Consider the following 115,343-nt stretch of genomic DNA (forward strand, 5'->3'; position numbering starts at 1 on the left):
CTGTTTGCCGCGCGGCTGGAGCGCCAGCCGGTGTCGGTATCGAGCCTGTGCATCGCCGCCGCCGTCCCTGCAACCACGGCGCTGCGCTGGATCAAGACGATGACCGACGCCGGACTGTTTGTGCGCGAGGCCGACCCGCACGACGGCCGCCGCATCTTCATCGCGCTCGCCGAAGGGGCTTGCGACGCGCTGGCGCGCTATTTCGAGGCGCTGGAAGAATAAGGCGCCTGGGCCGCGGCGAGCAGCCTATGACGTTGCTCTAGCGGCGAACCCGCGCGCGCGTTTCCAGATCGGCGATCCGGCGCTCCACATAGATGCGATCCTCAGTAGTGGGGGCTACGCGAGCATAAGCCGCGTCGAGGCGGGTGAGGTCGCCGAGTTCGACGCGAACCTGGGCCTGCAGGGCGGCGTTGAGGCCGCTGGAAGCCAAGGCGCGCTCGACATTGGACAGGCGGGTACGATTGTCGAGGACCACCGCGCCGCCGCCATATGCGGTGTCGCCGACGCGGGCGTCGAGCGCGTCGAGCCGGGCGTCGAGGTCGTCGCGTTCGCGGCCGTTGATCCCGTCGCGGGCATAAGTGACTTCGGTCTGGATCAGTGCGGCATAGTCGTTCTTGAGCCGCGTGGCTTCGGTTCGGCTGAGGCGGCGCGCCGCGACGGCGGCATCGACGCGTCGGCTGAACTCGGCCCGGCCATTGGCGACCGACATCGTGTCGCTGTCCTGATCGTCGTCGGCATAGCCGCCCTCGGTCAACGCCTGGGTCAGCGCGCCATAGCGATCGCTGAGCTCGGTGCGTTCCTGCGTCGTAAATCGGTTGTCGGCGCCGTAGCGCGCCTCGAGCGCGACAATCTGATCATATTCGGCCTTCACCCGCGCGCCATTGGCGGCGGTCAACGCCCCCGACCGAACGTCGGCGTCGATCCGCGCATTGAATTGCGTGCGCTGCGTTGCCAGCGGTTTGCGGCCAGCCGCCCATTGGCTTTCGACGGAGGTCGAAACGCCGACGCGGTCGCCGAACAAGGTTCCGAGGATCGCGCCGATGCGATCTTCCTGTTTCGCTGTCGATGGTTCGGTGGAACCGGTCTGGGCGGAGGCGGCGCCCGGCGCGAAGATCAACGCGCCCGCAGCAAGGGCGGTGAAGGTTTTCGTTGCGATCATGGTGCGGTCCTTTGCAAATTCGGATTGGAAACGCGCTGATCGGGATCGTGGTTGCACAGGCTTTGCCAAAGCCGGTCCTTTGGCATAAGCAGCGAGCGTCTCTTGCGCGCGTCGCGCGTCTATGGCAGGGGCGCCATTCCCTGCACGGGGGCGCTTAGCTCAGTTGGTAGAGCATCTCGTTTACACCGAGAGGGTCGGCGGTTCGAGCCCGTCAGCGCCCACCACGCAGTCACTAGTTGACTGCAATCTCCGCGACGGAGCGGCCATAACCTCGCTAATGCCGTGATATGTTAGATACTTAGCGCGATTACCGGCGCGGTGACTTTCGACGTAGAGACGTTTTTGGTGGCCGCCAGCAGCCATCATCAACCGTGGATTCTCTGTTCGAGGATTTTGCGGTCGGAGGATGCGTTGCACGAAAGATGCGCATCTGATGCGCATCTTGTTCCTTCTGGCTGCGCGCGTGGGTTTAGGCGAACCCGAGCATTTCGCGCTGGCCGTGCCAATCGATCGGCAGGTTATTGGTGCGCGCGAGGAATTTTCGATTGAGGTGTGCGGGCTGCCGTCCATCAAGGATGGCGGTCGTGATATCGGGCGCCAGGTGGGCTAGTCGGAGCAGAGAGCAGAAGTAGGGCGTCGATACCGCCATGGAGGTTGCGGCAGCTTCGATCGTCGTGTTCTTCGGTTCGGCTAGAGCCTTGCTGGCCTGGTGGGCCCGAACGATCAGTTTGATGAGCGACGCCTCGGGCCGGGGATGGAGGTAGTTTTCCGGAACTGCTGCAATACGCTTCTCACCGCTGCAACGTACGAGAGTTGCCGGGATAGAGACCGGATCGTCGCTGTCGACGAACTTGATGTCCACGCGGTCGCGATGGACCGTCACTTTCCGTATTATCGCGAGTATCAGCTCTCGAGCCGGTCGCGGGCCATCCCAGTTCACGCCAGAATGCTGCCGGAGTTGGTGGATGAGCAGGTTCTCAATATCGCCAGCTGGGACACGCAGGATGGGCAGCTCCAACCGCTGCTTGTCTTTTTGGCTGATATAATAGCGGTATCGCACCCCGCTTTTGTTTGCGTGATTGGGCGTCAGGCGGCGGCCATCGCCGTCCCATATGACTCCTGCGAACAGGCTCGCGTGTTCAGCATAGGCCGCATGCTTCTGTTTGACCTGGTTGCTACCCAGGCGCTCGCCGACCCGATCGAATGTGTCGGCGTCGATAATCTCATCATGCTCGCCAGGATAGGATTTGCCGCGGTGGGTGATCTCGCCGCGATAGATCCGGTTGCGCAACATTTGATAGAGCGCGCCGCGGTCGCGATTACCAGTGCCGTTATGCCAGCCAAGGAACGAGCTCGTGCAATTCTGGAGATTTCTGACGCGGTGTCACTTATCGCTGCGTTGTCGGAAGCGGCCGTATCACTGATCGACTGACGCACTGTTGCATCTGTGCATCACTGGACGGCGATTCCGCTACGGCAGTCTGATTTTGATGGCACTGGCGGAGAGTCGGTGTACTCGCGCGCAACGCGACCCAAGTGGAGAGCTTTTTTCGTTCAACTCTGGCAGCCGGACGGGCCGCCATTTTTGTTCGACCGCTTTGAGTTTCATGTTGGCTGTTCTCGCTATGATCAGCCCACCGCCGGTAACTGGCACACCGAAACGCGCCCGCAATCCTTTCTGTGCACCCAGACGTGCGCAGCGTCAGTTCCTAGGCAGCTTGTTCGTTGCTGCGCGTCACCCGCGACCTGGCCTCGCTGCCAGGATGCGGTCGGACGACTCTCGAGATCGACTGTTCGCTAGGATTAGGGTGGCGCGTCATGCCATCGAATGTCAGAAACCGTTCGAATCTGAGCGATCTTGCAGTGTCGGATAGAAAATAAGCGCGGCCAAAAGCGCGCCGCCGCAAACGACGATCGAATAGGCTGCTGCGGCGCCGATCGGCAGCGCCCCGATCAGCGCGGTTCCAAGGGCCGCGCATGCCATTTGCAGGAAGCCGAGCAATGCCGATGCGATGCCCGCCCGGTCGCCGAACGGTTCGAGGGCGATCGCGGTGGCGATCGGGTTGACGAGACCCATTCCCGCAAGGAACAGAGTGACCGCCGCCATGAATTGGATTTGCGTCGGCGCGCTGCCCTGCAGGGCGAGCCAAAGGCCGCCTGCGAGGGCGATCAGGATGCCCGCCATGCCGATGCGCGGCCCACCCCAGCGCCGGGCGAGCCGGGCCGTCATCAGTCCACTGCCGAATACGACCGCGACGGTCGCGGCGAAAAAAATGCTGAGCTCCGCCGCGCTCAGCCCGAGATTTTCCATGAGGATCGAGGGTGCGGCAGCGAAGAAACTGTAGAGGCAGCCAATGATCAGGCTGACCGCCAGCGCGGGACGGATGAATCGCGGATCGCGCGCGAGCTCGGCATAGGTCCGCGTAACCGCTGTCGGCCGCGCCGAGCGTCGCAGCGCGGGGCGCAATGTTTCCCCGGCGCTGACCCAGTAACAAACGGCGACGAGCGCGCCTGCGCCGGCGACGAAAAGGAAGATGCTGCGCCAGCCGAGCAATAGGGTCATCCCGGTACCGAGCGCCGGCGAGAAACCGGGTGCGGCCGCCATCGCGATCATCACCAATGACAGCGCACGTGTCAGAGCCGGTCCATGGTAAAGGTCTCGTGCAATCGCTCGGGCGAGTACCGACGCCGCGCACGCCCCCAGCGCCTGGATTGCCCGACCCGCAATCATCATGGGCAAGGACGGCGCCAGGGCGCAGATCAAGCTGCCCACGATGAATATTGCGAGACCGCCGATGACGAAGGGCGCGCGTCCGACGGCGTCGGCCATCGGGCCCACGATCAGCTGACCCAAGGCGAAGACAATGAAAAAGCTCGATAGCGTCCAGGCAAGCTCGTGCGGCAACGCCCCGAACTCGCGCGCCATGTCCGGAAATGCGGGAAGCATGATATTGGTGGCGAGTGCCCCCAGCGCGGCCAGGCTCGCCAGCAGGATCAACCGTCCTGCGGTCAGGGCATCGCTTCCGGAACGAGCCGTGGGATTCTGGCTCTCGGCGGATATCGTCATGCCCCGTCGGCTCCAGGATCCGGGGTGAGGACCTCCGTAACCGCGATAACCACTTTGCCGCGCGCGCGTCCCGATGCCACCCGCGCCATCGCAGCGGGAGTTTCGGCGAAGGAAAACACGCTGTCGATGACGGGGCGTATCGTACCTTCCTCGACCAGCTTTGCGATTTGCGCCAGTTGTTCGCCATCGGAGTGCATGAACAGAAAACTGTAGCTGACGTCGCGCTTGCTGGCTTTGCGCCGAATTTTGAAGCTCAAAAGGCGCATCAGCAGCTGGACGATGGCGTTTGCGCCGATCGAGCGCGCGAACGCCAGATCGGGCGGACCCGAAATCGAGATGAGCTTGCCGCCCGGTTTCAGGACCGCAAGCGACTTTTCGAGAACGTCGCCACCGAGGGTGTTGAGAACGACATCATAGCCGCTCAGCTTTTCGGCAAAATCTTCCTTGCGGTAGTCGACGACAATATCTGCCCCGAGGCTCTTTACCAGCGCGAGATTGTCGGTGCCCGCGGTTGTGGCGACCGTGGCGCCGAGCTGTTTCGCGAGTTGAATGGCGACCGTTCCAACTCCGCCCGAACCGGCATGGATGAGTATTTTCTGTCCAGGCTTCAGCTTCGCGCGCTCGACCAGGACTTGCCAGGCGGTCAGCGCAACGAGCGGCAGCGCGGCGGCCTCGACCATGCTCAGTCTTGGGGGTTTGAGCGCGAGATCAGCTTCGTCGATGGCGATGCGCTCGGCGAAGGTACCAATCCTGTCCTTGTTCGGAGAGGCAAAAACTGCGTCGCCGATCTGGAAGCGGTTTGCGCCCGGGCCGACGGCCACCACCGTGCCGGCCAAATCGCTGCCGAGGATGAACGGCATTGCGTGCGGAAGGATCGCCTTGAATTCGCCCTCGCGCAGCTTCACGTCGATCGGATTGACGCTGGCGGCAGCGATTGCGACCACGACCTGTCCCGGCCCCGCGACCGGATCGGGGACATTGCGAAGCGACAGCTCGCTCTTATAGGCGTCAATGGCGAAGGCCTTCATCTCATGCTCCCTCAACAGGATTGGCGGGACGAGGAGCCGGCGACGGCGCATCGAAGACAAGCAGCGTTGACGTTGCTGTCGCGCAAAGCCGCCCGTCACCATCGTGCAGCGTCGCCTCGGAAAAACCGACCCGGCTGCCAAGCGATACGACCCGTCCAACCGCCCGCACCGTGCCGCTATTCTCCGTCAGCGCCCGCAGATAGGAGATCTTCAACTCGAGCGTCGTGTGGCCTTTATTCGGGCCGAGCTGAGAGGCGACGGCAACACCGCAGGCGCTATCGAGCAGCGTCGCGGCATAGCCGCCATGAACCGAGCCGAGTGGATTATAGACGCTGCGCCCCGGACGTCCCTCGAACACGGCCTTGCCGCGCTCGACCTCGATCAGTTTGAAGCCGAGGGTGCTTCCCATCGGGGGCTGAGAGCCGTTTTCGATCCATGCCCGCAGCTGCGCCAGGCCATCGCGCCCACTTTCATTTGGAGCATTCATGCTGTTCACCAAGGTTCGTGGAAGGGGCGAACCTCGGCCAGGAACGACCAGGCGTCGCGCGGCTGGTGCGCGAGATGAAAGACCTCGCCGGCAATCGAGGCGGGTGAGCAGAAGAAATCGTCTGCCTTGTCGGGTTGCAGCTCACGCTGCCATGGCACGTCGATCGCGGCGTCGATGATCAGATAGGCAACATGCACCCCCTTCGGGCCGAGGTCGCGCGCGAGCGATTCGGCGAGGATACGTTGCGCGGCCTTGGTCGGCGCAAAGCCGGCGAAGGCCGCGCGCCCGCGCTGCGCCGACGTGTTGCCGGTAACGATCAGGGCGCCTTCGCCCGCAGCAATCATCGCGGGCGTGGTCAAGCGCGCGAGATGGAAGAGCGCCATCGTGTTGATTTCAAAATTGCGTTGCAGGACTTCTGCGTCGATTTGCGAAAACGTCCCGAAGGCGCCGCCGACCGCATTATGCACGACGACCCTTGGCGCACCCACGCTGTCAATCGCCTGCTTGAGCGCATCCGCATCGCTGACGTCGCAGGGCAGGGCGATCGTGTCCGGAATCTCGTGCGCCAGCGCTGTGAGACGGTCGGCGTTGCGTGCGAGCATCGCGACGCGATAACCGCCTTCCGCAAAACGGCGGACCACCGAGGCGCCGGTTCCGGGCCCGACCCCGGTGACGAGGGCAAGGGGCTTGGTGTCGCTCATGCCGCTTTCTCCAGACGGGCAAGTTCTTCGCGCACGAACTCGAGCCGGTCGTTGCCGAAAAACATCGTGTCGCCGACGAAGATCGAGGGCGAACCGAACACCCCGCGTTCGACCGCTTCGTCAGTGTTGGCATCGAGCTGCGCCACCACGTCGGCGGCGTCGAGGCGCGCCGCGATTGATGCGGCGTCGAGGCCGGCCGCGGCGATCGCGGCAAGAATGTCGCCGGAGGTCGCGAGCGTTTTGCCCTCGCTCCAGCAGGCGCGGTACAGTGCCAGCGTGATCGCATCGGCCTCCGTCGGCGATGCTGCGGCGAGCACGGCACGCGAACAGGCGTCTCCATCATTGTCGCGCATGTTCGAGGGATTGAGCGTGATGCCATATCGGCCGGCCCAGCGGCCGAGGTCGGCGCGCGCATAGCGACCCTTGGCCGCGCAGGTGATCGTGGTCGGAACATTGCCGACCTTTTCCATCACCGTCAGGATCTTCATCGGCCGCAAGCCGACGGCGACGTCCATTTCGCGTAGCTGGGTGAAGGCCAGATATCCGTAAGGACTGCGAAAGTCGTAAAAAAGCTCGATGTCTTGCGTCATTGCTTTGCTCCTGTGCTGGGTTCGAGAAGGCGCCGTACCATGTCGTCGGCGCCGGGGCCGGGGCGGAGCTGGACGCGATCGGCGGGGACCGGCAGGCCCGTTTCCGCATCGACCAAAGCCAGCACGAGCGGGCGGCCGCTATCGCGATCGACCATTTCCATCGTCGGCTGACCATAGCCGGTCGCGTCCCAGCGATCGCCCCATTCGCGGAGCGCCACGCTGACCTTCCAAAGGTCGCGGCCCTTCGGCGTCAGCCGATATTCGTCGCGTGGAGGACGCTCCTGATAGCGCACGCGCTCGACGAGCCCCGCAGCCGTCAGATGCTTGAGGCGGGCAGCAAGCGTCGCGTCGGGAATGCCCGTGCTGGTGCGAAATTCGTCGTAGCGACTGAGGCCCAGCGACAGATCGCGGATCAGCAGTAGCGCCCAGCGATCGCCGATCGCTTCGAGCGCGCCCGCGATCGAGCAGCGCATTCCGGCGAAAGATTTTGATTTCATCAGCTCGGGGTTCCTTGTAACTTCAATTATTGAAGTATATAGACTGTGTAAGATTTGCAAGCGAATTTTTGGTCCCGCCGTGCGGACGCCTCAAATATGGAGTAACCGATGTGACCGACGTTCGGGTGACCGCCTACAAGGATACGCCGACCCTTATGCTAGGCGCGGAGGAACCCCGGTTCGCGTATCGAGACGTTGGTCCGCACACCGGCGTGCCGTTGATCCTCCTCAACCATCTGGGCGCGACGCTCGACAATTATGACCCTCGAGTCATCGACGGTCTGGCAGGAAGGCATCGGGTGATCGCTTTTGACAACCGCGGCGTTGGCGCGTCCGGAGGCAGAACACCGACGACGGTTGCGGAGATGGCGCGCGATGTCGTTGCTTTCATTCGGGCGATGGGGTTCGAAAAAGTTGATTTGCTCGGCTTCTCGCTTGGCGGTTTCGTCGCGCAGGAGATCGCACTCACCGAACCGGCGCTGGTACGCCGACTGATCCTGACAGGCACCGGTCCCGCTGGCGGCGAGGGGATCGACCGTGTGACCGGCCTGACGCTGCGCGCGATGGTCAAGGGCGCACTGACACTGCGCGATCCAAAATATTATCTGTTCTTCACCCGCACCGCGAACGGGCGCGCGGCTGCAAGGGCGTTTCTCGATCGGCTGAACGAGCGCAAGCTCGATCGCGACCGGCCCATCGCGGTGTCTTCCTTCCAGGCGCAGCTCAAGGCCATCCACGCGTGGGGAAAGCAGGCGCCTCAAGAGCTTGGAGCGATTACGCACCCGACATTTGTCGCGAACGGCGACGATGACCTGATGGTGCCGACGGTCAATTCAGTCGATCTTGCTCGGCGCATCGCAGGAGCCAGGCTCGCCATTTATGAGGACGCAGGCCATGGCGGGATATTCCAGCATCATCGGTCCTTCGTCGCCGATGCCCTCGATTTCCTCGCTGATTGATTTCGCGAAAGCCTTGCGCGACGGGAACGTCCCGAGCTGAATCGATCAAGGCTTTCGCGAACTCTGGTAGCTCCCGCGAAGGCTGGTCCGCATCAGATTCTAAAGGCTTCGACCGACCAGCTCGCGCATGATCTCGCTGGTGCCGCCGTAAATGCGCCGCACCCGCGCATCGCGCCAGACACGGGCGATCGGATATTCGTTCATATAACCCGATCCGCCGTGGAGCTGGAGCGCGGCGTCGCAGGCCTCCCATTGCATTTCAGTATGCCAATATTTGCTCGCGGCTGCTTCGTCGGCCGTGAGTTCGCCCGCAACGTGCCGGGCGATCGCCCAGTCGAGATGCGCCCAACCGACCTGAAGCTTCGCTTTGATGTCGGCGAGGACGAAGCGCGTGTTCTGAAAGTCGATGACTGGCTTGCCGAATGCCTTGCGTTCGCGCGTGAAGGCGACGGCCTCGTCGAAAGCGCGCTGGGCCGCCGCCTGCGCGGTGATCGAGATTGAGAGTCGTTCCTGCGGCAGGTCACTTACGAGGTAGATGAAACCGCTGTTCTCGCGCCCAAGCAAGCTTGTTGCCGGGAGGCGGACATCGTTGAAGAAGAGTTCGGACGTGTCGGCCATCCACTGCCCGACCTTATCGAGATTGCGGCCACGAGCGAAGCCGGGGCGATCGGCCTCGACTAGAAAGAGCGATGTCCCCTTAGCGCCTGCATTCGGATCGGTTTTGCAGACGGTTATGATGACATCGGCATTCTGACCATTGGTAATGAAGGTCTTCGCGCCATTGATCACATATTCATCGCCCTGGAGCCGCGCGGTCGTTCTCACGCCCTGAAGGTCGGATCCCGCCCCCGGTTCGGTCATAGCGATGGCGACGATCGTTTCGCCGGACAGCATCCGGGGGAGCAGATGCGCCTTCTGCTCGTCGCTCCCATAATGAAGGATATAGGGCATGGTGATGTCGGTCTGCAGCGTGATCGAGTCCGACATCATCGCGTAGGTAAATTCTTCGTTGATGATCGCGTTGAAGCTGAAGTCGAGACCAAGCCCGCCATAAGTTTCGGGCATGGTCGGGCAGAGTAGTCCCGCCTCGCCGCATTTGAGCCAGAAGTCGCGGGCTACCATGCCCGCGTCCTCGAATTCGTCCAGTCGAGGCGAAAACTCGCGTTCGATAAACTTTCGTACCATGGCGCGAAAGGCGCGATGCTCCTCGCCGAACAAGCTGCTTCCATCACGCTCGAGCACGACATTCTCCTCAATCCCAATCGTGGGCTACCTAGAGAAATGATTGACAAAGGTAAACCAGTTTATCTATTTGAAGAGGAGTTGGCGTGTGGCTGGACCGCACCGGATTGGGAGAACGCCATGAAAATCCTCGTCCCCGTGAAGCGGGTGCTCGATTACAACGTCAAGCCGCGGGTGAAGTCCGACGGCACCGGCGTTGATCTGGCGAACGTCAAAATGTCGATGAACCCGTTCGACGAGATCGGGATCGAGGAAGCGATCCGCCTGAAGGAAAAGGGCGTTGCGACCGAGGTCGTGGCGATCAGCGTCGGCCCGGCGAAGGCACAGGAAACGCTGCGCACTGCGCTCGCGATGGGCGCCGACCGCGCGATCCTGGTGCAGACCGACGATGCCGTCGAGCCGCTCGCGCTTGCGAAGATCTTCAAGGCGATTGCCGACGCCGAACAGCCCGGGCTTGTGATCCTCGGCAAGCAGGCAATCGACGACGACAACAACCAGACCGGGCAAATGCTCGCCGCGCTCACCGGCTGGGCGCAGGGCACCTTCGCCAGCGCGGTTAATGTCGAGGGCGACCATGTCAGCGTGACGCGCGAAGTCGACGGCGGCCTTGAAACGGTAAAGCTCAAGCTCCCCGCGATCGTCACCACCGATCTGCGTCTGAACGAACCGCGCTATGCGTCGCTGCCGAACATCATGAAGGCGAAGTCGAAGCCGCTCGATACCAAGACCCCCGCCGATTATGGCGTCGAAACGGCGCCGCGGGTCAAGACGGTCAAGGTTTCGGAACCGCCGGTCCGCTTGGCGGGCGTCAAGGTCGCCGATGTCGATGAACTGGTTGCCAAGCTCAAGGCGATGGGAGTGCATTCATGAAAACTCTGGTTTGGGTCGAACATGACGGTGCAGCCGTCAAGGATGCCACGCTCGCGGTGGTCACTGCCGCGTCGAAGCTCGGCGAAGTCCATCTGCTCGTCGCCGGTTCGGGCGTCGATGCGGTCGCCAAGGAAGCCGCGCAGATTGCGGCCGTGGGCAAGGTGCATGTCGCCGACAACGCCGCTTTCGCGAACAATCTGCCGGAAAATGTCGCGCCGCTCGTTGCCGAACTGATGGGTTCGCACGACGCGTTCCTCGCGCCCGCGACGACCACCGGCAAGAATATCGCCCCGCGCGTCGCCGCTTTGCTCGACGTGATGCAGGTCAGCGAGATCCTGTCGGTCGAGGGTCCGAAGACCTTCACCCGCCCGATCTACGCCGGCAACGCGATCGCAACCGTCGAGAGCAGCGACGCCAAGCTCGTCCTCACCGTCCGCGGCACCGCGTTCGACAAGGCGGCCACCTCGGGCGGTTCGGGCACGGTCGAAGCCGTTGGCGGCGGCAGCGACGCGGGTATTGCGACCTTCGTCGGCGCCGAAATCGCCAAGCAGGATCGTCCCGAACTGACCTCGGCGAAGATCATCGTATCGGGCGGCCGCGCGCTGGGTTCGAGCGAGAAATATCAGGAAGTGATCGTGCCGCTCGCCGACAAGCTGAACGCCGCGCTCGGTGCCAGCCGCGCCGCGGTCGATGCAGGCTATGTCCCCAACGACTATCAGGTCGGCCAGACCGGCAAGATCGTCGCGCCGCAAGTCTATTTCGCGATCGGCATTTCGGGCGCGATCCAGCATCTTGCGGGCATGAAGGACAGCAAGACGATCGTCGCGATCAACAAGGACGAGGACGCCCCGATCTTCCAGGTCGCCGACTTCGGCCTCGTCGCAGATCTGTTCAGCGCGGTGCCCAACCTGACCGGCAAAATCTGAAGGCGGAGGCCGATGTGCAGTTACAGCAGGAAGCCGCTGCAACATCATTGACATACCAAGTGCACGGTATGTAAATAAGGCCATCAGAGGTCGAGGGGTGAGGGTAAATGAAGCTGGTTCGGTTCGACGATGGTGCTGGCTCCCGCGCAGGCGTAGTGGTCGGCAATACCGTGGTCGATCTGGAGCCGCTTGGGTTTCTCGATCTCTTGTCGGTGGTGCGGGAAGGCGCGGGGGCGCTTTCTCGCATCACCGACTTCGCTGCGTCCGCAGCCTCAGTGCCCCTCGCCTCGGTCCGTCTCCTCGCGCCGATTGAGCGGCCCGGCAAATATCTCGCGATCGGCATGAACTATCGTAAGCATGTCGAGGAGGGGGCCAAACTCGGCATCGCCGAGCCTAAGAAGCAGCTCTGGTTCAACAAACAGACAACCTCGATCACTGGCCCCTTCGATGGGATTGTCAAACCCGACGTCTCGGACCAGATCGATTATGAAGCCGAACTCGGCGTCGTCATCGGGGCGGCTGCGAAGCATGTCGTCGCGGCGGACGCGGCGAAGCATATCTTCGGCTATTTCGTCGCGAACGACGTCTCGACCCGCGACTGGCAATTTCATTCGCAGACGATGACCATGGGCAAGTCGTTCGACACGCATGGTCCGATCGGCCCGTGGATCGTCACCGCGGACGAGATTGCCGATCCGCACGATTTGCCGATCCGCTGCTTCGTCAACGGCGAAGCGCGCCAGTCGTCGAACACCGGCATGATGCTGCACAACATCTATGAGCAGATCGAATATCTTTCGACCGCCTTCACGCTGGAACCCGGCGACCTGATCGCGACCGGCACGCCCGAGGGTGTCGGTATCGCCATGGATCCGCCCGTTTTCCTGAAGGTAGGCGATGTCGTCCGCTGCGAGATCGACGGGGTCGGCGCGATCGAGAATCCGGTGGTCGCCGAGGCGCGCTAAGGTTTCTGGCGCGGCCAGGTCTCGGCGATGATCTTGCTCCACTTCTGGATTGTCTTGTCCAGATAGGCATCGACATCGTCGAACAGCGTCCGGATGCCGAGGCCGGTGGTGAGTGCGGCGCTCATCCGGACAATCTCTTCGGCGTCGGCGATCGACCAGCCATTTTCGGACAGGATGCCGACCCAGCGGCGGTAGACGCCAAGGCGATACCGGGGGACGATCTCGCGGATGCCGCCCTTGAGCTCGGGATCTTTCGATGCGTTGATCGTGATGTCGAGCGACACCCAGAAATCATCGTTGAAGAAATAGAGCCGGAAATCGCGGAGCATGAGGTCGATCGGATCCTCGCCTTTGGCAAGGCCCGCCGCGATGATCTCCTCGGTCTTGGCGGAGGCGCGCGCAAAAGCATATTCGACCGTTGCAAGTGTCAGGCCCTGCTTGGTCTCGAAATGATGGAGGAGGGCGCCCTGACTTACGCCAGCCTGCTCGGCCACGGCCGCGGTTCGCAGCCCCGAAAAGCCGCGTGCTGCGATCACCTCGAACGCCGCGCGCGCGACGCGCTCGCGCATTTCCTCCGAGCGTTCGCCCTGCGAACGCCGTTGTCGTTTCATGCCGCCTGCAGAAACGGCAGCACCACCTCGATGAACCGGTCCTTTTTCTCGATCTGTGTCCAATGTCCGCATTCCCCAAACACATGCAGCTCCGAATGGGGCAGCAATGCCGAGAAACGATAGGCCACGTCAACGGGAACGATTACATCTTCGCGACCATGAATGATGAGCGCCGGCGCCTGAATGCCGCGAATATCGTCCTCCGGCGTCGCCAGCCGATCGAGTTTGGCCTGCCGTGGTTCGGGAAAGAGACGCGAAAAGGCTTCGTGCGAGCCGGGGCGGATGCTCGCGTTGTGGCGCGACAGCACGATCGCGTCGGTGACGAGCCCCGGATTATAGGCGAAGGTTTCCATGAGTTTGCGCATATTGGCCTCGGACGGCTCATATCCCCAGACGTTGAGCAGCCCCTCTGACATCTCGAACTTGAGGCCCGCCGCGCCCATCAGCGCAAAGCGCCGCACGCGGTCCGGATGGCGTGCGGCGACCGCGAGGCTCAGCGCACCGCCATAGCTGTTACCGATGAAGGATGCCTGGTCGATGCCGAGCGCGTCGAGGAAACCGATGATGTGATCGACCCAGAAGTCGAGGGTAAAGTCGGTCACATTCTCGGGCACCTCGGTGTAGCCAAACCCGACCATGTCGGGCGCCAGAACATGAAAATGTTCGCTGAGCGCGGGAATGACGCCGTTCCAGTTGGCAAAGGCAGTGACCCCCGGGCCCGACCCGTGGATCAGAATGAGCGGCGGTAGCGATGGGTCGCCAGCTTCAATATAATTGGTGCGGATGCCGTTCGCGACGATCGTCTGGCCGATTTCGGGGTTGGTCATGCTGTTCTGTCCTTGATTGGAGCGTGATCGCCCTAAAGCATTGTTGTGCCGCCGTTGACGCTGACGACCTGGCCGGTCACGAAACCGGCCTCGTCGCGCGCCAGATAGGCGACCATGCTGGCGACTTCTTCTTCGGTCCCGGCGCGTCCCATCGGGATGACGCTCACAACTTTTTCAATGAGTTCGGGATTAGTCTTCTCAATTTCCCGATATTGCGGCGTGACCACCGCGCAGGGGGCGACGGTGTTTACGGTGATGCCGTCGCGCGCGAACTCGCGCGCGAGGCCGGTGGTCATGCCGTGCATGCCGCCCTTGGCGGCATTATAGCCCGCGTGATCGAACAGCCCATTGCGGACGCTGTCGGCGCCGATATTGATCACGCGGCCCCAGCCCGCCGCCTTCATGTGCGGCAGCGCGTGCCAGCTGCACCAGATCGCGGTCCACAGATTGCGGTCGATCGTCGCGCGCAGCGTCTCGGGCGTATGGTCGAGAAAGGGGCGGAGGATGCCGCCACCGGCATTGTTCACGAGGATTGCCGGTACGCCGAGCGTTTCGATGGTCCTCGCGATAAGCTGCCCTGCGGTCGCCTGATCGGCGAGGTCGCCCCAGAAGGCGGCACCCCTGTCGCCCGCCGCCTCGCGCGCGGCGCTCTCGTCGAGGTCGGCGAACATGACGCGGGCGCCGTCGGCTTCAAGGCGACGCGCGATGGCGAGCCCAATGCCGCGCCCGGCGCCGGTCACGATAGCGACGCGGCCATCATGGAAAGACTCACGCATGGGCGAGAATCGCACCGCCCTTGCCGAAGCGCGGGTCGGGAAGACTGCCCCAGGTATCGAGCACTTCGGGTTTCGCCTCGAGTTCGCGCGGCGGTCGGGCGCCCTCTTCCTCAAACTCTTCCATGCCGAAGCTATATTCGGTCGTCATCCCGTCGGGATCGAGGAAATAGAGGAAGATGCTGCCCGAGGGCTCGTGGCGGCCGGGACCGAAGACGATCGGCACGTCGGCCTTCTTCATCCGGTTAATCGCGCGGCCGACGTCGTCGATATCCGAGACCATGAAATTGACATGATTATAGCCGTCCGATGGCCCGGTGAGGATCGCGAAGCTGTGGTGATAGCGGTTCGGAAAGGCGCGGAGGAAAGCGATCTTGCCCGGGACATGATCCGATATCAGGAAGTTGAGCTTGCCGACGAGCGAGGCTTCAACGGTCGCGAAATCGGCGACATTGAGGACGACATGGCCAAGCCGCGCAATCGCCGTATGCCCGGATTCGAACTCGCCTTGCAGCTCGGGATCGACGTGGAATTCCAAATGGAGGCCGCAGCCCGGCTCGCGAAAGCGAAGCCCGGCGCCGATCTTCAGTGCGGTGGCTTCCTCCGGCGTCAGCCACAGCGGCTCGAAACCCTCGTCGACGAGATAGGTGAAGGCCCGGTCGAGATCGGCCCGGCTCTCGAGCTCGAAGGCGGCGCGTGCGAGACCCGGCGTGTCGCCTTCGCGCAGCACCAGATTTTGCGGCAATTCGCTGCACCGCAGATAGGCGGTTTTGTCGGTCTGGCGATCGACGGTCAGGCCGACCAGATCGCGGTAGAAGCCGAGCGAATTCTCAAGGTCCGATACGTCGAGAGCGACATAGGACAGGCGCCGATAGCGGAAAGGTGCGGTCATGGCTCGATCCTAAAGCAAGATACTGATGCGCGCGTGCGGACGAAGCGCGTCCATATCGAGGACACATTTTTTCTCGGCGATTCGTAACGCGCCGTCGATCTCGACCAGCCGATAGGCATAATGGCCGACGAAGATGTCGGTGTTGCCGTCCTTTGAACGCCAGACCGCGAAGGAGGCGGTCGCCTCGATCGCGTCATTGCGCTGCGCTGCCTGGACGTTGCTGACGAGATGACGCGTCTTCGAGCGCGGAAATTCGCTATGGGCGCCCTTCTTCTCGAGGCGCACGACGCGTTCGTGGATGCGGGTGCGGTCGTCGAAGATATAAAAAAGCGACTTGCTCGGGTCCGCGAAATCGCCGTCGACGTCTGTCGGCGGCACAAGATAGCTGGCCTCGTCGGCGAACAGTGCTTCCCACTCGAGTAGCTGCCACCGGTCGAGCAGATCGGCTTCGTGAAACAGGAAGCTCTGCACTCGGTGCTGCAGCAGCATCGCATCGATCGCAGCCTCGCGATTCATGCGCCATACTCCTGAATGCGGCGGTCCCATTCATTCCAGAAGCAGCGCATCTGGAGTTCGTCGTCATAGGCCGATCCGCCTTCGCGCAGCATACCGCGCGAGATGTCGTTATATTGCGCTTCGCGCGCGGCCTGATAACCGACCTGGCATTTCTCGATCGCCTCGACATCGTCAGGGGTCGCAAAGCCGCCAGGTCCAAGGAATTCGGTGAAGTTGAACAGGCGGAACTTGCGCAGCCATTCCGACTCTTCGGCGGGTGCCAGCGCCCAGGCGTTGACCTCCATATAATCGGGCGCGGTCGGCCAGAAGGTGCGCACCGTGATCGCCATCACGTCGTTGATGACGAGATTGGGGAAGATGATCATGTTGCGGCTCTGCTTGGCGATCCGTTCGGCGCGGTCCTGCCCGAGGCGCGCCGTCAGATCCTGCTGGATCGCCTCGATCTCGCGCTTGCCTTCCTCGCCCCACAGCGGAATCCAGTTGGCAATCGGGCGGCCCCAAGGCGCGAAATATTCGATGACGGCATGGCCGTTGCCGAGGTCGTGGCCGAATCCCGCGAGGCGCGTGTCGTGCATCGAGCCATTGGCGTTCTTGAGATATTCGAGATAGGTCGAGTGGGTGCTCGCGGCATGATAGCCATCGACGCTATTCTCGGCGAGCAGCTTCCAGTTGCCGCGGATCGAATATTCCTGCGTACCGCCGACAATCGTCATGCCTTTGGATGATTGTTCCGAGACGAGTTTCAGATAATCGCCGGCGCCCGCGAGATAGGTCGCCAGATCCTCGCCATCGGCCGCGAAGCTGACAAAGAAGAAATCCCCGAACCGATCGAAGCGCGGGGCATGGCTGAGTTGCTTGCCCGGATCGTCTTTATAATCGGCAGGATAGCCGGCATGGCCAGGCACGACCATCAGTCGTCCCGTGTTGGCGAATACCCAGCCATGATACATGCACTGGAAGGCGGGCGAGGAACCCTTACGTTCGCGGCAGACGACCGCACCGCGATGCGGGCAGACGTTGATCAGCGCGTGATATTGATCATCCTTGTCGCGGGTGAAGAGCATCGGCCGCCCGGCCACCTTGCGGGTCACATAATCGCCTGGGTTGGGCAGTTCGGACGCGTGCCCCAGATAGAGCCAGCATTTGTCGAAGATGGCGCGGCATTCGCGCTCGAACACCGTCTGATCGACGAAGGCACGGCGCGGAACGCGGTAGATTCCGCGCGTTTCATCCACGACCGGTCGCAGGCTCTGTTCCATTCCTCTTCCCTTTCGAGCTGACCGCTCTTTCTCATTGCTCTTTACAAACCGTGCACTTGGTATGTAACATGAGTCGCAATTAGTCAATCGGTGAACGAACGCCGCAACGGGAAGAGGGACGATGCCGAGCTACGAAGACATCGCAATGCGGCTGCGCGACGCTTATGCTGGCGGAGCGGTGGCCCCGCTTCGCGATGCGCTGGCGCCGACCGACGCCGACGGCGCCTATGCGGTGCAGACGATCAACACCCGTTTCTGGGAAGCGCAGGGGCGGCGGATCGTCGGGCGCAAGGCGGGGCTGACCGCGAAAGCGGTGCAGGTCCAGCTGGGCGTCGATCAGCCCGATTTCGGCGTGTTGTTCGATGACATGCGGATTGGCGACGGCGGTTCGCTCGATCCGGCGCGGACGATCCAGCCCAAGGCCGAGGCGGAGATTGCGTTCGTGCTCGGCGGCGATCTGCCCGATGTGGACACGACGGTCGCGCAAGTTGCCGCGGCGGTCGCCAGCGTCCACGCCGCGATCGAAATTGTCGACAGCCGCATCGCCGACTGGAAAATCACTTTTGCCGATACGGTGGCGGACAATGGCTCGTCGGCCTTCTTCGTGCTTGCCGATGCGGGGTTGGCGCTCGAAGGCCTCGACCTCGAAGGCGCGGCGATGCAAATGACGGTGAACGGCAGCGTCGTGTCGACCGGGGTGGGTGCGGCGGCGCTCGGCAATCCGCTCAACGCCGCCGCCTGGCTGGCACAGACGCTCGCGGCGCGCGGCGAGCCGCTCAAGGCGGGCGACATCCTGCTGGCAGGCGCGCTCGGCCCGATGGTCGCGCTGACGCCGGGCGACCATGTCGTGGCGACCATCGCGGGCATCGGCAGCGCCAGCTTCACCTATGGGCCGACCCAATGAACAAAACCAAAGTGGCGATCATCGGGTCGGGCAATATCGGCACCGACCTGATGATCAAGATCATGCGGCTGTCCGAGGTGCTGGAAATGGGCGCCTTTGTCGGCATCGATCCCGAGAGCGATGGGCTGAAGCGCGCTGAACGGATGGGGGTACCGATCACCGCCGACGGCCTCGACGGGCTGGTCGCGTTGCCCGGCTTTGCCGACATCGCGATCGTGTTCGACGCGACCTCGGCGGGCGCACACCAGCACCACAGCGCGGTGCTGATCGGACATGGCAAGCGCGTCATCGACCTGACCCCGGCGGCGATCGGTCCCTATACGGTCCCGCCGGTGAACGGCGACGCGCACCTCGATGCTCCCAACGTCAATATGGTGACCTGCGGCGGGCAGGCGACGATCCCGATCGTCGCCGCGGTAAACCGGGTCGCGAAGGTCCATTATGGCGAGATCGTCGCCTCGATTGCGTCGAAGAGCGCGGGGCCGGGGACGCGCGCCAATATCGACGAGTTTACCGAGACGACGAGCGAGGCGATTATGAAGGTCGGCGGCGCGACGCGCGGCAAGGCGATCATCGTGCTCAACCCCGCCGAACCGCCGCTGATCATGCGCGATACCGTCTATTGCCTGTGCGACGACGGCGACCGCGAGGCGATCCGGGCGAGCGTCGAGGCGATGGTCGCCGAGGTCCAGACCTATGTCCCGGGCTACCGCCTCAAGCAGGCGGTGCAGTTCGAGAGCATCGGCAGCAACGCCCCCTTACGCATCCCCGAAATGGGCGGGAGCTTTACGGGCCTGAAGGTCAGCGTGTTCCTCGAGGTTGAGGGCGCGGCGCATTATCTGCCCGCCTATGCCGGCAACCTCGACATCATGACCTCGGCGGCGCTGAAGACCGCCGAGAAGATCGCGCTCCGCATGAATGAACGAGCGGTCGCATGACTTTGGATCCGACTACGACCAAGCTCTATATCCAGGACGTGACGCTGCGCGACGGCATGCACGCGATCCGGCACCAGTACGGCCTCGATCATGTGCGGGCGATCGCCAAGGCGCTGGACCGCGCCAAGGTCGATGCGATCGAGGTCGCGCATGGCGACGGGCTGCAAGGGTCGAGCTTCAACTATGGCTTTGGCGCCCACACCGACTGGGAATGGATCGGCGCGGTGGCCGAGGTGCTCGAGCATAGCGTGCTCACGACATTGCTGCTGCCCGGCATCGGCACCGTCCATGACCTGAAGCGTGCTTATGACCTTGGCGTGCGTTCGGTGCGGATCGCAACGCATTGCACCGAAGCCGATGTGTCAAAGCAGCATATCGAGGCGGCGCGGAACCTGGGCATGGACGTCTCAGGCTTTTTGATGATGAGCCATATGTCGGCGCCCGACGCGCTGGCCCAGCAAGCCAAGCTCATGGAAAGCTATGGCGCGCACTGCGTCTATGTCACCGACAGCGGCGGCGCGATGACGATGGACCAATATGCGGCGCGGCTCGCGGCTTACGATCGCGTTCTCAAGCCTGAGACCCAGCGCGGCGTCCACGCCCACCATAACCTGAGCCTTGGTGTCGCGAACAGCATCGTCGCGGTGCAGAACGGCGCGATCCGCGTCGATGCCAGCCTCGCCGGCATGGGGGCGGGCGCGGGCAATGCGCCGCTCGAAGTGTTCATCGCCGCCGCCGATGTGCATGGCTGGAACCATGGCTGCGACCTGTTCGCGCTGATGGATGCCGCCGAGGAACTGGTGCGCCCGTTGCAGGACCGCCCGGTCCGCGTCGACCGCGAGACGCTGACGCTGGGATATGCCGGGGTTTACTCCAGCTTCCTGCGCCACGCCGAAAAGGCGGCGGCCGACCACGGGCTCGACACCCGCGCTATCCTTGTCGAACTTGGTCGCCGCAAGATGGTCGGCGGGCAGGAAGACATGATCGTCGATGTTGCGCTCGATATGACGAGGGCCGCCAAATGACCGCACCAGCGGCGCTTGAACATCAGGTGCGGCTGGCCGCGCGGGCGCTCGCCTCGGCCGGTCTCGTCCATGCCTTTGGTCATTGCAGCGCGCGGATCGACGCAAGCAGTTTTCTGGTCTGCGCGCCGTTGCCGATGGGCCGCATCGCCGACGAACCCGGCACCGTCGTGCCGCTCGACGGACCGCTTCCCGAGGGCGTGCTTGGCGAAGTGCGCATCCATCGCGAAATCTATCGCCGACGCCCCGAGATCGGCGGCGTCTGCCGCATCATGCCGCCAGCGGTGATGGCGCTATCGGTGTCGGGGCTCGTCCCGGTACCGCGGCATGGTATCGGGGCCTATTTCGGTCGCGTACCGCTCTGGAGCGACCCAAGGCTCCTGCGCGACGACGCGGCAGCTGCCGCGCTTGCCGAAGCCTTGGGCGCCGCGCCTGCGCTCGTCATGCGCGGTAATGGCGCGGTCGTCGTCGGCGAAAACCTGCCCCAGGCCGTGACGCTCGGCTGGTTCCTCGAGGACGCTGCGCGCGTCGAGCGCGACGTTCGGGCAATGGGCCTCGATCTCGAAACGGCCCGGCTCTCGCCAGCCGAAATCGACGCGCGGCAGATATGGTCAGGCGGTGTCGTCGAGCGGATGTGGCGCCATCTTACCGGAGAGCCGCTATGAATTATGACGCAGTCTATGCCGCGAGCGTTGCCGACCCCGCCGGCTTCTGGATGAATGCTTCCAAAGCGATCGACTGGGACCAGGCGCCGACGCGCGCTGGCGATGCGCAGGCGGATGGCATCTGGACCTGGTTCCCGGACGGTCGGCTGAATACCTGTCACAATGCCATTGACCGGCATGTCGCGGCGGGCCGCGGCGACCGCCTCGCGCTGATCCACGACAGCGCGATGACCGGCACCGTCACGCGGTACACCTATGCCGACCTCCAGCGCGAGGTCGCCCGCGTTGCGGGGATGATCCGCGCGCAGGACGTCGCGCTCGGTGACCGCGTCATCATCTACATGCCGATGGTGCCCGAAGCGGTGTTCGCCATGCTTGCTTGCGCGCGCATCGGTGCGGTGCATTCAGTCGTTTTCGGCGGCTTTGCGTCGCACGAACTCGCCAAACGCATCGACGACGCGGAGCCCAAGCTTGTCTTGACCGCTTCCTGCGGCCTCGAACCCGGCCGGATCGTTGCCTACAAGCCACTGCTGGACGAAGCGATCGCATTGGCCGCGCACAAGGTGCCGCGTGTTGTTGTCCTGCAAAGGCCCCAGCTTGCAGCCTCGCGTCAGGACGGGCGCGATCTCGACTGGGTGGATGCCTGCGCCGTTGCCGCGCCAGCGGATTGCGTCGCCGTGGCTTCCGACCATCCGCTCTATATTCTCTACACGTCGGGAACTACGGGCATTGCCAAAGGGGTCGTCCACGACAATGGCGGCCATGCCGTCGCGATGGCCTGGTCGGTTCCCAACATCTATGGTGTCGGGCGCGACGAGGTGTTCTGGGCCGGCTCGGATATCGGCTGGGCGGTCGGTCACAGCTATATCGTTTACGGCCCGCTCATTCACGGCTGCACCAGCGTCATGTACGAAGGAAAGCCGGTCGGAACCCCCGATGCGGGCGCCTTTTGGCGCGTGATCCGCGATCATCAGGTCGATGTCTTTTTCACCGCGCCGACCGCGATACGTGCGGTCAAGCGTGAGGATGCCGGGGGCCGCTTCCTTGCCGAAAAGGGCAGCGGGCGCCTCCGTGCGCTCTATCTCGCGGGCGAGCGCGCCGATCCCGACACGCTCGGATGGGCCGAGGAGATGCTCGGCATTCCGGTGATCGACCACTGGTGGCAGACCGAACTCGGCTGGCCAGCGCTCGGCACCTGCATCGGACTAGGCGATACCCGCACCCGTCACGGCAGCGCGGGGCGCCCGATTCCGGGCTATGGTTTCGCGATCCTCGACGGCGAGGACAACGAGCTTGCGGTGGGCGAGATCGGTGACATCGTACTTCGCCTGCCGCTGCCGCCCGGATGTTTTCCGACGCTTTGGCAGCGGCATGCGCATTTTCAGGACGCCTATCTCAGCCAGCACGCGGGCTATTACACGACCGGTGACGCCGGATTGATCGACGAAGACGGTTTCGTGCATGTCATGAGCCGGATCGACGATATTATCAACGTGGCGGGTCACCGGCTCTCCACCGGGTCGATCGAGCAGATCGTTTCGTCACACCCTGCGGTCGCCGAATGCGCCGTCATCGGTGCCAATGACGACCTGAAGGGCATGGTCCCGGTCGGGCTCGTCGTGCTCAAGGCTGGAATCGTGGCGCTGGAGACGGATATCGCCCGCGAAATAGTCCAGCGGGTGCGTGACGAACTCGGGCCGGTGGCGGCCTTCAAACGCGTGCATGTCGTAACGGCATTGCCGAAAACGCGGTCTGGCAAAATTTTGCGTTCGACGATCCGCGCCATCGCCAATGGTGAGAATCCGCCGGTTCCTGCGACGATCGACGACGCCTGTGCTTTTGATCATATGTACGAAGTTTTTGCCAAATATTCCGATGCTTAACGTCGCACTTGACATCAAACCAATAAACCGGTTTACTTAGATTCGAAAAATCGATGCCGTCAGCGAACGACTGCGGCCAACTTGGGAGGGTTGAAATGAAATCCACGACACTCAGAATTCTTTTGTCCGGCGCGGCCATATTGGCGCCGGTGCATGCCGCGATGGCACAAGATGCTGCGGCGCAGGAAGCGCCGGCTGCGCAGGAAGAAACCTATCCTGGCGAAATTCTCGTCACCGCGCAGCGCCGCGAAGAACGCGTCCAGGACATTCCGGTCGCGATCACCGCTTTTGGCGGGCAGCAGGTCGAAAAGCTTGGAATCCTGAGCCTTGAGAACCTCGCTCCGCGCGTACCGTCCTTCTATTTCGGCAGCTTCGGCGCCGCGCGTCCGCAGCTCTACATTCGCGGCATCGGCACCCGGTCCTTCGATCCGGGCTCGGAAAGCTCGGTCGGCGTGTTCATCGACGACGTCTATGCCGGGCGCGCTTCGGGTTCTTTCGGTTCGCTGCGCGACATTGAGCGTATCGAAGTTTTGCGCGGTCCCCAAGGCACGCTTTATGGCCGCAACACGATCGCCGGTGCGATAAACATCCTTTCCAAAGGGCCGACCGACTATTTCACGGGTGAGGCCGAAGCGGGCATCAGCAATCGCGACGGCTACAGCCTGTTCGGCGCCGTTGGTGGTCCGATCGCGGGTGAGAAGCTGATGTTTCGTGTTGCCGGCTGGAAGGCGGAACGCGACGGCTATCAGACGAATTTGGCCAACGGGAACAAGTTTCAGGGCATCGACAATTGGGGCGGCCGCGCGCGCCTCAAATTCGCGCCGAGCGAGGTCTTCACTATCGACCTCACGGCCGAGCTTTCGCGCGACGGCGACAAGGCGGCGTTTGCCGGATTCAACCGCGGGAGCGGGCCTGCGCGTTCGCTCGCCGGCGTCACCACGCCCGCCAATCCCTTCTCGGTATTTCTCGGCCGCCCGGGCCGGACGCCGATCGCCTACACCGGCGGCAACGACGGCTATTGGTCGTTCGACCCCTATCTCGATCGCAAGACCGAAAGCTATATCGGACGCGTCGAATATGATGCGGGCTTCGCGACGATCACTTCGATCAGCGCGTTGAAGAAGTTGCGTATTGACGACGGCCGCGACCTCGAAGGCTCGTCGCTCGATGTGATCAACCAGCTCAGCAACGAGCGCTCGAAGCAATTCACCCAGGAAATCCGCATCACGTCGGATCCGAATGGCGGCGCGTCGTTCGACGGTGCCCTCGACTGGATTATCGGCGCCTTCTATTATCGCGACCGCAGCGCGCGCCGCGACGAATTCCGGCTTGGTAACGACAGCGTCGTGGCACTACTTAGCGGCGGGCCGCAGGTCAGTACCGCAATTTCCGACTATGAAATCGACAGTTACGCCCTTTTCGGCCAGGCGACGATCCATCTCGGTGAAAAATTCGAGGTGACGCTCGGCGGCCGCTACACGCGCGACGAAAAGCGCGCTGTGCAGCAGGGCCTCAATACGCGACCGGGCGTTCCGTTGGTCGCCGCGCCGTTCGCGGTGGACAACAGTGCGACCTATGAGAGCTTCGATCCGCGCGTCGTCGCAACCTACAAATTCAGCCCTGATGCCAGCATCTATGCGAGCTTCTCGACCGGCTTCAAGAGCGGCGGCTTCCAATATGTGCCCTTCTCCGCGGCGCAAGCGAACGTTCTGTTCCAGCCCGAAGACATCACGACCTACGAGGTCGGCTTCAAATCGGAATGGCTTGATCGCCGTCTCCGCTTCAACGTCGCCGCTTTCCACTACGACTATAAGGATCTGCAGGTCTCGCGCATCGTCGATCTCGGCGGTGGTGCTGCCGCCAGTTTGATCAGCAACGCCGCATCATCGAAGATTTACGGCGCGGACGTTGAACTCATGCTGCGGCCGAGTGACAACTTCGATGTCAGCGTGACCTATGGCTACCTTGATGCCAAATATGATTCCTACTTCACCAATGCTGCGGGCGTTCCGGCGACGGCGGCGACCAATTTCTCCGACCGGCCCCTGGTTCGTGCGCCCAAGCACAGCATCAATGTTGGCGGCGAATGGCGCATCCCGACGGGCGACAACAGCGGTCTCACGCTGCGCGCCGACTATGCCTTGCTCGCCAAATTCTTTCATGAACCTGGCGAAGCCGACGCCATTTACGGCGGCGCAGTCAGTCTGTCGAAGGAGCCTTCCTACGGCCTGCTCGACCTCCGTGCGGCGTATGAAATCGGCGATTTCCGCATTACCGCATATGTCACAAACGTGACCAAGCAGGATTATCGACGCACGGTCCTGGCGCTCGGCTCGACGCTGAGCGACTTTCCGGGCGAACCGCGGACCTATGGCCTGAAGGTTGGTTATCGCTTCTAAACTCCTCCGGTCGTCCTGCTGTTTTTTGGCAGGCGATGGACTCGGGGGCCGGAAGGTGTCGGCAACGCGGCATCTTCCGGCCCCCTTTTTACGTATGAAGAAGACCTGATCTTGCGAAAGGGGATTGCCCGGCTTGACCGCGCAAGACAATCTAGTAAACATACTTACAAATAAGCGATCATGGGAGAGTGGCATGGCGTTCGAGCGCTTGACGCTTACGGTTGAGGATGGGTTGGCGCGCCTGGAGTTCAACAATGCGGTGCGGGGCAACCCCATCGATGAGATCTTTTGCGCCGAGACATGCGAGGCCGCCACGTTGCTCTCGGTCGACCCCGCAGTGCGTTGTGTCCTTGTCACCGCCAAGGGTGACGCCTTCGGCTATGGCGGCGACATCAACAGCTTTGTCGGCGATCTCGCGTCGCTTCCCACCAACATCAAGCGCTGGACGACGACGCTTCACAGTGCTGTCGCGCGATTGCAGCGCATGGATGCCCCGGTCGTCGCGGCGGTTCATGGTGTCTGTGCTGGCGGCATGTCGGCGTTTGTCGCCGGCGCCGATATCCTGATTGCAGCCGACGATGCGAAATTTGTCGCGGCCTATCCCGGCATCGGATTTTCGTGCGACGCCGGTTCGAGCATTATGTACGCCCGCCGCATGGGCGCGGCGCGCGCACGGCGCTTTCTCCTCCTGAACGAGACGCTGACCGCCGATGCGGCGCTGGCGTGCGGTCTTGCCGACGAGGTGCACGCGCGCGACGCCTTCCTCGGGCGCGCCGAAGAGATCGCGCGCCAGCTTGCTGCGGGGCCGACCAAGGCATTTGGCGAAATCCGGCGGCTGATGCTCAGCGTTTACGACCAGCCGCTCGAGACGCAGCTCGAGCTTGAAGCACAGGCGCTCAGCCGATCATCCGCGACGCGCGACGCAGCCAATGCGATCGTTGCGTTTTCCGAGCGTCGCCGCCCTGAATTTGGAGGCGTGTGACATGTGGCTCTTTCCCGAAATCCGAACCCTCGGCCAATATCCCGAATATTGGGCACGGCACGACGGCGAACGGCTCGCGCTCAGGACATTCGAGCGAAACGTCAGCTTTGCCGAATTCGATCAGGCCTCAAACCAGGTCGCACATTATCTGCTCGGCGGCATCGCGGAGCCGGGCGGGCTCGTCGGTTTCATGGGCAAGAACAGCTTCGATTTCTATTTCGCGCTCTTCGGATGCGCGCGCACGCGGAGCGGGCTGGTCATTTACAACTGGCGGCTGGCGGCGCGCGAACTGGCCGAACAGATTGCCGACAGCCAGGCGCGGCATGCGATAATCGAGCGCGAGTTCGAACCGCTGTGGGAGGCCGCCTGTGCGCTTCTTGACTCGCCGCCCGACGTGATCTGGATCGATGCCGAGAACACACTCGAAGCACTCGTCGCCAGCCAGTCGGTCGAGAAACCCGCGGTTCACGTCGAACTCGAAGACACAGCCTTCCAGCTCTACACCTCGGGGACCACCGGGCGGGCGAAGGGCGTCATGCTGGCACATGGCGCCACAAACATGATGCGACTCAGCGAGCATCTCGAGCCAGCCTATCGGTGGGAAGACGGCGACAGTTTCGTCAACGGCTTGCCGAATTTTCACCTTCTGCACATCGGCATCACGCTTCAATGTCTTTATAATGGCGTTGCCATCGACATCGTGCGGCAATTCGATCCGGCGGTCATGCTCGACGCGATCGGCCGCCAGCGCCCGACGTTGCTTACGCTCACGCCGACCATGCTGCAGATGCTGCTTGACCACCCGGCCGCCGCCGAAACCGACTTCTCATCGCTCCGGCTGACCCTCTATGCGGGCTCTGCTATCTCGCTCGGACTGATCAAGCGGGCAATTGCAGCCATGCCGTGCCAGTTCATGCAATTTTACGGATCCACCGAGGCAGGCGGCGCGACCTCGATCCTGCGACCAAATGAACATGATCTCGACGATGAAGCCAAGCTCCAAAGTTGTGGCCGTCCCCTGCCGCTGATCGAATGTCGCATTCTCGATGGGCAGGGAAATGAGGTCGCCGAGGGCGAGCCCGGCGAACTCTACATCCGCCAGCCGTCGATCACCAAAGGATATTGGCGGCAGCCCGACGTCACGGCGCAGGTCATTTCCGACGGCTGGTATCGCAGCGGCGATATTGTTCGCCGCGATGCCGAAGGCCTTTATTATATCGTCGATCGCGCCAAGGACATGATTGTGTCCGGCGGGGAGAATATCTACTCGGCCGAGGTCGAGAATATCCTCTCGACCCACCCGGGCGTCGCCGCGGTTGCCGTTATCGGGGTTCCCGATTCGCGCTGGGGCGAGGCGGTCAAGGCGATCGTGATCCCCAAGAAAGAAGGCACTGAAGAGGGAGAAATCCTCGTCTGGTGTCGCGAACGGCTGGCCGCATACAAAGTGCCGAAAAGCGTCGATTTTGTCGCAGAGTTTCCGCTCGTCCCTTCGGGAAAAGTGTCGAAAAAGGATTTGCGCGCCCGCTATTGGGGCGAGGAGGGGAGGAACATAGGGTGAGCGCGGAGCCGATCCTCCGACCCAGCCGCGCCCAGCTCGTCCGCGCCCGCTGGGGCGCTTATTGTTCCCTGATTTTCGTCGTATTGATCGCTGTGGGCTGGCTTGGGATCGCGCATTTCTGGCTTCCCGCGCCGGCCGACCTGACGGCGGAAGCGACAAAGAATTTTTATACGGTCACCCACAGGTCGGGCATGCTGCTGGGCAATTCGCTGCTGATCGTCGGCACCGCGTTTCTGGTGCCCGGATCGATCCAGCTCGGCCAAGCGCTGGCCGACATAGAAGGACCGCGACCGCTCTGGTCGATCACGGCTGGCATGTGCGGTTCGCTCATCGCGCTCATCATTTTCCTCAACGCCGCCTTCTGGATTGGCGCTGCCTATCGTCCTGAGGCGGGCGCAGATGTCGTCGTCGCCCTTAATGACGTCAGCTGGTTCGGCTTCCTGCTCGGCTGGGTGTTCCTGTCGATGCAGATGGTGGCGACCGCGATCGTTGCGCTCACCGATGAATCGTCGTCGCCGCTGTTTCCGCGCTGGCTTTCGATTGCCTCGATCATTGGCGCTATTTTGCTTGCCGCAGCGGGCGGGCCAGCCTTTTTCAAAAGCGGTCCGTTTGCTTATCATGGCTGGGCGGCCTTCTACATGCCGATGGTTATCTGGGGTCTTTGGCTCGTCGCCCATGAGCTGATCATATTGGGCGATCTCAATCGGCGGGTCCGCGAGGCTTCGGTCGTTCCGCCGACAGGGGCGCAGCCAGCCTCGTGATGACCCACGTCCCTTTGCTTGTCGAACGGCACGGCCGGATCGCGGTCCTGATCTTCAACCGGCCCGACAAGCTCAATGCCTTGTCGGGGCCGCTGCGTCGTCTGTTTATCGAAACCTTGGCCGCACTCGCCGCTGACGGGGACGTGCGCGCCGTCGTGTTGACCGGCGCGGGCCGCGCTTTTTCGGCGGGGCTTGACCTCGCCGAGATCGCAGCCTCGGGCAAAAGCGTCGAAGACAATGTCGCTACCGAGAATATGGTCGATGCGATTACCGCATTCCCGAAGCCGATCATCGGCGCCATCAACGGGCTGGCGGTGACCGGCGGCTTCGAAATCGCGCTGGCGCTCGACATCCTGCTTGTTGCGGAAAGCGCATCTTTCACCGACAGTCATGTTCGTGTCGGCATTACGCCCGGGTGGGGGCTGTCGCAGCGCCTCTCGCGCGCGGTTGGCCGTTCACGCGCGAACGAATTGTCGCTTTCCGGCCGCGCGCTTGGCGCCCACGAGGCGGCGGCGTGGGGGCTTGCCAATCGCGTCTATACCGCGGCCGAACTTGTGCCGGCCGCCCTTGCGCTGGCCGAGCAAATCGCTGCGCATCAGCCGGGCGGCGTCATGGCCATGAAGCGGCTCATCGCCGACGGATTCGGGACCAGCCTTGCCGAAGGATTGCGCCTCGAAGACGCCGCAGCGCGCGCGGCCAATCGCGAGGTCGGTGCCGATGCGGTTGCGTCGGGCTTCGCCCGCGCAAGGGCCGCGAGCTGATCGTCAGGCGAAAATCCGGCCGCCGTCGACGACGGCAATCTGGCCCGTCGTGAACCCCGCCCGCATGAAATAGAGATAGGCTTCGGCGGCATCGTGTGGCGTTCCCATGCGGGGGAGCGGTTGGGGCCGGGTCATGTCGGACCGCGCTGCATCGGGCACCTTCGCCCACATCTCGGTGGCGATCAGGCCGGGCGTCACCGCGTTCACGCGGATCGGCGCGAGTTCGACCGCAAGGCCGCGCGCAAGATGCTCGACCGCGCCGGCGATTGCGGTCGACATCGTCGAGCCCTTGGCGGGCCGGTGCGCATAGAGGCCTGCGGTGAGCGTGACCGAAGCGTCGGGTGCGAGGTACGGCAACGCGTGTTTCACAGCGAGTAGCGGCCCCCAGAAGCGGGCGCCCATCGCGCCCTGCGCGGCGAGAAGATCGAAGTCGGGTCCGATCGTCAGCCCGCGCGGCAGGCGGTCGCCCGCCGTGTGGGCGAGATGGTGGATGGCACCCGCGCCCGCGAAGAAGGCGGCGAGGCTCACTTCGTCGGTCGTATCGACGATCGCGCCCGTGGCGCGGGGTCCAAGCCGCGCGACCGCAGCCTCGATTTTGGCCATGCTGGTCGATCCGATGCGGACGGTCGCCCCTGCGGCGATCGCGGCCTCGGCGACCGCGAAACCGATCCCCGAGCTCCCGCCGATAATGACGATGTGGCGGCTTTCGAGCATGTCGCGCGGTCCTTTCAGAGACGGATGATCCGTTTGCCCCGGTTCTCGCCGCGGTAGAGCCCCGCGAGCGCGTCGGGGCAAGCCTCGATACCCGAGAGGATGTCCTCTTCATAGGCGAGCTGGCCGTTGCGCACCCAATCGGCCAGCTGGGCGACGCTGGCTTCGTAGCGGTCCATATGATCGAAGATCACGAATCCCTCCATCCGTGCCCGCTTGACGAGCAGATGGCGTTCGATGCGCGGCCCTTCCGGCCAGGGATCCCATCGATCGATCGCGGCGGTCCCACAGACGACGACCCGCGCGCGAAGGGCGAGATGCGCCATTACGGCATCGCTGATCGTGCCTGCCGTATTGTCGAAATAGATGTCGATGTCTTCGGGACAGGCCCGCGCGAGCGCAGCGCGGAGGTCGCCCGCCTTATAGTCGATGGCGGCATCATAGCCGAAGCGTTCGAGGCAGAGCGTCACCTTGTCGGGGCCGCCCGCGATACCGACGGTCCGGCATCCGAGCAGCTTGCCGATCTGGCCCACCGCCGACCCGACCGCCCCCGCGGCGGTCGAAACGAGTAATGTCTCGCCGGGTTTGGGCTGGCCGATGCCGTTGAGCGCAAGATATGCGGTGACGCCGTTGATGCCCAAGATGCCCAGGCTCAGCGATAGCGGCAGGTCGGTCTCGGCGATCTTGCGCACCACCGCGTTTGCGGGCGCGACTGCTTCCTCCTGCCATCCGAACCAGCCGGTCACCGCGTCGCCGATCACATAATCGGCATGGCGCGTTTCGGTCACAATCCCCGCGGTCAGCGCCCGCATCACCGACCCGATCGCGACCGGCTCGGCATAATTACCCTTGTCCGCGATCCATCCGCGCATCGCGGGCTCGACCGACAGGAACTGGTTGCGAACCCGGATATCGCCGTCGCCGAGCGGCTGGTGCGGCGCCTCGACGATTTCGAAATTCTTCGCCTGCGCGACGCCCTCGGGTCGGCAGACGAGGAGGCATTGGCGGTTCATTGCGCAAGCCCCATGGCCCGGCGGGCAGCGGCATAGTCGTCCGCGAGCCAGTCGATCCATGCGCCGGCAGGCCCGGCCTCCTTCACCGCGCCGATCCCCTGTCCGGCGCTCCATATGTCCCGCCACGCCTTGCTGTTGGCACCGCCATTGTTGATATCGATCGCCCCGCCGCTGGTGGCGGGTACGAGATTGTCGGGGTCGAGGCCGTTCTCGATCAGCGATGGTCGCAGGAAACTCGCCTTCACGCCGGTAAAGCAGCTGGTGACGAGCACGTCTTTGGCGCTTCCGTCGACGAGCATCTGCTTGAAACCCGGCTGCGTGTTCGCCTCGCTCGACGCGAGAAAGGGCGAGCCGATATAGGCGAGATCGGCGCCCATGGCCTCGGACGCCAGCACGCCGCGACCGTTTGCGATGCACCCCGCAAGCAGCAGCAGCCCGTCCCACCATTCGCGGATCTCGCCGACGAGCGCGAAGGGCGACTGGTCGCCGGTGTGACCGCCCGCGCCCGCGGCAACCGCGATGATGCCGTCGACGCCCATCTCGGCGCATTTCTGGGCGTGACGGTTGCGGATCACATCCTGGAACACGAGGCTGCCATTTGCCTGGAGCTCGCGCACCAGTCCGGGGTCGGCCGCGAGCGCCAGCACGACGATCGGGACCTTATGCCGCAGCACAACCTCCAGGTCGGGCGCGAGCCGTTCGTTGCTCTTGTGCGCGACGAGATTGACGCACCAGGGCCGCGCACCGACGCTTGCCGCGATGCGCGCCAGATCCTTGTCGAGCGCCTCGGTGCTGCGCGGATTGAGCGCCGGCATCGCGCCGATGATCCCGGCGTTGCATTGCGCGATGACGAGATCGGCCGTCGAGGCGATAAACATCGGCCCGGCCATCACCGGAAGACGGAGGCCGGTCCTGAGCCGGGCAGCGAGGTTGGGTTCGGTCATTCGCAGGGTCTCCAGGCGGCCTGTCCCTCGTCGAGGACCAGCCGATCGCCAACATGGGCACGAAAGGCCGCGCCGTCCGAGGTGGGCCATATGGTGAATTGAAGGGTGTCGCCGGGCAGCACGATCCCCGAAAAGCGGCAGGCGAGATGGCTCAGCGTTGCGGGATCGCGTCCGAGCGCGCGCGCGACTGCGGCGCCCGCGACACCATAGCTGCCGAGGCCGTGCATGATGGGGCGGTCGAAGCCCGCACTGCGCGCGAAGGCGGGATCGATATGGAGCGGGTTCCAGTCGCCCGAGAGGCGGTAGATCAGCGCGGCGCGTGTCGAGAGCGGGACACTGGCATGTGCGCTGGGCTCGACATCCGGGATGACCGAGGAAGACGCAGGCGGCGGCGGTCCGCCAAACCCACCGTTGCCACGTAGCAGCAGCGTCTGACGCAGGGTGCAGTAAGCCTCGCCGCTCGCCGCGTCGGCGATCCGGCGTTCGAGCTCGAGCACCGCCCCGCGCCCCCCGCCGCGATCGAAAAGGCTGACCACCTTGGCGGTACCGACGACATCGGCCGCGGCTGGCAGCGGCGCATGATAGTCGGCCGCTTGCGCGCTGTGAACGAGACGGCGAAAATCTACGCCAAAGGCGGGATCGCGGATCCACATGCCCGGCGAACAGAGCGTGACGGCGAAGCTCGGCAGCAGTTTGAGCCGCGTTTCGTCCAGGAAAACCAAGTCGCTGTCGTCGAGCGGGTCGTGCCCGAGCCCGAGGCCGAGCGCGTAGAGGATCGCATCGCGCGCGGTATAGCTTTGCCGCGCTTCGCCGAAATCATGCGCCAGGAGACGATCGGGCTGAAACGCCATGTTTCAGACCGGTTCCCAGGTGAAGACATCGGCCGAACGGTGGAGCGGGTAGAAGTCGTTTGCGAACTGGTCGAAGACGCGCTCGGCCACCGTCTCGGGCGTCCAGCCTTCGGCGGTGTGTGCGGTGCGGACAGGGCGCGGCTGCGAGAAGAGGGATATCTCGTTGTTGCGCACCGCGAAAATCTGCCCGGTCACCTTGGCGCCGGCATCGCTGGTGAGCGCGACGACGAACGGCGCGATCTTGTCGGCGTCGAGCTTCTTCAGCCCGTCGACGCGCTTCTGTTGTTCGGGGGTGTCGGTCGGGATCGAATCGATCATCCGCGTCCAGGCGAAAGGCGCGACCGCGTTCGAGCGGACGCCAAAACGCTGCATGTCGAGCGCGATCGATTTCGACAGGCCGACGATGCCGAGCTTGGCGGCGGCATAATTGGCTTGGCCAAAATTGCCGATGAGCCCGCTCGTCGAGGTCATGTGGACATAGGCGCCCGCGCCTTGCTCCTTGAAGAAGGGCGCGGCGGCGCGGCTCGTGTTGAAGCTGCCCTTGAGGTGCACGGCGAGCACCGCGTCGAAATCGTCGGGACCCATTTTGTGGAAATACATGTCGCGGAGGTTCCCGGCATTGTTGACCACCGCGTCGATGCGCCCAAATCCGTCAATCGCGGCCTTCACCATCGCGCAGGCGCCGTCCCACTCGGCGACGCTGTCATGATTGGCGACCGCTTTTCCGCCCATCGCGACAATCTCGGCCACAACCTGTTCGGCCGGCGACCCCTCATCGCCACCTTCGCCGGTCAGCGAGACGCCGAGGTCGTTGACCACCACCGCTGCGCCGGCCTTTGCCATCTCGAGCGCGATACCCCGGCCGACGCCGCGTCCCGCGCCGGTGACCAGCACGGCTTTTCCGTCCATCATTCCCATATTCTTGTCCTCAATAGCTTTTGGGGAGGCCGAGCACCTTCTCGGCGATGAAGCTCATGATCAGCTGCTCGGTGATCGGAGCGAGCCGGGTCAGCGCGCTTTCGCGGTAGAGCCGCTCGACATGATATTCCTTGGCATAGCCGAAGCCGCCGTGGGTCGCGACCGACTGCCACGCAGCATCGTGGCAAGCGCGCGCCGCGAGGAATTTCGCGCTGTTCGCCTCGGCGCCGCAGGGCAGGCCGCTGTCGTAGAGGCGCGCAGCCTTCTCGACCATCAACCAGGCCGATTCCAGATACATCCATTTCTCGGCGAGCGGATGCTGGATGCCCTGGTTCTGGCCGATCGGCCGATCGAACACGACACGTTCCTTGGCATATTGCGTCGCGCGGCGCAGCGCGTCGCGGCCGATGCCGATCGCCTCGGCACCGATCAGGATGCGCTCAGGGTTGAGGCTGTGGAGAATGTAGGAGAAGCCCTTGCCCTCCTCGCCGATCCGGTCCTCCTCGGGAATGAACAGGCCGTCGATGAAGATCGCGTTCGAATCCACCGCCTTGCGGCCCATCTTGGGGATCAGATGGACATCGATCTTGCTGCGATCGAGATCGGTGTAGAAGATGGTGATGCCGTCGGTTGGCTTGGCGCAATCCTCGAACTTGGTTGTGCGCGTGAGCAGCATGATCTTGTTCGCGACCTGCGCCGTCGAGGTCCAGACCTTTTGACCGTTTACGAGATAGCCGCCGGGAACCTTTTCGGCGAATGTCTTGATCCGCGTCGTGTTGAGCCCGGCGTCGGGCTCGGTGAAGCCGAAGCAGCACTGGTCCTCGCCCGCAACGAGCTGCGGGACCCAGCGCGCCTTTTGCTCGGGCGTACCTTTCACGACGATCGGATGCGGGCCGAACAGGTTGATGTGGATCGTCGAGGCCGCCGCGAAGCCGCCGCCGCAGGCCGCCACCTCGTTCATCATCGTCATCGCCTCGGTGACCCCTAGCCCCGAGCCGCCATATTCCTCGGGCATGGTGATACCAAGCCAGCCGCCATCGGCCATCGCGCGGTGGAAATCCTTCGGGAATTCGCCTGTATTGTCGCGGTCGAGCCAATATTCATCGTCAAAAGGCGCGCAGACGGCGCGGACGCCTTCGCGGATCGCGGCGAGATCCTCTTCGGTCGGAAGCGGGCGGGTGGCAGTCATAACCTCTCTCCGTGGTCAGGCGCTGGCAAGCGTGCGGCGCGCGGCCTTCAAATGGGGAATGTCGTACATTTTTCCGTCGATCCCGAGCGTGCCGGCGTCAGGATTGGCGGCAAAGGCGTCGACAATCTTCTGCGCCTCCGCGATTTCGGCGGAGGACGGGCTAAAGCAGCGATTGATGATGTCGACCTGATCGGGGTGGATCGCGATCCGGCCGGTGAAGCCGTCGCGGCGCGCGCGGCGGCAGTCGGCCTCGAGACCGTCCGGATTACGGAAATCGGCATAAAGCGTGTCGACCGGCGCGACCCCCGCCGACGCGGACGCATAAAGACAGAGCGATCGTGCAAGGCGATAAGGATCGGTCCAGTGTCCGTCCTCTTCCTTGTTGCCGGTGGCGCCGATCGCCGCGGCAAGATCCTCGGCGCCCCAGGTCAAGGCGACCAGGCGCGGATGCGGCGGGGTGTAGCTGCCGAGATTGAACATCGCGAGCGGCGTTTCGGTCGCCACCACAGCGATCTTCACACGCCCTTGCGTCATTCCGGCAGCGCTTTCGAGGCGGTCAAGCTCGGCCCCGATCCGCGCGATGTCGGCGGCGCCATTGGCTTTGGGGATGAGCAAGCCGTCGAGGCCGGGTTTCACCACAGCGGCGAGGTCGTCGAAGGTCATGCCGGTATCGAACGGGTTGACGCGCACGAAGAAGGACCAGTCATGTTGGCTCTGGTCGTCGAGGAGCGTGGCGACCTGCGCGCGGGCCGCTTCCTTCATGCTCGGCGCAACACTGTCCTCGAGATCGAGGATCAGGGCGTCGGCACCGATCGCGCGCGCCTTGGCGAATTTCTTTTCGCTGTCGCCAGGGACGAAGAGGAGCGAGCGAAGCCTCACGCGGGGCTCCGGATCATCAGGGCGCCGCGCAACGTGCGGCAGACGATCTCGTCGTTCTGGTTGAGCCCGAGATGCTCGAAGGCGACGATGCCCTGCGTCGGACGCGACTTGCTGTCGCGCAGCTCGATCACCGTGGTGCGCGCGCGGATCGTATCGCCGGCGAACACGGGCTTCGGGAAGGTCGTTTCGCTCATGCCGAGATTGGCGATCGTTGTCCCGAGCGTCGTGTCCTGGACCGAGAGGCCGATGACGAGCCCGAGCGTGAAGATCGAATTCATCAGCGGCTTGCCGAACTCGGTCGTCGCCGCATAGGCATGATCGATATGGATCGCCGCCGGATTATAGGTGAGCGAGCTGAACAGGATATTGTCCATGTCGGTCACCGTCCGGCGGATTTCGTGATCGAAGACCTGACCGACGCTGAACTGCTCGAAGTAAAGTCCCGCCATGTTTCTCTCCCTAGTCGAGGCGGCCGAGGATCGAGACCGCCGCGACGCTGTTGAACGGTGCGCCGCCCAGATTGTGGGTCAGCCCGAAATCGACCTGCGACAATTGCCGATCGCCAGCGCGGCCGCGCAGTTGGTTATAAACTTCATAGGCCATGCGCAGCCCCGAAGCGCCGACTGGATGACCAAAGCATTTGAGCCCGCCATCGGTCTGGCACGGGATGGCGCCGCCGCGGTCATATTTGCCATCGAGTATGTCGAAAATGGCGCGGCCGGGCTCGGAAAGGCCGAGGTCTTCCATCGTCACCAGTTCGGTCACCGAGAAGCAGTCATGAACTTCGGTCAGCGAAATCTCGGCGCGCGGATCGTTGATGCCCGCTTCGGCATAGGCGCGGGCGGAGGCGACCTGGGTATTGCGCACCGAGGCGCCGTCCCATTCGCCATAGCTCATCTCCCAGCCATTGCTCGCCGAGAGCTGGATCGCCTTCACAGTGACCGGATTATCGATGCCCAGGCTCTTTGCGATCTCGGGGGTGGTCACAATCGCGCAGGCCGCCCCGTCGGAGACCCCGCAGCAATCGAACAGCCCCAGCGGGTCGGCGATCATCGGCGCTTTCAGGATGGTCTCCATCTCGACTGCCTTGCGCAGATGCGCCTTGCCGTGGAGCGCGCCATTCTGGTGGCTCTTCCAGCTGACATGCGCCATCGCGCGCTTCAGGTCGCCGCCGTCGAGGCCGTGCGCGGTACTATAGGCGCCCGCGAGCTGTGCGAAGGTGCCGGGCGCCGAGCCGTAGGGCATCCATAAATCATTCGCGAGGCCCTTGGTGCGAAGCGGCAACCCGCCGTAGCCCGTGTCCTTCAATTTCTCGACGCCGAGCGCGAGTCCGAAATCGATCGCGCCCGAGGCGACCGCATAGGCTGCGGCGCGTAGCGCCTCGGTGCCGGTCGCGCACATATTCTCGACCCGGCTCACCGGGATGGTCTGGAGGCGCAGCGCATGGGCGAGCGGGAGGGCGCTGTTGCCGACATTGATGTCGTCGAGTGCATTGCCCATCCAGGCGGCCTCGATCTGGCTGCGGTCGATCCCGGCGTCGCCGATCGCTTCCTCGAAGGCCTCGATCATCAGATCGTCGGCGCCGCGGTCCCAGCGTTCGCCGAACACCGAGCAACCCATGCCGATGATCGCGACCTTGTCCTTGATACCTGTCGCCATCGCTCAGGCCTCCATTTGCGGGCGCTTGGCGGGGGCGCCCTTCCAGAAATAGGTCCGCATACCGCGTCTTTTGTCGACCGACTTGATGCGCAGCCGCATGCCGAGCGCGTCGCCGACCTTGAACCCGGCGCCGCTCGCATCGGTGAGCTCCATCAGGATGCGTGCGCCATTCTCGAACTGGACAAGCCCAAACCAGAAGGGCGGGTCGGGGGTGTAGTTGAGGCGGTCGGCGGTCACCGAAGCGACTTTCGCCGGCAGGTCGGCAAGCCGGACATCCTCGAGCGCCTCGCGGCCGTCGGCGCCGGGGCGCACCGGGATGGGGGTCTTGGGAAACTGGACATTGCCCTTAGCGTCGCGCCCGCCAATGAAGCCGAGCGTGTCGCGCCCATAGCGTTCGAGTACTGTCGCCTGGGCCTTCTGCTCGAACTCGGAGCGGACACCGAAATCGAGATCGACCGCACCGGTCAGCGACAGGAAGCGGACATAGTCGCCGCTCGCCTCACCGAGCCCGAGAGCGGCGCGGACGTCGGCTGCGCCGGGCACTTTGGCGTCGACGCGGAAGATGAGGGCGTCGCAGCCGCTGCCGAAGCCGGCGAGCAGCACATGGTCGCCGGGACGCGCCGAGTCGAAGGCGAGCGCCAGCGCAAACAGCGCATGCGCGGCGCCGAGGTCGCCGGCTTGCTCGGCAAGCGTCGTGGCAAGATTGGGCGCGGTGATGCCGGTGCGGCGCGCGATATCTTTCCACATGCCCGAGAGCGGTTCGTGGACCGCGGCCCATTTGATGTCGCCGGGCGCGATCCCGGCATTGGCGCAGGCGCCCGCGATCGCGGGGGCGATGATCGCGCTGCTGGCGATGTCGCGCACGAAGCGCTCCTCGCTCGGATAGGCGGTCTCGTGCCCGCGCGAGGCATAGCTGTCGAGCAAGTCGTGCGCCTCCGAGGCCCAGCCGACGAGCTTTGCGGCCCCGTCGGTGCCGGTTCGCACCGCGCTGCCGCCATCGCCATAAGCGAGGTGCGACGAACTGCCGGGCTTCGCGGGGCGACGTTCGCCCGCCGCGATCAGCGCATCGTCGGCGCCGAGCAGAGCGTCGAGCAATGCCGCGACGGCGCAGCGCCTGCTTCCGGCGACGTCGAGCGTGCGGGTCGCGCGCGGCAACGCCAGCGCATCGACCAGCAGGCTTGAATGTGCGCGGTCGATGAAGGGCGCCGAGGTCGAGGCGAAGCAAAGGCGCGATGGCGGCGACGCGGTGAGCGACCGGCTCGCTTCGGCGGCAAGGGTGAAAGCGTCCTCGTCCCAGCCGCCGACGGCGCGATAGCCCGCCTGGCGGCCGCCGAGGCCAAAATGTTTCAGCGATTTGGCAGCCTGCGCCCGATCGAGACGCAAGAGCGGCAGATAGCCGCCAACAGCCACAATCGACCCCGGTTCATGGGTCACCTTTCGCTACCTCCCGCCATTGGTTCAGTTGTTTCCTGCAACCATCCTTGACAGCAATTTTTGAAGTTGTAAACTGGTTCACGAAATTTGGGTTGCGACAAGTGACCCGGTAAGAATCGCAACGGGGAAGAGGTTGATCATGGATATATTCCGGTCCGACGTGCTCGCGGGCAAATCGATTCTCGTGACGGGTGGCGGATCCGGTCTGGGTCTTGAAATTTCGAAGGCGCTGGCCGCCAAAGGCGCGACGGTTCATATTTGCGGGCGCCGCGCCAATGTCCTTGAAGCCGCTGCCGCCGAGATCGCGGCAGGCACGGTTGGAAAGGTACATTGGCATACTTGTGACATTCGCGATGCCGATCAGGTCGACGCGATGGTCGAAGCGATGTGGAAGGTTGGGCCGGTCACCAGCCTGGTGAACAACGCCGCCGCAAACTTCATCGCGCCGACCAAGGGGCTGAGCCCGCGCGGCTTTCGCGCCATCACATCGACAGTGATGGACGGCAGCTTCCATGTCACGCTCGCGCTCGGCAAGCGCTGGATCGACGAAGGCATCAAGGGGGCAGTGGTCAGCAATCTCGTCACCTGGGTGTGGACGGGTTCGGCCTTTGTCGTGCCCTCGGCGATGGCGAAGACGGCGCTGCATGCGATGACGATGTCTCTCGCGGTCGAATGGGGGCCTTATGGCATCCGGCTCAATGCAACCGCCCCGGGGCCCTTTCCGACCGAAAGTGCTTGGGAGAAGCTGAACCCGATCCCCGATGCGAAATCGTCCGCGACGAGCGCCGAGACGGTGCCGCTGAGGCGCTTCGGGGCGATGCCCGAACTTCAGAACCTGATCACGTTCCTGCTGTCAGACGGCTGCGACTATCTCACCGGCCAGACGATCGCGATCGACGGCGGCCAGCATCTCGCCGGACCCGGCACCTTCGCCGACCTGACGGGGATGACCGATGACCAATGGCAGACCGCCCGCGAAGCGATCGAACAGTCGACGCAGCGCGACAAGGCCAATCGGGCAGGCTGACAGGTAAGAGACAAAAAGGGGCCTCGGCGATGATCGAACGCAATATTTTCAGCCAAGAACATGAAATGTGGCGCGAATCCGTCCGCAAATTCGTGGAGAAGGAGATCGTCCCCCACCATGACCGGTGGGAAAAGGAGGGCATCGTCCCGCGCGAGCTCTGGCTGAAGGCGGGCGAGGCGGGCATGCTCTGCTGCACCGTGCCCGAAGAATATGGCGGGCTCGGCCTCGACTATCTGTTCGACGCCGTCGTCTATGAAGAATTGTGGCGCGTCGGGGCGAGCGGTCCCGGCTTCCTGATCCACACCGACCTTGTCGCGACCTATATCCTCTCCTTCGGGAGCGAGGAGCAGAAGCGCCATTGGCTGCCCAAGATGGTCCGCGGCGAGGCGATCGGCTCGCTCGGGATGACCGAACCGCATGCGGGGAGCGACCTCAAGGCGGTGAGGACGCAGGCCGTGCGCGACGGCGACGAATTCGTGATCAACGGGCAAAAGGTGTTCATCTCGAACGGCCAGCTCTGCGATGTCATCGTGCTGGCGACCAAGACCGACAGCCAGGCAGGGGCGCATGGCGTGACGCTCTTCCTGGTCGATGCGGCGACCCCCGGTTTCAACCGCGGCCAGAATCTCGAGAAGCTCGGGATGAAAGCGCAGGACACGTCCGAGCTCTTTTTCGACAATATGCGCATCCCCGAGGGCGCGATGCTCGGCGGTGAGGGGCAGGGCTTCAAGCTCATGATGACCAAGCTGCCGCAGGAGCGGCTTGCGCAGGCGATCCGCTCGGCAACGGTCACCGAGGTGATGATCGAATGGACGGTCGACTATACCGCCGAGCGCCAGGCGTTCGGTCAGTCGATCGGCGATTTCCAGAACACCCAGTTCGTGCTCGCCGACCTCAAGGCGCGCTCGGTGATGGCCCGGGTTTTCACCGACAAGTGCATCGATCTGTTCATGAAGGGCGAGCTCGACCCGGTCGACGCGGCGATGGCCAAGATGGTGACGTCCGAGCTGCACTGCGAGGCCGCGGACAAATGCCTCCAGCTCTTCGGCGGCTGGGGCTATATGTGGGAATACCCGATCTGCCGCGCCTATGCCGACGCGCGGATCGTCAAGATCGCCGGCGGCTCGATCGAGATCATGAAGACGATCATCGCGCGCGAGATGTTCAAGGGCAAGCTCCCGAAGAGCCGGGGCTGAACGGCCATGATTCGCGGTCCGGACGATTCCAGAACAGTTCCGTTTGAAAATCCATCAATCGGGTCTAGCGGTGAAGGTGCAAACCAACACCAAGGATCTGCTGTGACCAAAGACCTCAACACCGGCCTTCGCTTCGGCTTTCTCATTCACGACGTGTCGCGCCTGCGCCGCGTCGTGGTGGACCGGGCACTCAAACCGCTTGGCATCACCCGCTCGCAGTGGTGGGTGCTCGCCTTTCTGTCGCGCCGCGACGGCATGACCCAGACCGCGCTTGCGGCGGATCTTGACCTGACCAAGGTCGCGATCGGCGGCCTGCTCGATCGCATGGAGACGGCGGGCTTCGTCGAACGCCGCGCCGATGCGAGCGATGGCCGCGCGCGCCGCGTCTATCTGACCCGCGCCGGCAGCAAGATGGTGATCACGATCCGTGAGAATGTGGAGCAGATCGAGCTCCAGATCCTCGAAAATGTGTCGGAGGAGGCGCTGAATCAGGCCGCCTCGACACTTCTGACCATCAAGGAGACCCTCCTCGACCTCGCCGGTGGCGAGGCCGAGGCACTGGGGTCGGATCCCGAATTCATGACTTAGCAATCAGGAGAGATATGGTGTTGGGTTTGCAGGGTAAGGTAGCGATCGTCACAGGCGGCGGTCAGGGAATCGGCAGGGCGCTCACGCTCCGCCTCGCAGCCGAGGGCTGCAAGGTCGCGATCTTCGACCTCAAGGCGGAAGCTGGCGAAGAGACCGCGGGCATCGCGGGCGATGGCGCGGTCATCAAGACCTATGCGCTCGACGTCAGCGACCAGGAGGCGGTCAATGCGGCGGTCGAGGCGGTCGAGGCCGATCTCGGCCCGGTCTGGGCGCTGGTCAACAACGCCGGCTGGGACAAGCCCGCCCCCTTCCTCGCGACCGACAAGGCGCTCTGGGACAAGATTATCGCGATCAATCTCTACGGACCGCTCTTCACCCATCATGCGGTTGCGCCGCGGATGGTCGCGCGCGGTGGCGGCCGGATCATCAATATCGCGTCCGATGCGGCGCGCGTCGGCACCAGCAACGAGGCGGTCTATTCGGCCTGCAAGGGCGGGTTGATCAGCTTCACCAAGTCGGTTGCGCGCGAGCTGGCCTCCAAGGGCGTTCTGCTGAACGTCGTCTGCCCCGGGCCGACCAACACGCCGATGATGGCGAGCGTGCTCGGCGAAGGAGAGCAGGCGGTCAAGTGGAAGGATGCGATGGTTCGCGGCATTCCGCTCAAGCGCATGGGCGAGCCCGAGGATTATGCAGGCATCGTTGCCTTCCTCGCCTCCGACGACGCGAGCTTCATCACCGGCCAGACCTTTTCGGTGGCCGGCGGCATGAACATGATCTGACAAGGATCATGACCGACGCGCCGCCCACAGGCTATGCGCTCGTCGATCTCGGCAAAGGGTATAGCGAACGCTTCGGACCGGTCTTCGTCGATCGGGACGGCGGACGCATGGCCTTCCGCGTCGACGAGCGACATATCAACCCCGTTGACGGGCTGCATGGCGGCGCGCTCGCTACATTCGCCGATGCGATGATCGTCGCGGTGCACGACGGCGCCGAAGCCGGTGCGCCGCATACGCCGACGATTTCACTCAGCATCGAATATTTTGCGCCCGTTCCTCAAGGCGCGCTGGTCGAGGCCGTCGTCGATCTCGTGCGCACGACCGCCAGCATGATCTTTGTCCAGTCGCTCATGTCGGTCGGCGAACGCCGCATCGGCCGGGCGTCTGCCATTTACCGAAATCCGTCCTACTCAGGAGAAGCAAGATGATTGACCCCACCACTTTCGAAGACGTCATTTACGAGGTCCGCGGCCGCGCTGCCTGGATCATCATCAACCGGCCGAAACTCTATAATGCCTTCCGCGCCCAGACGATCGAAGAGCTGATCGCTTCCTTCAAGCTCGCGGCGGATGACAAGGGCGTCTCTTCGGTCGTGCTGACGGGGGCGGGCGACAAGGCCTTCTGCACCGGCGGGGACCAGAGCGCGAAGGACGGTCAATATGACGGCCGCGGCATCGTTGGCCTGCCGATCGACGAGCTCCAGTCGATCATCCGCGACATTCCGAAGCCGGTCATCGCGCGCATCAATGGTTTCGCGATCGGTGGCGGTAACGTGTTCGCGACGCTGTGCGACCTGTCGATCATGGCCGACACCGCAAAGCTCGGACAGGTCGGGCCGAAGGTAGGCTCGGTCGATGCCGGCTGGGGTACGGCCTATCTCGCGCGCCATGTCGGTGACAAGAAAGCGCGCGAGATATGGTATCTCAACCTCCAGTACAGCGCCGAGGAAGCCCTCGAAATGGGCCTCGTCAACAAGGTCGTTCCGGCAGCGGAACTCGATGACGCCGTCAATGAATGGACCGACATCATCGGCCAGCGCTCGCCGACCGCACTGGCGCTCGCCAAGCGCAGCTTCAACGCCGACAGCGACAATATCCGCGGTATCTCGATGCTCGCGCTGAATGCCGTGAAGCTCTATTATGATACCGAAGAATCGAAGGAAGGCATGCGCGCCTTTACCGAGAAGCGGGCGCCCGATTTCCACAAATATGTGAAATAGGCGGGCAATTCGCATGGCTCCCGTTGCCTTCACCCCCGCCGAGATCGCCGACTGGTTGCCGGTCGGCGGACGTGTGCTGGTAACGGGAGCCTCGGGCGAGTCGGTGCTGCTCGCCGACGCCGTCATGGCGGCGGGCGACGCGGTCGGGGCGATCACCTTCACCGGCATCTTTGTGCCCGGCGTCAACCGCCACTCCTATCTCGCCAATGTGGACTGCCGCGTCGAAACCTTTTTCGTCACGCCGCCGCTCAAGGCCGATCTCGGCGGCCGGGTCGAACAGCTTCCGCTCTGCTACAGCGATATCCGCAGCCGCCTTCGCGATATCCGGATCGACGCGCTTCTCTGCATGGTGACGCCGCCCGACGCGGACGGTCGGTGCAGTTTCGGCCCAGCCGTCGATTTCGCCGCCGAACTCTGGCCGCAGATTCCGGTCCGCATCGCGCATATCAACCCGGCCATGCCGCGGACGCGCGGTGATCCCGGCATTCCCTTTGCCGAACTGACCGCCTTTACTGAAGCGCCGGAGGGCTTCGATACCGAATCCGACGCCGCACCCGACCCGGTGGCAGAGGCGATCGCGGCGCATGTGGCGCCGTTGATCCGCGACGGCGCGACGCTGCAGATGGGTGTCGGCAAGATCCCGGGCGCGATCCTTCGCGCGCTGACTGGCCGCCGCGGCCTCAGGATCCACAGCGGTCTGATCGTTGACGAGGTGGTCGATCTGCTTGAGGCGGGCGCGCTGGCACCGGGACAACCGGTGACCGCCGGCGTCGCGATCGGATCGCGGCGGCTTTACAAGGCGATCGAAGGCCCCGAGTTTGTTTTTCGTCCGGCGTCGTTCACCCACGACCGGGCGATCATCGCCGGCATTCGCAATTTCGTCGCGATCAACTCGGCGCTCGAGGTCGACCTGTTCGGCCAGGCCTTTTCCGAATGCGGTCCCAAGGGGTTGATGTCCGGCCCCGGCGGTGCGCCCGATTTCGTTGCCGGCGCGCGCGATGGCGGCGGGCTGCGCATCATCGCTTTCCCGGCGTCGGCCAGCGGCGGCCGCATCAGCCGCATTTCGCTCCCGGGCGCCGCGCGGGGACCGGTTACGCTCGGGCGGATGGACACCGATATCGTCGCCACCGAGTTCGGCGCCGCCGATCTCAGGGGGCTTTCCTACGACGCGCGCGCGCAAGCGCTCGTCGCCATTGCCGATCCGCAGCATCGCGAGGCGCTGACCAGCGGCTGGCGTGCCTATGCGGCGCAACTTTGAGGAAGTGTGCATGAGTAACAAGGTCATCATCAGCTGTGCAATCACCGGGTCGATCCACACCCCGTCGATGTCACCCCATTTGCCGGTCACGGCGGAGGAAATCGCGGAGAGCGCCCTTGGCGCCGCCGAAGCCGGCGCCGCGATCGTCCATCTCCATGCGCGCAATCCCGAGGATGGTCGTCCCGATCAGAGCCCCGAGGCGTTCGAACCCTTCTTGCGGGTGATCAAGCAGTCGTCGAACGTCGTCGTGAACCTGACGACCGGGGGTTCGCCCTACATGCCGGTCGAGGAGCGAGTACAGCCTGCTGCCGTCTGGAAGCCCGAGGTGGCGAGCCTCAACATGGGGTCGATGAACTTCGGTCTCTTCCCGATGCTGAAGCGCTACAAGGAGTTCAAGCATGAGTGGGAACCCGCGATGCTCGAGGGGAGCCACGACCTCGTCTTTCGCAACAGCTTCAAGGATATCCGCTACGCGCTCGAAACACTGAACGCGACCGGCGCGCGCTACGAGTTCGAATGCTACGACACGAGCCACCTCCACAATCTGCACTATTTCTGGAGCGAGGGTCTCGTCCAGGCGCCGCTGTTCATCCAGACCTGTTTCGGCCTGCTCGGCGGCATCGGCCCGCATCCCGAGGAAGTGCTGCACATGAAGCGCACCGCTGATCGCCTGTTCGGCGACAATTATCGCTGGTCGGTGCTTGGCGCCGGTGCGTCGCAGATGAAGGTCGCGGCGCAGGCGGCGGCGATGGGCGGCCATGTCCGCGTCGGCCTCGAGGATAATCTCTGGCTCGACAAGGGAGTGTTGTCGCCAAGCAACGCGGCGCAGGTCACGCGCGTGCGTCAGATCATCGAGGGTCTTGGACTTGAGGCTGCGACCCCCGACGAGGCGCGCGAGATATTGGCGCTCAAGGGCGCGGATCGCGTCGGCTTCTGATCATGCTGGCGCTTGCCGACGTTCCAGCCGCCTTCGCGTCCGACCGGATCGCGATCGTCCATGGCGAGGCGCGGTGGTCGTGGGGGAACCTCGACCATCGCTCCCTGCAATGGTGCGCCTGGCTGACCGAGCGCGGCGTGGGGGCCGACGACCTTGTGGCGTTCGCGCTTCCGAACGGACCCGACTTCATCGCGCTCACCTTCGGCGTCTACCGGGCCGGCGCGATCCCCGCGCCGATCTCGTGGAAGATCACGCCCCACGAATGCGAGGCGATCATCGCGGTGATGAAGCCGCGCCTCGTTGTCCATCCCGGAGAGGGCCCGTCATGGGAGGCGCCCCGGGGAACGCCAAGCGGACATGTGGCCAAGGCCTGGAAGGCGTGCACCAGCGGCGGCAGCACCGGCATTCCCAAGGTGATCGTCGACGGCCGGGCCGCGGGTTTTTCTGAAGGCACCGATTTTATCGGAATTCCTTCGGATAGCTGCGTCCTCGTCCCGGGGCCGCTCTATCATAACGCACCCTTCAGCGCGGCGGTCTTCGCGCTCTGGAAAGGCTCGACGATCATCACGATGGATAAGTTCGACGCCATGGGTGCGCTCGGACTGATCGACGACGAGGGAGCAAGCTGGGCGCTGATGGTGCCGACGATGATGCACCGGATCATGGCGCTCACGCCCTCCGCGCGGGCCTGCTTCGATCTCTCGCGCTGGGCGATGGTCGTCCACACCGCCGCACCGATGGCGCCTTGGCTCAAACAGGCTTGGATCGACTGGTGCGGCCCCGATCACATCTGGGAAGTCTATGGCGCCACCGAAGGGCTGGTGCGCTGCTGGATCGGCGGGCGCGAGTGGCTTGACCGCCCCGGCTCGGTCGGCCGGCCGATCGGCGGCGGGCGCCTACGGATTCTGGACGAAGATGGGCGCGAGTGCCAAGCGGGTGAGGAGGGCGAGGTCTTTGCAATGCCGTCCGGCGGACCCGGGTCGACCTATCGCTACATCGGGGCCGAGCGCCGCGCCACCGTCGACGGCTGGGAATCGGTCGGCGATATCGGGCGGCTCGACGCCGACGGCTATCTCTATCTCGCCGACCGCCGGACCGATCTCATCATCTCGGGCGGGGTCAACATCTGGCCGGCCGAGGTCGAGGCGGCGATCCTTCGTCATCCCGCTGTCCGCTCCTGCGCTGTCGTCGGCCGCCCGGATCCGGATCTTGGCCAGTCGGTGCATGCGGCGGTCGAGGCTGACGCGGGGGCGCTGGACCTCGCCGCGCTTGGCCGCTTTCTCAATCCTTGGCTCGCGCGCGAAAAACATCCGCGCAGTCTTGAAACCCAGATCCATCCCGTGCGCGACGATGCGGGCAAGGTCCGCAAGGGCCAGCTCGCGTCCGCCTCCTGACCGAAGGAAATACCATGACCACTCCGCCCCCCGCCATGGAGCAGTTCCGCCTCGAATTTCAGGACAATGGCATCGTCCATCTCGTCTTCGATGCACCGGGCCGGACAATGAACGTCTTTTCCAACGCCGCGATCCACGAGCTCAAGGCTTTTGCAGCCTGGCTCGGGGGCAGCGATGTCGTTGGCGTGCTCGTCCGCTCGGGCAAGGACAATGCCTTTTGCGCCGGGGCCGACCTCACCGAGCTCGGCGTGGCCTATGACATGATCGTCGCTGCGCCTGCGCGCGACCGCTTCGACATCGCCTTCGACCATTTCTTTCCCCTGAGCGCGGCGCTTCGCGCGCTCGAGACCGCCGGCAAGCCGGTGGCCTCGGCAGTCGCCGGGCTCGCGCTCGGCGGTGGCTGCGAGTTGGCGCTCGCGACGCATTACCGTGTACTGGCCGACAGTCCGCGGGCCGCGCTTGGGCTTCCCGAATCGCTCGTCGGCCTCCTGCCGGGCGCTGGGGGGACGCAGCGGTTACCGCGGCTTGTCGGTGTCGACGCTGCACTGCCAATCCTGCTCGAAGGCGCGCGGTTGGCCGGACAGGCGGCGCTCGCCGCCGGGCTTGTGCATGCGGTTGTGCCGCCGGGCGAGGAAGTCGCAGCCGCCGAAGCGTGGCTGCTCTCGGCGCCGGTCTCGGCGCAGCCTTGGGACAAGGACGACTGGCGCAATCCCGGCCCCGCCGCGGTCTCGGAGCGAATCGATCCGGTGCGCGCGAAGATGATGGCCAAGACGGGCGGTTTCTATCCGGCCCCGATCGCGATCCTCGACTGTATCGAATATGGGCTGCCGCAATGTTTCGACGGCGCAATCCGCAGCGAAATGGCGATCTTTGCGCATCTCATCCAGCGTCCCGAGCCACGCAATATGATTCAGACGCTGTTCCTCGGCAAAACCGATTATGATCGTCACGTCCGCAAGGAGAGCTTGCCCGCCTTCGTTGGTGAGGTGATCGCAGCGCTACGCCCGTTGGCGGGCCGCTGGAGCGACCCCGCCGTCCGCGCGGACGCCAGCGAGGCGGTCGGTCGCTGGGAGCAGAGCCTCGCCGCCGAAGAGCAGCGGCTTGCCGATTATGCGGTGGTCAGCGAGCTCGACTATCCCGCCTATCTCGGCGGGCCGTTCGCATCGCGGCGCGCCGCATCGACATGACCCGTTACATCGTCGAAGTGAATATAGGTCATGAGGCGCTTGAGACGTAAGAGTCCGAAAAAATCGATCATGTGACGAATGCCGGCATGAAAGAGCGCCGCCGCCGCGCCATCGTCCATGCGTCCTTCGGTGGCTTCGATAAAGCGCTGCGATTCGGCGCGCGCGATTTCATCCGCGGGCCCGGCGTAGAAGTCGACGACTGACGCCGGAAAACCGTTCTCCTCGGTATAGCCTTCGGCGCGCATCAACTGCCAGATCGTGACGAGCCGACTGTCCATGATGCTAAGGGCCGGGCCTTTTTTCGTGTCGCGTATTTCTACGATGCCGAGCGACTCAAAGACTCTGGCGTCGGCCTCTGCGTTTGGCCAGTCCCTCGCCAGTGTCTCGATCAGCACTTCGCCCTCGAACCCGACCCGCGCGGCGACCAGCGCCTCAAGGTTCCGGAACGCAGCGGCATCCACGCGGCCCTCGCCATTCTGTCCGCGGAGCGCCTCTTTGATCTGGGGCAGGGTCAGGCCGTCGTCGCGCTGGAGTTTGCGGACCGCGAGAACCGCCTGCACATGGCTATCATCATAATCCGCGACATTGGTCGCCGGGCGCGACGGCTCGGGCAGCAGGCCGTTCCGGAAATAGACCCGGATGGTCTCGCGGTGGACGCCCGTCCGTCGCTCAAGATCGCGCATCTTCATCGGCGAGGGGCATAAGCGGTCGGCGCGGGATGTCGCAACGCATTTTTGGAACAAGATAATAAGGTGCTTTACCTTTATGCGTAATGATGATACGCAATATGAAATCGCCTTGGGAGAGGACGAATGGATTATCTGCGTTATTATGTCCCCGTCATCGTGCAGCTTGCGGCTTATGCGGGCTTTGCGCTTGGTGGAAACTGGGTTTTCATCGGCATCGCGTCGCTGCCCTTGCTCGGCCTGATCGATTCGGTGCTGTCGAACGACATGCGCCCGCGCGCGATGCGGCGCGGCCTTCTTGCCGACTTGCCGATCTGGTTTTCGACACTGCTGGCGGTCGGCCTGTATTTCATGGCGGCGTTCTGGGTCGCATCGGCCGATGCGATCACGCCCTGGCAATATGCGGGCGCGATCCTGTCGCTTGCCTGGATGAGCGTCGTACCGCTCGTCCCCGCGTCGCACGAACTTTATCACCAGCGCGGCAAGCTGCGCCGCTTCGTCGGCACCTATTCGCAGGTCTGCTACCTCGACTGTACGCGCGAGATTGCGCATGTCACGGGGCATCACCTCGATGTTGCGACCGAGCATGACGGCGACACGGCGCGCCGCGGGATTTCGCTCTATGAATTCACGGGCAAGGCCGTCATCCAGAGCACGCGCGATGCGTGGCGCATGGAAAGCGACAGCCTCGAAAAGCAGGGCTATGGCCGCTGGTCGATTCGCCACCGCATCTGGAAAGCGCTTCTCGCGCAGCTAGTTATGCAGAGCCTCGTCTATCTGATCGGCGGCTGGACCGCTGTCGCGGTGGTCCTCGCCGGGATGGTCGGCGCCCGCTTCTGGGTCGAGTCCTTCAACTATTTCCAGCATTATGGCCTGATCCGTGTCCCCGGCGGCGCCATCTCGCGCCGCCATGTCTGGAACCATCTGAAGCCGCTGTCGCGCGTGATGGGGTTCGAGATCACCAACCATGCCGATCATCATACCGACAGCTTCGCGGCCTTCCACGAACTGCGCCCCGACCGCCAGTGGATCCCGATGCCAAGCGTGTTCGTCTGCTTCTTCTCGGCGCTGATTCCGCCGCTGTGGCATAATGCGGTGATCAAGCCGGCGCTGAAGCGCTGGGACAATGAGCTGGCGACCCCCGAAGAACGCGAACTGGCGAAGGTGCAGAATCGGGCCGCGGGTTGGCCCGACTGGTTCGACGAAAAGCCCGCGGGCGCTTGGGCCGCCAGCTGATGCCGGTTCGCCACTTGCTCTACATTCTGATCGCGGTCGGCTCGGCCGCCGCGGCCTGGTGGCACGGGATCGCGTGGATGAGGGAAGGGGGCAACCTGCTGTTGCTCCCGACATTCTTCCTCGACGCCTATAACAGCGGCAGCGCCGCGGCCTTCCTGACGATCGACATATTGGCGGCCTGGATCGTCTTCATGATCTGGGTCGTGCCTGACGCGGTTCGCATCGGTCTTGGCGCGCGCGCAGGCTGGTTTTATCTGGCGCTGTCCTTCGTCGGGACGTGCTTCGCCTTCCCGCTCTATCTGGTCGCGCGCGAGCGGCATCTGGCGAAAACCGGCGCCGCCGTCTGAGACGCGAATGATTTGAGGGCGCCGCACCGCGGCGCCCTTGTTCGTCACGCCATCACATAGATCGACTTGGTGCGCTGATAGCTGGCCAGACTCTCCGGTCCGAACTCGCTGCCCATGCCGCTCGCCTTGATCCCGCCGAACGGTGAGCCGAGCGAGGGCATATAGCCGTTGATGCCAACCGTGCCGCTCTCGACCTTCCGCGCCACCGTGACCGCGCGCGCCTGATCCTGGCTCCATACCGACCCGCCGAGACCGAACTGAGAGGCGTTGGCGATCCGCACCGCATCGGCCTCGTCGGTGTAGCGGATGATCGACAATACCGGGCCAAAAATTTCTTCCTGCGCGATGACCGCATTCTCATCGACGTCGGCGAAGACCGTCGGCTCGACAAACCAGCCGCTGTTGTGCCCCTTCGGGCGGCCACCGCCGGCGACAAGCCGGGCCTCGTCGCGGCCCTTGGCGATATAGGATTCGACGCGGTCGCGGTGCGCCGCCGACGCCATCGGTCCGACAAGGGTCGCGGGGTCGAGCGCATCGCCGACGGTGAAGGAGCCGACGGTTTCGGCAACCGCGCCGACGATTTCGTCATAGCGCCCGCTCGGCACCAGAAGGCGAGTGCCATTGTAACAGGCTTGCCCGTTGTTGAGCATGCTGACCATCGGGATTGCAGGCAGAAAGGCGGCAAGATTGACGTCGTCGAGCAGCAGCGCCGCCGACTTGCCGCCCAGTTCGAGCGTGACCGGGCGAAGCAATTGCCCGCATTGCGCGGCGATCGCGCGGCCCGCGCCGGTCGATCCGGTGAAGGCGACCTTGTCGACCCCGGGGTGCGATACCAGATAGGCCCCGACCGCGCGATCGGCCGCGACGATGTTGATGACGCCCGCGGGAACGCCCGCCGCAAGTGCGGCCTCGGCGACCAGATAGGAATCGAGCACCGTCCCCGGCGAAGGCTTGATCACCAGCGTGCAACCGGCGAGCATCGCCGGGGCGATCTTGCTGAAGGCCAGGGTGACCGGGAAGTTCCACGGCACCACCGCCGCAACCACACCGATCGGAGCGCGGTCGACAAGTGTTTCCTGTCCCATTTGCGACGGACGGGTTTCGCTCGTGCTCATCCCGTCGGCAAGGCTTGCATAATATTGGAGGACGCCCGCCGGAAATTGCGCTTCGAGCATGTTGGCGAGGGTGACCGGCATGCCGTTCTGGAGGCTCACCGCCTCGGCGATTGCGCTCCCGCGTTCGACGAGCGCCGCCATGAACCGCAGCATCACCTCGGCGCGCTCGCCGGGCGAAAGCCGCGGCCACGGCGAATGGTCGAAGGCCTGGCGCGCCGCTGCTACGGCCGCGTCGATGTCGGCCTCGCTGCCCTCGGGCACGGTCGCGACATGCTCGCCGGTCGATGCATTGTGAATCTTGAAGGTCTGGTTGGATGCGGGGCGCACCCATTCATTGCCGATGAAAAAGCTGCTGCGATCGAGGTTCATCTCATTCTCCCGTAAATTACGCGCCGGTGCTGGCGTCTGTAAATTTGTCGTAGTGGATATCGGAAAGGCCGATGCCGGCGTTGGTGAGCGCGGCGATCCCCGCGTCGATCATCGGCGGCGGGCCGCACATATAGCCATGGGCGCCCGGCCCGAGACGCTCGATCGCCTGCGCCACATAGGCGGTCACGAACCCGTGGCGATATTGCGGATTTTCTTCCTCGGAGAGGATCGGCCAAAAATCGAAGCTGGCGGTCCAAGCGGTGCGGATCGCAGCGATCTGCTCGGCTGCATAGAGGTCGCGTGTCCCGCGCCCGCCGAAAAGCAGGACGCAATCGCGGCGGACGCGGCGGTTGGCGGCGTCCTGCAACAGGCTGAGCAAGGGCGCGAGGCCCGAGCCGCCCGCGATGCAGATGATCGGCCCCTTGCCTTCGCGAAGCCAGAAATTGCCGTGCGGTCCGTCGAGCTCAAGCGCCTCGCCCGCGAGCGAGCCGCCAAAGAGGCGGTCGGTGAACTGGCCGCCGGGAACGTGGCGGATGAAGAAATGGGGCTCGGTCGTCCCGCCGGCTTCGGGCGCACCTGCGAAGCTGTAGGAGCGGTGAATTGATCCGTCGCCCCAATGCACATTGGCATATTGCCCGGCTTTATAGTTTACCGGTTTATCAACTCGGAGCGTTACACGCTTGATGTCGTGGGTCAGGTCGTTCGCGGCAACGAAGCTTGCCGCCTGGCGCAGCGCGTCCTGATCTCCGCTCGCGCCGATCTCGACATCAAGCACGAGATCGGATTTGGGAAGCGCCTGGCACGCCAGGATATAGCCCGCCTCCAGCTCCTCGCGGCTCAGCGTATAGCCGAACGGGGTTATGGCCTCCACTCTGCCCGATATCAGACGCGTGCGACACGAGCCGCAAGTTCCGACGGTGCAGTCGTGCGGATAGGCGATTCCCTCGGCGAGCGCACGTTCGAGAATCGTGGTACCGGGAGAGACGGTGAACTGGTCACCTGACGTCTCAATTTGCACCGAGCGATCGGGTGCTTTCCCAAAAAGCCTGGATAATAGCGACATTTGGCATCTCTCTCGAAAAACTCGTAAAGTGGTTGACATGTTTGTGGCACAGATTATTTTGCGTATCAAGGTCACGCAATAAATTGCGGGCATGATCGCACCGGGTCTCCCCGTCCGAGTGCAACTGGGAGAGCGCTAATGAAGACATCTATTTCCGCGAGCTTACTCGCCGTTGCGATCGCAAGTCTGTCGTCGCCCGCCTTTGCGCAGGATGCGCCGACGGACGAAACCGGCGCGCAGGACCAGGTCGGTCTCAGCGACATTATCGTCACCGCGACCAAACGGTCGGAGAATCTGCAGGACGTGCCAGTCGCCGTTTCGGCGATCTCGTCCGAATCGCTGCAAGCAAAAGGTGTGTTCGAGACCAGCGATCTCAACAATACTATGCCCAATTTCCAGGTTTCGTCGCCCTATGGCCAGCAGCAGCCGAACTTTTCGGTGCGCGGTGTGGGCGTCGGCACGGAATTCAATGCCAATGCGGCCTCGCCCGTCGGCGTTTATGTCGATGAAGTCTATCAGGCGTTCCGGTCGAGTCATGGCCAGCAGCTCTACGATCTCAACCAGATCGAGGTCGTGCGCGGACCGCAGGGAACGCTCTATGGCCGCAACACCACGGGCGGCGCGATCAATTTCATCACGCGGTCGCCCGAACTCGACGGTCAGAACGGATATTTCACCGCGGGCTATGGCAACTTCAATCGGCTTAATCTGGAAGGCGCTATCGAGGTCACGCCCGTCGACGATGTTTTCGGCATCCGCCTGGCGGCGACCTATGTCGATGCCGATCCCTATTTGCGCAACCGGCTCCCCAAGGGACTGAACACCGCGGCCGCCGGAGGGGCGTCTGGCCTTAACGTCGCGACCGGCCGCGATCCCGGCGGTACGAAAAGCTACGGCCTTCGGCTGACGATGCGTTTCCGGCCGACGGATGCGATCGATCTGAAGCTCAAGGTTTATGCGGCCGAAGCGGAGGGTGGTGTCGAAACGCCGCTCCCCACTGGGTCGTCGCGGACCAGCGACTTGATCGATTATACAAACCCCAATTTCCTGCTCGGCGGCCTGTTCGCGGCGCTTGCTCCGGCGGGTCTCGTCCCGTCTAGCTATAGCCAGTCGGGTCGCGGGCTCGGTCTTAACGAGGTCGAACTCGACACGATCGGGGTCGCGACCACCCGGGCCCGCGGTGCCGTGTTCGACGCGCGGATCGAGTTGAGCGACAGCATCAAACTCATCTCGATATCCGGCTTCGACGATGGCCTCTATGACCAGACTCAGACCGACTGCGATTCAACCCCGCTTCGCCTTTGTGCGCTCGGCTATCGTTCCAAATTCAGTGCCTTTAATCAGGACATTCGCCTTGATATCGACGGCGGACCATTCAGGGCCATCGTTGGCGCGTTTTACGGCTCCGACAAGGTCACGGCGGACAACACCCCCGACTTTTTCAATTTCCTCAGCGATGTGACGACGGCCGTCGGTCTGCCGGGGAGCTATTTCAATCCCGGCGGCGCCTTCAACGGTGCCGGTCTCTCAGCGGGGTCGTTGCCCACCGGTATTCGCGCAACCCAGCATTTCCAGCAGAAGCGGACGTCCTACGCCGCCTATGGCGAAGCGAGTTATGAAATTACGCCGACGCTGAAGTTTACCGCCGGCCTTCGCTATACGAAGGACAAGAACAGCTTCCGCGACGGCGTCACCACCTATTTTGACGATACGGGAACTGCGCGCCTGATCACGGTGTCAAATTTCATGCAGGGCGGCGCATTCTCACCCTATTTCCTCCAGGATGTTCGGGACGAGGCCGGCAATGTCGTGATCCCCTCGTTCCAGGGATTGGGAATACCGCTTCCGGGCGGTCTCTCCAATCGCGGTTCGTCGGGACGTGTTACCGGACGCGCCATTGTCGACTGGAAACCTGCCGACGACATCCTCGTTTACGCCAGCTACAGCCGCGGTTATCGTTCGGGTACGTTCAACGGACTGGCCTATGGCAGCGCGAACCAGGTGTACTTCGTCAAGCCAGAGCAAGTCGATGCGTTCGAGGGCGGGCTCAAGTCCCGGTTCTGGGATAATCGGGCGCAGCTGAATATTGCGGCTTTCTATTACAAATATAAGGGTCAGCAGGGTCAGGTTGTCGACGCGAGCGCGACAGCGAACCTCATCTCGCTCGACGGAACGCTGAAGGGTCTCGAAGTCGAAGCGATTCTGCAGCCGGTCGATGCCTTGACGTTAAGCGCTTCGTTCGGGTTGCTGGATTCAAGCTATGATGACGGCGCATGCCCGGCCGATCCCAGCACCATCCCCGGCTTTCCCGCTCAGCTCGGAAGCTGTGTGGTGTCGTCGGCCGGACCGGTCAGTGTCGGCGGCAATCCCTTCCCTTATGCGGCCAAGCAATCGGCGTCCTTTGCCGCGGATTGGAATGTGATTGATGACGGCAAGAACAAACTGACGCTGCATGGCGACCTGAATTACACCGGCCGCTTCTACTTCGACAGCTTCAAGGACTATAGTCGGGGGCCGCTTCCGGTGGTGTCATCGGGTAAATTCGGTAGCGGCAGCGGGAAATATTGGGTCGCCAATGCGCGTGTCACCTACACGATGGGGCGCTATTCGATATCGGCCTGGGGTAAGAATCTGACCGACAAGGTTTACTACCCCTTTGGCATAAGCCTCGAGAATCTGTTCGCCAATGGGTACCGCGTCCGCGCGCTGCCGCGGACCTATGGCGTTGAGGCAACGGTCCGCTTCTAACGAAAAAAGGGGGTGTCGCGGCCTTGGCAACCTCCCGCCAGGGCCGCGGCGCAATTCCGGATCGCATGCCAATAACAAAAATGGAGAGAGCGATGTTTGAAAGTAATGTGTGGGCCGAGCCTGATATGGACGTCGATGCCGTTCATGACGGGCGGCATGTTTTGCCCGATGTTGCGATGGCACGCGAATCGATTCCCTACATCGTCGTGCTGCCCGAGCATCAGATCGCTTTCTTCACCTACACCTGGGTGTCGAAGGACAGCGTCGCCGGGGCCGCGCTCGCGGTCTTTGGCCCCGGTGTCGGCGGTGATCCGATCCAGCAGCGCCTCGCCGATCGGCCCGTTGCAGCCGACATGGGCTTCGACGACTGGAAAATCGAAGGTTTTGCGATGCAGCAGGATCTTCAGTTCGGGTCGGCGCATGTCCGGTGGGAGACGCCCGAGGCCACGGTCGATTTCGAATTCGATGCGTTTCACCCGCCTTATGCTTACGCTTCCGACCCGCGCGGTTGCCCGGCCTATTGCGCCACCGACCGCATCGAACAGGCGGGCCGTGTCAAGGGGACGCTCAGGATCGGCGAGCGCGTGATCGCCTTCGACGCGACCGGCCACCGCGATCATAGCTGGGGCACGCGCGACTGGGTCCCGTTCCAGCAATATGAATGGTTCGTCGGCCAGGTCGGTGACGAGATTGCGGTGCATTTCTGGCGCTTCAATGCCCTCGGCAAGGAACATGTGCGCGGCTATGTCTTTAAAGATGGCAAGGCGTCGCGCGTTGATAGCGTCGAGGTCGATGTCACCTACGACGGCCAATATTGGCAGACCGGCTACACCGCCCTGATCGTCGATGAGGCGGGGCGCGAGACCAGCATCCAAACCGACGTATTTGGTACTTACACGCTGAAACCGGTCCCCAATTGCAGCCTCAACGAAAGTGGCGGCCGTTCGCTGATCGACGGCAAGGCCGGCGTTGGCTGGATGGAATGTTGCTGGCCCACCGATTATCTGGAGCATATCCGTGCAAACGGCCCTTATTGAGCGCCCCGTCGTGCAGAGCGACATGGAGGCCGTCCATCGGCATATCATCGATCGCCGGAGCGCCAACCGGAGCCTGCCCCCCTATCGCGCGGCGCTGACCGAAGAGATCGTCGAGATCCTCTCGGTCTTCTTTGCAACGGAACGTCCCGGAGCGGAGGTTTCGGGGGTCCGCCGCGTTGGCGGCGGCGCATCCAAGGAACAATTCTTCTTCACGCTCGCCGACCAAGGCGTCGAGGAGCAATTCCTCCTCCGCATGGACCCGCGCTCGGCGATCACCGAGACGGACCGGGCGCGCGAATTCGTGCTCATCGATGCGATGCAGGGCAGGGTGCCCGTGCCCGAGCCGGTGTGGATCGACAATGACGCCCGGCATTTCCCGCAGGCGGCGGCAATCCCGCGTGTCGTTTCGGGCGTCACCAAGCCAAGCGACGCGGGCATCAAGGTGTCGGGACTCGGCACGTGGCTCGGCCCGGACCTGCGCGGCAAGATCAAGGACCAGTTTCTCGATTACCTCGTCGAGATTCATCGCTACGATTTCCGGGCCAACCCGCTGCCGGGTTTCGAAGTCCCCGACGCCGACCCGAAGCAAGCCGCGCGCTGGGCCTATAATTATTGGCGCGATCTCTGGGAGGTGGACGAAGGCGAGCCGCGTCCGATCATGTCGCTCGCCACGCAGTGGCTTGCCGACAATATGCCCGACACCGCCGATCTCGTGATGCTCCACGGCGACTACCGTACCGGCAATTATCTCTTCGACGAAGCGAGCGGCGCGATCACCGCGCTGCTCGATTGGGAACTGGCCCGCATCGGCGACTATCACGAGGATATCGGCTGGGTGCTGATGGAGATATTCGGCAGTTTCGACGAGGCGGGGACGTTTCGCGCCAGCGACTTGTTCGAGCGCGAGGAATTCATCACCGAATATGAGCGCCGTTCGGGCCGCACCGTCAATCGCGACACGCTCCATTATTACGACGTGATGTCGAGCTGGAAATGCAACGTCATCGTCGCGGCGAACGGGCTCGCGGCCGCGCGCTCGCAGCATAATCATCAGGATGTGCTGCTGACGTTCCTGGGTGCGACGGCGCCGATGTTCGCGAACGATCTCGTCCGCTTGTTGAGCAAAGGAGCCGGGGCATGACACCGACGACAGACGAACGCCTGGCCAGCATCATTCGCGCGCTGACCGAAGTCATCCTGCCGCACTTGCCGGCCGACGCGTCGCTGGCGCAGGAGCAGGTCCAACTCGCCATCGGGCATCTGCAAATCCTGCGCCTGCAGTTCGATGCCGTTCCGGCGTTCGAGGCGGAGGAGCTTGGTGACACGCACGCACTCGGCGAAGAGCTGGTGGGTGCGATCGACGGCGGCCCGCAAACCGCGGCGGCGTGCAGCGCGCTCAAGGCCGTGCTCGCAAAAACGGATTCCGAGGTTCGCCCGGCGCTGAGCGCGCTCAATCGCGCGGTCGAGGCGCTCGTCCAGGCGGTATCGGTGGACGGCGACCGGACATCGAAGGCGCGGCTCGCCGCGATCATCCTCCGCCACGAACGCGCTCGCGTCGAAAAGGACCGCCGCTGGTTCCTGCCCTACGGCTTCGACACGATGGAGGCAGCGGCATGATCCGGGCTGAAGACGCCGAATTTCACCATGGCCCGGACTCGCACTGGCAGTGGGTAGAGACGATCGCGCTGCCCTTTTGCGTGCCGGAAGAGAATATCAACGTGATCGTCTATGTGGTGACGCGGCCCATGCTCGGCGTGTGCATGGCGGACGTGACAATCATCGACCGCCTGACCGATCTGTGGGAAGAGCAGATCTACGTCGACAACCAGCAGCACATGCCGTGTCCCGAGAAGCTCAGCGGCTTCACGCTGCCGAACGGACTGTCGGTGCACGCGGTCGATCCCATCAAACACTATCGGGTCGAATATCAGGGCATCGACGACACCTGGTTCAAGCTCGACTACCACGCCCTGCACACCGCCTATGACATCAACGACCCGGCGATCGATCCACTGGCCGCGAAACGCAACGGGCCCGCCTGGGACAGCAGCTGGTCGGGCCATTATGAAATGACTTACCGCATAACGGGCGAGCTTTGCGTGCGCGGCCGCCGCATGGCGGTCGATTGCGTCGAGACCGGCGACCGGAGCTGGGGACCGCGTCCCGAGCGCGACAATGGCGCGGTGATCTGGTGGCATGTGAGCTTCGGCGAGGCGCTGACCTGCCACATGTTTGTCCAGCACGACATCGCAAAGACCAACGAATTCGGTTCGTTGATCAGCGGTTACATCCTCGAAGATGGCGTCCTGTCCGGTCTGGTCGAGGCGAAGGGCCGCAATGAATATCGCCGCGCGATGCCCATGGGCGGTGCGGTGAGCGTCACCGACGCGCGCGGCAAAACATTCGACTTCACCTACTCGACGGTCAATGGCTGCTATTGGGCACCCTATCCCTCGAACACCTATCTGCAGGCCTCGCTGCGCGCTGCGCACAACGGCCGCGTCGGCACTGGCGTGCAGCAGTTGGGGCTCAGCCGCGCCTATCTGACGCGCCACCGCGACGTCCTTCGCCAACGCTACTGAACCTTTCCGGAGACATGACATGAAAGCCACCGCAGCGATCGTTCGCGCCGTCGGAGAGGATTTTTCGATCGAGGAGATCGAGGTCGCCGAACCGCGGGGCGCCGAAGTGCGCGTCAAGATGGTCGGCGTCGGCATGTGCCACACCGATCTCGTCGCACGCGACGGCTTTCCGGTTCCGCTGCCGATCGTTCTCGGGCACGAGGGTTCGGGGATTGTCGAGGCGGTCGGACCCGAGGTCTCCGACCTGGTTCCCGGTGACCATGTCGTCCTCAGCTTCGACAGCTGCGCCGCCTGTCCGACCTGCGACGAAGGGCTGCCCGCCTATTGCCACCAGTTTCTGGGTAAGAATTTCGCGGGGGTGCGGCTTGAAGACGGCACGTCCCCGCTCAGCCAGGACGGCGCGACGATCCATGGCAATTTCTTCGGGCAGTCTTCTTTCGGTACCTATGCGATCGCGCACCGCCGGAACACGGTGAAGGTCGACAAGAACCTGCCACTCGATATTCTCGGTCCGCTCGGATGCGGCGTGATGACCGGAGCGGGCGCGGCGGTGATTTCGCTCGGTATCCAGCCCGGTCAGTCGCTGGCCATTTTTGGCGGCGGCGCCGTTGGCCTCTCGGCGCTGCTTGGCGCGCGCGCCGTCGACGCAGGAACTGTGATCATCATCGAACCCAACGCCGGGCGCCGCGACCTGGCGCTCGAGCTTGGCGCGACGCATGTCATTGACCCGGCCGCGACCGATGATGTCCTCGCGGCGGTCAAGGAGCTGTCGGGCGGCGGTGTCAATCATGCGCTCGATACCACGGGCATCCCGGCGGTGATCGGCGTTGCTGTGGAGACCACGATCGCGCATGGCACGGTCGGGCTTGTTGCGGTCCCTCCGCCCGAAGCGATGCTACCCGCCAACATGATGTCAATGCTCGTGCGCGGGACCACCATCAAATATATCACCGAGGGCGATGCCGATCCGCAGGCATTTATCCCGCGAATGATCGCTTGGAATCGTGACGGGAAATTCCCGTTCGAACGGCTGATCCGCAAATTTCCCTTTGCCGAGATTAACCAAGCGGCGCACGCATCGGAGGACGGATCGGCTATCAAGCCTGTTCTGATCTTCTGACCGACGGGAAAGGGCGACCGCTCGATGCGGTCGCGGGTAATGATCGAATGCAGATCGTCAATTTTCGGGATTTTGGCGGCGTCACGGTGGAGGGTGGTGCGAGGGTCGCAACCGGCGCGCTGTACCGCTGCGGGCAGCCATCGCCGCTCGGCACGACGCCATTCGACGCGATTGCAGCGCTCGATATCGCGGCCGTCGTCGATCTGCGCTTCCCCGACGAAGTCAGAAGTGCGATTTTTCCCTGGCCCGACCATAGCCGTCCGGTCCGGATCCACATGGAGAATGGCGATGTCGGCAACGCTCCTCACCACGCATTTTTTTCAGCATCGCTGGAGACCGTCGAGGATGTTCATCGTCTCTATGGTGCCTTCTACGCCGGACTCCCGGAAGATCCGCGCTATCAGTCGCTGATCACCCGCGCCCTCCTCGCCTTTGCAAAGGCCGACGGGCCGGTCCTCGTCAATTGCTCGGCAGGCAAGGATCGCACCGGCTTTCTCGCCGCGCTCCTGCTTCGCGTCCTCGGCGCGCGCGACGACGATATTCTCGCGGACTATATGCTCTCGAACGCGCCTCCCGCCAAAGCGGCGTTGCGCCCGGAAATCGAGCGACGCTTCGCCGCGCATGGCAATATGCTCCCGCGCGAAGATATTCTCGATGCCATTTTGGGTGTGTCGCCAGCCTATCTGGAGAGCAGCTTTGCCGCGATCGCCGCGATGGCGGGATCGCTCCCAGCCTATCTCGACCAGATCGGGGTCGACGACGGTGCTCGTGCGACGCTGCGGACGCGCCTCCTCGCCTGAGCCGTTTGCGAGCTGGAAGCCGGATTTCACAGCAGCTCCGGCGGCTTGACGTTTACGTAAGTGACATATAGTAATCATGTTTACATAAAACAAACATGATTGGGATCGAGATGAGCGACGACGCCGGACCAGGGGCTTCGGATCGGCTGGGGGCAGAGGGAACGCACAGTGCCGACCGCGTGGCGCTGATCGTCGGTGGCTCGTCGGGCGTCGGTCTCGCCACTGCCCATCGCCTTGCCTCCCAAGGCGTCACGAAAATTGCGATCGCAGCCCGCTCGGTCGACCGCGGGGTTGCGGCTGCGGCGAGCGTGTCGTCGGCCACTGTCGAGGCGCGATTTTTTCCCTGCGACGCGAATGATGCGGCCGCAGCGGCGGACCTTGTCGCTGCGGTCGAAGCGGCGTTTGGATCGGTGGATCTGCTCGTCGTATCGACCGCCGCAGCGGTGCTGCCTCGCCTTCTGGGCGATATATCGCCGGAAGAAATCGCTTCGATCCTGGTCGAACAGGCGGCGCCGCCGATGGTGATGAGCCGGGCCGTGCTGCCCGGCATGCGCGCGCGCGGATCGGGCGCGATCGTCGTCGTGGCCTCCGATGCCGCTAAATCGGCGACACCGGGCGAGACCGTCATCGGCGCGGCAATGGCGGCCATCACAATGTTCGCAAAAGCGATGGCGATGGAGGTCAAGCGCGACGGTATCCGCGTCAACATCGTGACGCCGTCGCTGATCAGCGGAACTCCGATCTACGATCGCTTGATGGAGGATCCGTTCAGCGCGCGCCTGTTTGGCAAGGCGGCGAAGCTCGCCGCGCTCGGCGTCGCCAATGCGGACGATGTTGCCGCGACGATCGCGTTCCTCTGCTCCCCCGATGCCGCGCGCATCACGGGACAGGCGATCAGCGTCAACGGCGGTATTTCCGCCGCGTGATTGGTAAACCGGATTATATTGCAGTTCGAACTTTGGGAGAAGATTTTTGAGCAGCGCAAGCGAAGCAAAACAGGTTGTGCGACAACCGTTGGAATCGCGCGCCGCAGTCGCGAAACTCGAGGCGGAGGGATGGAGCGATCTCCTTCCGAGCTGGACGCTCGCTGGCGCGATCGACGAAGCAGCGCGGCGATTCCCGACAAAGTCCGCGATCGTGCAGATCGATGCCGATACGACCAGCGCCAGCCGCCTCAGCTTCGCGGAATACCGTGACCAGGTTTTCCGCGCCGCCAATCTTTTTCGCAAATACGGCGACGGCGCACGGCCGGTCGTGGCCGTCATCATGCCCTTCTTGCCGCAAGCCTTCGTTGCCATGTGGGCCGGCGGAATCGCCGGACGCTATGTGCCGATCAACCCTTTTCTCGATGTCGAGCATGTCGCCGCGATCCTTGATGCGGCGGGCGCGAATATTCTCGTCACCGTGCCGCCGGAACAGGGTGGCGGCGTGTGGGAGCGCCTCGATGCGTTGCTCGAGCGTGCGCCGGGAGTGCGGCAGGTCTGGCTGGCCGGAGCAGGAGCGGGGGATCCGCGTGGCTTTGAGTCGGCGCTGGCACGGGAGAGCAGTGAACTTGCGTTCACCCCCGAAAGCGATCCCGCCGCCGAATGCGCCTATCTTCATACCGGCGGCACCACCGGCCGTCCGAAGCTCGTGCGCCACACCCACCAGGGGCAGCTTTTGCAGGGCTGGCTCTGCGGCATGGCGATGGGCGCCGAAGAAGATGTCGTCTTCGGACATGCCATGCCCAACTTCCACGTCGGCGGCGCAATTGCGTCGGGGACGCGCGGGATCGTCTATGGCCAGACGATCATCACGCTAACGGCCGACGGCTTTCGCAACCCCGCGGTGTTGGGTCGCTTCTGGGACATAGTTCGCGATCAAGGCATGACGGCGATCGTAACCGCGCCGACGACCGCGGCAGCGCTGGCCAGTGCCGAGGGTGAGGGGCCGGCGACCTTGACGCGCTACACGACCGGCGGCGGCCCGCTGCCCGTCGAGGTCGCGCGCGCATTCGACCGGCGCTTCGGCATTCAGCTCAAGGAAGTCTGGGGCGGCACGGAGTTCCACGGCATTTTGAGCTTCCACTATGACGGCGACGTCGCACCGCGCCTCGGCTCATGCGGGCGAGTGGTCCCCTTCCACCGCGTCATGTCGGCGATCCTCGACGGCAATCGCTTCGTTCGCGAAGCGGGTACCGAAGAGCGCGGGGTTCTTATCGCAACCGGCCCGACGCTCATTCCCGGCTATGTTGATCCCGCCGGGGACGCATCCTTCTTTGTCGAGGATGGCCCCGATGGCCTCGTCTGGGCGACCACCGGCGACATCGGCATGGTCGACGAGGACCATTATGTCTGGATCTTCGGGCGCGAGAAGGATGTCATCATCCGCGGCGGGCATAATATCGATTCCGCGTTGATCGACGAGGTGCTGGCCCAGCATCCTGCGGTGCTTCACGCCGCTGCGGTCGGACGCCCCTGTCCCTCGAAGGGCGAACTGCCGATCGCCTATGTCGAGCTCAAGCCCGGCGCCAAAGCCTCGGCAGAGGAGCTCGCCGCGCACGCCCGAGCGAATATCCAGGAACGCGCGGCCGTTCCGGTCGACATCATCGCGCTGGATGCCCTGCCGATGACCGCGGTCGGCAAGGTTTCCAAGCCGCACCTGCGCATCATGGCGATTGAGGCAGTGGGACGGGCCGAATGCCCCGAACGTGCCGTCGCGGTCGAGGAAAAGGGCGGCAAGCTGACTCTTGTCGTGACCGCCAAAGATGAAGCCGACCGCGCGCGGATCGAACGGATTTTTGCCCCTTACACCTTCACGACGCGGGTTGATTTGACCGGAGCCTTTGCATGACCTTTCGCAGCCCCCGCACCCAGCTACGCACCCACAGCGTCGAGAACCAACCGCCGCCGCTCGACGGCGCGAACGCCTTTCTCGCCGACCCGGCGCTTCGCGAAGCGGTCGCGCGGGAAGGCGGCGCTTGGGCGGCGGACGACCTCGCGGCGCTAGGCGCCAAGGTCTTCGATCCCGAATGGGTGCACAAGGCGGTCTCCGCAAATCGCAATACCCCCGAACTCAAGCGTTTCGACCGTTTTGGCCAGCGCGTCGACACCGTCGAGTTCCACCCCGCCTGGCACGACCTCATGGGCCTTGCCTATGAGCATGAGGTTCACGCGCTTCCCTGGCGAACGAAGAACCAAGGCGGGCATGTGGCGCGCGGAGCGGCCTCTATGCTCTTCGCGCAGCTTGAATGCGGCGTGCTCTGTCCGACCGCGATCACCTACGGCGTCGTGCCGATGATGTGGCAGCAGCCCGACCTCGCCGAACAGTGGGAGCCGCTCATGGTCTCAAAAGACTATGACCCGCGCCCGATCCCGCATGACGAGAAGAACGGCATCTCGATCGCCTTTACCGCGACCGAGAAACAGGGCGGCTCCGATATTCGCCGCAACATGACCGAGGCGAAACCGGCGGGGCAGGCTGGCCCCGGCCGCGAATATATCCTCACCGGGCACAAATGGTTCTGCTCGGCGGCGGGCGCCGACATCATCTTTGTCATCGCGCAGACTGAAAAGGGTCCGGGCTGTTTCCTCGTGCCGCGCTGGCTTCCCGACGGGACGCGCAATCCGATTTCGCTCGAGCGGCTGAAGGACAAGCTCGGGAACAAGTCGAACGCCTCGACCGAGCTCGAGTTCGAGGGCACCCATGGCTGGCTTGTCGGCGAGGAAGGCCGCGGCATCCCGGTGGTGATGGAATTCATGCTCCATACCCGCTTCGACGTATCGCTCGTACCCGCCGGAATCATGCGGCTCGGCCTCGCCCATGCGACGCATCATGCGCGAAACCGCACTGCCTTTCAGCGTCGTCTCATCGACCAGCCATTGATGCGCAACGTGCTTGCCGATCTCACGATCGAGAGCGAGGCGGCGACCGCGATGGTGTTCCGCATTGCGCGCGCCTTCGACGCCTCGCGCACCGACGAGGGCGAGCGCGTCTTCGGGCGCCTCGCGGTCGCGCTCTCCAAGTATTGGCTGAACAAGCGCGTCGTCCCCTTCATCCATGAAGCGATGGAGGTGCACGGCGGCGCTGGTTATATCGAGGAATCGGTGATCCCCCGCTATTATCGGGAGGCGCCGCTCAACGGCATCTGGGAAGGGGCGGGCAATGTCATCAGCCTCGACGTCCAGCGCGCGCTGCGTAAGGAACCGGCTGCGGCCGATCTTTTCTTTGCCGAGCTCGAAACCGCGCGCGGCGGCGACCGGCGCATGGATGCTGCGATCGCCGAGCTTGACCAGTTGATCCGCGGCGAACCGCTTGCAGACGAAAGCGCGCGCTATCTTGCCGAGCGCATGGCGCTTGCGCTTCAGGCTGCTGTTCTTATCCGTCACGCACCGCACGCTGTGGCCGACGCCTTCTGCGCGACACGGCTAGGCGGAGCGGGAGGCGCGGCCTTTGGCACCTTGCCCGCGGGTACCGACCAGGCCGCGATCCTTGAGCGGAGTTTCGACGTCGGTTGAACCTGTCCGCGCTCAGTGCGCTTCGGCATCAAGCGCGCGCACCCTTGCCAGGTCCGCGCCGGAGAAATGGCGCTCGCGCAGCGCGTCGCGTGCCCGCCGGTACGCCTCGCTATTGGGTTCGCTACGGGCCGCGATTCTTTGCAGGTCGCTGCGATAAGCCTTGAGACGCTGGTCCCATTTCGCGCGCACAGTATCAAGCATGGCGAGGCGCTCTGCTGCTTCGGCGCCATATTCTGACCGGCGCAGCGCCGCGATATCAGCGGTCGATCCGCCTGCTGCGCGCAGTGCCTCGACTCTGAGGTGCAACGCGGTCGGCGCCGTGGCGCGTTTTCGGGCATCGAGAAGCTCGGGCGGCAGCTGTGCATCGATCGCGACGAGCGCGCGCCGCCGCTCGTCCGGTGTCATCGCTGCATTGCGAAGGATCGCCAGGCGCTGCATATCGACGTCGGCGAGCGCGTCGTCGTCGCCATAAAAGGCCTTCGCGAGTGCGGGTCCAAGGACCGCTCGTTGCAAGGCGCGCATTTCGGCAACCCGTGCGCCAAGATCCCCCGACCCGGGCTTTTCCGAGGCAAGCGATGCGCGCGCCGCCGCCTGATAAGCGATATAGCGGTCAAGGACCGCGGCGATCTCGGCGATGGCACGATCGGTAAGTCCGCTGTTCACGGCGTGGAGAAGGATTCGTCCACGGAGCACCTCCTGGCTCTCCTCGCCGCCCGCGCTGAAGAAATAGTCGAAAACACGGCGGGCATTGCTGTCGGGCACAAAATGTCCGGCGCCGTCGATCGTGAACCCGCCGTCGACAGCGGTTCCGGCAAGCGATGCCGGCAGCGGTGCATGCGCGGCCGCCGGGATGGCGATACGCGGCCGCGCGGTGGCGGCCACGCCGGTTTCGGCGAGCGTGACGATCGAACCGCGCTCGCCGTCGCTGGTGCCGCTTCCCGGGACCATGCGCCAGGCTGTGCCTGCCACGAGAAGCAGCGCGCCGCCCGCCCCGATGATGAGCGCCTGTTGCGCTCGGGCGCTCGCGATCACAGGCCCGCTGTCTTCAACCGATTCGCATGGTTCCGGTATAGGGTGCGCGGATCGACCTCGAGCACCGATGTCAGCCCGAACAGATTGTTCACCTCGTCGAGATGGTTCATCCGGTAATCGTCGCGGATGACGGTTCCGAAATGGCTGGCGCAGGCCTCGACAAGACCGTCGTTGGGTTCGTCGTAGAACAGGCTGAGCGCCACCAGCGCCGGATCGCCGGGGTCATAGACGTTGGTAAAGGGCGCGGTGCCCGACCAGCTGTAATTGCGGATCGGTCCCGCCGATGTCTGGGTGACCGCCGCGCCCTGGCCGCAAGAGGTCGTCGGCATGCCGGCCGGAAAGCTCGCGTTAAAAGCCGCTATGCCCGCAGGCGAGAAATTCTTGAGCACCGCGGTGATGCTGACCGGATCAGGGCTGCCGCCGAGCGAGGCCCAGACCATGCTGACGAAATTGCTGAATGCGTTGGCGGCTGGCGTCGGGACGAGTTGGCCGTTGATGTCAAACGTGATGAGGTCCGAACCCTTGTGCGGCGATCCGACCGTCGTCAGCGAGGCCACGAGGTCGGGGCGGACCGCGGCGACATACCGGATATCGAGACCGCCCTGGCTGTGTCCGATCAGGTTGAATTTGAGTGCCGGTTTGCCTTTGATCGCGCGGATCTCGTCGAGCTGCACGATGAGCGATTCGCCGCGCACGACCGACGAATTGAACGGACTGACCTGGGTCACAAAGACTTCCGCGCCGCCCGAGCGGAGCGATTCGGGGATGCCGTTCCAATAAGGAAGCACACCGCCGAGCTCGTTGAATCCGGCGAGGCCATGTTGCAGGACGACGGGGTTCTTCGTCCGCGTGAAATCGCAATTCAACCAGCAGAACTGTGCCGCTGCTGGCTGCGCGGCTAGCAGCGCGGCAACCAGCAGTGCTGCCTTGACGACCGGCATGTAGATTTTCTTCATCGTCCATCTCCCAATCATGATTCTTGTCGGTTGATGTTGCGGCCTCGCGGACGTCAGTCGCGCCTCGTCGCGAGGAGCGGTTCGATCCAGCGCCACAGGTCGTCCACGACCTCCGCCCGGTTGGTCTCGTTCAGCATTTCGTGGCGGCCGCCTTGGTAAAGACGGCTGGTGACGCGCTTTCCGGCGCCCTTGTAGCGATCGATCAGCGGCGCGACGCCGCCCAGCACGCAGTGCAGCGGGTCCATGTCGCCCGAGAAGATAGTGATCGGAAGCGCGGCGGGGATCGCCATGATCGCTTGGGCGTCGGCGAGGCGCGGACCAGCGGCGGCAAGCGAGGCAAAGCTGGCCTCGGTCAACCCGAAGCCGCAGAGCGGATCGCCGATATAGGCGTCGACTTCGGCTTCGTCGCGGCTCAGCCAGTCGAAGGGGGTGCGCGCGGGCTCGAACGGGGAATTCAGCGCCGCGATCAGTTGCTCAGGATCGCCGCCAGCGGGGATATGATCGACCGCTACAGAACCCGAGAGGATAAGAGCGTCCAGCTTGGCGCCATGATCGATAGCGACCGCCTGCGCGACCATCGAACCCATCGAGTGGCCGAAAAGGATGAGCGGAAGGTCCGGGACGGCGGCGCGCGCTTGGTCGATCAGCGCGACAAGATCGCTCTCCACGCCGTCGAAGCCGCCTTCACCATAGTCGCCAAGCCGGTCCGCCGCGCGCGCGTCCTCGCCATGACCGCGATGATCGATCGCAAAGACCTCGACGCCGCGGCGGATGATCGGGGCGAGCGGCTCGAGATAGCGCACCGCATGCTCGCCCATGCCGTGGGAGAGAAGCATCACCGCACGCGCGGGCTCGCCCGACGACCAGCGTCGGGCGAGCGGGGCGAGTCCCGCCCGCTCGCGTAACCTGAAAAACGTCTCTTCGATCGGCGTGCTTGTCACCGGAAGCGCGCCGTCAGCTCGACGCCGAAGCGGCGCGGATAGGGAACGGTCGAAAATTTGGTCAGGGTCGAGGGGTCGATCTGGATGCCCGTCGATTTGCGATTGTCGGTGAGGTTCTTGGCATAGGCCGCGATCTCGAAGCGGCCCGAAGGTTCCACAAAGGCGATGCGGGCGCCGAGATCCCAGAAAGCGGGCACCCGGAAATCGGCGCTGTTGGTTGCCGAAAAATATTGGCGCGTGACGTTCGTCGCATCGACGTGAAAGCTCAGCGAACCCTCGGCGCCAACCGGCACGCGATAGTCCGCGGCCAGATTGAGCGTGCGGCGTGGCGCCTCGATGAGCTCATTGCCAGCGAGGTCGACACCATTGAGGACAAGCTCCTTATACTCGCTGTCGAGCAGCCCAAGTCCGGCCGAGAGGCTGAAGCCCTCAACAGGCCGCAGGACGGCCTCGATTTCGAGCCCCTTTATTTCCGACCGGCCCGCATTGACGAGCTGCTGCGCACCAATGCCGACGACGTTGATAAACTGCTGGTTACGGAACTTGTAGAGGAACGCCGAGGCGTTGAAGGTCAGCGCCCGGTCGAACAGCTGCGATTTCAGGCCGATTTCCCAGCTGTCGAGCTTCTCGGGATTGGCGACGTTCAGGTCGGCGGGGTTCGTCAGCGCGCCGCCGTTGATCGCGCTGCTGCGATAGCCACGCGCAAACTGGCCATAGAGCATGATGTCGTCGGCGGGCTTTAGCCGGACGCCGATGCGCCCCGTGGGCTCGCCGTCGCTATAGCTTTGGTCGGGCTGTACCGGGATGATCGGGGCGACCTGGAAATTGGTCAGGCGGCCCTTGTCCCATGTGTAGCGAACACCGCCATAAACGGCGAGCGCTTGGGAGATATCAAAGGTGCCGTCGGCATAGACGGCATAGGAACGGCGCGACTGCTCGTAGCTCTGGGTGAGCACCGGGAAAATCGGCGGGCCGCCGAACAGCAGATAGGTCGTCGCGATGTCGATATCGTCGCGCTGGTGATAGAGGCCGAAGATTGCGTTGAACGGCCCGCTGCCGTTGGTCGATAGGCGCAGATCCTGGCTATATTCCTCGGTCTTTGACCCGAAATCGATATGGAGCAGCGGCGCAACCGTGCCGTCGCCATCGACGAGGTTGAGGAAGCGGCCGCCGATATAGGAACTGATCGAGGTCAGCGTCACGCCGCCCAGATCCTTGTTCATCGTCAGAATCGCGCCGCGGCCGCGGACTTCGATCACGCCCGACCGGTCGGTCGCAACCTGGTGGCGGGAGAGCGGCGTGCCGTCGAACGGATTGACCCGGGGGTTGAGGCCAAAGGCATTGGTGCCGCCGGGGCCGAGACCTTCATTGATCGCGCCGATCGCGCGGGCGTCGTTCTGGACGGCGAAGAGCCGCAACGTCGCATCAAATCCCGCCTCGTCCTTGTACCCGATGGTCAGGCGGCCGGCCTTGCGATCGATGTTCGACAGGTCGCGCCCGGCGGGGTTCACATTTTCGATATAGCCGCCCGAATGCGCGACGTTGAACGCAAAACGCACCGAAAGTTTGTCCTCGATCAGCGGCGCCTCGCCGACACCCTTGATCTCGGCATAATTATATTCGCCATAGCCGACGCTGATCTCGCCTTCGTTGCGAAAGGTCGGCGCGCGCGAGATGAAGTTGATCGCGCCCGCAGTCGTGTTCTTGCCGAACAAGGTGCCTTGCGGTCCGCGCAGGACTTCGACGCGCTCGATGTCAAAGATCTGCGCGCCGCCCAGGAAAGAGGCACCGACATAGACTTCGTCGTAGAACACGCCCGTGGCCGAGATCGCGTTGAGATTGAATTCGGGGGTGGAGATGCCGCGGATCGCGAATTTGGGCTGGCTCTCGTCGCCAAGCACCGAGACGCGAAGATTGGGGGTCTGGCGCGCGATTTCGGTGCCGCTGTCGATCCCCGCCGCCTCGAGCTGGGCGCTGCCGAGCGCGGTCACCGAGACCGGCACATCCTGAAGGCGCTGCTCGCGCTTCTGCGCGGTGACGATGATGGTGCCGTCGTCGACCGAAGCGGCGACGTCATTGCCTGCCTGCGCCGCAGCAACCGCAGGACATAACGCAGCGCTGGCACAAAAAGTCATGAGCGCATGGCGGCGCAGCTTTCGAAATTCCATTTCGTCCTCTCCCGAACCGGCGGCAGCTATTGCGACTCGCCTGACACAGCCCTCCGCTGTGGCCGCTATATTATTCAGGATTGGAATAATTCCAAGCTGGAAGTTTCAAACTAGTAAATTAGTTTCCGTTCCAAATGCTTCCTCCAGGAAGGACAGGCCCGCCGCCAGCTTAGCCTGATCCATATGGCCGACGCGGCCTCTGAGAAATTCTGTCGCCGAAACGATCATCTTGCTTACGAAATCCTGACCGTCCTTTGTCAGCCGCAATTGCTTCTCGCGCCCGGACCCCGGGGTGTCGACGATCTCGATCAACCGGTGCGGCGCCGCCGCCATGTCATGGATGATCTTCGTCACGTTCGGCGGGCTCATCTCGAACCAGGCGCCGAGCATTGTCTCGACACCCTTGCGCGCCATCCACCCGTCAGCCCCGGCTTCGGCGTGGATCAGCCACAGCAAGGCGGCCTGTTTGCGGCCAAGCCGCCCCTGGCCGATCGCCTGCTCCATATCCATCCCAAAACGATAGTGCACCGGATAGAAATAGCGCAGCACCCGGTCGGCGAAGGCGTCGGTCTCCGCCGCCGTCGCCCTTGTGGCGGCATGCTTCGTCTCGGTCATTGGCTCGTCGTCCCTCTCGGCCAGACCGTCTTGCACGATGGCTGGGTGCGGGCGCAAGCCGTGACGTATCGGACGCGACGGTCCAAGCATATTCGCGCCGACCTGGAACGCGCCGATCTGAACGGGACGGTCGGCCTTGCGGTGCCGGGTCGGTCCTTTCGCTACTGGGGGAGAATCAGGCCGAGGAAATGACTGTCGGACCAGCCGCTTTTCCTGCCGGTGGCAAGCGCTGCGAGATCGAGCTTCGCCTGCCGCACAATCGTGAAGCGCTTTGAAGGAATGACATAGAGCCGCTGATCCCCCGCGCCGGCGGCGACGACCATATCAGCAGGGAGTACGTCGGCGTGGGCCGTGATATCGGTCGAGGCAGTTACGGCATCCTTGACGGGTGTGGCGCGCGGCAGCCACCAGGTCAGCCCATAGGCGGGATTGGCGGCACTTCCCTTGAAAAGCTCGGCCAGCGCCGCCCGATCAACAAGCGGCTTGCCATCGACCTGCCCGCCTGTGCGGACAAATTCGCCGATTTTCGCCCACTCCGAGGCGGACAGTACAACGCCTTGGGGCATGAGCGGCGCGCCATCGGGGCCGCCGCGCCAGTCGCCGACTGAGACCCCGATCGGCGTAAGAATGCGCCGCTCGATATAGTGCCGTGGATTGCCGCCCTCGCCTTTGGCGACGAGTTTACGGCGCATGATCTCGCCGAAAATCTGCATTGGGGCCGGACCATATTGGAACTTGCTGCCCGGCGTCGCGCTGAGTGGAGCCTTTACCGAATCGAGATAGCTTTGGGGTCGGCCAACGGCCGAGGTCTGTCCGCCAGTCATCGACAGCAGCTGGCGGACCGTGATCTTCGCCTTCTCCGGCTCACCCTTCCATTCGATAAGCGTGTCTGACGCTCGCTCATCAAGCGTCAACAGCGCGTCCTGCACCGCCGCCGCCGCCATCAGCCCCACGAGGCTTTTGGTGCCCGACCAGAGTTCCTGCGGTGTTGCGATTTCGGCGGAACGGCAGCGAACCTTGCCGTCCTCGAGCACCAACAGCGCGACGCCGTTATGCGCATCGGAATAGGCGATCGCTGCGGCGCAGCCGGGAAGTGGGGCAGGTTCGGCCGCCAGTGCAGGGACTGCGGCAACGGCGGCAGCGAGAAGGAGGGTGGTGCGCTTCAAAATCCTGCTCCCGTTTCTGATGCTTGTCATTGTTGATATTATCGATAATAATTTCAATCGCAATCATCGATTGCTCATGGGCTTGGCCGAATTAGGATGGCGCCGCGAGCAAGGAAAGCCGAACGGAGAGACATGGCCGCGACGAAAACCGAAGACGACAGCGCGCCGACGCAGGACCGCGTGATCGCGCGTCTGTTGACCGACGACATCGTCGAATGGCGGATCCCGCCCGGTTCGTGGCTGCGCGAGCGCGAAATCGCCGCGCGCTTCGGGGTGAGCCACGCGCCGGTTCGCGAGGCATTCCGGCACCTTGCGCGGATCGGGCTGGTCAAGGTCGTCCCGTGGCGCGGCACCTATGTGATCGATATCGACGAGCATGCCGCGAACGAGGTCTATGAGCTGTGGAAATCTCTGTTCGGCGTGGTTTGCCGCCTGGCGGCCGCCGAAATGACCGACCGCGACGGGCGCGAACTGATGCACCGGCTCGTCGAATATAAGGATGTCACCCAGCGCACCGACAATACGTTCGAGCATATCAAGGTATCAAACCGCATCGGGCGCTTTATCGCCAAACGCAGCAATGCCCCGCTCGCGCTTGAACTCCTCGACCGTGTCGCGCTGCTCGCGCGCTGGCAGCACAATGTCTATACCGACAGCTATATCGAGACGCATGGCAACGAGGCGGCGAAGCGCTCGGCCATTTTGTACGACGAGCTTTGCCGGCACATCGTCGCGCGCGACGGCAATGCCGCTGATGCGGTGGCGCGCGGCCTGATCGGTGTGACGCAGGACAGCTTTGGGCGCGCGCTCGAGGAATATAAGGCCCGCCATGCGAAGCCCAAGCCGGGGCGGCGGCGCGCAAAAGCGACATGAGCGGGTCCCCGACCGACCGCCGCACACTCCTCAAGGCAGGCCTCGCCGCGCCGATAGCGTTACAAGCGGGATCCGCTGCGGCCGGACCGAAGGATTTCACGATGTTCGGGCCCGAACGCCTCTTCGCGGATGTCAAAAGCTATGCCGAGGCCGGCAACAAGCAATCGGGCGGGGCGGGCGACCGCTGGACCGCCGACTGGACCGCAAAACGCTTGGCAGCTGCCGGGTTCGAGGTCGAACGCCAGTCGTTCGATGTGCCGTGGTTCGAGGCCTCACGCTGTGAACTCTCCATGGGTGCCCTCACAATACCGCTCGTGGCGCAGCCTCTGGCGATTGAGACCGGAGAAGCCGGGCTCGATGCGCCGCTCCGCCTCGCCGACACTGTCGGCCGCCTCGATGGCGCGATCGCCGTGGTGCGTTTGCCGTACCGCCGCTGGTCGAGCCTTGTCGATCGCACGGCAAGCGAGCCGCTCGCCGATGCAATGGCGCGCGGCGCGAGCGCGGTCATTCTCGTGACGACCGGTCCGACGGGCGAAGCCTTGCTCCTCAATGCTCCGGCCGATCGGCCCGCGTCGGACAAGCCGCTGGCCTTGCTTGCGCCGCGGCTTGCTGCACCGGTGATCGAGGCCGCGCGCCACGGTGCCAAGGCGAAGCTGCTGCTTCGCGGTCGCGGCGGCACGCGCGCGGCACAGAATGTGATCGGTCGGCGCGTTCGCCCGGGCCGATCCTGGCTGGTCGTTTCGACGCCGCGCTCGGGCTGGACCGATTGTGTCGGCGAACGCGGCCCCGGCATCGCGATCTGGCTGGCGCTAGCGGAATGGACGCCCCGGGCCTTTCCGCGGCACAGCCTGCTCTTCGTGTGCAACAGCGGGCACGAATATGAGAATGTCGGCGCGAGCCATATCGTCGAAAAGGTCGGTCCGCCGCCCAGCGAAACCGATTTCTGGCTGCATCTCGGTGCGAATGCCGCGACGCGCGATTATCAGGAAACACCGGGGCGCTTGCTGCCGCTGCCGAGCGCCGATCCCTATCGATTCCTCATGACATCGCCCGAGTTTGTCGATCGCGCCCGCGAGATATTCAGCGGTCAGCCGGGTATAGAGATGGCCTATCCGTCGGCGGATGGCACGGCGGGCGAACTCTCTGAGGTCGTCAAGGCCGGCTACCGGCGCCACGCGGGCATCTTTGGGGCGCATCGTCACCACCACGCCGCCACCGACGATCTGTCGACCGTCGCGCCTGCACCGCTTGCCGCTACGGCGCGCGGCTTTCGAGACCTGCTGACCGCTGTCATCCCCATAATCCGCTGAGCGGCGCGCCGGGTGGTGCATTTTTCCGGCTTGACTCGTGCGCACTTATGCACAAAATTATCGATAATAATTGCAATAAGACGATGGGAGAGACTTTATGGGACGCAAGGCGCACCTGCTTTTCTGCACGGCTGCCATTTGGGTAGCGGCAGGCCCGACGGCCTTCGCGCAGGATCGGCCGTCGGCGTCTCTCCCAGCCGATGAAGCCGTAGAAGCGGACGACGACGGCGCGATCGTCGTGACCGCGCGCCGCCGCGAAGAGCGGCTGGCCGATGTGCCAACGGCGGCTTCGGTCATCGATATCACGTCACTGACCGATCGCGGCGGGGCGACGGGCAGCGGTGAATTGCTCGCCGATCAACCCAGCGTCCGCTTCAACAATCTGAACTCGTCGGTCACGTCGGAGATTTCGATCCGCGCCTCGTCGACCGCGCGCGCGACGAACGGCGACCCGAGCGTCGGCCTCTATCGCAACGGTGCCTATATCGCTGGCGGCCCGGTGGGCGGGCGCAACTTCACGCGGCTCGACCTGCTCGACATCGGCCGCATCGAGGTGCTGCGCGGGACCCAGGGCGCGCTGTATGGCCGCAACGCGGTGGGCGGCGCGATCAACATCATCTCCGCCGAACCCGAGTTCGATCTCTCGGGCTGGGCGAGCGCGCGCTATGGCTTCGAGAACAACAGCTTTCAGACGCAGGGTGCGATCAACGTCCCGCTCGCCGATGGCCTTGCGATCCGCCTCAGCGGCGATCTCGTCGAGCAGGACAAGGGTTTCTTCTACAATCCCGACAATGACGTCTATTTCGACCAGCAGAAGGGGCATGGGCTGCGCGGCCAGATCCGGCTGAAGCGCGGGCCGGTCGATGCGATCATCACCGCCGAGACGCAGCGGCTGACGACGCCGACGATCCACTACCAGATCTCCATTCCTGCCGGTACGCCGGGCTTTCCGGGCGGATATACGCAGGATCGTTTTCGTTACCCCTGGAACACCGCGCCGCGCGCAAGCCAGGACGTGGACGGGTTGCAGGCGCTCATCCGGATCGACCTCGGCGGCGCCGACCTCACGTCGACGACGTCCTTCCGCAAGCGCACGTCCGAATATGATCTCGACAATGACGCGATCAGCCCCGCCGAACTGGCGCGCGCGCGCGCCGCGGGGCAGATCGGCGCGCTCACGCCGCTCGATGCCAACACCGCGTCCTACGTCGTCGACACGACCGACAATTTTTCGCAGGACATTCATGTCAGCGGGGCGAGCGATCGCTTCACATGGCTGGTCGGCGCCGAAATGCTGCTGCTCGACAGCGATTTCTCGGTGGCGACGACGCGCACGCCGACCCTCGCCAATCCGTCGCCGGGCAATATCGCGCCCGCGCGGCTCCATTTCGAAAGCTATGCCGCCTATGGCTCGCTCGGCTTCGACTTCACCGACAGCCTCAACCTGACCGGCGAACTGCGCTATACCCGCGACAGCCGGAGCATCTCGGCGCGGCTTTACGATTTGGGGACCGGCCTGCCGAGCGGCGGACCGTCGCGGATTATCGACGACAGCATCAACGCCGACAATCTCTCCTACAACGTGACGCTGTCCTACAAGCTCACGGCGAATGTCCTCGCTTATGGCAAAGTCGGCAGCAGCTATCGCGCCGGCGGGTTCAACACGCGCCTCTCCGATCCGCGCGCGCCGAGCCCGGTACAGGTGCTGTTCGGCAACGAAAACAGCACGTCTTACGAAGTCGGCATCAAGGGCAGTCCGATCCGGCGCGGCTATTTCGCAATTGCGGGCTATTACACCGAGCTTGAAGATCTGATCGCGCAGGTCGACGACGGCTGCGCGCTCACCAACCCGGCGTGCCCGATCGCCGCGGTCGCGTATCTGACCAACGCAGGCGATGCGAAAAGCTGGGGTATCGAGGCCGAATATAGCCAGGGCTTCGATCTCGGCGAAGGCAATGGCCGCCTAGCCTTGAGTGGCTCGCGGCAAGAGGGCAAGGTCAAGAGCGGCCGCTATGACGGGCTGGACCTTGCGCAGGTTCCCGACTGGCTGGCTTCGGCCAACCTCAATCTGCGCTACCCGGTCACGAAGGATGTATCGCTGACCAGCAACGTCCTGGTCAGCGGCCAATGGGGCGGCAAGCAGGAGCTGACGGCGACGTCGGTCGACCTCGATGATTATGTCCTTGTCAATCTTCGGGTCGGCGCCGAGTTCGGAAAGGTCAGCGTCAGCGCGTTTGCGAACAACCTCTTCGACAAGGTCTATTTTGTCGCGCAGGCGCCGACGATCAATCGGTACAGCCAGCCGCGGGTCATCGGCGTCGAAGGACGCATTACTTTCTAGGTCGCGCGCCCGTCCGCGGCCCTTGGCTGCGGGCCGGGACGGGAAGGAGACCGGCATGCGGCATTGGGTCACGGCAGCAATCGCCGGCGCAGCGACACTGGCCGGATCGGCGTCCGTCGCCGCGGCGGAGACTGCCCCCGCGGCGACAATCGCGCAGGGGCGCCTTACGGGCGCACGAACGGCGGAAGTCGAGCGCTTCCTTGATATCCCTTTCGCCGCCGCACCGGTCGGCGCGCTTCGCTGGCGTGCGCCGCAGGCGCCGCCGCGCTGGCGGGGCGTCCGCGATGCCTCGAAACTGGGCCCAGCTTGTCCGCAGACGGTGCGTCCTGCGCTGGTCGCGGGCGGGGTTGCCGAGCATCAGTCGGAGGATTGCCTACAGCTGAATATCTGGCGCCCGGCGGGGGCGCGAAAGCTGCCAGTGATGGTCTGGATCCATGGCGGCGCCCATGTGGTCGGTTCGGGCACCTTCCCGGTTTTCGACGGCACCGCCTTTGCGCGGCAAGGCGTGATCCTGGTGACGATCAACTATCGGTTGGGCGCGCTCGGTTATTTCGCCCATCCCGCCCTCAGCGCCTCCAAGCCGCGCGGCGAGGCGCTCGCCAATTACGGACTGATGGACCAACTGGCCGCGCTGCGGTGGGTGAAGAAAAATATCGCCGCATTCGGTGGCGATCCGCGCCAAGTCACCTTGTTCGGCGAATCCGCCGGGGCGATCGGAGTGACGACGATCCTTGCCCAGCCCGAAGCCAAAGGCCTGTTCGCCAAGGCGATCATCCAGTCGGGCGTCGGCCTTCTCGATCCGCGCCCGCTTGCCGAGCAAGAAGCGCTAGGCGCGGCGTTGGCAGCGCGCGCCGGTGCGCCGTCTTCGGCTTCGCTCGAGGCGCTTCGCGCGCTGCCCGCCGCCGCGCTCGTCACCGCTGGCGAGGTCCGGACACCGGACGCGATGGTCGGCCCCATTCTCGACGGCGAGCTGGTGAGCGAAGCGCCCTGGCGCGTTTTTGCGCGCAGCGAGCCGATCGACGTTCCGCTCCTCGTCGGCGCCAACAGCAATGAGGCAAGCGTGATCCTCGCCATGGGGGTGCCGCCTGCGGCAGCGCTCGCCTATCTCGGTCCCGATCAGGTGGCTGGGCGCGCGGCCTATGGCACAGGTCTCGCCGACGACGAGCTGGCACGCCAGGTGCTGGGCGACGCCTGGTTCGTCGCCCCGGCGCGCTGGCTCGCGGCGCGGACGGCGGCCGGTGCGCCCTCCTACCTCTATCATTTCGACTATGTCGCGGCGGCGCGGCGCGGCCGCGCCAAAGGCGCCGCGCACGGGTCTGAGATTCCCTATCTGTTCGGGACGCTGGACTATCTTGCTTCGCTCGCCGGGCCGGTCGAGGACGAAGATCGCCGCTTCGGCGAGGGCATGTCCGCCTGCTGGGTTGCCTTTGCCAAGACGGGCGTTCCCGGCTGCGCACCGGTTCGTGATTGGCCGCGGTACGAGGTCGCAAGCGACCGGCTCGCGAAGTTTGGGCCGCAATCGGGCGTCTTCGCCGACTTTCGCAAGACACAGCTCGACCATCTGCTGATGATTCACTTCGGGAGCGGCCAACCCCGGCCCTAGCCCGCTCGGCCGCACCGGCCCTCCGTTTCGACGACGTGCAACGAAGCTGGGAGAGAGAAAATGGCTGGAAGAAAACAATGGATATCGTTTGCCGCCGGCACGGCGCTGGTCGGCGCGGCCGCATTCGCCGCGCAGGGCAGTTCCGGAGGTGATGACAGTGGCGACGCGCGGCCGATGGTGCAGCTGCCACCGGCGGAGCCTGCTGCCACGGCATCGGCATCTGCTGCGGCGGCGCCCGCCGCAACAAGTCTCACGACAACAGTCGGTGGCTATTCATACGACTGGACGGCGCTGCAGGCGGCCATCGACGCCGATACCGAGGTCGATAACGGCTATTTTATTGTGGGGAACGCTTCGGATCCCGACTATCTTTTCGCCTATGAAAAGGGCAGCTTCGGTATCGATCGGGTGACCCCGCTCGCGTCCGCCTCCAAATGGTTCGCCGGCGCGCTCGGTATGCGCATGGCGCAGGCCGGTATCGCGACGCTTGAGGATCCGATGCGGCCGCCGCTTGCCTTCTGGACCACGAGCGGGACGAAGAAGGATGTCAAACTCAAGCACACGTTGTCGATGACATCGGGCTTCAACGCGAGCCCGCTCGTCGGCGGTTGCCAGCTGCTTCCGGCCATGACGCTGTATAATTGCGCAAAGAGCATCCACGATTTGCGCTATGACATATTACGCCCGGGTAACGCTCCCGGAGCGCAATACAGCTATGGACCGCACGGCCTTCAGGTCGCGGCGGCCTATCTTGAGGCGAAGGATACCAGCGTCGCGCCCGGTACATCGCCGGCCCGCCAGCGAAATTTCCACGAACTGTTCGCGCAGCATGTGACGACCCCGCTCGGGATGACGAGCACGACCTGGTATGACCCTGCGGGAAGCGCTCCCACCAACCCGTGGGTCGCGGGCGGCGCCTATTCGACGCCGCGCGATTACGCGAAACTGCTGCGTGCCTTCCTTGGCGGCAGCTTTATCACCGACATGACGAGCTTTACGCAGCAGCGCACCGCGGGCCTGCCGCGCGTCTTCGTTCCGGGGAGCGCGGGCAATTGGGAATATGCACTCGGCTCCTTTGTCGAATGCGACACGCCTTCGGCCTGCGCGGCGTCCAAGATCAACTCATCTCCCGGCGCCTACGGCTGGACCGGCTGGATTGATCGCGAGACCGGCTATTATGGCCTGATCGCGACCGAGATTTCGAGCGGCGGCGACCGCAAGGGCGTCGAGCTTGAGCAGGTCATGCAGGACCTGATCGAGAATGCGATCGCCAATCGCACTCCGGCACCCTGAGGCCTCTCTTCAACTGCACTCCTCCGGCGCGGCGGTTCCCACCGCCGCGTCGTTTTTCGTGCCGGATCGATGCGCCGCCAACCTGCGGTTGAAGCCGATTAAACTCCGTCGAGCAGCTGCCCTGACGTCACGCCAAACGGCTGAGCCAATTTCTCGACGACCGTAATCGTCGGGTTGCGCCGATCCCGTTCGATATCGCTGACGTAGGTGCGATGGATGTCTGCACGGTCGGCATAGTCCTCCTGGCTCCAGCCTCTCTCTTCCCTGAGGCTTCTCACATTCCGGCCGAGGCGAACGCGTATATCCACGCGCGAGTAAAGACGCGATGTGACTGATTGATCTACAGACGATCAGTGACAATGAGCTTAACTTGCTACCGTCTCGAAGCATTAGTCGCGTCACTGATCGTCGACATATTGCCGGGCGATGCAGGGGAAGACTTATGCTCAAACTGAATGCCAGCGCGCGCATCGGCAACCAGAGCGGTGGGCTTCACAGTGGGGTGATCGGCAAGATCCTGGTCGCGCGAGGCGCCGAAGCTGTTGGCTCCGGCATAGTCCCAGACGTTCGTCCTATACCTGCCATATTTGCCGAGCAGCACATTGTTGATGTGCGGCGCGTCGCCCTTTTTTGCGATCACCACGAGTTCGTGCTTCGAGCGATAAAGTGAACCCATGCCGCCGTTCGTCTTGTTCCAGACGCACATATTGAGGAGTGACAGATCGTTAAGACGCACCGCCTCGATCAGTGCTCCCAAGCTTCGCCAATCCATAAACATATCGAGCACCGACCCATCTTTGAGGTGGGCGGCGGCGCACCTGATTGCGTCCGTCAAAAAGGTCGTGAATTCGGCGGACGTCATTTCGCCAGACGCCTGCGCGAACTCCTCGTGCTTGACCTTTCCAAGCCCGGACACATTGCCTTGGATGCGGACGTTATAGGGCGCGTCCGTGAAGAGCATCTGCGCCACCTCGCCGTTCATCAGGCGTGTCCAGTTTGCAGCGTCCAGGCTGGACCCGCACAACAGGCGATGCTCCCCGAGTCTCCATAAGTCACCTGCCTCGCTGACTGGATGTTTGGGGATCGCCGGGACTGCGTCCGCTGGATCGTCGGCGATGAGTTCGCCCGTACTCTCGTCGAGTAGGAAATCGATTTCGCCTGCGTCGAACCCGAATGTCTCCAAGCCGACATCGCCGATCTCGATGATGTCGTTGATCTCGATCGCAAGCAGTTCGAGATCCCACGTTCCAAGCTCGGCCAATTTGTTGTCGGCAATACGAAGGGCGCGACGTTGGCTTGAGGTCAGCTTATCCTCGATCAGCACCGGCACTTCGGGAATGCCAAGGCGCTTGGCTGCCTCTATCCGCGCCTCGCCGATGATGATGGTCCCCTGATCGTCGATGACGGCGGGAAGATAGAAACCGAACTGCCTGATCGAAGCCATGAGCTTCACGATCTGCTTCTCAGGATGCTTCCGGGGATTGTTGTCGTAGGGCTTGAGCGATCCGGGAGGACGATACTGAATCACGCCGAGCCGGTGGTCGAAGTTGACCAAGTGTGCTGGTGGCGTCGCCGAGGTTTTGACGGGCTTGATGCGCATTACTCTTTTCCTTCTTCATGGTCTGGCGACCAGCGAAGGAAACAGAGCGACGGCAACGCAGCGATTCAGCGGACAACCGTCACCTGCCTTCGCTTCGCGTGGTCAAGTGATGGTCTTCTGCTGCGCATCCGGAACTACCGGATGACCTCTGCGTCGGACGTGGGTCGGTATATTGGCAAAGAACTCATCCGCCAAGAAAATCTTGAAAGTCGACCTTCATCAGATCGTTGATGTGTTGCCTAATCCTGGAGAGATTCCCGTCGGTAAGTTGAAAATTTCCCTGTTCCGAATTTAGGGAATTTTTCGGTCACATCGCGGAAATTACGGGGTTTGCAGACCGCAATTTTGCCATCGGCCAGACCTTCAAAGTCATTTTCCCTGTAAATTCCCGTGTTTCAGGGAAATCCCTTCTAGAGACGGGTTCGCATCTGACTGCCCACACCACCACCGCCTCTGCGGACCGATCTGCATCGGCGGCGCAGACGGCATAGGGGCATCAATCTTCGCCACCTGTGTCTTCGGCCGTAATCCAGCGGAGCGCGACATCGCCTTCCGGCGCCGCGGCGTCGCTCATGCGTCGTGCGTCCACGCCGTCGTTGCGAAGCTGGGCCACCAGCGCTTCGGCTTCCTCGCCGCTGCCGATTACACCGACCGGCACGCCGGTGCGGCGTGCAGCCCACAGCACCAGATCATAATCCGCCTGATCCGCAGCGACCACCGCGCCATCCGCAACGTTCAGCGCGGGCAGAGATACGAGCGGAGGGACGAGGTCGATGCCCCAAGCGGAATGGGCGGCGCGGGCGCGGCGCTCAAGCGCGCGATAGGTTTCCAGCGAAGCGCCGACCAGCGGCTTGACGCGCACCGTGGCCTGACGCTTGCCGCTGTCGATGAGCACGGCGGCCTGAGAGACACCGGCCAAGGTTGCCAGATTGCCGCTGAGCGTGCGCTGTTCGACCACGGCGCGCGTCGCAGCGTCGCGCTCGCGCGCCGTGCTGGTTTCCTTGCGCGCCGTTTCGGCTGCGCTGCTTACCTGATATTGCACGATACGCGCGGTAACCGGCGCGTCCAATTGTCCGGCCAGCCGTCGGGCGATCCAGTCATCGGCGCGGGCGTTGACCACCGGGGTCAGCACCGTCGCATCGACGACGATCGGCCGCGCGTCAAAGTCGATTGAAAGGCCGGAGGTGCGGGCCTTATTGGCAAAGGCGGCCTGAATGGCATCGCCCGCCTGCCGTTGCACCGTCGCCTCCCACGCGATCTGGCGCAGTGTGTAGCCGAGCGGCAGCGCGAGCAACACGAAGGCGCCGACGATGACGATCGTCTGCCAGCGCGTCTGATCGGGAGACAGCCGCGCGCTGAATCCATAAATCCGCGCGACGATCGCCGCGGACAGCGCAATCGTCATGAAGTTGGTAAAGAACAACAGCAACGCGCCGCCGAACACCGACCAGCGGCCGGTGGCAAAACCGAAAGCGACCACGGCGAGCGGCGGCATCAGGGCGGTGGCGATGGCGACCCCGATGATCGTACCCTCCCGGCCGCGGATGATGGCATAAGCGCCTGCCAATGCCGAAAACAGCGCGACGGCCAGGTCAAACAGGGTCGGGCGGGTTCGCGCCGCAATTTCGGTTGTCACCGCTTCGATCGGCGAAATCTTGACGATCAGCGCACAGAGCAGCAGCGCCAGCGCGATGCCGCCAAGCAAGGTCAGCGCACTTTCCTTCATCCATTTGAAATCCGCCGTAGCGATCGCGAAGCCCAGCGCGAGGATGGGCCCCATGAGCGGCGCGACAAGCATGGCACCGATGATCACCGCGACCGAATTTTGCAGCAGACCCAGTATTGCGATGCCCGCCGACATGAGCGTCATAAACGCGAAATGGGCGGTCCAGTCGCTGTCGTGGCGAATTTTGTCGATGATCGAAGGGCGGTCGATTTCAATCTGCGCCTGATGCCAATCGCTGCGCATCCGGGCAAGTTTCCGGGTCACGGGATTGACGGATACGGCCTCGGTCATGCTTCGCCTTCATGCTTGGCGCGAAAGGTGGCACGGATGCGCGACAGCGTAAACAGCCCAATCGCCATCCAGATAACGTTAAGCACCGCCGACGGAATGGCACCATTATACCCGCTGTTGACCACGAATCCCGCCGCCCCGATGACATTCATCCACTGATAGGCGGGCGACCGTCCGGTCAGTTTGCCGAGCGACAGCAGAATATAGCCGCCGAGAATCAGCAACGCGCCGATCCAGCCGACCGCTTCGATCGCAATATTATAGCTGTCCATATTCGTCCCTTTGCGGTGGCCGGCGCCCCGGTATCAGGAACGACGGGTCAGCGCATCGTCTGCTCGAGCGCCTCGACCGCGTCCTTGGCTTCGGCAAGACCGAGGCCGGTGCGTTCGCGGACCCGCTTGATCGCCTCGATCTTTTGGTTCTGGCGGATCAGGGCGCGGATTTCGTCATTGTTGATCCGTTCGTCGCCGACGCGCACCATCGGGCGCGGCGGTGGTCCCGAAAGCTCGCGGCTCGCCCGCTGCCGACGCAGATAGCGCGCGAGCAGCAGGCCAAGCAGCAGGCCGAGGATCAGGAACAGTAGCTTGCCCATCGCCCGATCCTCGCCTGCTTATGCTTACGCCGCCAGCTTGCGCAGGACGTAATGCAGAATGCCGCCGTTCATATAATATTCGACCTCGTTCGCGGTATCGATGCGGCACAGCGTATTGAAGCTGAAGGTCGAACCATCGGCGCGGGTGACGTTCACGGTGACGGTCTGGCGCGGCTTCAGGTCCGCAACGCCGGTGATGGTGAACTGGTCGTCGCCGGTCAGGCCCAGCGTCTCGCGGCTCTCGCCGTCGAGGAACTGGAGCGGCAGCACGCCCATGCCGACGAGGTTCGAGCGGTGGATACGCTCGAAACTCTCGACGATCACCGCGCGGACGCCGAGCAGATTGGTGCCCTTCGCCGCCCAGTCGCGCGACGAGCCGGTGCCATATTCCTTGCCCGCGATGACGACCAGCGGGGTGCCGTCGGCCTTGTGGCGCATCGCGGCGTCGTAGATCGGCATGACTTCGCTGCCATAGCGCGACATGCCGCCCTCGATGCCGGGGACCATTTCGTTCTTGATGCGGATGTTGGCGAAGGTGCCGCGCATCATGACGTCGTGGTGGCCGCGGCGAGCGCCGTAGCTGTTGAAGTCGGCCTTGCTAACCTGATGTTCCATCAGCCATTTTCCGGCCGGTGAGTCCGCCTTGATGCTGCCTGCGGGCGAGATGTGGTCGGTCGTGATGCTGTCACCCAGGATCGCGAGCGGCCTGGCGTTCACGATATCCGACACCGGCGCGGGGGTCATCGACATGCCCTCGAAGTAGGGCGGGTTGGCGACATAGGTCGATCCCGCGCGCCACTGGTAGGTATCCGAGCCTTCAACCTCAATTTTCTGCCAATGCTCGTCGCCCTTGTAGACATGGGCATAGCGCGCTTCGAACATCTCGCGGTCGACTGCGCCCGCCATCGTTTCGGCGACTTCCTGGTTGGTAGGCCAGATGTCTTTGAGGAACACGTCGCTGCCGTCCTGTGCCTGCCCGATCGGGGTGGTGGTGAAATCTTCGATCACCGTGCCCTTCAGCGCATAGGCGACGACGAGCGGCGGCGAGGCGAGGAAGTTGGCGCGCACGTCGGGCGACACGCGGCCTTCGAAGTTGCGGTTGCCCGAGATGACCGCTGCGGCGACGAGGCCATGTTCGTTGATCGCCTTCGAAATCGGCTCGGCCAGCGGGCCTGAATTGCCGATGCAGGTGGTGCAGCCATAACCGACGAGGTTGAAGCCGATATTGTCGAGATGCGCCTGCAGCCCGGCCTTTTCCAGATAGTCGGTGACCACTTGGCTTCCCGGCGCGAGCGAGGTCTTGACCCACGGTTTCGGCTTCAGGCCGTAGGCGTCGGCTTTCTTCGCAACGAGCCCCGCGGCGATCAGCACCCCGGGGTTCGAGGTGTTGGTGCAGCTGGTGATCGCGGCGATGGTGACGTCGCCGTCACCGATGTCGAAATCCTTGCCCTCGACTGGCACGCGCGTCTGCGCCTTTTTATAGGTGTTGACCATATCGGCGTTGAACACATCGTCAACGTCGGGCAGCGAGACGCGGTCCTGCGGCCGCTTCGGCCCCGCGAGCGACGGAACGACGGTGGCGAGGTCGAGTTCGAGCGTGTCAGTGAAAACCGGGTCCGCGGCACCCTCGACGATCCACAGCCCTTGCGCCTTGGCATAGGCTTCGACCAGCGCGATATTCTCGTCGCTGCGGCCGGTCAGGCGCATGTAATCGAGCGTCTTGTCGTCGATGCCGAAGAAGCCGCAGGTCGCACCATATTCGGGCGCCATGTTCGCGAGCGTCGCGCGGTCGGCGAGGCTCAGCGACGCGAGGCCGGGGCCGAAATATTCGACGAAGCGGCCGACGACGCCCTTGGCGCGCAGCATCTGCGTCGCGGTGAGCACGAGGTCGGTCGCAGTGACCCCTTCCTTCAGGCTGCCCGTCATCTTGAACCCGACAACTTCGGGGATCAGCATCGACACCGGCTGACCCAGCATCGCGGCCTCGGCCTCGATCCCGCCGACGCCCCAGCCGAGCACACCCAGCCCGTTGATCATCGTCGTGTGGCTGTCGGTGCCGACGCAGGTGTCGGGATAGGCGACGGTTTCACCCGACGCATCCTCGCTCGACCACACCGCCTGCGCGATATGTTCCAGATTGACCTGATGGCAGATGCCAGTGCCCGGGGGCACCGCCTTGAAATTGTCGAGCGACTTCGAACCCCATTTCAGGAAGTCGTAGCGTTCGCCATTGCGATAATATTCGATCTCGACATTCTGCTCGAATGCCTTCGGATGGCCGAATTCGTCGACCATGACCGAGTGGTCGATGACGAGATGAACGGGGACGAGCGGGTTGATCTTGGTCGTGTCGCCGCCGAGCTTGGCGATCGCATCGCGCATCGCTGCAAGGTCGACGACGCAGGGCACGCCGGTGAAATCCTGGAGCAGCACGCGCGCCGGGCGATACTGGATTTCCTGGTTCGAATGGGGGTCTTTCTGCCAGTCGACGATCGCCTGCACGTCGCCGGTCGAAACGGTGAAGCCGCCATCTTCGAAGCGCAGCAGGTTTTCGAGCAGCACTTTCATGCTGAACGGCAGCCGCGACACGTCGCCCAGTTTTGCCGCGGCCTTGGCGAGCGAATAATAAGCGTAATTCTTGCCGCCGACGCTCAGCGTCGAACGGGTGCCCAGCGTGTCGTTGCCCGTGGTCGTCATTTTGCAGCAGTCCCCATTTTTGGCGCGGCGGGGGAAGACTGTCCGAAGGCGAAGCGGGAGAGCGGGGCCAACGGGAGTCGCACGCGCGGGTTTATGTTGGCGCCGCCTTACGCCGGGGACAGGGAATTGCAAGGGGGTGGCGGGCGGCACGATCCCGCGCGATCATTTGCACAAGCGGCTGCCGTCCTAAGCGATCAGCCCCGCGTGGCGGGCCTTTTCGGCCAGCTCGCCGCGCGTCGCGGCGCCCATCGTGCGCAGCAGATGCGACACATGGTTGCGGACGGTGAAATGCGACAGGTCGAGGCGGCGCGCGATCTGTTTGTTCGATTGTTTCTGCGCGAGCATTGTCAGCACCTCGACCTGACGCTCGGTCAGCGTGGGCGAGACGGCCGCGGCCGGCGGCATCGCGCACATGGACGGCTGGTCGGGTTTCAGCACGACAAATTCGCCCTGTTGCAGCGCGCGGAGCCCCGCAACCATGCGGTCGGCGCGCACCGATTTGGCGATATAGGCATCAGCGCCATAGGCCATCACGCGGTCGATCGTGGCATCATCGTCGAACATCGACACGACCGCGATCGACGAACGCGGGAAGCGGCGCCGCATCATCGGCAGCGTTTCGGCGGGGTCCATCCCCGGAAACAGCAAATCGATGGTGAACAGCCAAGGCGCCATATAGCGTTCGGCGACACCGAGCATTTCGGCGACCGAGCCTGCTTCGCGTAGCGCCATGCCGGGGAACGCGCCGCCGACAAGTTGCGCCAGCCCGCCGCGGAACACCGGGTGATCGTCGGCGATGATAATGCTGGGGGTCATGCGGCAGGCCATCAATAGCGGATGGTGTCGGGCCACAGCACGCGGGTGCAGCGCGCCTTGGGATCGGACGTCTTGGCCGCCAGCATGGCCCGCAGCGCGGGGAGCGCCGTCACCGCCGCGCGCAAGGGCGCGATGTCGAGGGTGCCGCTCGCAAGCTCCTGACGGCCGCCGAGGCGGTCGGACGGGCGGACCAGCGTCCAACCGAGTGTGTCATAGCCTGCACCATAGGCGAGCAGGTCGCCGAGCGGCAGCTCGCCATGGCCGTTTTTCTGGTCGTGCGGGCCATAGGGGAAGACCATGGTTGACAGCGCGGTGCTGCCGATGATGCCGTGCGGCCGGACCGGAAAGGGGCGCTGGATTTCGAGCAGCGCGACCTCAGGCAGGTCAGCGTCGGTGCCAACGCGCAGCTTGATCTCGATCTCGCGGTCCGCGACCGCAGGCTGGCGCGCGATGTTCCAGATATAGGAAAGCTCAAGTTCGAGCGGGCGGCGGACGCGCTGCGGATCATATCCGGCTGCGGTCCAGCGCAGGAAATCGCCGCCGTCGAGCTTGCCGTCATCGGTAAACAGCCGGGTGAGGGTGACGGTGCCGCCCGCCAGCTGTTGTTCGGCGTCGCAGGTGTAGCGCCAGCTTTCGCGATAGGGTGGGCTGGCGACGGGCGGTTGGCCGGCGAGCGGGGGCAGCCGCGCGTCGGCGGCGCCGGAGGCGAGCAGCAGCAGAGGAAAAAGGGGCAGGCCAAGACGAAAACGCATCAGTCTGGCTCCGATCAGCGCAGATCGCCGGTGAGATACCAGCAATCCTTCTTGTGTTCGAAAATATAGGCACCGGCCTGGGCGTCGCGATCGGCGCCATCGATACCGGCAAAGGGCAGGCCGCCCTGCCAACCGACGCGGTATTTCTTGTCACCGACGCGGGTCAGCGAGATGCGGCTATATTCCGGCGGCAGCGGTCCCGAACCGACCTCGCGGCTGAACCGATAATCGCTGCCGCTGATCCGGAACTGGCCCAGATATTGCTCGCGGTCGACCCAATAGCCGGGGCCGCTTGGGTCGGCGAGCTTGCCGACATTCACCATGTAGCTGGTAAAGATGACTTGCTCCAGCCAGCCGCCGCTCTCGGTCGCGCTGCTGTACCAGGCGAGGAATTCTTCGAAATCGTCGATGCCGCAACCCGCCTGGCGGACCCGTTCGATTGCGTCGAGAGGGGTGAATTCGGGCTCGGCCGTCGCCGATTCGGCCGTTCCTGCCGCGGGCATGGCGGGTTCGGCGGCGCTGGCGGTTGAAGGCGACGTGAGTGCCGCCGTCATCAGGACAGCGACCGGTACCGTGAGCAGTTTTAACACGACCATTTTTCCGTTCTTGCCGGGCTGCGATCAGCCCATGCCCGTCTCTCTATCGCGGCGGACATGGCGCCGCGGTGATCGTCGTCACAACCGTGCGGTCAGGGCGCGGGCGGGCGGGTCCAGCCTTGGCGGTATTTGGCGAACCAGGCGAGGATCGCCGCTGCTTTGGCCGCCGATTGCGAAGGCCGCGCCGCGATGCCGCCGTGGCTGGCGCCGGGGATCTTGACCAGCGCGGTCGGGACGCCGCGCAATCGCAGCGCGGTGTAATATTGTTCGGATTCGCTGACCGGGGTGCGGTAATCCTCCGCGCCTACAACGACCAGCGTCGGGGTTTCGACATTGCCGACGAGCGACAGCGGTGACAGCGACCAATAAAGTTCGGGCTTTTCCCATGGTTGGGCGCCGAGCCAATAGGGGCCGAAAAAGGCGGGGCCGTCGGCGGTCAGCGCCTGTGTGGTCCAATTGATCACCGGTTTCTGGGTCACCGCGGCCTTGAAGCGGTTGGTCTTGCCCACGATCCAGCTGGTGAGCACGCCGCCGCCCGAGCCGCCGGTGACGAACAGCGCGTCGGGATCGGCCACTCCGAGCGCGATCGCCTGGTCGACGATGCTGATCAGGTCGAAATAATCATTGCCCGGATAAGCCTTGTCGATTTCCTGCGCAAAGGCTGCGCCATAGCTGGTCGAGCCGCGCGGGTTGGCCGACATGACGGCGTAGCCCGCGGCGGCGTAAAGCTGATTATCGGTCGAAAAATGCGGGCCGTAGGCGGTGAAGGGGCCGCCGTGGATCTCAAGGATCAGCGGCACGCGTTGACCCGCGACATAGCCGGGGGGAAGGGTGAGCCAGCCCTCGATCGGCTTGCCATCGTGGCTGGACGCGGTGGTGATCTTGCGGACTTCGCCGAGTGATTTCACTTCGCGTAAGCTGCGGTTGAGGTCGGTCAGGATGCGCGCCGAGCCGCCGCGCGCTAGCTGCACTTCGGCCGGGCGGGTCGCGGTGCCGCCGGTGAAGGCGATCGCGCCGCCATCCGATACGGTAAAACTGCCGCCGGTGTAGGGCCGGTCGAGCCCGCCCCCCGACAGCCCTTTGGCGACGTCGCGGACCGATCCGTCAAGGCCGATGCGCGCGATGCGGGTTTCGCCATGATCGTCATATTGTGCGTAGAGCGCGCGGCCGCCGTCACCCCATTGGATCGCATCGACACTATAGTCCCAATTGGCGGTAAGACTGCGGCGGTTCGCGCCGTCGGGGGCCATCACGTAAAGCCGGGTATGTTCATAGGCGCGCCGATTATCGTCGAAGCCCAGATAGGCGATCAGTCGTCCGTCGGGTGACACCAAAGGGTTGGCGTCAGGGCCGTTGCGGTCGGTGAGCGCGGTGATGCGCCCGCCCGCGACGTCGAGGGCGTAGACTTCGCTTTCGACCGGATCGGTCTCCCAATCGGCGCGGCGATTGGCGGCAAAATAGAGCGTGCGTCCATCGCGCGACCAGCTCAACGGTCCGGTGTCGTGATAGGGGCCGAAGCTCAGCTGGCGCGGGGCACCGCCGGTGGCCGGGACAAGGAAGATTTTTTCGAATCCAGGTTCGACATAGCCCTGCCCATCGGCGCGATAGGTCAGGAGGTCCCGGATTTCGAGCGGCTCGGCCCAAGTCGCGCCTTCGGGCTTGTTGGCGGGGGCGGCGCCAAGTTTCAGCCCGTCGTCCTTGACCAGCATGGTATAAGCGATCGAGCGCCCGTCGGGCGACCAGGCGAGCGATGAGGGGGCGGTCGGCAGGCCGGTCAACCGCACCGCCTCGCCGCCAGTCATCCAGCGCACCCATAGCTGGGCGCTGCCGCCTTCGGTCGAGGCGTAGGCCAGTCGTTTGCCGTCGGGCGACCAGCGGGGCGAAAAGGCGCCGCCTTGCCGTCCCGCCAGCGGGATTTCCTCGCCGGTCGCTGTGTCGATGAGCCAGATACTGCTGACCGCGCGGTCGGTCATGATGTCGTTGGCGCGGCGGACATAGGCGATGTGGCGGCCGTCGGGGCTGATCTGGGGGTCGGCGGCGATCGCTAGGTCGAACAGGTCGGCGCCGGTCAGGCGGCGTTCGGGCGCGGTGCGCGCGCTGCCGACCGCGGCGGCGGACATGGCGGGGGGTGCGGGCTCGGCGGCGGGTGCGGGCGTGGCGCCATCCTGCGCGGCGGGAGGCGGCGCGGGCGCGTCCTGCGCGTAACTCGGTTGAACCGACAGCACGAACAGGCTTGCGCCCAAAATTGCCAGTTTGCGCATGAAAAGCCGCCCTTTTGTTTGTGAGAGGGGCGGGTTTGAACCTTTCGTATCAACCCGTCAACCGGGCTGGTTTTCCGCGAGCGGGGTGGTGTCCCGCCCACGATCCCGACCATCGTGCGGCGTGCGGAAGGTCGACGCCAGCACGGCGCCGATCGCGGTCGTCGTGACCGCCATCATCGCCACCGCCAGATTGATCCCGCCGACCGCAACCTCGCTGCCGTCGCTGTGCTGCATTGTGCCGCCGTATAGCGGACTGAGGGCGTAGGCGACGAGAAAGCCGAGCGAGATGATGAAGGCGATCAGCGCGGGAAGCCGCACTTGGCGGCTGCACCAGATCAGCCACAGGCAAAGCAATGCCAGCGTGCTGTTGGTGAGCAATTGCCAAACCTCGTGCAACCGCGCGTGCCCGGGCCAGTCGGGGTTGACGACATGCGTCATCCCCAATTCGAGGATCGGGGTGAGGACGCCGAACGGGATCAGGGCGACAGTGAGGATGATACGGCGCATCGGGCGACTCCAATTGACGGCGTCAATATAATGCCGCTAAATTGACACTGTCAATTATGTTTGATTGCAGGGAACTGGTGTGTCGGCGCTCTATCGGGCGGGCGACGTGAGACCGACGTCAAAGCGGCGCGATTCCCTACGCTTGCTTAAAGCCGTTGATGGTCCGGGCAGCCGCCTGCGTCGATGACCGCCGGGATCAATGATATGTTCCTCGGTAACAATGGCGCGGTGGTCTCATGGCAATCGTCCGGCTTGCATCGCACGATAGGCAGTATCAATGAGGGGTGGATGAAGAGAGGCCAACATCATGGGGCGCTGCGCCAGCTGCTCATCGATACCGCGCTGGGCCTGCTTGACGCCGAGGGGGTCGAGGCGGTGACGATCCGCGCCGTCGCGCGAGCGTCGGGGGTGTCGCACGCCGCGCCGGCCAATCATTTCGCCGACCGCCGCGCCTTGCTGACCGCGCTGGCCGTCCAATGCTTCGGCGATTTGTGCGCAGGGTCAACCGCGGCGCGCGCTGCGGCACCAGCTTCACCGCAGGTGCGGATCATTGCTTTTGCCGATGCCTATGTTGCCTATGCGCTGGCGCACCCCAACCGCTATCGGATGATGTGGCGGATGGACATGCTCGACCCTGACGACGCCGGATTGGCCGCGCTGGTCGATGGACTATATGCGGGGATCGAACAGGATGTGCTGGCCCTGCCCAACGCGCAGGCCGACGATGCGACGACGCTGCTCATCGCGCTGAGCAGCGTTGTTCATGGCTATGTCGCGATGCGGATCGACGGCAATTTCGTCGCTGCGGTCGATACGGCCAGCGGCAAGCCGCGGCATGTCGCGATCGTCGAACGGCTGCTGCGGGCTTAACCGGCGGCAATGTCCGCCAGCGGATAATCCTCCGCCGTCGATGGGCAGGTGCCTTGTTTCATCACCGCGGGCTGGCCGGGGGTGTACCAGGATGAGGACTGCAAGTCCGCGTCATAGTCGCCTGCATCATAAATGCAGACCTCGGGCTTGGAACCGTCGGGGGCGATGATCACCGCCCAATTGTAGCGGTCTTCGGCGCGCCATTCACCGCCCCAGATCAGGATGCGCCCGCCCGCGACGCGGACGATCGGTATGCCCAGGCTGCGGTCGGCAAAAGCAATGCCCGCGCGCGCCTTGGCGTCGGGGACCGCGGCGGCGACCGCGGCCTTGACCGCCGGATGATCGAGGAAGCGGTGGCCGTTCACGACGTCGAATGGATATTTGCCAACATAAGGCGTCAGGTCGACCGGTCCGCGGCGCGCCTCCTTGACGCTGACCGGAATGGCGGGGGTGATCTTCGGCTGGCTGGCGACCGTTTTGATCGGGCCGTCCTGCGGCGCTTCGGCCTCGGAGCACGCCGACAGGGGGAGCAGCGCGGCGAGGGCGGCGGTGACGAACTTCATAGGATCTCCTGTCGATTGCATGGCCGCGTCGATTGACGACACAGCGTTGTGAACCGGCTACCGCGCCGATGCCATGCTTGCGGTGACCCGGATCACATCCGCGCGTCAGCCGCAACTGGCGGCAAGGCGGACGGGGTTGGGGGTGAAGGTGCGGACGCGGTTGCGGCCGCTGCGCTTGGCCTCGTAGAGCGCCTGATCGGCCTCTTGCATCAGCGCCGATAGCCCGGCACCGGGGACACCGACCGCGATACCGAGGCTGACGGTGGGAGCCAGCGCGACGGGGATGCGGTTGGCGCAGGCGGCGGCAAGGCCGGTGCGAACCGCTTCGGCGAGTTGGCGCGCCGCCTCGATCCCGGCGCCAGGGACAAGCAGCGCAAATTCTTCGCCGCCAATGCGGCCGGCGACCATCTCGACGGGACCGATGGCGCGGACATGCGCGCCAAAAGCGGCGATGATCGCGTCGCCGACGGCGTGGCCATAAGTATCGTTGACGCGCTTGAAATGATCGAGGTCGGCGATCATCAGCGCGGCGGGGCGGTCGTCGTCGATACAGCGGCGCAGCGCCGATCCGGCGCGGGCCTCGAACCCGCGGCGGTTGAGCAAGCCCGACAGATTGTCGTCATCGACCTGGCGGCGCAGTTCGCTGATCTGGTCGATCGCCACCGCGACCATCAGGCCGATCGCGGCGAGGATCGCGACCATCGCCTGGCTGAATTGCACCGTGGTCCAATAGACCGATTGTTGAAAACCAACATAGCTGTCGAAGCCGCCGCCGAGCGCGAGGAGGATGATCGGCCGGGCGGTCAGATTGACCACCGACAGCGCCGCGACCCAGAACAGCACACGGTCGATCAGATAGACTTTATCGATCGGCCACAGCGCGCGGACGATCATCATGGCGATGATCGCGGCACCGATGCTGATCGACAGGATACGGCCACCGATGCTGGGCTGGCCGAGCAGGAACCACAGGAAAACCGTCATCGACGCTGCGCCGGTGACCGCCATCGACCGCCACGGTATCGGCAGGCCATAGCGGCCGATAATCGCCGCGGCGAACAGCGCCCCGGTAGCGAGAAAACCAATATTGGCTGGGATGCGATGCAGGTCGAATGGCAGCACTGGCCCGACGTCGAGGATCAGGAAGGCGATAGCCGAGGCGGTGTAGGCGCCCGCGGCATAGGCGACATAGCGGTCGCGGCGGTTCAGCCAGAGCAGGAAAAAGGCCGCCGCGAACAGCAGACCGATGCCCGGATTGAGCAACTGGATGAAAAACTGACCCGACAAATTGCCTGCCTCTCCGCCCCCGAAGGTAGCAGCGTCATGGATAACGAGTTCTTACTTTTCGGATAGTTACGTCACGGTTACGTAGAAACCACTAGCGCGTCAGGCGGTTCCGCGCACCACGAGATGGACGGGGATGCGGGTGCCGCTGCGGGTGCGTTCGTCATCCTCGAGAGCCATCGCGACGAGTGCCTCGCCCGCCGCATCGAGATCGGGTTCGAGCGTGGTCAGCGCCGGGTCAGCGAGGGTGCCGGCGCGGATGCCGTCAAAGCCGATCAGCGCGACGTCCTCCGGCACGCGGCGGCCCGCGTCTTTCAGCCCCTGGAGCACGCCGAGCGCGAGCATGTCGCTGGCCGCAAAGATCGCATCGGTGTCGGGGTGGGCGGTCAGCAACGCCTGCACCGCGGAGACGCCCTGGGCATGGCGATCGGCGGCGGCGGGCGGCTCGGCGATGATCGCGGTGACGCCGTGCGCCGCCAGCGTCGCGGTAAAGCCGTCGCGCCGCTCGTCGAACTGGCGCTGCGGCGATTGCTGCGGCCCGACAAAGGCGACGCGGCGGCGGCCGAGCTTGACGAAATGTTCGGCGGCGAGCTGGCCGCCCTCGTCATTTTCGCTGCGCATCCAGTGGAACGGACTGCCGGGGCTGCCCCAGCAGACGAAGTCGAGCCCCGATGCCTGCGCGGCGGCGAAATAGTCCCATGCGGCGCGGTTGCTGGTGGTGCCGATCACGATCATCGCATCGGCGAGGCCGGACGCGACGAAATCGGCGCGGAAATTGTCGGGGTTTTCCTGAAACGAGACGAGCAGGTTGAAGCCGCGGGCCGAGGTCGCGGCGGCGATGCTGCCGAGCAATGCGAAATAAAAGGGGTTGATTGCGCTGCGATCCTCGCCGGGGCGGCAGATGGTGACGAGCGCGATCGTCTCGCTGCTTTTGAGGCGCAGCGACGAAGCGTGGCGGTCGACGACATAACCGAGTTCGCGCGCTGCCGCCGACACGCGGGCGCGGGTTTCGGCGTTGACGCCCGGCGAATTGCGGAGCGCGCGCGAGACGGTCGATTGCGACACCCTGGCGCGCTCGGCGACGTCGAACGATGTCGGGCGCAGCATTTTTGCGGTCATGGCGGCCTCTCTCCCCTTGGCCCGTCTCTCGCCGTGGGGGCGGGGGTTGTCAATGTCGGCGGACAGCGTTCATACTTCGTCACACCGGACTTGATCCGGTATCCATTCCTGCGCCGTCGTTATGGACCCCGGATCAAGTCCGGGGTGACGAAGATTGGGGCGGGTAAGTCACAGACCATCCAAAGCCAGCAGCGCGAAGGTCGCGAGCCAATGTTCGCCCATATAGTCGCCGGTGACGTGCGGGAGCGCGGCGGCGAGGTGGCGCTGCGCTGCCGCTTCGGCGACCGGCGCGACCGGATGGCCGGGACCAAGCGCGGCGGCGATCGCGCGCCAGTTCCAAGCGCGGCTGAGGTTCAGGCCGTCCAGGTGGGCGATCTTGCCGTCGCTGCGATCGGAGACGGTGGCGGGGGTGAACAGCGTTACAGGGTGTTGGTCGGCGGCGCGGGGCAAGAAGGCGTCGAACCACGCCGGGAAGTCGTCGCCGAGGACGACGGTCATCAGCTGCGCCTCGCTGAGCGCCGAGGAGAGGAATTCGTCGCCGCCGGGTTCCCAGGCCTGGCAGTCGCGGTCGCCACCGAACCAGGCGTGGGCGCTGGCATCGATGCGGGCGACGAGCGCGGGGTCGCGGGTTTCGGCCCAGTCGCGCGCAAGGAGGAGCGCGAAGGCGATGTTGAAATGGGTGCCGACGCGCAGCGGGTAGGTGAGCTTGGGCAGGAACGCATGGAATCGCGCGGCGAAGGCGGCGGCGAGAGGGGCGAGTGCGGCCGCCCAGGGGGCGTCGTGTTGTTCGGCCTCGGCGTGCAGCGCGAGCAGCCACGCCCAGCCGTAGGGGCGCTCGAACGCGGCGGAATAGGGGCGCGAGAGGAAGGCGAGCTCGCCTGTGACCTTCTCGGCGACGAGCATAGCGTTGGCGCGGGCGCGGATGTCGGCGGCAATGGCAAGGTCGGGGAAGCGGCGCGCAACGCGGAGGATCTGCCACCAGCCGTGGACGCAGCTGTGCCAGTCGAAGCTGCCGTGAAAGATCGGGTGGTGCTCGCGCGGGGGCTTGGCGTCCTCGGGGCCGTTCAGCACGAGGTCCATCTTGTACGGATATTCGCGGCCGAGGTGCGTCAGGGTGGCGGTGGCGAAGCGGGTCGCATGGTCGGGGGTGAGGGTCATGCAACCTCTCTATCCGTTCGGGTCGAGCGAAGTCGAGATAGAGCTCCTGTTCCGTTTGTTTTGAGGAGGGGCTGAGCTTGGCGAAGACCCGTCTCGAAGGATGCGCCGTAGCTGTCCTTCGAGACGTCATTTTGACAAGCTCAATGGCTCCTCAGGACGAACGGAAGCGGTGGATCCATTAAAATGCAAAGAGCCAGATGAAGCCGATGTTCACTGCCAGCAACGGGAGCGCGGTGCCGATTTGCGCCTTGATCACGCCATAGGGGTTTTTGAGTTCGAGCAGCGCGGCGGGGACCAGATTGAAGTTCGCCGCCATCGGGGTCATCAGCGTACCGCAGAAGCCCGCGAGCATCCCGATCGCCGCGACCACTGCGGGGTCGCCGCCATATTGCTTGATCAGCAGCGGCATCCCGACCGCGGCGAGCATCACCGGAAAGGCGGCGAAGGCGTTGCCCATCACCATGGTGAACAATGCCATGCCGAGCCCGAAGGCGAGGACGGCGCCGAACAGGCTGCCCTGAGGGATTGCGGTGCCGATGAGGTCGCCGACGACTTCGCCGACCCCGGCAAGCGCGAACACCGCGCCCAGGCTGGCCAGCATCTGCGGCAGGATCGCGGCCCAGCCGACCGCGTCGAGCAGGCGGCGGCCCTGCTGCGCGGGGAGGAGCAGAGGCGGTTTGAGGCGCGCCATGCCGACGGCGAGCGCGATCAGGACGCCGATGGCGAGCGAGATCAGCGTCGCCTGCTTGGGATCGGCGAGGCCGGGGAGCCATTTGAACAGAAAGGTGCCCGCGAGCGCTGCGGCGGGGATGATCAGCGCGACGAGGAGGAGGAAGGGGCCGTGTTTCGCAGCTCGTTCGGCCTGGAGTTCGGGAGCGATCTCGCCGCCGGGGGAGCGGCCGATCTGACCGGTTCCGGCGATCGCGACGAGAGCGAGGACGAGGCAGCCGTTGCCGAAATCGCCGAGATAATCGCCCGCGAGCATCGACAGCGCGAGCAGCCCCCAGAAAGCGGCGTTGCCGAAACATTTGGGATTGCTGCGGTCCATGGCGCCCAGCACCGCGAACAGCGCGAAGGTGAGGCCCGCGAGGACGTAAACGAAACCGAGGGTGATCATGCCGCCGCCCCCGTCCTGGCCGCCATGCGCCGGTCGAGACGGCGGAGGCGGAAGCCGTGGATCAGGAAGGCGGCGATCGCGGTCGGGATCGCCCACAATGAGAAGTGCAGCGGCTCGATCTGATAGCCATAGCCTTCGAGCACGCCTTTCATCAGCAGGATCGAGCCGATGGCGAGGAAGATGTCTTCACCAAAGAACAGCCCGATATTGTCGGTCGCGGCGGATTGCGCCTTGATCTCTTCGCGCTGCTCATCGGTCAGCGCTGGGTTCGCGGCCTCGGCGGCGGCTTCGGCCATCGGGGCGACGAGCGGGCGGACGGTCTGGGCATGGCCCGCGACCGAGGTGAGCCCGACCGCGGCCATGCCCTGACGCAGCAGGAGGTAGCCGGTGAGCAGACGGCCGAGCGTCGCGCCCTTCATGCGGCCGATCAATGTGCGGGCGTGTTGTTGCAGGCCATAGGCTTCGAGCAGGCCGATGACGGGGAGGACGATCCAGATGATCGAGACATAGCGCGTGTCGTTGAACGCCTTGCCGAATGCGGCGATGATTGCGGCGATGTCGAGCCCCGCGGCGAGGCCGGTCGCGAGCGCCGAGGCCATGATGACGAGCAGCGGATTGAAGCGCAGGACAAAGCCCGCGATGATGATGAGGATGCCGATCAGGACGAGCATGGCAGGGCTCCGCTATCGGTCAAACTGTTCCCCGGCGAAAGCCGGGGTCCAAGGCGTCCTAAAGCCAGCTTTGCGTCAGGAAGCCCTGGACCCCGGCTTTCGCCGGGGAACAGCAACGTGAAGCTGTCAATCATTCATCCTCCCCCGCTGCCCCGTAACCGCCGCCGCCCGGCGTTTCGATCACGAACGCATCGCCTGCGGCGAGGTGGGCGCTGCCTGTTGCGCCGAGCATTTCTGCTGAACCATCCCTGCGTTCGACCCAGTTGCGGCCCGGCGCGGCGTCGCTGCCGCCCGCCAGCCCGCGCGGCGGAATTGCGCGGCGGTTGGCGAGGATGTTCGCCGCCATCGGCTCGCGGAAGCGAATGCGGCGGGTGGCACCGTCGCCGCCATGCCATTGGCCGGTGCCGCCCGACCCTTTGCGGATCGAAAATTCCTCGACGATCACCGGGAAGCGCATTTCCATGACTTCGGGATCGGTCATGCGGCTGTTGGTCATATGCGTCTGGATGACGCTGGTGCCGTCAAAGCCCGGTCCGGCGCCTGAGCCGCCGGCGATCGTTTCGTAATATTGGTGCGCGGTATTGCCGAAGGTGAAGTTGTTCATGGTGCCTTGCGCGGGCGCCATCGCGCCCAAGGCCGCAAACAGCGCGTCGGTGATCACCTGGCTCGTTTCGACATTGCCCGCGACGACCGCGGCGGGATAGCCGGGGCTGAGCATCGAGTTTTCGGGAACGATCAAGGTGACGGGCACTAGGCAACCCTCGTTCATCGGGATCGGATCGTCGAGCATCGTGCGCAGGACATACAGCACCGCGGCGCGGACGACGGGGAGCGGCGCGTTGAAATTGTCGGGCAAGGTGGCGCTCGACCCGGTAAAGTCGATCGTGACGTGGCGCGCGGCGCGATCGACGCGGACCGCGACGACAACTTCGGCGCCATTGTCCATCGCGTAGCGGAACTGGCCATCGCTGAGGCGCGCGAGCAGCTGGCGGACGGCGGTTTCGGCCTGCGCCTGACCATGCGCCATGTAGGCGGCGACGGTGGCGGTGCCGTGCGCGGCGCTGAGATCGACGAGCGCGCTGGCGCCGCGCTGGCAGGCCGCCACCTGTGCCTTGAGATCGGCGATGTTGAGCGCCGGATTGCGCGCCGGGAAGGGGCTGTCGGCGAGATGCGCGGCGACCGCGGCGTCGCGGAAATGGCCGTCGTCGACGAGGAGCATATTGTCGAAAATGATGCCTTCGTCATCGATGCTGCGGCTGTTCGGCGGCATCGACCCCGGCGCGATACCGCCAAGGTCGGCGTGGTGGCCGCGCGCCGCGACGAAGAAGGCGGCGGCGGAGTGGCCCGCGACGAATACCGGCATGATGACAGTGATGTCGGGCAAGTGGGTGCCGCCGTCATAGGGGGCGTTGAGCGCATAGGCGTCGCCCGGGCGCAGGCCGCGGCCGTCGCGGGGCTGGCCGTCGGGGCCGGGGTCGCGCTGGCGCAGGATCGTGCGCACGCTTTCGCCCATCGAGCCGAGATGGACGGGCATATGCGGTGCGTTGGCGACGAGACGGCCGTCACCGTCAAAGATCGCGCAGGAAAAGTCGAGCCGCTCGCGGATGTTGATCGACGACGCGCTGTGCTGAAGGGCGCCGCCCATTTCCTCGGCGATCGCCATGAACAGGCTGTTGAAGATTTCGAGGCGGATGGGGTCGGGGGCAGATTGATCCTCCCCATCGCCTTGCGATGGGGAGGGGGACCGCGGCGCAGCCGTGGTGGAGGGGCCGCGAGCGTCCACGAGCGCTGCGCGCTCGGCCCCTCCGTCAGCCCCTGCGGGGCTGCCACCTCCCCATCGCGAGTCGATGGGGAGGATCGTCGATGCCTTGCTGAGCCGCAGCGTTCCTTCATTTTTGACTGTCGCATTCCAACCCGGCTCGACGACCGTCGTCGACAGCGCGTCGATGATGATTGCGGGACCGGCAATGCTGCGGCCGGGTACGAGGTTGGCGCGCTGGTGGAGCGGGACTTCATGCTGCGCGCCCGCGAGCCGGGCGGTGATGGCTTCGGGTGCGGTTTCGCTGGTCGGCGCGGGCACGGGCAGCGCCGCGGACGGGTCGCCCGTCTCGGTCAACTCGACGCGGATGCGGTCGACGACGAGGTTATCGTGCGGGGCGTAGCCGAAGCGTTGGCGGAAGGCGGCGGCGAAGGACGATGCGACCTCGGCAGGCGCGGCGAGCGGGAGTTCGATCGCATTTTCGCTGTCGGCGAGCCGGACGAAAAGCAGGGTTTCGCGCGTGATCTCCGCATCAGGGGCGAGGTCGCCGCGGGCTTGCTCCGACAATTCGGCTTCGACTGCAACGAGCGTCGCGGCGCATTCGGCGTTGAGTTTCAGGCCAAGCGTGCGCTCGCGGATCGCCGACGGGCGCGCGAGGCCCATGCCGTAGGCGGACAGCACTCCGGCCAGTGGATGGAGAAGGATTTCGTCGATCCCGAGCGCGTCGGCGACGAGGCAGACATGCTGGCCCGCGGCGCCGCCGAAGCCGACGAGGCTGTAGCCTTGGGTGACGTCGTGGCCGCGCGCGATGGTGATGCGCTTGATCGCATTGGCCATTTGCTGGACCGCGATGCTGAGCAGACCTTCGGCGAGGGCTTCGGGCGTGATGCCGCCGACCTCTGCGGCCATTTTGGCGAATTTTTGCACGACGACGTCGCGGTCGAGCGGCTGGTCGCCGTTGGGGCCGAACAATTTGGGGAAGTGATCGGGCTGGATTTTCCCCAGCAACACGTTGCAGTCGGTGACGGTCAGCGGACCGCCGCGGCCATAGGCGGCAGGGCCGGGATTGGCGCCCGCGCTTTCGGGGCCGACCGACAGCCGCGCGCCGTCCCAGCGGCAGATCGAGCCGCCGCCGGCCGCCACCGTGTGGATGCGGAGCATCGGGGCGCGGATGCGGGTGCCCGCGACGATCGTTTCATTGTCGCGTTCGAGCCGCTCAGCATAATGGCTGACGTCGGTCGAGGTGCCGCCCATGTCGAAGCCGATCAGCCGCGTCTTGCCGAGCGGTGCGGCGCTTCCGACCATGCCGACGATACCGCCCGCGGGGCCGGAGAGGATCGCGTCGCGGCCGTGGAAAGCCGCGGCGGACGCGAGGCCGCCCGAGCTTTTCATGAACTGCGGCGCGATGCCGTCGCCCAGCTGGGCGCAGAATTGATCAACATAGTGGCGGAGGACGGGCGAGAGATAGGCGTCGGCGAGGGTGGTGTCGCCGCGGCCGATCAGCTTGATCAAGGCGCTGACGTCGTGGCTGGTCGAAATCTGGGTAAAGCCGACCTCGGCGGCGATGGCGGCGAGGCGTTGTTCGTGATCGGGGTAGCGATAACCGTGCATCAGGACGATCGCGATGCTGGTCAGGCCTTGGTCGCGCGCGGCCTGCAACGATGCGTGCGCGGCATCCTCGTCGAGCCGGGTCAGGATATCGCCGTCAGGCCCGACGCGTTCCGCAATCTCGGCGACCGCGGCGTGCGGCGGCGGGATGCGGTCGATGCGGCGGGCGAACAGGTCGGGGCGGTCCTGATAGCCGATGGTGAGCGCGTCGCCGAAGCCGCGGGTGATCGCGAGCAGGGTCGGCTGACCCTTGCGTTCGAGCAGCGCGTTGGTGGCGACGGTGCTGCCCATGCGGATCGCCAGCGGCGGCAGCGGACCCGAGCCCGCGCCGGTCAGGTCGCGGATCGCGCCGACCGCGGCGTCGCCGGGCCGCGCGGGATCTTCACTGAGATATTTGGCGGTGACCACCGCGCCGCCGGGCGATCGCGCCACGACATCGGTGAACGTGCCGCCACGGTCGATCCAGATCTGCCAGCGATCTTTAGCGGGTGGGGTCACGGTCGGGCCAGCGGATGGTGATCGCAAGGCCGTGGTCGGCGGCGCGGCGGTCCCAGCTGCCCTTCAATTGCCGTTCGATCAGGGTGCGGATGAATTGGGTGCCGAAACTTTCGCCGTCGATCTGCGGCGTTTCGGGCAGGCCCGTTTCGGCCCAGTTCAATTCGATGTCGTTGCCGTCACGATGCCAGTGGACGGCCAGGTCGCCATGACCCGCAAGCGCGCCATATTTGATGCTGTTGGTCACAAATTCGTGGATCGCCAGCGATAGCGCCTGCGCGCCTTCGTCGTCGAGGCGGACGTCGGGGCCGGTGACCGCGGCGAGCTGATCGGGCGAGCGCCCGGCTATTTCCAGCTCGCGGCGGACGATCTTGCCGAGCTCCACGGTATCGACCGCGCCAGTGACCAGCATCTGCTTGGCGTCGGACAGCGCCCGCATCCGACCGTCGAATTTGACCTCAAACTCGTCGAGGCTGGACGATTCGCGCAGGGTGATGCGCGCCAGCGCGCCGATGCGGGCGAAGGCGTTCTTCATCCGGTGCGCCATTTCGCCGATCATCAGTTCGCGGTCTTCGGCGTGGCGCGCCTTTTCCTCCGCCAGCCGCTGCAGCGTGCCGACGCGGCGTTGCTGGACGCGGTGGAGCTGGGTCGCAAGCAGCGCCAGCGCGATGCCGAAAATTAGAATGGCGAGCGGGCGGCCGAGCCGTTCAAGCAGGCGGCCGTAGGAAATCCGCATCGTCCATTGGCGGTCCGCGACATGTAATGTCTGCTCATGCGCGTCCCAGCCCATCTCGCCCTGACGAAAGATGAGCGGAGCCGACGGGCCCTCGCCAGCATAAACCTCGATCCCGGTGATGCCATCAAGCTGTGAACCGAGCACGGCCTTCATCATGTCCTGAGTGCGGAAGGGCGCATACACAAACGCTTCGACCGCGCGGGTGCCGGGGGCGGTCGCGAGCGTGTCGGGGTTCGTTTCCGCCGGGGTACGGGCATAGACCGGGAGGTAGATCAGAAACCCCGGCTGTTTGACCTTTGACGCCTTTTCCTGCGCGAGTTGCACAATCCCGCTCGCAGCGGGCTGGCCAGTTTGCCAAGCGCGGCGCATCGCAGCGCGGCGCGTCGGTTCGCTGTACATGTCAAAACCCAGCGCGGCGTTGCGGCGCGGCGTGTAGGGCTCGACCAGAACCACGGCAAAGCCGATCGGCTGATCGGTCGTCGGCCACACCTTGATCTCGCGTCCGTAATTTTCGCGCAGCTTGGCCTCGACCGCAGCCGGGGTTGCGGCGCGCATCGCGGCGGCGATGCCGACGCCCTCCATCCCCGGTGCCTGCACCTGCGGCTGGAGCGCGGCGAGATAGGCGCGAATGCCGGGGCCGCTGGCGGCGCTGTCGGACTGATAGAGCGCGCGCACGCCCTTTAGCACCGCGACATGATCGTGCAGTCGCATATTGACGTGGGTCGCGACGCGTTCGGCCTGTTCGGCCTCGTCCGACTGGTTATAGATGAAGCTGGCGGCAGCAGCGGCGATGGCGGCGAGCAGGATGACCAAGCCGACAAACCGGACGAGCAACGCCAACAGCCGATCAGCCCATGAATTCGGGCGCATTAAGTTAATCCTGCCTGCTGGCTGCCGCGGCAGCGCCCCCCTCGCACCGCCGATGTTCCACGCCGCGCCGCTGATAGCAAGAATATTTCGTGACGGACTGGCAGTGTTTGCAATGGGTTGCGAAGCGCAACCTTTTGACTATGCTGCGGGCAACCGAATTGGGAGAGATACAATGATAATCTATGGCTCGCTGGTGTCGCCGTTTGTGCGCAAATTGCTGGCGTATCTGGGCGAAAAGGGGATTGCTTTCGAGCTGAAGGGCGTCGGGATCGCCGACCCCGATCCGGGGTTCCGCGCCGCGTCGCCGCTGGGCAAGATGCCCGCGATGGAGGACGATGGATTTACGCTCGCCGATTCGAGCGCGATCATTCACTATCTGGAGGCCAAATATCCCGAACCGGCACTGATCCCACGCGATCCGCAGGAACGGGGACGGGTGATATGGTGGGACGAGTTCGGTGACACGGTGTTCGCAGCGTGCAGCGGCAAGATGTTTTTCAACCGCATCGTCGCGCCGAATTTCCTGGGGCGCGAGGGCGATCTGGCGGCGGCCGCGCAGGCCGAGGCCGAGGAACTACCCAAGCTGCTCACCTATTTGGAAAGCGCCGTCCCGGCGTCGGGATTTCTGGTCGGCGACCGGCTGACCCTCGCCGATCTGGCGGTCGCGTCGCCGCTGATGAACCTGCGCCACTGCGGATGCGGGGTCGATGCGGCGGCCTATCCGAAGATCGCGGCGTGGAGCGAGGCAATCCTGTCGCGCCCGAGCCTCGCGCCGTGGATCGCCAAGGAGGAACGGATGATCGCCAAGGTGCTGGCGCCCACGTCATAGCGCGAGCAGCCATCCGGTCAGGGCAGCGGCAGCGATGATCGCGGGGGTCACCCACGCGCCCTTGACCCGCCACACGATTGCCAGCGCGGCAGCGAACAAGAGGATCGCGGGCAGCGGGTTCGACACGCGCGCCGCAGTGACTTCGCCGAGTTGAACGAACGTCGCAGCGATGACGCCGACCACCGCCGCCGCGACCCCGGCGAGCAGGCGGTGGAGCGCGGGGTTCTCGACGACCGCTTCGAGCCGTTCGAAGAAGATCAGCGAAAAGGCGAAGGCGGGCAGGAACATCCCCGCGGTGATTGCGAGCGCGCCCGCCGGGCCGCCGACGACATAGCCGACAAAGGTCGCGAAGATGACGAGCGGCGCGGGCAGCACCCCGGCGAGCGCGATGCCGTCGAGGAAGGTTGCATCGTCGACCCAGCCGCGCTCCACCGTGTCGGCGCGCACATAGGGGATCGCTGTATAGGCGCCGCCAAAGGTCAGCAGGCCGCCCTTCAGTCCCGCGAAGAACAAGGCCAGCAGCGTGATCGGGGCGCCCGCGACCAGCGCGATGTCGGTGTCGGGCGTAACGAGCTGCCGTGCGGCAAGCGCGGCGCCAATCGCAGCGACCATGACAGCGAGCGCGATGAGCGGGCGATGCGCGGCGGCATAGGCGAGTCCGCCAGCGGCGAGGGGAATCCAGAACGGCACTCCGGCCAGTGTCGCGAGTAGGCTGGCGATGGCGATGGCGGCGAGCAGGCGGTCCTCAATGATATGCTGGCCGATGCGGAACATGGCGCGCAGGATGATCGCCAGCACCGCGATCTGCACCCCGAGCAGGAGACCGGTCAGCCCGGCGTCGCCCGCGATCCACGTCACGTAAAGCCAGCCCGCGAGCAGCATCAGCAACAGCCCCGGCAGCATGAAGCCCAGCCCGGCGAGCAGGCCGCCGATCCGCCCGCGCGCGATCATCCCGAGATGGACGCATAGCTCGTGCGCTTCGGGGCCGGGCAGGATTTGCAACACCGCGAGCAGGCGGTTGAAGCGCGCCGAATCGATCCACCGTTCCTGATCGACCAGCGCATGGCGGATCATCGCGATCTGGGCGACCGGACCGCCGAACGCTAGCGCGCCGAAGCGCAGGAATTTCAGAAACAGTGCGAGCAGGCTGAGCTGAGTGGGGTCGGTCTGGGCCGGGACAGGGGTCATATCAACGCTCCGAGCGCCGCGGCGGCGGCGGGTGGAGCGGACTTGGACGGCGCCGAATTTTTCCTGGCCGTCTGAACGGGTGTCCGCGTCGGCCCGTTGCCTTGCCTATCGGCGACAATGCGACGCGGAGTCAAGCCGGGTGCTACAGCCAGCCGATGCTCTTGAAGCGCCAAAAGAGAAAGCCTGACCCGCAAAAGATCAACGCGAGCGCAAGCGGATAGCCGAACCTCCAGCCGAGTTCGGGCATAAACTCGAAATTCATCCCGTAAATGCCGGCGATCGCGGTCGGCAGGGCGAGGATGGCCGCCCAAGCGGCGAGCTGGCGGGTGATCATGCCCTGCCGCTGCTGTTCGAGCATGCCGTTGGTTTCGATCACCGACGCGGCAACGTCGCGCAGCCCGGTGAGACGGAATTCGGCGCGCTGGACATGATCCCAGATGTCGCGGAAAAACGGGCGCACCGCGGCGTCGATGCACGGCAGATCGTCCTCGCCCGCCAGGCGCCCGGCAACCTCTTTCATCAGGCCGGTCAGCCGCTGGAACCGGATCACTTCGTGGCGCTGGGCGTAAAGCTGGCGGATTTCGGCGGCGTCGAGCGGGGTGTCCATGACGCTGTCCTCGACCATCAGCATCCGGTCCTCGATCGCGTCGATCAGCGGGAAATAGCCATCGACGATGAAATCGAGGATTGCGTAGAGGACATAGTCGGGGCCGTGCGCGAGCTTGGCGGGGAGCGTTTCAAGCCGCGCGCGGACGTCGGTGTGGGCGCGCGCCGAACCGTGCCGGACGGTGACGATGAAATGGCGCCCGACAAAGATCGCTGTTTCGCCCGACTGGATCGTGCCGCCGCCGGGATTGCCGGTGCTGGCGATGACGAACAGCTGGTCGCCATATACTTCGACCTTGGGCAGCTGCTTCGCCTTCGTCGCATCCTCGACCGCAAGCGGGTGGAGGCCGAAGCGTTTGGCGATGCCCTCGAGCTCGCCAGGGGTCGGCTCGTAGAGGCCGAGCCAGAAGAAATCGCCTTCGTCGCAATCGACCGGCAGCTCCTCGTCGGGACCGATGTCGCGGACGAGCTTGCCGTCATGATAGACGCGGGCGGCCATGATCGGCATCGGCAACAAACTCCCTTGGACTGGCGCTCCTATAAGCGGGGCAGCGTCGAAGGGAAATGCGCTGTGCTATCAATCGTCGCGGTTGGCGATGTTGGTGAAGGCGGCCCAAGCGGCGGGGTGCACCCAATCGGATTTCCAGCCGGCGACTGCGCTGCCGTCGGCGCGCTTGCCGGTGCGCACCGCCTGCATCCCGAGTTGCAGCGCCTGCGCCCGCGACAGCGCCGGGTTGGCGCGGCGCGCCAGCAAGGTTTCGACGGTCAGCACCGCGGTCGCCTCGTCCGAAACGCGCCAGTGGCTGGCGAGCAGTGCGTCCGCCCCGGCGTAGAGGAAGCCGCGCGACAAGGCCGAGAGGCTGTCGCCGCCGCCCGAATTTTCGGCCGACGCGGTGTTGCACGCCGACAGGATGACCCAGTCGGCCGACAGCGTCAGCCGCGCCGCCTCGGTCGCAGTGAGCAGGCCGTCGTCGAGATCGCTGGCGGTCGTCGGCGGGGTCAGCACCAGCCCGGGCTCGCCGAGCCCGAGCGCCGGGTCGGGCAGCAGGCCGTGAGTGGCGATTGCAATGATTTCGCTGGTCGCCAGCGCCGTATCCTGACGCAGCGCTGCCTCGGTCGCCTTGCCGTCGATGGTCAGATTGCCCGGCGCGACGCCGAACAGCCGCGCCATCGCGGCCAGTTCGACCTTGGTCCCCGGCAGCGGTGCGAGGCGGCGCAGCGCGTCGGGATCGGCAAGCGGCGAACCCGATGCCGACACCGCGTCGAACACCGCGATGCCGCGGGCGGCGCGGGATCCGGTGTCGCCGCCGACCAGGACGGGGGCGCCATACCCGCGAAAGCTGTTGCTGCGGCGACCGCGCGGCGGTTCGCGGGTCAGGGTCAACGCTGCGACCGCAGGCAGGCTGGTAAACGCGTAGCGATCGGACAGCCAGGCGGCACGGGTCAGCGTGTCGGGATCGGCGACGTCGGCGCCGTCGGGCCGGGCGGTCGCCGACAGCATCGCGAGCGGCAGGTCGCCGAGCTTGCCCGAGCTGGCGACATAGATGCGCTTGCTGTCCTTCAGCAACGGTTCGATCGGTTCGATCAGGCTTTTGTAGAGCGCGTTCGCGGTGTCGAGATCGAAGCGGCGGTGGCCTTCGAGCTCCATCGGAGACATCGCCTGGGCGTCGAGTTCGGCCTTGCGCGACGCCGAACAGGTCGCAAAATCGACATCGCAGCGCACGTCCGATATCTGTTTCAGGATGACCGTGATGTCCTTGCCCGGACGGCTCCAACCCACGGCGGTCGGGGTGACGACGAACAGGTGCAAAGTGTTCGCGGCCTCGGTCATTAGCAGGAGCGCCTCACCGGGTTTCAGCGCCTGCCGCGCCTCGGCCAAGCTGATCGGGCGCGGCGCGACCAGTTGGCGATAGGAGGGATATTTCTTGTCGATCAGCGCGGTGACCTCGGCGAGTTGGGCCTGCACGCCGTCGAGTTCGCCGCGCAGCCGTGCCGCTTCGACCGGCTTGCGGTCGCCGAGGGCGCGGAGGAGGTTCTTGTCGATCAGATTGGCCTTGGCGGCGAGATCCTGTTCCTGGCGCACCGCTTCGGCCATTTGCGGCGTCTTGGCGGCACCGCGCGCGGCGGTTTGCAGCACCGCGCGGCCCGATGCGGACGCGATCGCATCCTGCGCGGCGCGGAAGGCGCGGTCCTGTATCTCTGCCTGCTGCGCGGCATCGGGCGTGACGTCCATCAGCCCGAAGGCGGCGTTCATATAGGTGGTAAAGATGCCGCGGTCGGGCGCCGCCTGTTGGCGGTCGAGTGCCGCCAGCCCGACGGCACCGCTGCCCGCCGCGCTTTGTTCGTTGAGCCGCCGCAGAATCGCGACCGCCTTGGCGGCCAGCGGTTCGGCTTCGGCCGCCTTGCCCTGGCGCAGCAGGGTCAGCGCGAGATTTTCATAAGCGCGCGCGGTGTCGATATGCGCTTCGCCAAGGTTTCGGCGCAGGATCGCCAGCGACTGGCGGTAATAGGGTTCGGCGGCGCGATCGCCCGGACCACTGCGGTCGCTGCGGACGAGCGCCGAGCCGACATTGTTATAGGCGATCGCGGTCAGCGGATGATCTTCGCCAAGCAGGCGGCGGCGGATGGCGAGCGCCTTGCCGGTCATCTCGGCCTCCTCGGCAAACCGGCCGAGACCGCCGAGCGTCGTGCCGAGGCTGAGATAGGCCCAGGCGGTTTCGGGATTATCTTCGCCGAACTTGGCGCGATAGACGTCGAGTGCCTGGCGCATCAGCGGTTCGGCGCGCGCGCTCTGTCCGTCGTCGCGCAGATTATAGCCAAGATTGATCAGCGTCGTGGCAAAGGACGGGTGGTCGCGGCCCGCGATGTCGCCCTGAATTTCGAGAGCGCGGCGATACATCGGCTCGGCCTCTGCATAGCGGCCCTGCTGGTTCAGATTGTGCGCGACATTGGCGTAGAGCGTTGCGGTGCGCTCGCTGCTTTCGCCAAACGCCCGGCGCGTGGTGTCGAGCGCCTGACGTAGCAGCGGTTCGATGGCGGTGGGCGGCAAACCCTGATTTTCCATATTGAGCGCGAGGTTGTTCGACGCCTCGGCGGTCAGTGGATGCCCTTCGCCCAGCAATCTGGTGCGGATGGTCAGCGCCTTGCGATAGGCGGCGTCGGCGTCGTTGAAACGCCCGGTCAGCCCGAGCGTATAGCCGAGCACGGTGTAACCGAGCGCGGCCTGGGTGCTGTCGTCGCCCTTGGTCGCGCGCCAGATCGTGAGCGCCTGATTCGCCGCCGTCTCGGCGTCGGCATAGCGGCTGAGTTCAGTGAAATTCACCGCGCGGTTATAATGGTGGAGCGCGACGTCGGGGCCGTTCGGGCCGGTCAGCGCTTCGTCGATCGCCAGCGCCTTGTCGAGCATCGCGGCGGCCTCGTCGAAACGCCCGAGGCTGCGCAGCGTGACCGCAAGATTGGCATATTGCGACGCGGTTTCGCGATGCTTTTCGCCGTGCAGCGCAAGATTGGCGGCGAGCGCCTGGCGGAACAACTCTTCGGCGCCTTTCATGTCGCCGAGTTCGACCAGCAGTCCGGCGAGGTTGCCGGTGGCGGCGATCGTCTTGGCATGGCGTTCGCCGAACTGCGCGGTGCGCGCCGCGAGCAGGGCACGGCGCAGCGGCAGCGCGTCGGCGGGGCGGCCTTGTTTGGCGAGGTTGGTCGCGAGAAAGCCGGTTGCGGTCAGCGTCTGGTCGTCCTGTTCCCCGAGCAATTTGGTGTTGATCGCGAGCAGGCGTCGCCAATGACCCTCGGCCTCTTTCAGCTGATTCTGTTCCTCCAGATTGGAGGCGAGCAGGCGGTAGCCAAGGCTGGTGACCAGATCGTCGGCGCCGTAACGCTCCGTCGCTTCGTCGATCCAGCGCCGGTAGATGTCGCTCGCCTCGCGCAGCTTGCCCGCCCGTTCGAGGTCCATGCCGCGGTTCATCAGGTCGAGCATCTTTTGTTGGTCGGCATTGAGGGTGCTGGCGGGCGGCGTGCCCACTGGCGCCGCATCCTGCGCGGAGGCCAGCGGCGCGGCGGCCCCGAGGGGGGCGGCGAGGAGAAGGGCGAGGAGGCGATGTCGACGGTCGGCCATGGAACGGCATTTTCCCTGTTTTGACCCAAGATAGTGATGAAATTGGGATATTGTCATCAATGGGTTGGCGCAATGGCGCGGTGGAGGGCGGCGGCGGGTGTCGATCGGCGATTAGAAGGCGCGGATTTGCGGCGATGTGATGGAGATCACTTGCGCGGCGCGGGGTGGTGACCCGGTACATTTCGGGTGAACCACCTTCACTTATCTCGTCATCCCGGCCTTCGCTGGGATGACGAGAATGTGCATAGTCGGCGCCGCCGCGCCAAACTGTATTACCCTAACAAAACCCCTTGCCAAGGAGGCGCTACAAATGTAGCACGCTACAAATGTAGCGCATGAGGTGAGTCGCATGTTGTCCAGTTTGCCGCCGCGGGAACGCGAAATTGTCGATGTGTTGTACGAGCGCGGCGCCGCGACGGTGACCGAGATCGGCGAGGCGCTGTCCGACGCATTGTCGGGATCGGCGATCCGCGCGATGCTCAAGCGGCTGGAGGCCAAGGGTTTTGTCGTGCGCAAGGCGTCCGAGCGCGGCTTTGTCTACGCGCCGCGGGTGTCGGACAAGACGGCGCGCAAATCGGCGCTGAGCCAGGTGGTGCGGGTGTTTTTCAACGGATCGGCGACCAGCGCCGCCGCAGCGCTGCTCGGGATGCAGGACGAAATGAGCGTCGACGAACTCGATGAGCTGGAAAAGTTGATCGGGCGTGCGCGCGACGGGAGGGCGAAATGATGAGCGACATGATGATCGACACCGCGACGCTGGTCGGTCTCGCCTGGAAATCGGTCCTGGTCGCCGGGCTGACGCTGGCGCTGTTGCGGCTGGCGCGGTCGCGGTCGGCCGGCGAGCGATCGCTGGTCGCGCACGTCGGCCTGCTGGCGCTGCTGGTGCTGCCCGTCGCCTCGCTGGCGCTACCGCTGTGGCAGCCGCTGCCGGCGCATTGGGTCGCGGCAGCGGCGCCCACCGCGGGCGCCGTCATCGATACAGGGGGATCGGCGGTTGATCCGGTCGCCGCCACGGCGTCAGTCCCTGCCGTGGTCGGTACCGCCGGATCGCCGCCGATCAGCCTGTCGGCGGGGGCCGACCTTGCCCCCTTTCTCTATCTTGTCCCGCTCGCGCTGCTGTTTGGAGTGATGATGCTCGCGGTGCTGCGGCTGTTCGCGATGCGCGGCCGCGCCGACGTGCTGGTCGATGGGTCGTGGCTATCGGCGCTGGCCGAGGCGCAGCGGCGGATGGGATTCAAACATGGCACCGCGTTGCTGGTCAGCGACGAATTGCGCTCACCGATCAGCTGGGGGCTGCTGCGCTCGACGATCGTGCTGAGCCCGAAGGCGGTGCGTGCGGTCGGCGAGGCCGAGGCGATCATCGCGCACGAGCTGGCGCATATCGCCCGGCTCGACTGGGCCAAGCTGCTCGCTTCGCGCGTCGCCTGCGCGCTGTTCTGGTTCAATCCGCTGGTGTGGATGCTGGCGCGCGAGAGCCATCAATTGCGTGAGGAAGCCGCCGACGATGCGGTGCTGATGGCCGACATCGATGGCCCCGATTATGCGACGCTGCTGGTCGGCGCGGCGCGGCACGACAATAAAGCGGCGTTGATGGCGGCGCATGGCGTGGCACCGTCGCACGGCAGCCTGAAACGCCGCATCACCCGCGTTCTCGACGCCAGCCTGAAGCGCGGGCCGGCGAGCGCGAGCTGGGTGTTGATGAGCCTTGTTGTGCTGGCGGGGGTGACCGCGCCGCTGGCCGCCTTTTCGGCAACGGCCGCCGAAGAAACGGTGACTGCCAAGACGGCGCGGGCGGCCGCCTTTGCCGCGCAGCAATCCACCGCGGCATCGTCACGGGTCGCGGTGGCGGCAAGCGCCGAAGCGCGGGAGGATGCCGTCGCGGCGGCCGCGACCGCCAAACAGCTGACCGCCGAACATCTGGTGAGCCTGCGCGCGGTCGGGGTGACCCCCGAATATGCCGCCGAAATGCGCGAACATGGCGGGGCGATGGATGCCGACGAATTGATCGCGGCGAAGGCGAGCGGGGTCGATCCGGCCTATATCCGATCGATGCGCGCGGTCTTTCCGTCGGTGGCGGTCGATGAGCTGATCGGCGCGGCCGCGCTGCAAATCAATCCGGCCTTTGCCCGCGACATGAAATCGCATTTCCCCGACATCGGCATCGACGACGTTGTCGCGCTGCGCGCGATGGGGGTCGACTGCGATTTCGTCACCGACATGCAAAAGGCGGGGGTACGGATGCGGAGCGCCGACGATGCGATCGAATTGCGCGCGACCGGAATGGTCCGGCCGACGGCAAAGCAGCGCCCGGCTGCTGCGGTGTCGTCGCGCGGCGCGTCGGTGCGCGTCAGCGCCGACGGGGTGATGGAAGCGCGCAGCGGCGATGGCCGTGTCGCCCGGATCGAATTCGCCGAACCGCCCGAACCGCCGGTGCCGCCGACGGACTGACGCCCGGACGTCCGTCCAAGCCTGACCATCGTTGATCGAACTGTTGTTTTGAAACGCCGCTGCGGGGGCGAGCGATGACGCTCGTCCGGCGCTGGCCAAAGGAGTGTCCGCATGAAAACCCCCCTGATCGCCGCGACGGCCGCGCTGCTGGCCATAGTTGCCTGCGCCGCGCCGAGCACCGCCGCCGACCCGCTGGTGATGAGCGACATCGCATGGAAGGCGCAGCCTGGCAAAAGCAAACCCCATTTGCGCGTAAGCCGCCAAGGGTCGAACAACGATGTGTCGCTGGACGGCGCGCGGCGCGAGCTGGCGCCGGTACTCGCGGCGCTGCGGGGCGCCAGTGGACCGATGTCTTTCACCGTCGTGCATGGTGCCGGGACGCTGGCCTGCACCGGCCAGCTGGCGCGCGCGTTTGAGGGAGAGGGGCGCTGCCGCTTTACCTCTGACCCCGAATTCGAGGCGGCGCTGGCGACGCGCGGCCTGGAGCCCGCGCAGCGCAGCGATCTGTTCGCGATGCTGTTGGTCGATGCGACGATCGGATTGGCCGACGGACTGATCGCCGAGGGGGTAAAGCCCCAGAGCGCCCATGATCTGATCGCGGCGGCGGCGCTGGACGTGACCGGCGCCTATGTCGGTGACCTCAAGTCCGAGGCGATGGTGTTGACCGACATCGACGATGCAATCGCGTGCAAGGCGCTGGGAGTCGATGGTGCCTATGTCCGCGGGCTCGCGGCGGCGGGGTATCGCAAGCTGAGCGCCGACGATGTCGTGAGCATGAAGGCGCTGGGGGTGACCGGCGACTATGCGGCGGCGATGAATCGCGCGGCACGGGGGTCGGAACAATGATGCGCCCGGTCAGCCTGATCGCGCTTGCCGCGGCGCTGTCGATGCCCGCACTGGGCCAGGAGGTGCCGGCGAGCGGCGATACGCCGCCGCCTGCGGCCGCCGAGGTTCCCCCCAGCGCGAACAGCGCGGCGCGGCAGGTCTATACCCCCGCAGACTTCACACGCTACGCACCCAAAAACGCCTATGACATGCTGAACCAGGTTCCCGGCTTTTCGATCCGCGATAACGAGAATCTGCGCGGGCTGGGACAGGCGACCGGCAACGTCTTGTTCAACGGCGAGCGGCCGTCGAACAAGGGCGACGATATGTACACCCAGCTGTCGCGCATCCCGGCGGGCAATGTCGAGCGGATCGAGATCGTCGATGGCGCAACGCTGGATATTCCGGGATTGTCGGGGCAGGTCGCCAATATCGTCTATCGCGCCGATGCCTTTTCGGGGCAGTTTTCGTGGCGCCCCGAATTTCGCGCCCATTATACCGACCCGCTGTTCACTCGCGCCGACGTGTCGGTGCGCGGGCGGTCGGGCGATGTCGAATATGAGGCCGCCCTTAATAACGATGAATCGGCGCGCAGCGGCGCCGGTGGGCCGACGCTGATCAGCGATGGCACGGGCAATATCATCGAGCGGCGCGACGACGTCTGGAACACCCACTATGACACGCCGAAGCTGTCGGGGCGGATCACCTGGGATCCGGCGGGCGACACGGTGGCCAATGTCGGCGGCCATTATCAGCGCAAATATGATCGTTATTATGAGGATGGGGTGCGGGTCGGACCCGGGCTGCCCGACCGGACCCGCACCGTGTATGAAAATGCCGACAGCTGGAACTACGAAGTCAGCGGCGATGTTCAGTTCGGGGTCGGGCCGGGCAAGCTGAAGCTGATCGGGCTGCGTCGATTC

General features: G+C 64.6%; 104 protein-coding genes, 1 tRNA gene and 1 pseudogene (2 of these 106 cut by a window edge). 49 read left to right on the forward strand and 57 right to left on the reverse strand.

The window, feature by feature from the left end; all coding sequences use genetic code 11:
- Positions 1-222 carry the 3' portion of a MarR family winged helix-turn-helix transcriptional regulator gene (locus J2X44_RS04355; RefSeq protein ID WP_310088129.1) on the forward strand. The gene continues 831 nt to the left of window position 1, outside the view, so 222 of the gene's 1,053 nt are visible here — the last part of the coding sequence; the start codon falls outside the window, past its left edge; its stop codon occupies positions 220-222.
- A 37-nt stretch (positions 223-259) separates the two neighbouring features.
- On the opposite strand, the gene J2X44_RS04360 is transcribed toward J2X44_RS04355, so the two are convergent.
- The gene (locus J2X44_RS04360; protein ID WP_310088131.1) at positions 260-1,159 is read right to left on the reverse strand and encodes a hypothetical protein; all 900 of its coding nucleotides are present in this window, start codon (positions 1,157-1,159) and stop codon (positions 260-262) included.
- 148 nt (positions 1,160-1,307) lie between these two features.
- Between J2X44_RS04360 and J2X44_RS04365 the strand changes: the two genes are divergently transcribed.
- Positions 1,308-1,383: transfer RNA gene (locus J2X44_RS04365), tRNA-Val, on the forward strand.
- 245 nt (positions 1,384-1,628) lie between these two features.
- Here J2X44_RS04365 and J2X44_RS04370 read toward each other — a convergent pair.
- The 8 genes and pseudogenes from J2X44_RS04370 to J2X44_RS04405 form a co-directional block, all read right to left on the reverse strand.
- A complete protein-coding gene (locus tag J2X44_RS04370) occupies positions 1,629-2,042 on the reverse strand; it encodes a hypothetical protein (RefSeq protein WP_310249201.1) in 414 nt (137 codons plus the stop codon).
- Positions 2,043-2,396: 354 nt separating this feature from the next.
- A pseudogene (locus J2X44_RS17600) lies at positions 2,397-2,453 on the reverse strand (hypothetical protein); the annotation flags it as partial.
- Between the two features lie 537 nt (positions 2,454-2,990).
- Positions 2,991-4,226, reverse strand: a complete 1,236-nt coding sequence (locus J2X44_RS04380; RefSeq protein WP_310088137.1) for a multidrug effflux MFS transporter — start codon at positions 4,224-4,226, stop codon at positions 2,991-2,993.
- Positions 4,223-5,356, reverse strand: coding sequence for an NADP-dependent oxidoreductase (locus tag J2X44_RS04385; protein WP_310088139.1), 1,134 nt, complete (start codon positions 5,354-5,356; stop codon positions 4,223-4,225). The genes J2X44_RS04380 and J2X44_RS04385 overlap by 4 nt, the downstream gene beginning before the upstream one ends.
- Complete coding sequence (locus J2X44_RS04390) at positions 5,256-5,750, reverse strand: PaaI family thioesterase (RefSeq protein ID WP_310088328.1); 495 nt, start codon at positions 5,748-5,750, stop codon at positions 5,256-5,258. Before J2X44_RS04390 ends, J2X44_RS04385 begins: the two co-directional genes overlap by 101 nt.
- Positions 5,747-6,442, reverse strand: coding sequence for an SDR family NAD(P)-dependent oxidoreductase (locus J2X44_RS04395; RefSeq protein WP_310088140.1), 696 nt, complete (start codon positions 6,440-6,442; stop codon positions 5,747-5,749). Before J2X44_RS04395 ends, J2X44_RS04390 begins: the two co-directional genes overlap by 4 nt.
- Positions 6,439-7,032, reverse strand: coding sequence for a 2-hydroxychromene-2-carboxylate isomerase (locus J2X44_RS04400; protein ID WP_310088142.1), 594 nt, complete (start codon positions 7,030-7,032; stop codon positions 6,439-6,441). Before J2X44_RS04400 ends, J2X44_RS04395 begins: the two co-directional genes overlap by 4 nt.
- Positions 7,029-7,529, reverse strand: coding sequence for a helix-turn-helix domain-containing protein (locus J2X44_RS04405; protein WP_310088144.1), 501 nt, complete (start codon positions 7,527-7,529; stop codon positions 7,029-7,031). Before J2X44_RS04405 ends, J2X44_RS04400 begins: the two co-directional genes overlap by 4 nt.
- 110 nt (positions 7,530-7,639) lie before the next feature.
- Between J2X44_RS04405 and J2X44_RS04410 the strand changes: the two genes are divergently transcribed.
- Positions 7,640-8,488: an alpha/beta hydrolase gene (locus J2X44_RS04410; protein ID WP_310088145.1), complete on the forward strand. Its 849-nt coding sequence runs from the start codon at positions 7,640-7,642 to the stop codon at positions 8,486-8,488.
- Between the two features lie 99 nt (positions 8,489-8,587).
- Here J2X44_RS04410 and J2X44_RS04415 read toward each other — a convergent pair whose 3' ends face one another.
- Entirely contained in the window at positions 8,588-9,730 is a 1,143-nt protein-coding gene (locus tag J2X44_RS04415; protein ID WP_310088147.1) for an acyl-CoA dehydrogenase family protein, read from the reverse strand.
- 120 nt (positions 9,731-9,850) lie between these two features.
- Here J2X44_RS04415 and J2X44_RS04420 point away from each other — a divergent pair, with 120 nt between their 5' ends.
- The 3 genes from J2X44_RS04420 to J2X44_RS04430 all read left to right on the forward strand — a co-directional run bounded on the left by J2X44_RS04420 (position 9,851) and on the right by J2X44_RS04430 (position 12,491).
- Positions 9,851-10,600: an electron transfer flavoprotein subunit beta/FixA family protein gene (locus J2X44_RS04420; protein WP_310088148.1), complete on the forward strand. Its 750-nt coding sequence runs from the start codon at positions 9,851-9,853 to the stop codon at positions 10,598-10,600.
- Positions 10,597-11,526 (forward strand): electron transfer flavoprotein subunit alpha/FixB family protein, encoded by a 930-nt coding sequence (locus J2X44_RS04425; protein ID WP_310088150.1) that lies wholly within the window; start codon positions 10,597-10,599, stop codon positions 11,524-11,526. The genes J2X44_RS04420 and J2X44_RS04425 overlap by 4 nt, the downstream gene beginning before the upstream one ends.
- Positions 11,527-11,633: 107 nt before the next feature.
- On the forward strand, positions 11,634-12,491 hold the full coding sequence (locus tag J2X44_RS04430; RefSeq protein ID WP_310088151.1) for a fumarylacetoacetate hydrolase family protein: 858 nt from the start codon (positions 11,634-11,636) through the stop codon (positions 12,489-12,491).
- Here J2X44_RS04430 and J2X44_RS04435 read toward each other — a convergent pair.
- The 6 genes from J2X44_RS04435 to J2X44_RS04460 are packed head-to-tail and all read right to left on the reverse strand — an operon-like array spanning position 12,488 to position 17,369.
- Complete coding sequence (locus J2X44_RS04435) at positions 12,488-13,102, reverse strand: TetR/AcrR family transcriptional regulator (protein ID WP_310088153.1); 615 nt, start codon at positions 13,100-13,102, stop codon at positions 12,488-12,490. The two genes, J2X44_RS04430 and J2X44_RS04435, sit on opposite strands and share 4 nt — an antisense overlap.
- Complete coding sequence (locus tag J2X44_RS04440; protein ID WP_310088154.1) at positions 13,099-13,929, reverse strand: alpha/beta fold hydrolase; 831 nt, start codon at positions 13,927-13,929, stop codon at positions 13,099-13,101. Before J2X44_RS04440 ends, J2X44_RS04435 begins: the two co-directional genes overlap by 4 nt.
- A 32-nt stretch (positions 13,930-13,961) precedes the next feature.
- Positions 13,962-14,705, reverse strand: coding sequence for an SDR family oxidoreductase (locus tag J2X44_RS04445; RefSeq protein ID WP_310088156.1), 744 nt, complete (start codon positions 14,703-14,705; stop codon positions 13,962-13,964).
- Positions 14,698-15,594, reverse strand: coding sequence for a VOC family protein (locus J2X44_RS04450; protein WP_310088158.1), 897 nt, complete (start codon positions 15,592-15,594; stop codon positions 14,698-14,700). Before J2X44_RS04450 ends, J2X44_RS04445 begins: the two co-directional genes overlap by 8 nt.
- Positions 15,595-15,603: 9 nt before the next feature.
- Positions 15,604-16,110 carry an aromatic-ring-hydroxylating dioxygenase subunit beta gene (locus J2X44_RS04455; RefSeq protein ID WP_310088159.1) on the reverse strand — a complete coding sequence of 169 codons (507 nt, stop codon included), beginning with the start codon at positions 16,108-16,110 and terminating at the stop codon, positions 15,604-15,606.
- Positions 16,107-17,369, reverse strand: a complete 1,263-nt coding sequence (locus tag J2X44_RS04460) for an aromatic ring-hydroxylating dioxygenase subunit alpha (RefSeq protein ID WP_310088160.1) — start codon at positions 17,367-17,369, stop codon at positions 16,107-16,109. Before J2X44_RS04460 ends, J2X44_RS04455 begins: the two co-directional genes overlap by 4 nt.
- A gap of 121 nt (positions 17,370-17,490) precedes the next feature.
- Here J2X44_RS04460 and J2X44_RS04465 point away from each other — a divergent pair, with 121 nt between their 5' ends.
- From J2X44_RS04465 to J2X44_RS04510, 10 genes are all read left to right on the forward strand, one after another.
- Entirely contained in the window at positions 17,491-18,273 is a 783-nt protein-coding gene (locus tag J2X44_RS04465; protein ID WP_310088161.1) for a fumarylacetoacetate hydrolase family protein, read from the forward strand.
- Positions 18,270-19,211: an acetaldehyde dehydrogenase (acetylating) gene (locus tag J2X44_RS04470; protein ID WP_310088163.1), complete on the forward strand. Its 942-nt coding sequence runs from the start codon at positions 18,270-18,272 to the stop codon at positions 19,209-19,211. The genes J2X44_RS04465 and J2X44_RS04470 overlap by 4 nt, the downstream gene beginning before the upstream one ends.
- Positions 19,208-20,236: a 4-hydroxy-2-oxovalerate aldolase gene (gene dmpG / locus J2X44_RS04475; protein WP_310088164.1), complete on the forward strand. Its 1,029-nt coding sequence runs from the start codon at positions 19,208-19,210 to the stop codon at positions 20,234-20,236. The genes J2X44_RS04470 and dmpG overlap by 4 nt, the downstream gene beginning before the upstream one ends.
- Entirely contained in the window at positions 20,233-20,898 is a 666-nt protein-coding gene (locus J2X44_RS04480) for a class II aldolase/adducin family protein (protein ID WP_310088166.1), read from the forward strand. The genes dmpG and J2X44_RS04480 overlap by 4 nt, the downstream gene beginning before the upstream one ends.
- Positions 20,895-22,781: an AMP-binding protein gene (locus J2X44_RS04485; protein ID WP_310088167.1), complete on the forward strand. Its 1,887-nt coding sequence runs from the start codon at positions 20,895-20,897 to the stop codon at positions 22,779-22,781. The genes J2X44_RS04480 and J2X44_RS04485 overlap by 4 nt, the downstream gene beginning before the upstream one ends.
- 95 nt (positions 22,782-22,876) lie before the next feature.
- Positions 22,877-25,180 carry a TonB-dependent receptor gene (locus J2X44_RS04490; protein WP_310088170.1) on the forward strand — a complete coding sequence of 768 codons (2,304 nt, stop codon included), beginning with the start codon at positions 22,877-22,879 and terminating at the stop codon, positions 25,178-25,180.
- A gap of 193 nt (positions 25,181-25,373) precedes the next feature.
- A complete protein-coding gene (locus tag J2X44_RS04495) occupies positions 25,374-26,162 on the forward strand; it encodes an enoyl-CoA hydratase/isomerase family protein (protein ID WP_310088171.1) in 789 nt (262 codons plus the stop codon).
- 1 nt (position 26,163) lies between these two features.
- Positions 26,164-27,720: an AMP-binding protein gene (locus tag J2X44_RS04500; RefSeq protein WP_310088172.1), complete on the forward strand. Its 1,557-nt coding sequence runs from the start codon at positions 26,164-26,166 to the stop codon at positions 27,718-27,720.
- Positions 27,717-28,481, forward strand: coding sequence for a hypothetical protein (locus tag J2X44_RS04505; RefSeq protein ID WP_310088173.1), 765 nt, complete (start codon positions 27,717-27,719; stop codon positions 28,479-28,481). Before J2X44_RS04500 ends, J2X44_RS04505 begins: the two co-directional genes overlap by 4 nt.
- Positions 28,481-29,242, forward strand: coding sequence for an enoyl-CoA hydratase (locus tag J2X44_RS04510; RefSeq protein WP_310088174.1), 762 nt, complete (start codon positions 28,481-28,483; stop codon positions 29,240-29,242). Before J2X44_RS04505 ends, J2X44_RS04510 begins: the two co-directional genes overlap by 1 nt.
- Before the next feature lie 3 nt (positions 29,243-29,245).
- Here the strand turns inward: J2X44_RS04510 and J2X44_RS04515 are convergent, their stop codons facing one another.
- From J2X44_RS04515 to J2X44_RS04560, 10 genes are read right to left on the reverse strand one after another with little or no spacing between them, the layout of a single operon-like run.
- Positions 29,246-29,956: an SDR family oxidoreductase gene (locus tag J2X44_RS04515; protein ID WP_310088176.1), complete on the reverse strand. Its 711-nt coding sequence runs from the start codon at positions 29,954-29,956 to the stop codon at positions 29,246-29,248.
- A 14-nt stretch (positions 29,957-29,970) separates the two neighbouring features.
- On the reverse strand, positions 29,971-30,966 hold the full coding sequence (locus J2X44_RS04520) for an NADP-dependent oxidoreductase (RefSeq protein ID WP_310088177.1): 996 nt from the start codon (positions 30,964-30,966) through the stop codon (positions 29,971-29,973).
- On the reverse strand, positions 30,963-31,910 hold the full coding sequence (locus tag J2X44_RS04525; RefSeq protein ID WP_310088179.1) for a nitronate monooxygenase: 948 nt from the start codon (positions 31,908-31,910) through the stop codon (positions 30,963-30,965). Before J2X44_RS04525 ends, J2X44_RS04520 begins: the two co-directional genes overlap by 4 nt.
- On the reverse strand, positions 31,907-32,761 hold the full coding sequence (locus J2X44_RS04530) for a MaoC/PaaZ C-terminal domain-containing protein (RefSeq protein ID WP_310088181.1): 855 nt from the start codon (positions 32,759-32,761) through the stop codon (positions 31,907-31,909). The genes J2X44_RS04525 and J2X44_RS04530 overlap by 4 nt, the downstream gene beginning before the upstream one ends.
- Before the next feature lie 3 nt (positions 32,762-32,764).
- A complete protein-coding gene (locus tag J2X44_RS04535) occupies positions 32,765-33,679 on the reverse strand; it encodes an SDR family NAD(P)-dependent oxidoreductase (protein WP_310088182.1) in 915 nt (304 codons plus the stop codon).
- Positions 33,680-33,689: 10 nt separating this feature from the next.
- Positions 33,690-34,868 (reverse strand): acyl-CoA dehydrogenase family protein, encoded by a 1,179-nt coding sequence (locus tag J2X44_RS04540; RefSeq protein ID WP_310088183.1) that lies wholly within the window; start codon positions 34,866-34,868, stop codon positions 33,690-33,692.
- Between the two features lie 15 nt (positions 34,869-34,883).
- Positions 34,884-35,747 carry a CoA ester lyase gene (locus J2X44_RS04545; RefSeq protein ID WP_310088184.1) on the reverse strand — a complete coding sequence of 288 codons (864 nt, stop codon included), beginning with the start codon at positions 35,745-35,747 and terminating at the stop codon, positions 34,884-34,886.
- Complete coding sequence (locus tag J2X44_RS04550) at positions 35,744-36,196, reverse strand: MaoC family dehydratase (protein ID WP_310088186.1); 453 nt, start codon at positions 36,194-36,196, stop codon at positions 35,744-35,746. The genes J2X44_RS04545 and J2X44_RS04550 overlap by 4 nt, the downstream gene beginning before the upstream one ends.
- Before the next feature lie 10 nt (positions 36,197-36,206).
- Complete coding sequence (locus tag J2X44_RS04555; RefSeq protein WP_310088188.1) at positions 36,207-37,406, reverse strand: acetyl-CoA acetyltransferase; 1,200 nt, start codon at positions 37,404-37,406, stop codon at positions 36,207-36,209.
- 3 nt (positions 37,407-37,409) lie between these two features.
- Positions 37,410-38,840: a 3-oxoacyl-[acyl-carrier-protein] synthase III C-terminal domain-containing protein gene (locus J2X44_RS04560; RefSeq protein ID WP_310088190.1), complete on the reverse strand. Its 1,431-nt coding sequence runs from the start codon at positions 38,838-38,840 to the stop codon at positions 37,410-37,412.
- A gap of 139 nt (positions 38,841-38,979) precedes the next feature.
- Between J2X44_RS04560 and J2X44_RS04565 the strand changes: the two genes are divergently transcribed.
- The 10 genes from J2X44_RS04565 to J2X44_RS04610 all read left to right on the forward strand — a co-directional run bounded on the left by J2X44_RS04565 (position 38,980) and on the right by J2X44_RS04610 (position 48,425).
- Positions 38,980-39,867, forward strand: a complete 888-nt coding sequence (locus J2X44_RS04565) for an SDR family oxidoreductase (protein WP_310088191.1) — start codon at positions 38,980-38,982, stop codon at positions 39,865-39,867.
- A 29-nt stretch (positions 39,868-39,896) separates the two neighbouring features.
- The gene (locus tag J2X44_RS04570) at positions 39,897-41,063 is read left to right on the forward strand and encodes an acyl-CoA dehydrogenase family protein (RefSeq protein ID WP_310088193.1); all 1,167 of its coding nucleotides are present in this window, start codon (positions 39,897-39,899) and stop codon (positions 41,061-41,063) included.
- A gap of 102 nt (positions 41,064-41,165) precedes the next feature.
- The gene (locus tag J2X44_RS04575; RefSeq protein ID WP_310088195.1) at positions 41,166-41,651 is read left to right on the forward strand and encodes a MarR family transcriptional regulator; all 486 of its coding nucleotides are present in this window, start codon (positions 41,166-41,168) and stop codon (positions 41,649-41,651) included.
- Between the two features lie 14 nt (positions 41,652-41,665).
- Complete coding sequence (locus J2X44_RS04580) at positions 41,666-42,430, forward strand: glucose 1-dehydrogenase (protein ID WP_310088196.1); 765 nt, start codon at positions 41,666-41,668, stop codon at positions 42,428-42,430.
- Positions 42,431-42,438: 8 nt separating this feature from the next.
- The gene (locus tag J2X44_RS04585; protein ID WP_310088198.1) at positions 42,439-42,858 is read left to right on the forward strand and encodes a PaaI family thioesterase; all 420 of its coding nucleotides are present in this window, start codon (positions 42,439-42,441) and stop codon (positions 42,856-42,858) included.
- Positions 42,855-43,649, forward strand: a complete 795-nt coding sequence (locus J2X44_RS04590; RefSeq protein WP_310088199.1) for an enoyl-CoA hydratase-related protein — start codon at positions 42,855-42,857, stop codon at positions 43,647-43,649. Before J2X44_RS04585 ends, J2X44_RS04590 begins: the two co-directional genes overlap by 4 nt.
- Before the next feature lie 13 nt (positions 43,650-43,662).
- The gene (locus tag J2X44_RS04595; protein WP_310088200.1) at positions 43,663-44,907 is read left to right on the forward strand and encodes an acetyl-CoA hydrolase/transferase C-terminal domain-containing protein; all 1,245 of its coding nucleotides are present in this window, start codon (positions 43,663-43,665) and stop codon (positions 44,905-44,907) included.
- A gap of 10 nt (positions 44,908-44,917) precedes the next feature.
- Positions 44,918-45,844 (forward strand): 3-keto-5-aminohexanoate cleavage protein, encoded by a 927-nt coding sequence (locus tag J2X44_RS04600; protein WP_310088202.1) that lies wholly within the window; start codon positions 44,918-44,920, stop codon positions 45,842-45,844.
- Positions 45,845-45,846: 2 nt separating this feature from the next.
- The gene (locus J2X44_RS04605; RefSeq protein WP_310088204.1) at positions 45,847-47,238 is read left to right on the forward strand and encodes an AMP-binding protein; all 1,392 of its coding nucleotides are present in this window, start codon (positions 45,847-45,849) and stop codon (positions 47,236-47,238) included.
- A 14-nt stretch (positions 47,239-47,252) separates the two neighbouring features.
- Positions 47,253-48,425: an enoyl-CoA hydratase-related protein gene (locus J2X44_RS04610; RefSeq protein ID WP_310088206.1), complete on the forward strand. Its 1,173-nt coding sequence runs from the start codon at positions 47,253-47,255 to the stop codon at positions 48,423-48,425.
- On the opposite strand, the gene J2X44_RS04615 is transcribed toward J2X44_RS04610, so the two are convergent.
- Positions 48,380-49,114, reverse strand: coding sequence for a MerR family transcriptional regulator (locus tag J2X44_RS04615; protein WP_310088208.1), 735 nt, complete (start codon positions 49,112-49,114; stop codon positions 48,380-48,382). The genes J2X44_RS04610 and J2X44_RS04615 overlap by 46 nt on opposite strands.
- A 123-nt stretch (positions 49,115-49,237) precedes the next feature.
- On the opposite strand from J2X44_RS04615, the gene J2X44_RS04620 reads away from it, so the two are divergent.
- The gene (locus J2X44_RS04620) at positions 49,238-50,347 is read left to right on the forward strand and encodes an alkane 1-monooxygenase (protein ID WP_310088209.1); all 1,110 of its coding nucleotides are present in this window, start codon (positions 49,238-49,240) and stop codon (positions 50,345-50,347) included.
- The gene (locus J2X44_RS04625; RefSeq protein WP_310088210.1) at positions 50,347-50,694 is read left to right on the forward strand and encodes a DUF2834 domain-containing protein; all 348 of its coding nucleotides are present in this window, start codon (positions 50,347-50,349) and stop codon (positions 50,692-50,694) included. Before J2X44_RS04620 ends, J2X44_RS04625 begins: the two co-directional genes overlap by 1 nt.
- 44 nt (positions 50,695-50,738) lie before the next feature.
- On the opposite strand, the gene J2X44_RS04630 is transcribed toward J2X44_RS04625, so the two are convergent.
- Both J2X44_RS04630 and J2X44_RS04635 read right to left on the reverse strand, forming a co-directional pair.
- Positions 50,739-52,178, reverse strand: coding sequence for an aldehyde dehydrogenase (locus J2X44_RS04630; protein ID WP_310088212.1), 1,440 nt, complete (start codon positions 52,176-52,178; stop codon positions 50,739-50,741).
- A gap of 16 nt (positions 52,179-52,194) precedes the next feature.
- Positions 52,195-53,334 (reverse strand): 2Fe-2S iron-sulfur cluster binding domain-containing protein, encoded by a 1,140-nt coding sequence (locus tag J2X44_RS04635; protein ID WP_310088214.1) that lies wholly within the window; start codon positions 53,332-53,334, stop codon positions 52,195-52,197.
- 45 nt (positions 53,335-53,379) lie between these two features.
- Between J2X44_RS04635 and J2X44_RS04640 the strand changes: the two genes are divergently transcribed.
- The 10 genes from J2X44_RS04640 to J2X44_RS04685 all read left to right on the forward strand — a co-directional run bounded on the left by J2X44_RS04640 (position 53,380) and on the right by J2X44_RS04685 (position 66,024).
- A complete protein-coding gene (locus J2X44_RS04640; RefSeq protein WP_310088215.1) occupies positions 53,380-55,989 on the forward strand; it encodes a TonB-dependent receptor domain-containing protein in 2,610 nt (869 codons plus the stop codon).
- A gap of 92 nt (positions 55,990-56,081) precedes the next feature.
- The gene (locus tag J2X44_RS04645) at positions 56,082-57,026 is read left to right on the forward strand and encodes a hypothetical protein (RefSeq protein WP_310088216.1); all 945 of its coding nucleotides are present in this window, start codon (positions 56,082-56,084) and stop codon (positions 57,024-57,026) included.
- Positions 57,007-58,167, forward strand: a complete 1,161-nt coding sequence (locus J2X44_RS04650) for a phosphotransferase family protein (protein ID WP_310088218.1) — start codon at positions 57,007-57,009, stop codon at positions 58,165-58,167. Before J2X44_RS04645 ends, J2X44_RS04650 begins: the two co-directional genes overlap by 20 nt.
- The gene (locus J2X44_RS04655) at positions 58,164-58,643 is read left to right on the forward strand and encodes a hypothetical protein (protein ID WP_310088220.1); all 480 of its coding nucleotides are present in this window, start codon (positions 58,164-58,166) and stop codon (positions 58,641-58,643) included. The genes J2X44_RS04650 and J2X44_RS04655 overlap by 4 nt, the downstream gene beginning before the upstream one ends.
- Positions 58,640-59,608, forward strand: a complete 969-nt coding sequence (locus J2X44_RS04660) for a hypothetical protein (protein ID WP_310088222.1) — start codon at positions 58,640-58,642, stop codon at positions 59,606-59,608. The genes J2X44_RS04655 and J2X44_RS04660 overlap by 4 nt, the downstream gene beginning before the upstream one ends.
- A 19-nt stretch (positions 59,609-59,627) precedes the next feature.
- Positions 59,628-60,728 carry an NAD(P)-dependent alcohol dehydrogenase gene (locus tag J2X44_RS04665; RefSeq protein WP_310088223.1) on the forward strand — a complete coding sequence of 367 codons (1,101 nt, stop codon included), beginning with the start codon at positions 59,628-59,630 and terminating at the stop codon, positions 60,726-60,728.
- A gap of 47 nt (positions 60,729-60,775) precedes the next feature.
- On the forward strand, positions 60,776-61,528 hold the full coding sequence (locus J2X44_RS04670; RefSeq protein ID WP_310088225.1) for a tyrosine-protein phosphatase: 753 nt from the start codon (positions 60,776-60,778) through the stop codon (positions 61,526-61,528).
- A 110-nt stretch (positions 61,529-61,638) separates the two neighbouring features.
- Positions 61,639-62,454, forward strand: coding sequence for an SDR family oxidoreductase (locus J2X44_RS04675; protein WP_310088227.1), 816 nt, complete (start codon positions 61,639-61,641; stop codon positions 62,452-62,454).
- 46 nt (positions 62,455-62,500) lie between these two features.
- Complete coding sequence (locus J2X44_RS04680; RefSeq protein ID WP_310088229.1) at positions 62,501-64,360, forward strand: AMP-binding protein; 1,860 nt, start codon at positions 62,501-62,503, stop codon at positions 64,358-64,360.
- The gene (locus J2X44_RS04685; protein ID WP_310088230.1) at positions 64,357-66,024 is read left to right on the forward strand and encodes an acyl-CoA dehydrogenase family protein; all 1,668 of its coding nucleotides are present in this window, start codon (positions 64,357-64,359) and stop codon (positions 66,022-66,024) included. The genes J2X44_RS04680 and J2X44_RS04685 overlap by 4 nt, the downstream gene beginning before the upstream one ends.
- Positions 66,025-66,036: 12 nt before the next feature.
- Here J2X44_RS04685 and J2X44_RS04690 read toward each other — a convergent pair whose 3' ends face one another.
- The 6 genes from J2X44_RS04690 to J2X44_RS04715 form a co-directional block, all read right to left on the reverse strand.
- Positions 66,037-67,056 (reverse strand): lipase secretion chaperone, encoded by a 1,020-nt coding sequence (locus J2X44_RS04690; RefSeq protein ID WP_310088232.1) that lies wholly within the window; start codon positions 67,054-67,056, stop codon positions 66,037-66,039.
- Complete coding sequence (locus tag J2X44_RS04695; protein WP_310088233.1) at positions 67,053-68,012, reverse strand: triacylglycerol lipase; 960 nt, start codon at positions 68,010-68,012, stop codon at positions 67,053-67,055. Before J2X44_RS04695 ends, J2X44_RS04690 begins: the two co-directional genes overlap by 4 nt.
- Before the next feature lie 53 nt (positions 68,013-68,065).
- On the reverse strand, positions 68,066-68,953 hold the full coding sequence (locus J2X44_RS04700; RefSeq protein ID WP_310088235.1) for an alpha/beta fold hydrolase: 888 nt from the start codon (positions 68,951-68,953) through the stop codon (positions 68,066-68,068).
- The gene (locus tag J2X44_RS04705; RefSeq protein ID WP_310088237.1) at positions 68,950-71,121 is read right to left on the reverse strand and encodes a TonB-dependent receptor; all 2,172 of its coding nucleotides are present in this window, start codon (positions 71,119-71,121) and stop codon (positions 68,950-68,952) included. The genes J2X44_RS04700 and J2X44_RS04705 overlap by 4 nt, the downstream gene beginning before the upstream one ends.
- 105 nt (positions 71,122-71,226) lie before the next feature.
- Complete coding sequence (locus J2X44_RS04710; protein ID WP_310088238.1) at positions 71,227-71,736, reverse strand: hypothetical protein; 510 nt, start codon at positions 71,734-71,736, stop codon at positions 71,227-71,229.
- A 161-nt stretch (positions 71,737-71,897) separates the two neighbouring features.
- Positions 71,898-72,965, reverse strand: coding sequence for a serine hydrolase domain-containing protein (locus tag J2X44_RS04715; protein ID WP_310088239.1), 1,068 nt, complete (start codon positions 72,963-72,965; stop codon positions 71,898-71,900).
- A gap of 69 nt (positions 72,966-73,034) precedes the next feature.
- Here J2X44_RS04715 and J2X44_RS04720 point away from each other — a divergent pair, with 69 nt between their 5' ends.
- The 5 genes from J2X44_RS04720 to J2X44_RS04740 all read left to right on the forward strand — a co-directional run bounded on the left by J2X44_RS04720 (position 73,035) and on the right by J2X44_RS04740 (position 80,322).
- Positions 73,035-73,775: a GntR family transcriptional regulator gene (locus tag J2X44_RS04720; protein WP_310088240.1), complete on the forward strand. Its 741-nt coding sequence runs from the start codon at positions 73,035-73,037 to the stop codon at positions 73,773-73,775.
- A 101-nt stretch (positions 73,776-73,876) separates the two neighbouring features.
- Positions 73,877-75,085, forward strand: a complete 1,209-nt coding sequence (locus tag J2X44_RS04725; protein WP_310088241.1) for a hypothetical protein — start codon at positions 73,877-73,879, stop codon at positions 75,083-75,085.
- Between the two features lie 97 nt (positions 75,086-75,182).
- Entirely contained in the window at positions 75,183-77,426 is a 2,244-nt protein-coding gene (locus J2X44_RS04730; protein WP_310088243.1) for a TonB-dependent receptor domain-containing protein, read from the forward strand.
- A 55-nt stretch (positions 77,427-77,481) separates the two neighbouring features.
- Positions 77,482-79,029 (forward strand): carboxylesterase family protein, encoded by a 1,548-nt coding sequence (locus J2X44_RS04735; protein ID WP_310088245.1) that lies wholly within the window; start codon positions 77,482-77,484, stop codon positions 79,027-79,029.
- Between the two features lie 60 nt (positions 79,030-79,089).
- On the forward strand, positions 79,090-80,322 hold the full coding sequence (locus tag J2X44_RS04740) for a serine hydrolase domain-containing protein (RefSeq protein WP_310088247.1): 1,233 nt from the start codon (positions 79,090-79,092) through the stop codon (positions 80,320-80,322).
- Positions 80,323-80,420: 98 nt separating this feature from the next.
- Here the strand turns inward: J2X44_RS04740 and J2X44_RS04745 are convergent, their stop codons facing one another.
- The 11 genes from J2X44_RS04745 to J2X44_RS04795 all read right to left on the reverse strand — a co-directional run bounded on the left by J2X44_RS04745 (position 80,421) and on the right by J2X44_RS04795 (position 92,160).
- Positions 80,421-80,630 carry a helix-turn-helix transcriptional regulator gene (locus J2X44_RS04745; RefSeq protein WP_310088249.1) on the reverse strand — a complete coding sequence of 70 codons (210 nt, stop codon included), beginning with the start codon at positions 80,628-80,630 and terminating at the stop codon, positions 80,421-80,423.
- A 65-nt stretch (positions 80,631-80,695) separates the two neighbouring features.
- Complete coding sequence (locus J2X44_RS04750) at positions 80,696-81,922, reverse strand: site-specific DNA-methyltransferase (protein WP_310088251.1); 1,227 nt, start codon at positions 81,920-81,922, stop codon at positions 80,696-80,698.
- Between the two features lie 496 nt (positions 81,923-82,418).
- Positions 82,419-83,939: a DUF389 domain-containing protein gene (locus J2X44_RS04755; protein ID WP_310088253.1), complete on the reverse strand. Its 1,521-nt coding sequence runs from the start codon at positions 83,937-83,939 to the stop codon at positions 82,419-82,421.
- The gene (locus J2X44_RS04760) at positions 83,936-84,211 is read right to left on the reverse strand and encodes a hypothetical protein (RefSeq protein WP_310088254.1); all 276 of its coding nucleotides are present in this window, start codon (positions 84,209-84,211) and stop codon (positions 83,936-83,938) included. The genes J2X44_RS04755 and J2X44_RS04760 overlap by 4 nt, the downstream gene beginning before the upstream one ends.
- A 47-nt stretch (positions 84,212-84,258) precedes the next feature.
- Positions 84,259-84,531, reverse strand: a complete 273-nt coding sequence (locus tag J2X44_RS04765) for a ribosomal protein L7/L12 (RefSeq protein ID WP_310088255.1) — start codon at positions 84,529-84,531, stop codon at positions 84,259-84,261.
- 24 nt (positions 84,532-84,555) lie between these two features.
- Positions 84,556-87,228, reverse strand: a complete 2,673-nt coding sequence (gene acnA, locus J2X44_RS04770; protein WP_310088256.1) for an aconitate hydratase AcnA — start codon at positions 87,226-87,228, stop codon at positions 84,556-84,558.
- 186 nt (positions 87,229-87,414) lie between these two features.
- Positions 87,415-88,044, reverse strand: a complete 630-nt coding sequence (locus tag J2X44_RS04775) for a response regulator transcription factor (protein WP_310088257.1) — start codon at positions 88,042-88,044, stop codon at positions 87,415-87,417.
- 11 nt (positions 88,045-88,055) lie between these two features.
- Positions 88,056-88,796, reverse strand: coding sequence for a hypothetical protein (locus tag J2X44_RS04780; protein WP_310088258.1), 741 nt, complete (start codon positions 88,794-88,796; stop codon positions 88,056-88,058).
- Between the two features lie 14 nt (positions 88,797-88,810).
- Positions 88,811-89,386: a hypothetical protein gene (locus J2X44_RS04785; protein WP_310088259.1), complete on the reverse strand. Its 576-nt coding sequence runs from the start codon at positions 89,384-89,386 to the stop codon at positions 88,811-88,813.
- Between the two features lie 98 nt (positions 89,387-89,484).
- Positions 89,485-91,653 (reverse strand): S9 family peptidase, encoded by a 2,169-nt coding sequence (locus tag J2X44_RS04790; protein WP_310088260.1) that lies wholly within the window; start codon positions 91,651-91,653, stop codon positions 89,485-89,487.
- Between the two features lie 57 nt (positions 91,654-91,710).
- Positions 91,711-92,160: a hypothetical protein gene (locus J2X44_RS04795; protein WP_310088261.1), complete on the reverse strand. Its 450-nt coding sequence runs from the start codon at positions 92,158-92,160 to the stop codon at positions 91,711-91,713.
- Positions 92,161-92,448: 288 nt separating this feature from the next.
- Here J2X44_RS04795 and J2X44_RS04800 point away from each other — a divergent pair, with 288 nt between their 5' ends.
- On the forward strand, positions 92,449-93,030 hold the full coding sequence (locus J2X44_RS04800; protein ID WP_310088262.1) for a TetR/AcrR family transcriptional regulator: 582 nt from the start codon (positions 92,449-92,451) through the stop codon (positions 93,028-93,030).
- Here the strand turns inward: J2X44_RS04800 and J2X44_RS04805 are convergent.
- The 8 genes from J2X44_RS04805 to J2X44_RS04840 all read right to left on the reverse strand — a co-directional run bounded on the left by J2X44_RS04805 (position 93,027) and on the right by J2X44_RS04840 (position 104,410).
- A complete protein-coding gene (locus tag J2X44_RS04805) occupies positions 93,027-93,593 on the reverse strand; it encodes a hypothetical protein (RefSeq protein WP_310088263.1) in 567 nt (188 codons plus the stop codon). The genes J2X44_RS04800 and J2X44_RS04805 overlap by 4 nt on opposite strands.
- A 105-nt stretch (positions 93,594-93,698) precedes the next feature.
- The gene (locus J2X44_RS04810) at positions 93,699-94,880 is read right to left on the reverse strand and encodes a GGDEF domain-containing protein (RefSeq protein WP_310088264.1); all 1,182 of its coding nucleotides are present in this window, start codon (positions 94,878-94,880) and stop codon (positions 93,699-93,701) included.
- A 99-nt stretch (positions 94,881-94,979) separates the two neighbouring features.
- A complete protein-coding gene (locus tag J2X44_RS04815) occupies positions 94,980-95,996 on the reverse strand; it encodes a LacI family DNA-binding transcriptional regulator (protein WP_310088265.1) in 1,017 nt (338 codons plus the stop codon).
- Between the two features lie 168 nt (positions 95,997-96,164).
- Positions 96,165-97,154 (reverse strand): DUF2891 domain-containing protein, encoded by a 990-nt coding sequence (locus J2X44_RS04820; protein WP_310088266.1) that lies wholly within the window; start codon positions 97,152-97,154, stop codon positions 96,165-96,167.
- Between the two features lie 178 nt (positions 97,155-97,332).
- Positions 97,333-98,271, reverse strand: coding sequence for a DUF979 domain-containing protein (locus J2X44_RS04825; RefSeq protein WP_310088267.1), 939 nt, complete (start codon positions 98,269-98,271; stop codon positions 97,333-97,335).
- A complete protein-coding gene (locus J2X44_RS04830) occupies positions 98,268-98,942 on the reverse strand; it encodes a DUF969 domain-containing protein (RefSeq protein WP_310088268.1) in 675 nt (224 codons plus the stop codon). The genes J2X44_RS04825 and J2X44_RS04830 overlap by 4 nt, the downstream gene beginning before the upstream one ends.
- A gap of 130 nt (positions 98,943-99,072) precedes the next feature.
- Complete coding sequence (locus J2X44_RS04835; RefSeq protein WP_310088269.1) at positions 99,073-102,807, reverse strand: hydantoinase B/oxoprolinase family protein; 3,735 nt, start codon at positions 102,805-102,807, stop codon at positions 99,073-99,075.
- Positions 102,791-104,410, reverse strand: a complete 1,620-nt coding sequence (locus J2X44_RS04840) for a CHASE domain-containing protein (RefSeq protein WP_310088270.1) — start codon at positions 104,408-104,410, stop codon at positions 102,791-102,793. Before J2X44_RS04840 ends, J2X44_RS04835 begins: the two co-directional genes overlap by 17 nt.
- A gap of 172 nt (positions 104,411-104,582) precedes the next feature.
- On the opposite strand from J2X44_RS04840, the gene J2X44_RS04845 reads away from it, so the two are divergent.
- On the forward strand, positions 104,583-105,239 hold the full coding sequence (locus J2X44_RS04845; RefSeq protein WP_310088271.1) for a glutathione S-transferase family protein: 657 nt from the start codon (positions 104,583-104,585) through the stop codon (positions 105,237-105,239).
- Here the strand turns inward: J2X44_RS04845 and chrA are convergent.
- The 3 genes from chrA to J2X44_RS04860 all read right to left on the reverse strand — a co-directional run bounded on the left by chrA (position 105,234) and on the right by J2X44_RS04860 (position 111,147).
- The gene (gene chrA / locus J2X44_RS04850; protein WP_310088272.1) at positions 105,234-106,427 is read right to left on the reverse strand and encodes a chromate efflux transporter; all 1,194 of its coding nucleotides are present in this window, start codon (positions 106,425-106,427) and stop codon (positions 105,234-105,236) included. The two genes, J2X44_RS04845 and chrA, sit on opposite strands and share 6 nt — an antisense overlap.
- A gap of 142 nt (positions 106,428-106,569) precedes the next feature.
- Positions 106,570-107,541 carry a magnesium and cobalt transport protein CorA gene (locus J2X44_RS04855; RefSeq protein ID WP_310088273.1) on the reverse strand — a complete coding sequence of 324 codons (972 nt, stop codon included), beginning with the start codon at positions 107,539-107,541 and terminating at the stop codon, positions 106,570-106,572.
- Positions 107,542-107,610: 69 nt separating this feature from the next.
- Positions 107,611-111,147 (reverse strand): CHAT domain-containing tetratricopeptide repeat protein, encoded by a 3,537-nt coding sequence (locus tag J2X44_RS04860; protein ID WP_310088274.1) that lies wholly within the window; start codon positions 111,145-111,147, stop codon positions 107,611-107,613.
- Between the two features lie 349 nt (positions 111,148-111,496).
- Between J2X44_RS04860 and J2X44_RS04865 the strand changes: the two genes are divergently transcribed.
- The 4 genes from J2X44_RS04865 to J2X44_RS04880 form a co-directional block, all read left to right on the forward strand.
- A complete protein-coding gene (locus J2X44_RS04865) occupies positions 111,497-111,874 on the forward strand; it encodes a BlaI/MecI/CopY family transcriptional regulator (protein WP_310088275.1) in 378 nt (125 codons plus the stop codon).
- A complete protein-coding gene (locus J2X44_RS04870) occupies positions 111,874-113,595 on the forward strand; it encodes a M56 family metallopeptidase (protein WP_310088276.1) in 1,722 nt (573 codons plus the stop codon). The genes J2X44_RS04865 and J2X44_RS04870 overlap by 1 nt, the downstream gene beginning before the upstream one ends.
- 111 nt (positions 113,596-113,706) lie before the next feature.
- Entirely contained in the window at positions 113,707-114,441 is a 735-nt protein-coding gene (locus J2X44_RS04875; protein ID WP_310088277.1) for a hypothetical protein, read from the forward strand.
- Positions 114,438-115,343, forward strand: the 5' end (the start) of a protein-coding gene (locus tag J2X44_RS04880; protein ID WP_310088278.1) for a TonB-dependent receptor plug domain-containing protein. 1,188 nt of this gene lie beyond the right edge of the window; only the first 906 of its 2,094 coding nucleotides appear in the window; the start codon lies at positions 114,438-114,440; its stop codon lies beyond the right edge, outside the window. The genes J2X44_RS04875 and J2X44_RS04880 overlap by 4 nt, the downstream gene beginning before the upstream one ends.

Origin of the sequence: Sphingopyxis sp. BE259, from assembly GCF_031457495.1 — a bacterium.
Taxonomy (GTDB): Bacteria; Pseudomonadota; Alphaproteobacteria; order Sphingomonadales; family Sphingomonadaceae; genus Sphingopyxis.

Coding starts and splice junctions, on each gene's coding strand:
- J2X44_RS04360 (WP_310088131.1), bottom strand. CDS start 1,159: ATGATCGCAACGAAAACCTTCACCGCCCTTGCTGCGGGCGCGTTGATC.
- J2X44_RS04380 (WP_310088137.1), bottom strand. CDS start 4,226: ATGACGATATCCGCCGAGAGCCAGAATCCCACGGCTCGTTCCGGAAGC.
- J2X44_RS04385 (WP_310088139.1), bottom strand. CDS start 5,356: ATGGTGACGGGCGGCTTTGCGCGACAGCAACGTCAACGCTGCTTGTCT.
- J2X44_RS04395 (WP_310088140.1), bottom strand. CDS start 6,442: ATGAGCGACACCAAGCCCCTTGCCCTCGTCACCGGGGTCGGGCCCGGA.
- J2X44_RS04400 (WP_310088142.1), bottom strand. CDS start 7,032: ATGACGCAAGACATCGAGCTTTTTTACGACTTTCGCAGTCCTTACGGA.
- J2X44_RS04405 (WP_310088144.1), bottom strand. CDS start 7,529: ATGAAATCAAAATCTTTCGCCGGAATGCGCTGCTCGATCGCGGGCGCG.
- J2X44_RS04420 (WP_310088148.1), top strand. CDS start 9,851: ATGAAAATCCTCGTCCCCGTGAAGCGGGTGCTCGATTACAACGTCAAG.
- J2X44_RS04425 (WP_310088150.1), top strand. CDS start 10,597: ATGAAAACTCTGGTTTGGGTCGAACATGACGGTGCAGCCGTCAAGGAT.
- J2X44_RS04430 (WP_310088151.1), top strand. CDS start 11,634: ATGAAGCTGGTTCGGTTCGACGATGGTGCTGGCTCCCGCGCAGGCGTA.
- J2X44_RS04435 (WP_310088153.1), bottom strand. CDS start 13,102: ATGAAACGACAACGGCGTTCGCAGGGCGAACGCTCGGAGGAAATGCGC.
- J2X44_RS04440 (WP_310088154.1), bottom strand. CDS start 13,929: ATGACCAACCCCGAAATCGGCCAGACGATCGTCGCGAACGGCATCCGC.
- J2X44_RS04445 (WP_310088156.1), bottom strand. CDS start 14,705: ATGCGTGAGTCTTTCCATGATGGCCGCGTCGCTATCGTGACCGGCGCC.
- J2X44_RS04450 (WP_310088158.1), bottom strand. CDS start 15,594: ATGACCGCACCTTTCCGCTATCGGCGCCTGTCCTATGTCGCTCTCGAC.
- J2X44_RS04455 (WP_310088159.1), bottom strand. CDS start 16,110: ATGAATCGCGAGGCTGCGATCGATGCGATGCTGCTGCAGCACCGAGTG.
- J2X44_RS04460 (WP_310088160.1), bottom strand. CDS start 17,369: ATGGAACAGAGCCTGCGACCGGTCGTGGATGAAACGCGCGGAATCTAC.
- J2X44_RS04465 (WP_310088161.1), top strand. CDS start 17,491: ATGCCGAGCTACGAAGACATCGCAATGCGGCTGCGCGACGCTTATGCT.
- J2X44_RS04470 (WP_310088163.1), top strand. CDS start 18,270: ATGAACAAAACCAAAGTGGCGATCATCGGGTCGGGCAATATCGGCACC.
- dmpG (WP_310088164.1), top strand. CDS start 19,208: ATGACTTTGGATCCGACTACGACCAAGCTCTATATCCAGGACGTGACG.
- J2X44_RS04480 (WP_310088166.1), top strand. CDS start 20,233: ATGACCGCACCAGCGGCGCTTGAACATCAGGTGCGGCTGGCCGCGCGG.
- J2X44_RS04485 (WP_310088167.1), top strand. CDS start 20,895: ATGAATTATGACGCAGTCTATGCCGCGAGCGTTGCCGACCCCGCCGGC.
- J2X44_RS04490 (WP_310088170.1), top strand. CDS start 22,877: ATGAAATCCACGACACTCAGAATTCTTTTGTCCGGCGCGGCCATATTG.
- J2X44_RS04495 (WP_310088171.1), top strand. CDS start 25,374: ATGGCGTTCGAGCGCTTGACGCTTACGGTTGAGGATGGGTTGGCGCGC.
- J2X44_RS04500 (WP_310088172.1), top strand. CDS start 26,164: ATGTGGCTCTTTCCCGAAATCCGAACCCTCGGCCAATATCCCGAATAT.
- J2X44_RS04510 (WP_310088174.1), top strand. CDS start 28,481: ATGACCCACGTCCCTTTGCTTGTCGAACGGCACGGCCGGATCGCGGTC.
- J2X44_RS04515 (WP_310088176.1), bottom strand. CDS start 29,956: ATGCTCGAAAGCCGCCACATCGTCATTATCGGCGGGAGCTCGGGGATC.
- J2X44_RS04520 (WP_310088177.1), bottom strand. CDS start 30,966: ATGAACCGCCAATGCCTCCTCGTCTGCCGACCCGAGGGCGTCGCGCAG.
- J2X44_RS04525 (WP_310088179.1), bottom strand. CDS start 31,910: ATGACCGAACCCAACCTCGCTGCCCGGCTCAGGACCGGCCTCCGTCTT.
- J2X44_RS04530 (WP_310088181.1), bottom strand. CDS start 32,761: ATGGCGTTTCAGCCCGATCGTCTCCTGGCGCATGATTTCGGCGAAGCG.
- J2X44_RS04535 (WP_310088182.1), bottom strand. CDS start 33,679: ATGGGAATGATGGACGGAAAAGCCGTGCTGGTCACCGGCGCGGGACGC.
- J2X44_RS04540 (WP_310088183.1), bottom strand. CDS start 34,868: ATGACTGCCACCCGCCCGCTTCCGACCGAAGAGGATCTCGCCGCGATC.
- J2X44_RS04550 (WP_310088186.1), bottom strand. CDS start 36,196: ATGGCGGGACTTTACTTCGAGCAGTTCAGCGTCGGTCAGGTCTTCGAT.
- J2X44_RS04555 (WP_310088188.1), bottom strand. CDS start 37,406: ATGGCGACAGGTATCAAGGACAAGGTCGCGATCATCGGCATGGGTTGC.
- J2X44_RS04565 (WP_310088191.1), top strand. CDS start 38,980: ATGGATATATTCCGGTCCGACGTGCTCGCGGGCAAATCGATTCTCGTG.
- J2X44_RS04570 (WP_310088193.1), top strand. CDS start 39,897: ATGATCGAACGCAATATTTTCAGCCAAGAACATGAAATGTGGCGCGAA.
- J2X44_RS04580 (WP_310088196.1), top strand. CDS start 41,666: ATGGTGTTGGGTTTGCAGGGTAAGGTAGCGATCGTCACAGGCGGCGGT.
- J2X44_RS04585 (WP_310088198.1), top strand. CDS start 42,439: ATGACCGACGCGCCGCCCACAGGCTATGCGCTCGTCGATCTCGGCAAA.
- J2X44_RS04590 (WP_310088199.1), top strand. CDS start 42,855: ATGATTGACCCCACCACTTTCGAAGACGTCATTTACGAGGTCCGCGGC.
- J2X44_RS04595 (WP_310088200.1), top strand. CDS start 43,663: ATGGCTCCCGTTGCCTTCACCCCCGCCGAGATCGCCGACTGGTTGCCG.
- J2X44_RS04600 (WP_310088202.1), top strand. CDS start 44,918: ATGAGTAACAAGGTCATCATCAGCTGTGCAATCACCGGGTCGATCCAC.
- J2X44_RS04605 (WP_310088204.1), top strand. CDS start 45,847: ATGCTGGCGCTTGCCGACGTTCCAGCCGCCTTCGCGTCCGACCGGATC.
- J2X44_RS04610 (WP_310088206.1), top strand. CDS start 47,253: ATGACCACTCCGCCCCCCGCCATGGAGCAGTTCCGCCTCGAATTTCAG.
- J2X44_RS04615 (WP_310088208.1), bottom strand. CDS start 49,114: ATGAAGATGCGCGATCTTGAGCGACGGACGGGCGTCCACCGCGAGACC.
- J2X44_RS04620 (WP_310088209.1), top strand. CDS start 49,238: ATGGATTATCTGCGTTATTATGTCCCCGTCATCGTGCAGCTTGCGGCT.
- J2X44_RS04625 (WP_310088210.1), top strand. CDS start 50,347: ATGCCGGTTCGCCACTTGCTCTACATTCTGATCGCGGTCGGCTCGGCC.
- J2X44_RS04630 (WP_310088212.1), bottom strand. CDS start 52,178: ATGAACCTCGATCGCAGCAGCTTTTTCATCGGCAATGAATGGGTGCGC.
- J2X44_RS04635 (WP_310088214.1), bottom strand. CDS start 53,334: ATGCCCGCAATTTATTGCGTGACCTTGATACGCAAAATAATCTGTGCC.
- J2X44_RS04640 (WP_310088215.1), top strand. CDS start 53,380: ATGAAGACATCTATTTCCGCGAGCTTACTCGCCGTTGCGATCGCAAGT.
- J2X44_RS04645 (WP_310088216.1), top strand. CDS start 56,082: ATGTTTGAAAGTAATGTGTGGGCCGAGCCTGATATGGACGTCGATGCC.
- J2X44_RS04655 (WP_310088220.1), top strand. CDS start 58,164: ATGACACCGACGACAGACGAACGCCTGGCCAGCATCATTCGCGCGCTG.
- J2X44_RS04660 (WP_310088222.1), top strand. CDS start 58,640: ATGATCCGGGCTGAAGACGCCGAATTTCACCATGGCCCGGACTCGCAC.
- J2X44_RS04665 (WP_310088223.1), top strand. CDS start 59,628: ATGAAAGCCACCGCAGCGATCGTTCGCGCCGTCGGAGAGGATTTTTCG.
- J2X44_RS04670 (WP_310088225.1), top strand. CDS start 60,776: ATGCAGATCGTCAATTTTCGGGATTTTGGCGGCGTCACGGTGGAGGGT.
- J2X44_RS04675 (WP_310088227.1), top strand. CDS start 61,639: ATGAGCGACGACGCCGGACCAGGGGCTTCGGATCGGCTGGGGGCAGAG.
- J2X44_RS04685 (WP_310088230.1), top strand. CDS start 64,357: ATGACCTTTCGCAGCCCCCGCACCCAGCTACGCACCCACAGCGTCGAG.
- J2X44_RS04695 (WP_310088233.1), bottom strand. CDS start 68,012: ATGAAGAAAATCTACATGCCGGTCGTCAAGGCAGCACTGCTGGTTGCC.
- J2X44_RS04705 (WP_310088237.1), bottom strand. CDS start 71,121: ATGGAATTTCGAAAGCTGCGCCGCCATGCGCTCATGACTTTTTGTGCC.
- J2X44_RS04710 (WP_310088238.1), bottom strand. CDS start 71,736: ATGACCGAGACGAAGCATGCCGCCACAAGGGCGACGGCGGCGGAGACC.
- J2X44_RS04720 (WP_310088240.1), top strand. CDS start 73,035: ATGGCCGCGACGAAAACCGAAGACGACAGCGCGCCGACGCAGGACCGC.
- J2X44_RS04725 (WP_310088241.1), top strand. CDS start 73,877: ATGTTCGGGCCCGAACGCCTCTTCGCGGATGTCAAAAGCTATGCCGAG.
- J2X44_RS04730 (WP_310088243.1), top strand. CDS start 75,183: ATGGGACGCAAGGCGCACCTGCTTTTCTGCACGGCTGCCATTTGGGTA.
- J2X44_RS04735 (WP_310088245.1), top strand. CDS start 77,482: ATGCGGCATTGGGTCACGGCAGCAATCGCCGGCGCAGCGACACTGGCC.
- J2X44_RS04740 (WP_310088247.1), top strand. CDS start 79,090: ATGGCTGGAAGAAAACAATGGATATCGTTTGCCGCCGGCACGGCGCTG.
- J2X44_RS04750 (WP_310088251.1), bottom strand. CDS start 81,922: ATGCGCATCAAGCCCGTCAAAACCTCGGCGACGCCACCAGCACACTTG.
- J2X44_RS04755 (WP_310088253.1), bottom strand. CDS start 83,939: ATGACCGAGGCCGTATCCGTCAATCCCGTGACCCGGAAACTTGCCCGG.
- J2X44_RS04760 (WP_310088254.1), bottom strand. CDS start 84,211: ATGGACAGCTATAATATTGCGATCGAAGCGGTCGGCTGGATCGGCGCG.
- J2X44_RS04765 (WP_310088255.1), bottom strand. CDS start 84,531: ATGGGCAAGCTACTGTTCCTGATCCTCGGCCTGCTGCTTGGCCTGCTG.
- acnA (WP_310088256.1), bottom strand. CDS start 87,228: ATGACGACCACGGGCAACGACACGCTGGGCACCCGTTCGACGCTGAGC.
- J2X44_RS04775 (WP_310088257.1), bottom strand. CDS start 88,044: ATGACCCCCAGCATTATCATCGCCGACGATCACCCGGTGTTCCGCGGC.
- J2X44_RS04780 (WP_310088258.1), bottom strand. CDS start 88,796: ATGCGTTTTCGTCTTGGCCTGCCCCTTTTTCCTCTGCTGCTGCTCGCC.
- J2X44_RS04790 (WP_310088260.1), bottom strand. CDS start 91,653: ATGCGCAAACTGGCAATTTTGGGCGCAAGCCTGTTCGTGCTGTCGGTT.
- J2X44_RS04795 (WP_310088261.1), bottom strand. CDS start 92,160: ATGCGCCGTATCATCCTCACTGTCGCCCTGATCCCGTTCGGCGTCCTC.
- J2X44_RS04800 (WP_310088262.1), top strand. CDS start 92,449: ATGAAGAGAGGCCAACATCATGGGGCGCTGCGCCAGCTGCTCATCGAT.
- J2X44_RS04805 (WP_310088263.1), bottom strand. CDS start 93,593: ATGAAGTTCGTCACCGCCGCCCTCGCCGCGCTGCTCCCCCTGTCGGCG.
- J2X44_RS04815 (WP_310088265.1), bottom strand. CDS start 95,996: ATGACCGCAAAAATGCTGCGCCCGACATCGTTCGACGTCGCCGAGCGC.
- J2X44_RS04820 (WP_310088266.1), bottom strand. CDS start 97,154: ATGACCCTCACCCCCGACCATGCGACCCGCTTCGCCACCGCCACCCTG.
- J2X44_RS04825 (WP_310088267.1), bottom strand. CDS start 98,271: ATGATCACCCTCGGTTTCGTTTACGTCCTCGCGGGCCTCACCTTCGCG.
- J2X44_RS04830 (WP_310088268.1), bottom strand. CDS start 98,942: ATGCTCGTCCTGATCGGCATCCTCATCATCATCGCGGGCTTTGTCCTG.
- J2X44_RS04840 (WP_310088270.1), bottom strand. CDS start 104,410: ATGCGCCCGAATTCATGGGCTGATCGGCTGTTGGCGTTGCTCGTCCGG.
- J2X44_RS04845 (WP_310088271.1), top strand. CDS start 104,583: ATGATAATCTATGGCTCGCTGGTGTCGCCGTTTGTGCGCAAATTGCTG.
- chrA (WP_310088272.1), bottom strand. CDS start 106,427: ATGACCCCTGTCCCGGCCCAGACCGACCCCACTCAGCTCAGCCTGCTC.
- J2X44_RS04855 (WP_310088273.1), bottom strand. CDS start 107,541: ATGCCGATCATGGCCGCCCGCGTCTATCATGACGGCAAGCTCGTCCGC.
- J2X44_RS04860 (WP_310088274.1), bottom strand. CDS start 111,147: ATGGCCGACCGTCGACATCGCCTCCTCGCCCTTCTCCTCGCCGCCCCC.
- J2X44_RS04865 (WP_310088275.1), top strand. CDS start 111,497: ATGTTGTCCAGTTTGCCGCCGCGGGAACGCGAAATTGTCGATGTGTTG.
- J2X44_RS04870 (WP_310088276.1), top strand. CDS start 111,874: ATGAGCGACATGATGATCGACACCGCGACGCTGGTCGGTCTCGCCTGG.
- J2X44_RS04875 (WP_310088277.1), top strand. CDS start 113,707: ATGAAAACCCCCCTGATCGCCGCGACGGCCGCGCTGCTGGCCATAGTT.